This is a genomic window from Paenibacillus sp. sgz302164 (assembly GCF_056120505.1).
Genome location: NZ_JBVYOL010000011.1, coordinates 1 through 84342 on the forward strand (window position 1 = coordinate 1; position 84342 = coordinate 84342).

Here is an 84342-nt window from a genome sequence, read left to right on the forward strand (position 1 = left end):
GGATCCTTCAACGTTGAGCTTGGCGGCGGGAGGAAGCGCGGCAACCGTCACGGCAACGGTGTATCCGAGTAACGCGACCAATAAGAAAGTCACATGGAGCAGCAGCAATGAAAACGTCGCAACTGTTGATGTGAAGGGTGTGGTGACGCCAAAGGTGGCAGGAACGTCGACGATAACCGTTACAACGGAAGACGGCGGCAAGACAGCAACGAGCCTGGTAACCGTAAAATCAGCCTCTCCTAGCGAGAGCGGAGGAGACCGCGGAGGCGGCGGGGGAAGCAGTACACCTGCTGCTGCTGCCAACGTGATTGAAGTTTATGTGAACGGGAAAGTTGAACATGCAGGTATCGCCACCACAACTATAGTCAATGACCGATCCGTTACAACGGTTGCGATTGATGCGAAGAAGCTGGACGACAGGCTGGCAGCGGAAGGTCAGCATGCGGTGATTACCATTCCGGTGAAGACGAGCTCTGCCGTTTTGATCGGAGAATTGACCGGACAGATGGTCAAGAACATGGAGCAAAAGCAGGCGTTGGTCGTCATCCAAACAGAGCAAGCATCGTATACGCTGCCTGCACAACAGATGAACATCGACGCCATATCGGGGCAATTAGGCAAGAACGTGAATCTGCAAGATATTAAAATAAGGATTGAGATTTCCAAGTCTACAGCAGAAACTGCGCAACTCGTGGAAAACTCGGCAGCACAAGGACAATTTACGATCATTGCTCCAACGTACAATTTCACAGTTACTGGCGTATACGGGGATAAGACGATTGAAATTTCCAAGTTCAACGCTTATGTGGAACGAACCATTGCCATTCCTGCTGGGGTAGATCCGAATCGAATCACAACAGGCGTTGTCGTAGAAAAGGACGGAACCGTTCGTCATGTACCGACGGCAGTTAGCAAGATTGACGGTACCTACTATGCCAAAATTAATAGTTTGACGAACAGCACGTATTCCGTGATCTGGCACCCTCTGGCATTTAATGATGTAGAGAACCACTGGGCGAAAAATGCTGTAAACGATATGGGCTCCCGCATGGTTATTAATGGTACGGGCAAAGGCCTGTTTGCTCCTGATCAAGCGATTACGCGTGCGGAGTTTGCGGCGATTATGGTACGAGGATTAGGCATTAAACAGGGGGATGGCGCCGCGCGATTTACAGACGTAAAGTCATCAGACTGGTACAGCAGTGTGGTGCAAACTGCCTACGCGTATAATCTGATCAGCGGATTCGAAGATGGCACATTCCGTCCGAATGACAGCATTACCCGGGAACAGGCCATGGCCATCATCGCAAGAGCGATGACGCTAACCGGACTTAAAGACAAATTTTCGTCAGCAGATACAGAGAAGCTGCTGATGTCATTCGCAGATGCGACGCAGGTATCAGAGTGGGCGAAAAGCGGGATTGCGGATTGCTTGCAGGCAGGAGTTGTGTCAGGCAGAAACGGCGGCCGGTTGGCGCCGAATGATAACATCTCTCGGGCTGAGGTTGCAACTATTATTCAAAGGCTTTTACAAAAATCCAAGTTAATTTAGTGATTGGAAAAGCACGGATTGACGCTTAAAGATATCAAGCTAGTACCACTGAACTGCATTATGGGCTTGATCATGAGCTAAATCCACAAAATCAAAAAGGAGCTTTGTCACACTATTAGTGATGAAGTGACCCCAAAAAGTTAGACAGTATATTGTTAGGCAGCTTCTAGGGCATGAGTCCGGTACCGTACCGGGCTCATGCCTTTTAGTTTTGCTTTTTGAGAACTGGAAGGATTTGGTCGGGGGGATGGAAAAAGGCGGAGCGTGTGTTTGAAGAGCACCTATCCGTGTATTCCTGCATGAGGAAATGAATCAGATTTTGCTGGATCATTGTTCAAACAGCATAACAAGGAGCAATTTTCCAACTTACGTGAGAGTGCCTATCGTCACGAAATGAAGCCTACAACCGCCAAAGGAGATGAGTAGCCCGGCCGTTTCGACATAATTCGGCGAAGTTTGTGAGAATTTTGAGAGAACGTTTTGATAGAATGTGGTGTGATCCTCAAATTAGGTTCAGATTCGATGTGAAGAATGTCGAATTAGGGAGCTTAGTAGTCGTTGTCATAATGTTATGATACTAACGAAGGGAGAATTTTTGAGGCAGCGTAGCGATTGATTGAATGAAAAAATGATTCCTTGGCGTTGGTTTGCTCGTAAATATCAAACAGATTCAGGATTAACAGTTTTATCCAAGAAACGGTTCGACCACTCCTCTCCCTATTTTCTGCACTAAAAGACTAACGGAAGATGGGTCAAAATTTAAATGAGGTGATTATTATTTATACGAAACCAAACAGGATCATTAGCTTCTGTCTAGTTATTGCACTGGTTTTTAGCCTGTTCGGAGGTTTTAATTTCAGCAAAGCTTATGCAGCAGATGATGCACCGCAATACTACGCCAGAATAGTTGCTGGGGGACACGGAGGTGCTATTCCGCCTAGAAATGGTGATGGAGGCCCCGCTACATCCGCTGTCCTTGGAAACCCTACCGGAGTTGCCTTTGACCGATCTGGAAATATGTATATTGCAGACTCTACCAATTTTATGGTACGTAAGGTGGATTCATCCGGTACTATTTCAAAAGTAAGTTCTGGTTTTAACCTTCCTCAAGGCATCGCTACGGACTCAAAAGGAAATCTATATGTTTCAGATACTTTCAATAATGTCGTAAGTAATATGGGGAATGATGGAATTTTTTCGGCGGTAACATCTACAAAGGGTGTTCTTGATACTCCTCGCGGAATCACCTTTGACTCGAATGATAATATGTATATTGCAGATGCGCAACACAATGTCATACGCAAAGTGGATAATTCAGGGAATATCTCTGTAGTTGCTGGAAGTGGTACAAAAGGATATAGCGGGGATGGAGCAACTGCTACATCTGCCATGCTGAATGAGCCTTATGGAGTTGCCGCTGACTCAGCCGGAAATCTGTATATCGCCGACTATGGCAATCATGCCATACGCAAGGTAGATACAAACGGCAAGATTACAACAATTGTCGGGGATGGCACTGCAGGCTTTAAGGGTGATGGAGGAGCGGCGACATCTGCTGAGATTAATAAACCTCAGGGGATTGCCAGCGACGCTGTCGGAAATCTATATATTTCAGATACTGGTAATCAAAGAGTACGCAAAGTGGATACATCCGGCAATATTTCGACAATGATAGCCGGACTGAATTCCCCTTACGGAATTACAGTTGGACCTAACGGCAATGTATTTGTTTGCGATTGGAGAAATAATGTCGTGTATGAGCTTTATATACCTACTTTTCTTACAGGTACAACACTCGGCTCCGACAGCCCGCAAACAGGAACAGCATTAAACGCTTCAATTGAACCATCTAATGCGACGGTTAGTTATCAGTGGTACACGAACACAGTTTCAAGTGCTACTTACGGTACGGCTATTCCGGGCGCCACATCGGCTAGCTACGACCCAACTGCGAGTGATGTCGGCAAATATTTATATGTAGTTGCAACGGCAACAGGTCTTTATGCTGGAAGTGCAAGTGCAGTTACTGCAAACGCAGTAACCGTTGGCAGTAACACTGCGCCGAACTACTACATCAGAAACTTTGCCGGGCAAGGGTCTCAGGGCTATAGTGGAGATGGCGGACCGGCGGCATCCGCCCTTCTTAATCAACCGAAGGGAGTTGCCGTCGACTCGTCAGGAAACCTGTATATTGCGGATTCAATAAATTTTGTCATACGCAAGGTAGATACATCTGACACAATTTCAACACTGCCAGTTAATTTTACTTACAAAAATTATCCTCATGCAATTGCCGTTGACCCGCAAGATAATTTGTATTTTATACCGACCAATTCCAATGAGATATATATGGGAAATTGGTTACCTGTGAATACCGGCAATCTTCTTAATAAGCCTAAAGGGTTCGCCTTTGACTTGGAAGGAAATATGTATATTGCGGATACCGGTAACAATGTCATACGCAAGGTGGATAAATCCGGGAAAATTACGACAATTGCCGGGGATGGTACACCAGGCTATGAGGGAGACGGAGGAGCGGCGATACAGGCTAAGCTTAATCAGCCTAGCGCAATTGCCTGTGACTCAAATGGAAATATATTTATTGCAGATACTAATAATTATGTCATTCGTAAGGTAGATGCATCTGAGAAAATTACGACAATTGCCGGAAACGGTACACAAGGCTATAGCGGCGACGGAACACCAGCGACACAGGCTAAGCTTTATGGCCCTACTGCTCTTATCTTTGACGCCACAGGAAATTTATATATTGCCGACAAGAGATTGCGCATGGTGGATCCAACGGGCAAGATTCACACAATTGCCGGGAATGGTTCAGGATATGGGCCGGAAGCGACCAAGTCTTCGGCAAATTTCTACAGCCTTGCCATTGATAAGAAAGGTAATATATATGCAGCCAGCTCAATCTATAGCACGGTATATACACTTTATATACCTACTTTCTTCACCGATGCAAAACTCGACTCCGACAGCCCGCAATCCGGAACACCGATAACTGCGACTGCGTTGCCGACTGACGTTACAGCGACATATCAATGGTACACGAATACAGTTTCAGGCACGACTTACGGTACGGCTATTCCGGGGGCCACATTGGCTTCCTACATTCCGAGTTCAGCCGATGTTGGCAAATATTTGTATGCCGTCGCGACAGGCACTGGAAGATACAGCGGGACTGCGAGTATCGCTGCTCCCAATGCAGTAACTGCTGGCCCTAATGCAAAACCGCCGACTTACTACATCCAAACAGTAGTCGGAGATCATACCTCGAAGTACGGCGGTGACGGAGGACCAGCTACATCTGCCCAAATATCTCTACCCGGCAACGTTACATTTGACTCTAAAGGAAATATGTATATCGCGGATTCCGGAAACAACGCAATACGCAAAGTGGACAAAACCGGAAATATTGCAACAGTGACAGGAGGACCGCTTGGTATATCCCGTTACTATGGGGACGAAATGGATGCGAGTGCGGGCAGATTTAATTTTCCTACGGAAGTTGCCTTCGACCCTTCTGGAAATCTGTATATTGCAGATTGGCAAAATCATGTCATACGTAAGGTGGATAAAACAACAAATATTCTCAATACAGTCGCAGGACTTGGTAAATACGATCAAGGTGGAAAAAATGGTTATCCAGGTTATAGCGGCGACTATGGTCAGGCTACATTCGCTAACCTTAATTATCCTTATGGAATGGTATTCGACGCTAAAGGAAACATGTACATTGCAGATGGCAGTAACCATGCCATACGTAAGGTGGATACATCGGGCGTTATTACAACAGTTGCAGGAGGTAGACAAGGATCCGGATATAGCGGCGACGACGGCGCTGCTACAGATGCTCGACTTTATAACCCTGAAGGGGTTGCGCTTGACTCGGCAGGGAATTTGTATATTGCAGACTATAGCAACAACAGAATACGCATGGTGAATGAAAAGACAGGTATTATTACAACCGTTGCAGGAAATGGTTTGAAAGGCTATAGTGGCGACGGGGGTAGCGCCGTATTTGCCCAGCTTACTAATCCTTCGTCCGTTGCCTTTGACTCGGCAGACAATATGTATATTGTAGATCAAGGAAACCATGCCATCCGCATGGTGAACAAAACAACAGGTGTTATTACAACAGTTGCAGGAAACGGTAAAGCAGGTTATAGCGGCGATGGAGATGTTGCTACATCTGCCAAGCTTAACCAACCTACCCGAATTTCTGTTGGACCTGATGGCGGTATTTATATAGGTGATACGGGAAATAACGTAATACGTGCACTTTATTTGACTACTACCACTCCTGGTGGAGGTAATACTGGTGGAGGCAATACTGGTGGAGGTAATACTGGCGGAGGCAACACTGGTGGAGGCAATACTGGCGGAGGCAACACTGGTGGAGGCAACACTGGTGGAGGCAACACTGGTGGAGGCAATACTGGTGGAGGCAATACTGGTGGAGGCAACACTGGTGGAGGCAACACTGGTGGAGGCAATACTGGTGGAGGCAACACTGGTGGAGGCGACACTGGCGGAGGCAACACTGGCGGAGAAAACACTGGTGGCACTACTCCAACAACAATCAACGGTACCCTATCAGGTAAAGTTACTCAAAACAAAACAAGCGATGGTAGAACAAATACTTCTTTCGCAGTTGACTCAGCAAGTTTGACAGCTCAATTAAATAGTAGTGCAAACGGTTCAACATTCACGATCCCGTTCACACAAACATCAGACATTATGAGTGTACAACTTGGTGGACAGGATTTTAAAAATATGGAGGGCAAATCAGCAACGCTTGTTATCCAAACACCAGTTGCGTCATATTCCCTACCTGCTTCACAAATCAACATCAGTGCAGTTTCAAATGCTCTTGGCAAAAATGTAACTCTTTCAGACATCCATATAAATGTTTCAATTTCTAATGCTTCAAGCGAACAAGCTCAGCTTGTTTCAAATGCAGCTGCAAAAAACTATATGACTGTCTTGACAGCACCGGTAAACTTTGATATCTCTAGCACATACAATAGTCAAACAGTAGATATTAGCAAGTTTAGTTCCTTTGTTGAGCGTACGATTGCGCTTCCTGATGGTGTTGATCCTAGCAAGGTTAGTACAGGTGTTGTCATCGATCCAAACGGTGCAGTACGCCATGTTCCAACGACTGTAGCAACAATAGATGGCAAACACTTTGCAAAAATTAAAAGCTTAACAAACAGCACATATGCTGTTGTATCACACCCTGTTGCATTTAGCGACGTTGCAAACAACTGGGCAAAATCTTCAATCAATAATATGGGTTCTAAAATGGTTGTAGGCGGAGTTGGAAATAACTTGTACGACCCTAGCAAGGATATGACTCGTGCAGAATTTGCTGCTATTATCGTCAATGCACTTGGACTAAAACCATCTGCCAACACTTCTTCATTTGCTGATCATACAACAAATGATTGGTTTACAGGTTATGTACAAACAGCTTATGAGTATGGCGTTGTACAAGGCGTTGGACAAAACAAATACAACCCTAACGGAAACATTACACGGCAAGACGCAATGGTGATGATTGCAAGAGTGATGAACATTACAAAACTAAACGGAGATAGTAATGTTTCTTCCCTTGCGAAATTTGCTGACGCAAATGATATAGCAAACTATGCACAATCTGCTGTAGCCACTTGCGTAAATGCTGGTATTGTTAACGGAAAAACAAATTCAACAGTAGCACCAAATCAAAATATCACAAGAGCAGAGATTGCTGTTATTGTTGAAAGATTATTGAAAAAATCTAATTTGATAGATTAATTCCAATATAGAGTTTGAGTTTTAGAACACCGCCGATTGAGAGGTAGAACTCTCAATCGGCGGTGTTGCTATATTTTAAATTTGATATATATTTAGCTTTATGAGTTATGCAGTTAGTGGTAAATACTGGATATTATTAACGTCATCCGAAAGCCTGACGGGGAAGAACACTGAAATCGAAAAAGATTTGGAAGAAAATAAAATCTCCCTAGTGGATCTTATACATAGATTCAAAAAGGTCAGGGATACTAAAGTATTGGATTAGCATTTAGAAAGAAACATCCATGTAAGTACCACCTTAAAAGATAGTCATTGACATGGATGCTATAACTAGCCCGGATTCCAACATTATCTTGTTAAATGCACGCGATGAACACCCTTGCTGCCTCCTGGTGCCGTTCCTATATATAAATATCCGTTATGGCTTGCAGCCGTAGTTATGCCATTTAGCGAACCATCCGGATCATGCCAGCTTCCGATAAGCTCACCCTGCGGGCCGAGCTCCGCGACAAGCCCATGCTTCGCCGGTGCGCTTGCGCCGCTAAGCAGCGACTCCGGCAATTTGGCCATGAAACCGGCCAACCACGGGCTGCGATGCATCTGATCAGCAAAAGAAAGGCGAGTCGTGAAGATCCCGACCCAGAAATGACCTTGCTCATCACGAGTAATGTTGTCTGGAAAGCCTGCGAGATTGTCCGCAAAAATATCCGATGTCCCCTTCTTTGGACCCTTAAGCCAGTATCTGGTCAACTGATAATGATACGATTCCGCCACAAGCACGAAATCTTCATCCGCAGATAAGGCAACCCCGTTTGCAAAATAGAGGCCTTCTAGCAAGACGGTCGTCTGTTTGGTCATTGGATCGTACTTCAGCAAGCGTCCATGCGGCTTGTTCTCGGCAATTTCTCTGAATGTCACACGTCCATAGTTCGAGGTATCCGAAAAATAAATGGAGCCGTCCCGGGCAATATCAAGCTCGTTAGCTAAATAGATCGGCTTGCCGTCCACTTGATCAGCCAATACCTCTATGCTCCCGGTTGAGTTTATAGACAGCAGTCCCCTCTTGATATCCGTAACGATCAAATCGCCTTTGGCATCGAATTTAAGGCCATTAGGCGTTCCTTTGGTATCTGCAAACACCTGGGCCTTTTGTGGATTGCCTTCTGCATCGAAAGGAACCTTGTAAATTTTTCCGTCCGAATCTCCTGTATATAGCTGGCCATCTTTATCAAATGTTATGAATTCCGGGAATTGTGGAGCATCTGTGACTAGCTGAGCAGCGCTAAGTTTGTTGTTCTGTTTCCATGGGCCTGCTTCTTGAAAAGAGGGAGCCGTCGGCGCCAGCCATTTTACCGGTTCGATAGGTGAAGGAACTAGTAAGAAAACGATGACTCCAAGAAGGAGCACCGCAAGCAGCGATAGCCCTGCTCTGCGCACTTTACGTGTTGAGCGTTTAGGGCGATTCACGCCTTCAGTAGATTTAACGGAACGAACTTGTGCATTTGGCATTAGAGTGCCTCCTATGTCTTTTAAGTGAGATTTAAATTTGGACTACGATTTTCCCAAAATATTGCTTCCCTTCAGCCAAGAGCGCGAAGGCTTCTCCAATTCGCTCCAGAGGGAATACACGGTCGATGACGGGATGTAAGCGATGATGGACAATCGCTCGATTCATCTTTTCAAAGTGATTCCGGTTGCCGACTTGACTGCCGCGAATAGTTGCTGCTTTCTGCAAGATGCCCGTGACATCATATTCCGGAATGGTCAAGCCCGATAAGAACCCGACCATGCTCAAGGTCCCTCCAATGCGAAGTGCATTTATGGATTTGACCATCGTTGCCGCTCCTCCAACATCCAGAACATGATCGACGCCGCCAGTCATCTCTAACACGGCTTGATCCCAATCGGGAACTTCCGAATAGTTGATCGTTTGCCAGGCACCGAGAGCTTTTGCTCGTACCAGCTTGTCGTTGCTGCTCGATGTAATGATCGCTCGTGCACCGGCCATAAGAGAGAATTGAAGCCCGAAGATGGAAACACCGCCTGTTCCTTGCAACAGCACGGTATCACCCGCGTGCAATCCACCGTATTCGATTAGCATGCTCCATGCGGTTAATGCCGCGATCGGTAAGGTGGCAGCCTCCTCCCAAGTGAGGTGATCGGGAATATGAACGATTCCGTCTTCATGTAGAACGACATACTCGGCCGCCACTCCGTTCAACGGACCTCCTAGACTGTCTCTTAATACTTCTGCTCTTGGACTGCCAGCCATGAATCGCTGTTGCAAATTACCCGCTACTCGATTTCCCACCTGAAACCTTGTTACTCCTTGGCCAACGGCTACAATTTCTCCCGCTCCGTCTGATAATGGAATGAAAGGAAATTTAATTTCAATCGGCATTAATCCGCTAAGGATCACTAGATCCCGGTAATTGAGAGAAGCTGCCCTCATGCGGATCAGCACCTCATGGGGGCCTGGCGTTGGTATGTCGAGTTCCGTTAAGTTTAATTCCTCAAAGCCGAAGCCGTTTGTCAGTTGTATAGCTTTCATTGAATTGTCCTCCCAGCAAGATCAGATTGATTACCTGCATTCTTATAATTATTATTATTGCCGGATCCTCCGCGCGGACGAAGCATGCCTCCAACAAGTCGAAGACCTTGCTTGCGTGTTATGAATCGCGATAACTGCGCCCCGATATAATTCTGCACACCCGGAACGACGTATATTTTCCCTTCCTTCAACGCGCGAAGTGCAACCTCTACGACTCTTTCCGGCGTATCTTTCTTTCCGACAGAGGCTTCTTCCGTTCCTACAACATTAAAGAAGCTGGTGTCCGTCGAACCAGGGCAAAGTACGAAGAATTTCACGCCGCGGTCGCGATTTTCCCACCATAATGCTTGAGTAAACGACAAGACAAAAGCTTTCGTCGCCCCATATACGGCCATAAAGGGAAGCGGTTGAAATCCGGCGGTTGAAGCCACATTAATAACTGCTCCTGAGTTTTTGCGCAACATGTTTGGCAAGAACAAGTGCGTCATATCTACAACAGCAGCGACATTGAGCATAACTTCTTCATGTTGACGCTCACCTGACACTTGCTCGAACAAACCATGTGTAGCAAAGCCTGCATTATTGATTAGCAGTTCGATATCCACTTTCAAAAGTTCACATTGCCGATATAACTCGCTGGGTGCGCCCTCTTTCGCAAGATCCATAGAGATAACCTCGGCTTTGATGCCATACTTCTTTCTAAGCTCATCTGCCAGGCTCTCAAGTTTACTCGTTGATCGAGCCACGAGTACCAAGTGACTGCCTTGTTTGGCTAGTTGTCTTGCGAATTGCTCTCCAATACCGGAAGAAGCTCCAGTGACGAGCGCCCATTTTCCTTGAATTTTCATAGTGCTACTCTCCTTTTAGATACTATGTTATAATAATGAAACGATGTTACCATGTAGTTAAAGGAATCCTCAGTTCCCCAAAAAAATAAGAGTCACCACATGATTGGTAACAGTGTTTCTAATTAATATCATTGTAACTACGCTTTTTAAGAAAGTCAATACGATCTTAGAAACATCCCATGTCTCATTGACAACTACCCATCAACTGTATAAAATTTTTGATAAGAAATTAAGAAACTTTGTTTCCTAACGAAAACATGATAACTGAAGGAAGATGATTATGAGCGACCAGGATAACTCTGTTCATACAAACACACGAGTGCTGAAAACCTACCAAGAGGCTCGCTTACAAAATATTGAAAATCTCCGCAAACTTGTTGTTGATGCCGCGGCAACGCTCTTGCAAGAAGAGGGTCCAGAAGCCGTTACGGTGCGTAAAGTAGCGCAGAAAATGGATTGCTCGACAAAAATCATTTATAGCTTATTTGTCAATAAAGAGGGCTTGGCTCAGCAGTTGTATCTGGAAGGTTGTAAGCTTCTCGCTAACGAATTCGAGGGGACGCCGCAAGCAGCTGATCCGGCGCAGCATTTGCTGAATCTAGGTGAAACCTTCTGGCAATTCGGGCAGCGTTACTCCAGCTATTATAAGCTGATGTTCGGAGGAGCCTTCGCAGATTTCAAACCGGACGAGGAAAGTATGCATGGCACCGTAACAGCCATGCGGCAATTATTGACCGTGGTCAGCAATGCGCAAGAGCAAGGGTTGATTCCCGGCCAGTATGACACGGAATCCGTTGTACGTATCGTCTGGGCCTCACTCCATGGCGTTATTCATCTTTACATGGGTGGACACTTAGGAAATGTACAATCGGCCCATGCGGTATACAAACAAACGTTGTCTTTACTTTCCAGATCATTGTTGCCAGATCATAGCGCCTAATGCGGGATCCTGCTCCGGTTGACAAGTCACACACTGCACAAAATTTTCTGTAAATATCTGCTCCAGTAAACCAGACTCTACATGATTATGTTTGCGACTTAATTGTGCAGCCTGAACGATAATTTAAAAGACTTTTGCGAACTGAGGGTATATGCTTTGTAAAAAGTACTTCAAAACTTATTTGTCTCCCAACAGAATTCGATTCAAGGCTAAGCATCGAAAAGTTGAAAAACGGGACGAAGCAGGTATGACGACTGCTCCGTCCCGTTTCTGTATATATGATTACCTGGATAACTTCGCATTCGCCCAATCGGCATGATCGTTGTTTATTCCGTCTCCTGCGTCGGTTACAGTTAGCACCAATTGATTTACACCTGCTACACTAACATCAACGGATTTCGTTGCACTCGTTGGAGTCATCGTCTGGCGTTGCCGTCCGCCCATACTTGGAAGACTACGGTCGCATTTGAACTTACCTCATCATCAACGCCTATAAACGATTGGAACCATGTGTATTGTCCGTTCAGTTTTAATGTCTTTCCGTCCACGCTCTTATCCTTTTGCACGGTACCAAAGCCCGCTGTCGCAGATACCCAGGTAAGATCGCTCAAATAAACCTGCGGTGTGACCGGTGTCGTTACAGTTACCGCATTGCTTGCAGGCGACATGTTTCTGGTCGAAGTTGTACTGCTTACTCCATTTTGAACTTGCCCGACAAAACGTGTAAGGATATCGTAGGTACCGGACACACCGTTAAATGTGATGCTGGCCGTACTTGTTTGACCTAATACGCCTAATACCGCTATTGACACAATAGTGAGAACCCGCTCAGATTTCTTTAGCTTTCATCCATCTCCATTATTGAGTATTACGGCACTACACCGCCTTCACGCAACCATTTATTGGATTTATAACCATCAATGGATTATATTACCATTTCAACTCGACTATTCGCACTTTCAATAACCGGAACAAATAATGTTGACGTAGTCCACTAAATAAACTATATTAATTGTTGACTAAGTCCACTAAAAAGGAGGACCGCCATGAACCTTAATGAAAATATTATTGCAGATATACGAAAATTCAACCGGTTTTACACGAATATACTCGGTGTTTTGGATATGCATGTGTTGGATACCGGATATTCTTTAACAGAGGCTCGGGTAATTTTAGAGATTGGTTTCGTGGAGCCGTGTATAGCAAACAATTTGGTTGAAAAACTGGAAATTGATCGCAGCTACATGAGCAGAATTATTGCCAAGCTTAGTAAAGACGGACTCCTTATTAAGGAAAATTCACCCTTAGACAGCAGGACGAGTCTGATTCGATTGACCCCCAAAGGAACCGATCTATTTAAGCAGCTGAATGAAAGATCAGATGAGCAAATAGTGAGATTAATGCAAGGTTTATCACAAAGAGAAATTAAAGATATACATGCTTCCATGTTGTTTATTCAGAAAAAATTGGATAGGTTGGAGAGGATAGAGGATGATTCGATTTGATAATGATTATGCAGAGGGTGCTCATAAGCGAATTTTGCAACGTTTATGGGAAACCAATGAAGAGCAGACACCTGGATATGGTACGGATGAATACTGTGAAAAAGCCAGGACTTATATTAGAAAAGCGTGTGGTGCAGAGAATGCAGATATACACTTTTTAGTTGGAGGAACACAAACGAATACGACTATTATCGCTTCCATATTGCGCCCACACCAAGGTGCGGTTGCAGCAATTACGGGTCATATAGCTGTACATGAAACGGGAGCAATTGAGTCTACCGGACATAAAGTGATTACTTTACCGAGTGAGGATGGAAAAATTCAAGCTGGACAGGTAAAAGAAATTTATGACGCTCATTGGAATGATGTCACTCATGAGCATACGGTACAGCCAGGCTTGGTTTACATTTCAAACCCTACCGAGAATGGAACGACTTATAGTAAATCCGAATTGGAGCAATTAAGCAAAATTTGTCGGGAATGCGGTTTGCCATTGGTTATGGATGGCGCAAGATTAGGTTATGGTCTAGTTTCAAAAGACAGCGATTTATCCTTGGCAGATATAGCCAGACTTTGTGATGTGTTCTATATCGGGGGAACAAAAATTGGATTATTGTTTGGGGAAGCAGTAGTCATTATAAACGATGATCTTAAAAGAGATTTTCGGTATTTGATCAAGCAAAAGGGAGGATTACTGGCTAAGGGAAGATTATTGGGGATTCAGTTTGAAACCTTGTTTGAAGATGGCTTATATTATGAAATTTCTAACCATGCCGTAGAAATGGCGATGATGATTCGAGAGGCATTTGTTGAAAAGGGTTTTTCATTCCGATATGATTCCAAAACAAATCAACAGTTTCCCATTTTGCCGAATGATATGTTAAAGGAATTGGCCAAAAAGTATTCTTTTTCCATTTGGGAAAAATTCAACGATAACCACAGTGTCGTGAGATTCTGTACCAGTTGGGCTACAAAAAAGGAAAATGTCGAAAAGCTGGTAGGGGATATTAAGGCATTATAATAGGTGATTGGTGACGTACGCCATCTCTTGACCAAAGTAAGGAGGAACCATTAGATGACAACGAAAAATCCCGAATGGCAAATCACGAAACCAAAGAAATCAGTAATAGAGTGGCTGCTTGATGCGGACCCTTCGATCCGTTGGCAGGTGATGCGTGACCTAACCGAAGAGCCCGATGGCATTGTTGCCGCAGAGCGGTCGCGGATTGCTTCGGAAGGTTGGGGCGCCCGGGTTCTCGACCTGCAATCTTCCGAGGGCAACTGGGGTTGACGCCGACGCTCGGAACTGGCTTTGCACGAGCTACACTTTGCTGCTTTTAAAGGACATGGGTTTGGATCCGTCGGGTGAGGACGCCCGCAGATTGATCGGCCTCGTGCGTGACCACATCACCTGGCCGCGGCAAATGGGTGGCCGACCCTACTTCGATGGCGAGACCGAACCCTGTGTCAATGGTTGGATTCTTGGAGTGGGGGCCTACTTCGGAGAGGCAAGCGATCGGCTAGTTGATCGACTCCTCGGTGAGCAGCTTGAGGACGGAGGCTGGAATTGCGACGCACCTCAAAGTCGACGTTCCTCGTTCCACAGCACCATCTGTGTCCTGGAAGGACTATTAGAATACGAGAAGGCTAAGGGTGAAACTGCTGTGGTGACCGAAGCCCGTGTCCGGGCACAAGAGTACCTTCTGGAGCGTCGCATGTTGAGGTCCCTATCATCAGGCGAGGTGATCGATCCAAATTGGACACGTTTCTCGTTCCCGACCACGTGGCATTACGACGTGCTGCGAGGTCTGGATTACTTACGCAGTGCCGGTGTCGAACCCGATGAACGGGTCACCGAGGCCGTCGGTCTGGTGGCGAAGAAACAAGACCAAGACGGGAAATGGCCGCTCGAGAACTCTCATCCTGATCGAGTTCACTTCGACATGGAAGATGTGGAAGGCGAGCCTAGCCGCTGGAACACTCTCCGCGCCTTACGAGTACTAGACTGGTATTCAACACGGCACTAGAGAATACGAGACTAGGGTATCCTTGATGAAGTTAGAGGATTATGCTAACGGATACAATAGTGAAATAACTACAACTGGAGCAGGCGCCGCGGCGACCTGCTCCAGATCGTTGAAGTGATGGGAGGTTTGTTGAATAACTTCACGAATTCCCAAGATATAGGATAAGAAATTAAGGAACCATTAAAAAAGTAGGTGGTCATAATTTTAGAGAAGTTGTATGGAAAAAACTTAATGGATTCATTATATTAAATTGTTATTGTTTCTCTTAGGTGAACCGCTGTCCCCGTCTGCCAATTCGACAAGCCTCTGGATGCCTTCTCTCAATAGCTGCTCATTCAGATAGGAATAGCTGAGGCGTATCCATGATTTGTACTCCTTGAGCGGATCGCAAATCGCTCCGGGCACAAAGGTGATTGATTGCTTGATGCATGTACTGAGTAAACGTTCAATCTCCACCGTTTCCGGAAGCTTCACCCATAAGTTGAATCCGCCTGCAGGGGAGTTCCACTGCCAGTCGGTAGTGGATAATTCCTGTTCTACGATATCCTTGCGGACCGCAAGCGCAATGCGAAGCTTCTCCATATGCTGCTGCAGCCGCTCGGAGAAAAAATAATGCAGAAAAATTTTCTGATTCACCAAAGGCGTCCCGCTGTCCGACAACAATTTGGCTTTTATCAGGTAGTTCATGATGGAAGGGCGGCACGCAGCGATGGCGATGCCGAGGCCGGGAGCGATATATTTGCTGAAGCTGCGAAGATAAATGACCCATCCTGCCGTATCGTAAGCAAAAAGAGGCAGTGGGGGCTCTTCGCCAAAATAAATGTCGCGGTAAGGATCGTCCTCTAATAGCAGACATTGATACCGCTCGGCAAGCTCAACGAGCCTTTTCCTTTGTTCGGCGGGTACGATATAGCCTGTTGGACTTTGAAAGGTGGGATTTAGATAAAACAGCCGCGGCTTGTAGGCTTGCATCAGCTTCTCTACCTGCTCCAGATCGTAGCCGTACGGGTGGATCTCGACCGGAACGATAGCTGCGCCTTGTCTTCTGAAAATATCAATCGCCGTGCTGTAGGTAGGACGCTCCAACATAACGGCATCTCTCGGCTTGACCAGTGCTCTGGCAACCAAATCCATGGCCTCCTGCGATCCGCAAGTGATCAACAATTCGTCTGCAGACAAGTGAAACCTATGGCAATCGGTAAAGTAACGGCACAACGCATCCCGCAGCTCCTGGTCTCCTTGCGCGGTAAAGTAGGTGCCGAGCATTTTGGGATACAAATCGAACACTTGCTTCACATATTCCGAAAAATAAAGATTGGGGAGCAGGTTCGGGTCAAGCAGCGATCTCGACAGTACATATTCAGCCTGCACCTGATGGATTTCAGAAAGATGGCTTTCATGTACGTAAGCGGAAATGATCGGATTATTCAGCGAATCTACAGGAAGACTGCTGTCCGGTCTCACATAATAGCCGGATTTGTCCTTTGCTTCGACGATCCGATTCTCCTTCAGCAGCTGATAAGCTTTAAAGACCGTCAGTCGATGCACATTGAATTCCATCGCCAGCGAGCGGATGGAGGGAAGCTTTTCATGCGGCTTCCATTCTCCGCGACGGATCCGATCCAGAATATAGTCATAGATTTGTTCAAACAGTTTGCCTGCATATCCGCTTGAAAGAACTGTTTTTTTCATATGTTTTGCCCCCAAGCCCATTAACCCGAAATACGCACTTGCGCGTGTGTCTCAATTATACAGGAAATTCCCGCCTTCTGTTCTGGTCCACTCGATCTGTTCTATTCACCTTCGTTTATGATGGAAAATAAGGAGGCTGATCAATTCTGCCGGAAAATCCACATAGCTCATGAAAGAAGGTTTTAGGAATGAACAGAAACACTTTACTAACGGGTATCGCCTATTGTTTGATTCCTGTGTTGGCGTGGGGAGGCATGTTTCCCGTCATGCAAGTTGCTTTGAAGGTTCTCGATCCGTTCTATTTCACAACGATTCGCTACATATGTGCTGGCCTCATTCTTCTGGGAATGCTGATCGTTTTCGAAGGGAAGAACGTGCTCCGATTGGAGGGGAAATCGTGGAAGTTATTGTTTTTTGGCGCTGCAGGGTTTTCGGGCTTCGGTTTTCTTACCTTTGTCGGACAACAGCTCAGCGGACCGTCAGGCGCAATCATTGCCTCCGTTATCATGGCGTTAATGCCACTAGTGACGACGTGCGTAAATTGGGCTATGAATAAAAGTAAACCCAAGCTGTCTACTTTTATTTCAATTTTCATTGCGCTTTCAGGCGCACTGCTAGTCATAACAAATGGAGATCCCTCCCTAATCGTTCAAACCAAAGAGCATATTGGCGCCAGTCTGTTGATTATGCTCGGTGCTCTATGCTGGGTCATTTATACGATGGGTGGCAGTCAATTTGCAGGCTGGTCGCCGCTTCGCTACACCGCTTTGACAACGTGCTTCGGATCCTTGATGAATATTGTAATCGTGCTGTCGGCAACGGTTTTCGGAGCCTTGACGATGCCAAGCGTGGAGAGGATCGGAAGCACAGGGTCGGAACTGCTGTATATGATCTTGATCGCAGGCGTACTTGCCGTGTTCACGTGGAACGTCGGCAATAAAATTTTGAAGCCGGAGAACGGCATGCTATTTATGAACATCGTCCCTGTTACGACAGTCACGATCAGTGCCCTCCAGGGCGTTGAAGTCGGAAGGTTGCAGTTTGCAGGGACCTTCATCGTGATCATCGCGCTGGTGATGAATAATTTGATTCAGAGACAAAGGAAAAAAGCAGGTGAATATGCAAAATGACCATTCTTGAGCATTATCGGAAAGTACTGAACGGAGAATTGGAGCAGTCTCCCGTTGAGCGCCTTATGGGACTGAAGCTAATTAGCGTAGAAGATGGCGAGGCTGCGTATGAAATGCAGGCTTCGGAACAACACGCGAATCCGCAAGGCACATGCAACGGCGGCATCATCGGCATTCTCGCTGACATGGCCATGGGCATTGCCTACGGCTCTACCTTGCAAAAAGACGAAACCTTCACCACGATCGAGATGAAAGTAAACTTTTTTAGACCTGTGTGGAACGCCAAAATAAAAGCCCATGCTGCGCTGTATAAGCGGGGACAAACCATCGGGTTCATCCAATGCAATATTACTGACGAGAACGGTAAACTCATCGCTCATGCCTCAAGCACTTGTATGACATTAAGGGGCGATAAGGCGCAAGGCAGGTAGGCCCGCAGGACATGCCCATGAAACGAGCGGCGATGGCTGCTTATGAAATTAGAATATTTTTGAATATATAAAAAGGTCCAGCATGAAGGGAGAGATATTTTGGAGAAATGTAAAGGAATTGCAATTGTTGAAATGATATTTGATAATAAAGATGACTACGAACGCAAAGATTATCCTTTCTTGGTCATAGGGAAACTTATACCGAAATTTTCTTATACTATTCCGGAGGAAAATGCTTGGGGCATATAAGATTAAGAACAAGCGAAGAATCTTATTTTGCTTCTATCGACAGACTTATTGTATTAGAAAATAGCAGAGGAAAAGGAATAGGAACCGCCTTGCTAAACAAGGCAAAGGAATGGGCACAATTACGACGCGGCTACCAGCATAATTAGGCAGCCGCGTTGTGCTAACGAGCAGTTTAGCTTGAAAGAAGATACGAGGATTATGCTAATATTACATTAATATGGTATTGGTTGTGAGAAGAGGAGACGAAATTGATGGAGACCATTAGTGATAGGCTAAAAGAAATACAGCAACACATTGACGAAATGAATATCGGTGATTTTTATGTAATTAGTACCGACCATGCAGGGAATGTTGTTCTGGCAGGCAGCTTTGATTTTAGCTATTATCACAATATCGAGATTAACTTCCACGAAGTTTCGTTTATCTCTTGTCCGCTTAATCTGTTTATGATTGATACAATTCGTTTAGCAACCGTGGAAGAATCCAAACAACTTGGCGATTGGTCATACGGGTATCACGAAGGGATTGTCATATGTCTTGAGGATAAGGTCTATAAGCACAAGTTTTTTCTTGTTTCCTCAGATGTTACCTATGTAAAAAGAACGGTCTATTATTATAAGAGGAACGACCTAAAGCAAGATGAGACAATAGCTAATTGGGTTCGATGAATGGTTAAGGGACGGGCAGTTATCTTCAATAAATCGTGTTAAAATATGGATGTAGATGCGTTCACCAAAGCAAGAATTTATTTGAGGGTGAAGAAGTGAAGATACCCACTTTTTTATATTTTATGGATCAATATCGTGATGTGCTACAGTTGTCAGATACAGATCTAATTAAGTTATTTGGTGAGTTGGAATCAGACGAAAATAAAAAGAAGCTTCTTAACGAAGTTTTAGTGATTGAGAAAAATCTGAGGATGGAAGATTGGGAAATGGAGAAGTCTGCTTCCCATTTATGTAGTAAATACAGCAAAAGACGCATTAAAAGGATAATTCAATTAATACAGAACGAACTTTGATTTGACAAGACAAATTAATCAAAGATTAATTACTTTTTAAAACCAATGGGAGACACGGTAGTTCATTAAAACAATATAACAGGGCTACCGGCATGAATCGGAAGCCTAGTTATGGGCAGGATCGCTTAATCACTTCGGCGAATCAATTGAATTATTACTAAAGAAGGTATGAGGATAATTACACTTTCAAGAATGGAATAGAATTAAGAAAAGACCAGTTGGAATCTACACTTTTAGAGCTAGAAATTTTGAGAATATGGGCACAATCTAATCTTAGGAATAATGATTTGGAATATATGGTCACTAGAATTGATTTGCTTACTAAAGAATTACCATTTGCCTTTAAAACAGAAGGTACCATTTTATGGATCGGATAGCTTCATGCCTTTCAAGGTTTCTATTATAAAATTTTGGATGAGTTTAGTTACCCATTCTAACGGGAGACGATAGTGAAATAACTACAACTGGAGCAGGCGCCGCGGCGACTGCTCCTGAGCGTTGAAGTGATGGGAGGTTTGTTGAATTACTTCACGAATTCCTAAGTGGTCTTGAAAGGGATTTCGGATTAGATCATTACAGAACATTATTTGAGAAAGTGAACAGAGGGTGCGATAAAGAAAAATGCCAGTGAGGTGTGTATGAAGAAAACCCTTTTAGTTAATGTCAGTTACTATGTCGAAATAGATGAAGATGTATATGAACTTTCCAAAGGAATCGAAAATCAATTGTGCGAGAATCGAACATTAGAGTCTGCTGGCGAGAAAGTGTTCCTAAAATGGAACCAATCTTCATTCAAGGTTTTGAATCCAGATATTATGAATTGCGGTAGATGCGCGAATTGTGGTTGTTGGACAACAGACATGGAAAAAAACAATTCAATTTTTGGATTAGACAGCGGAGCGGTTCACAATAATAAATTACTATGTGATGAATGCTTGCCTCCCGACCATAGGTGGGCTTTTTGATTAACCTCATATCCTGAAAACTGTAACGGATACGATAGTGATGGAGCTCCTTTTTTAATTGAAGTAATGGGAGTTTAATGCAATTCACATGTAGTATGGAAATACAGTAACTTCAACTCAGGGGATGATAGCTTGTTACCTGCTCTTTTAGATAAAGAAATACCCTTTAAGAATGAAAACTGTCGTTTAAGAATTACATATTTTCATGGAGACTATTTAATTACAGTTAGTCAATACAACGATGATAATCAGTTGTTGAAAACGAAGCTATTTCTTCACTTTGGGCACCGCAATACAAGTTTTAGGGAAGTATTTTACGCATATCGACATGACGGATTCAATGAGGTGGCAGAAATATTCCGAGATCTTGCATTCCGACTTTATGGTGAAGGGAACTGGTCAAATAACGATAGGAAACGTAGAGGATTGACCCCAATTTCCATTAAGCATCTCCATTGTGACTAACGGATACTATAGTACAATCACTGCAGGTTGCCAGCAAGATAGGCAGCCTATTAAGGAGCTTAGAATTTATGAAAAGTCGATTAGAACAAGACATAATATCAACGGCAGAAAGCTTTACAAATAATTTTTCTGATAAAGGACATTTTGATTTTAGTGTGCAAAGTCTACGAAAAATAGACGATATTCTAGAAGAGTTACGTGAGTATAAATTAGATAATGATGAACTGGATTCAGTTTCTTCTATGGCTGGAAGTTACATTTTCGAAGTGGCAAGAAGGAATTATGGCGGCCAGTACTTTTGGGCACAAGATAGAGACCAACCTGTTTTAGTTACTGGCGAGCCGGAATATTCAATCTCAATATTTGCATTCGATAAAGTAAGATGCAGAATTAAGAATGGTAAAGAAGATGAGATATCATATTATTTTGATGGCTATATCGAGGCAATTGAAAAAGGTAAGAAAACAGGATACTGTGCTACAATTGTTTAGAGCTTAGTAGATGAATACTAACGGGTAGCATAGCGTAACAAACGACATTGTTGTGGGCATAAGATATTGTGGGGTTCTTTGGAAGTCAGATCCAGGTTATCATAAGGTGGTAATTATGAAGTCAACAAAGATTAAATTAGCACTCCTTAGTTTTTTCATGATTATTTCCATTGCTTATTCTGTGAACATTATAAAATTATTCAAAGATACAAGTCATATTGATTCTAGTCCGGAAGCTTCAATTGAACAATATTTGAGATCCAATACCAATGAATATAAGATTATAAGTGTTAATTTAAAAGAAAGAAATTTTAGAAATCGTATCTATTTGGTTGAATGCGATTGTAATTTTAAAAACGAAGAGGACAGAGGTATCCAAAGATATAATTTCTATTTAATAGATGATTTAGGTTGGATTGTAGATAAACTCGAGATGACAAAAAATTAAAGCAGTTAAGCGGACCTTTTTAAGCGCTTACAACTGATCGATTGCTAAGCTTGTCGGCGAAACAGAATAATTTTTAGAGACATGTTGCGTGCCCAGCGAATCGAACTGCTCAAAAGTGTGCAGCCGATCATGAAGCGGCTTGGCTAAACAAAAAACCTGCGAAAGTGCAGGCTTTTTCGGAAAAAGCGGTTCGTTTTTGAGAAAAGCCTGCAAATGTGCAGGAATTTTCGACTCAAACGGGCCTAGGCTCATCTGGACACCAAAAAGCCCGCGCAATTGCAGGAATTTTACTTTGCAAGTGCCTTACAGAGCAAAAAGATGTATTTTTGCAGGCTTTCTCCGCGCAGCCAGGCAATCGTGCTCCTATAACGGGTGATTCTCTCTACGCTGTTAAGCAGGTGTTTGGATGACTCATGCGCCATATTGTCCGAAGTGCGAAAGTTACTATAAGTATTATAAAACTTTTCCCATTTATTGGGGTATATATTGTGTAGCCAGCAATCATTAGGGGTATGCCACAGATTTTAAGCAGATGATCTGATAGCAAGTAACGGAGGTGCAGCAAACGATGCGAAAAAAATTGGCGTTAGCTTTAACAATCAGCTGTTTTCTGTGTACGAGTGGCGAATGGAGGGCGAACGTTGCCTATGCGGAATCCACCGTCTTAGATCTTCCTCATCCAGGTGAGGATACGATTACTATACTGGAAGATAGCCCCTTATATGATGATCAACGGAAAGAGATAGGACTGCTAGGGCCACAGACGGTGAAAATTCTTAAGACGAGGGAGGTTCGATGGGGGCATGGCGAAGGCTACAGAAGACCCATTTACTTAATCCCCACATGGCTTGGCGATCGGTGGATTGCTCCCAACCGGGCTTTGCTGGGGAATCCGCAGCCGTTGGCGACGAAACTAGATCTCAGCCGGGTCGAACGGCTCTATAACGATCCTTTGCTGTCAGAGCCAACCGGCGGGCAATTGGCGCCTCAAATTGTAACAACGAAAGCGAAATGGGATGAACATTATTTGATCGAAACAAGGTCCGGGGACAAATGGGTTCGTCCTACGTATCCTTTTTTAGAAGGGGTAAGAGAGGTTCAGGAGGAAGTGGAACTGTTGAATCTCACGCCGCTGATGCGATATCCTTATGGTTTGGAAACAGGCTCCAGTCTATCAGCGCAAACTGTAGAGGTCAAAGAAGTATGGCGCGAGTGGCATCGAATCGATTCCTGGCTAGGGCCTGTCTGGTTTAAGCTGTACGAGGCGGATGCGGTGGATGCGCACCACAATCTTGAAGTCAACTTTGGTTACAGGTACATAGATGAAAAAGATCCTAAGCTGACACATATGACTGTAGACATAAAGCTTGGACCGAAGTGGCGTGCGGTGAAGGAAGCTATGAGCGTCGATTTCAAGATCAATTTTTATAATGGAAAGGGAGAGCGAGTTGCTACCTCCAGAACAGGTGGCGCTGAGCTAAACGGCGCTGATTCGAAATCAGTGGATATATTGGTGGATGGCAGTTTGAATCAAGGGTATGTTTACGCAACGATACAGATCACTAGAATGTCCGATAAAAAAGACCCTGAACTTGATGCTTCTACAGCGATGGACATCGCCGATCCTGCGCAGCCGAAATTACGGATTGGAAATGTAAGCGTGAGACAGGACGGAGAATTCAGCATCGTCAATGGGCAGTATGAGCTTGATGCGAAGGGAGCGAATCAAGTGAAAGGACGAATCACCTTCACAGATCAGAAGGGTCAATTGATGGGGACGGTGCCGCTTGAACTGATTACCGATGCTGCTAATCCCGGTAAAGGGACGCCTTTTACATTCGAATGTGTCATCTCCGGAAGTTTGAAACACTACGCAAACGTTAAGCTCGAAGTCGATTCGATTGCTTCGCTGAAATAATAATTTGGATACCGATGTCATTGTGCATGCAATTAGGAGGGGAATAATTTGGATAAAAGAAAGCTAACGTTGTTTATCCTTATTATTTGTATTGTTTTGCTAAATGTGTTTGCAAGCTTCCGATGGAATTACAACAACTATGAAGGTGACATGAAATACAAAACAGATCGTTGGACTAATAAAGTTTGGGTTGAATTTTATCCGCCTCTTGCTATAACAAATGGGATAGAAGTTCCACTAATTAATACTACAAAGTTTGATTCATACACTCAATTAGAAGCACATGTAAAGAAAAATGCCGTTTCCGGTTATTTGGTGAGTGAATGGCTCGAGAGAATGAAATTAACTTACTTGTATTATGGGATCAACTCATTTCTAATATTTAATATACTGCTATTAATAGCAATGATCATAAGAACAAGAAAGAGTCTCGCGAATGCCAAGAGGCGATGGAATTGAATCTCTAACACTTCTGTCCTGTCCAAATATTTAGGAAGTTAACCCAACCAAAATATTTCCTTTTGTCGTATAAGTCTTGAGATACGATCATGAGCATGAAATTGGGAACGGTATAATCGGAATGCCTGCAGATTCTTTCTTTGCTCCAATGCCGATAAGGAAAGGGCGCGTACATTTCGAGTATTTAATCTTACTGGCGGCACAAAGGCTCCCTTAAATGACGGCCATTTCGGAAAGTGGATCAAGTAGCTAAGGATAAGAGGTTTCATTCTCGTACGCCGGAGTGCGTCCATTAGGAAAATTCTGGCTGCCCGATGGTCTGGATGTGTATCATCTGCTCGATTTACAATGATCGTTTTAGGTTTTACTTTTTTAAGAATTCCCGTAAATAAAGAAATAGCTGTTTTTCTTGTATAAGGTGCATTTCTATGAAAGGAAAATGAATATCTGGCACGGTCCCATAACGTAACAGGAGAGCGAAACACTTGGTTTTCATTTGTACTTTTAGCTATAGGGAGTGAATGAGCATCTGGAAACCCGAAAAAGTATAACCTATTTGATGGAACGCCTAAAAATGCTTCCGCTCTAAGAGCTTCCAAATGCCGAATGCGCCCAAGTCTGCGAAAAGAGGCCGGAATAGGTGGTGCATGAAGGAAATTTCGGATGGAATCTGTGTTTGCATCGCCATTGGTTAAATAAACAATGTGGACTGGTTTGCCGGATCGGATGGCTTTTTGAATGACTCCTCCGGAGGATAGAACATCATCATCGGGATGTGGTGCAACAATCAAAATGGGACCCCGCAAATCCTTAAACGTAATAGGCGTCATAGGCTACGAATCGTCTCCTTCATCAAAGTAGTGGTAAGCTATTCATGATAATCGTATTCGTCAATCGTCTTTGTGTGTAACATTTTAACCAAAATAAATATGAATCATCATTTGTCCGGTCATATCGGTTTCCGAAAGCATAAGCTATGCAAGCAGAACTGAAAATCGCGGAAGGGGGCGTTTGAAGAAGTGAAGGTCTTGATGTTAATTGATCGCCTTAAAACCGGTGGGACCGAGACACATGTATTGTCCTTATCTAAATTTTTGCTTATTAAAGGTAATCGGGTCGGGATTGCAACAAAAGGAGGCCCGCTAACCTCTGCTGCACGAAAAATGGGGATATCCGTGCATATACTACCCATGCAAAAAGAAAAGTTGATGAACCAGATACAAGGCTTATACAAGATTGTTAACCGAAACAAGTACGGCATTATTCATGCTAATACTAGGCTTAGATTGGCCAATCGTTTTCAACGCGCGCATCCTGGCATTCCCCTTATAGTTACAGTGCATAGTACCTATGAACCGAAGAACGATCTAAGAGCTTCAGTCGTTTCCTCCAAAAAAATTGTTTCGGTTTCTCCGGGGCTGTCACAATGGTTACGGAAGAGTGGAATCCCTGCGTATAAAATTCAACTTATTCCGAACGGAATCAATACTAAGCAGTTTCAGGCCAATCAGCCTAAAAAAAGATGGAGAAAAGCCCTCGGCTTGCCACAAGATGCTCAGCTTTTAGTCTATGCCGCAAGGTTCGAAAGGGATAAATATCCGATAGCCCAAAAAGTCATCTTGGCTGCTGAAAAGGTTGCGCGAAGCAACAAAAAATTTGCGGTAGTGTTATATGGTCCAGGTCCTTTTCGACGACAGCTTTCACAGTTGGCCCAGAAAGTGAACCAACGTCTTGGACGAAGAGTTATTCTTGTTAAGGGACCACTGACTTCGATTCAAAATGCTTATTATGCAGCAGATATCGTCGTAGGAACTGGTCGTGTCGCGCTTGAAGCAATGGCATGCGCCAGACCGGTTATCGCAGCTGGAGTGTCTGGATATTGCGGGATCGTTGGACCCAATTCCATTGCTAGGATGAAAAGTTATAATTTTGGTGACCATGGTTCCATGATATCTCTCCATGCAAACAGACTTGTGAAAGATATAAATTTCCTCCTGAAACACCCACAACGGTTACGGATATTAGGTGAATTCAGTTCGAAAATGGTAAGGAGGGATTTCTCGATAAGTAAAGTAGGGGGACAGTATATTGTACTTTACCGAAAATTTATAAAAACGGCATAAGGATGATCGCAGCAGACCGGAGGCATGTTACACAAGAATGGAGCAGCAGGCCGCGGCAGCTGCTCATGTCGAAATCCTGAAGAGGGGATTAGTTTCACTATCTGAAAGCAGCCATGCAGTACGTAAAGAAGATCGCCCTTCGCTTGGTTATGAGGCAAGACGAGACGATCAAGCTTGGTTCAATATGTGGTTGTCGAACAAGGCATCAATGCAGCCATTTTGACGCCCAACCGTAGATATCCGAAATAATCGGCCCCACATCTTTTCCCTTTTCCGTTAATTGGTATTCTACTCTTGGCGGAACTTCGGGATAAATCGTTCGGGTGACCATGCCAGCGGCTTCGAGTTCTTTTAACCGCTCCGAGAGAAGACGGCCGCTGACATCTGTATCTTCTTCAAGTTGGCAGAAACGTTTCGGTCCGGAAAGCAACTGAAGCAAAATGGTAATCGCCCATTTTTTACCTAATATATCCATTGCTTGGGTGACGATGCATGTTCTCGGTTTTTGCATAACGGATCATCCCTCTAATCTGATTAAGTTTATTATTAGTATAACACAAAAGTTACTTGAAATAACTAAATTACTGTTATATAGTTATGTTACATAAAGTAAGTATTGGGAATGGGAAGATTAATCAAGTTTATTTTTTTAAGCCAATACTTACTTTTAGTAATATATTTATTAGTAATAACTAATGGAGGAGAGGACAGATTTTCGGCAGACCCTCACCTATTGGGGGGATATGTCTGAGTATAACGAAAAATATTTGAAGACGAAGATTAGCCGTGCCGGTCACTTAAATGAAGGCGAAAGTGCATAGCGACATGGATTTGGCAGCTTTAGCTATGTTAGTTTATTATCGATACAAAGGGGAATGAACAAATATGAGACCTGATTATCAACCGTTATTCGAGGATTTGACTTTGAGAAGTGGTGTCAAGCTAAAAAATCGTCTGGCGATGGCGCCGATGACGACGATGTCCGCCAATCCGGACGACAGCGTCTCGGATGCGGAAATCCGTTATTATGCCCGAAGGTCTGGGGGAGTCGGCATGGTCATCACCGCATGCGCTTATGTCTCTTCGAGCGGCAAGGGGTTCCCCGGTGAGATTTCCGTGCATGACGATACATTCATTCCAGGCTTGAAACGCCTTGCGGCGGCAATTAAGGAAAAAGGTGCAAAAGCTGTATTGCAAATTTTTCACGGCGGCCGGATGTGTCCGGCGGAATTCGTGCCGGACGGCGATGTCGTGGGCGCAAGCGAGGTTCCTCCTGCAGAAGGCTTGGGTCTCGGGACGATGAAAACGCCGCGGCCGCTTTCGAATGAAGAGATCGAAGGGATTATCCGCGATTTCGGCGAGGCGACGAGAAGAGCCGTCGAGGCCGGCTTCGACGGGATCGAAATTCACGGAGCCAACGGCTATTTGCTCCAACAATTTTTCTCGCCGTATACGAACCGCCGCGAAGACCGCTGGGGAGGGAGCGTGGAGAATCGGTTGCGTTTCCCGATGGCGATTGTGGACGAGGTCCTGCAAGCGGTACGGGCGCATGCCAAAGAGCCGTTCCTTGTCGGATACCGCTTTTCTCCGGAAGAACCGGAAACGCCGGGCATTACGATGGCGGAAACGTTCGTATTAATCGATGCGCTGGCGGATAAAGGCCTGGATTACCTTCACGTTTCCCTGAACGATTTCTGGTCGGCTCCGAGACGCGGGACGGAGGATACCCGTTCGCGAATGGAAATTATACAGGAACGAGTTGGTGATAAAGTCCCTGTCATGGGTGTCGGCGCCATCCGAACCCCCGAAGAAGCCGCGAAGGCGTTGCAAACAGGTGTATCGCTTGTTGCGATTGGCCGCGAGCTTGTCGTAGATCCGGACTGGGCGGAAAAAACGATGGAAGGACGGGAAGCCGAAATCGCCACGACGATGACGAAAGACGCTCAACAAAAGCTGGTCGTTCCCGCACCGTTGTGGCAAATGATCCTGCATGTTCCCGGCTGGTTTCCCCTCGCTGAATAAACCCGTTTCACGAGCATCACAAAAAGCAGGCCAAAACTGGAACAATACAGTCTTGGCCTGCTTTTTTTAGTCATTCAATTATCGTACCCGCTAGCTCTTCAAGATTTCTTCGTAAGCGTAGTTACTCAATTGTGTTTTTCGTGGCTTTGTACATCTTTTCTGTGTATTCGTCGACTTCATCCCGTGACATGCGTAAGCGATCCGCAGAAGTACCATATCCGATTTCCTTTTTACTACCCTCTTCCAGTTCTTTAAAAATTCCATCTGCGAAGGCATCTAACGGTTCTCCTTGCGTATGCAGCCCCGCTCCACCTAAATCTGTATTCACCGCCGGAGGAGCAACTTCAATTACTTCTACAGACGTATCGGAAAGTTGGTGTCTTAGACTCATTGTAAATGAATGAAGCGCCGCTTTTGTTGCTGAATAAATCGGAGCGATCGCAAACGGTGTAAAAGCTAACCCGGATGTTACGTTAATGATAGCCGCCTCTTCTTTTGTTGCAAAAAATGGAGCGAATAGCATAGCGAGATGGAAAGGTGCTTCCATGTTGGTTGTGATTTCTTTGCTGAAATAACTCCAATTGTTCTTCGCATCCGCTTTTAACACATTAAAGCGTTGTTGGATCCCTGCATTGTTAACTAGCACGTTCACTTCCGGATAGTTCGCTGTTACCCAATCAAATAATGCTGTACGCTCGGATTCCATATCCAAATCACTTACACGAGTAATAAGGCTAGGGAATTTTTCTTTCGCATTTTGAAGTACATTTTCGCGTCGTCCGCAAATAATTACTTTATTTCCAGCTTTTATAAAACGCTCAGCAAAAGCTAATCCTATTCCGGCACTTCCGCCTGTAATAAGTATTGTATTTCCTGAAAGTTTCATTACAATTCCTCTTTTCCGTTATTTTACCATTCCATTATTCTTCTTTTCTTTCCTGAATGCGTTTTGTATAACGTGTAATTTTTACGTCAATTCCTTTTAAGGATTCTGTCATCGTCGAAATTTCAGCTAGCACAGCTTGTTTGTGATTTTTCATCATTTCAAGTCGGAGTTCAATGGTGCTATCTCCTTTTACTACCCAATCAACGTATTGTTTGATACCACTTATTGGCATATGCGTGTTTTTTAAATAAATAACGATTTTAAGGAGCGTAAGTTGATCTTCTGAAAATAACCGCCTGCCGGCTTCATCACGCTCGATGAGCGGTAACAGTCCTTTTTTTTCATAATAGCGTAACGTTGATTCTGGAATATTGAATTTGGCCGCAGCTTCGCTAATTGAACAATACTTCATTTGGAGGCCTCCAAAATTTATGTTTCATTGCCGACAGGAATATGATACGACTTAAACCATGGTTTAAGTCAACAAAAAAATTTGAATTTCCGGAAGAGTCCCGTCAAGTACTGCGTTTAGCGGGCTGCATTGGCAATTCTTTTGATATCCGGCTGTTGTCGATGTTAAACGGCACTGCAGCGTGCCAAAGAATTAAGGCACCTGTGTGAGCGAAGTCCCACATTTTTTTTGCCTTTCTCCCCCGAATGGGGGATTTTTTTATTGTTGAAATAGTTTTAAAGTTAGACATGAACGACAAAAGTTGACAAAAAGGAGTGGAAATTTAGATATTTATTGTCAGCTGTAAGAAGGCCTATATGACTAAGAGGAGTGAAAGAAGCACTATGCGTATAACAAGTATTATGAAGCATTTAAACAGAGCGGCCAGGGTCAATACGGTGCTGCTGAAAAAGGTTTCCATTCATTTATTGCTGGGATTGATGGTATTAGCTTCGTTTTCTTCACCTGCATCTGCCCAGCCGAATCCTGATCTTACCCCGCCTGCTTATATCGGTTCTACTTCTAATAACGGAAATAATGTATATTTGAACTTTAATGAAGCTATTTCAATTAATAATACAGATGCTTTGACTGATAGCACTGTGACTGATGCTGTTTATTTGAAAAAGAACATGAGTATAGCGATTGACGGAGTAAACTTTGTACCGCTATCGGAACTGATTGTTGTATCACCTCCGGGTACGGGCCCTGCCGGTCAAACTCAAATTTACTTGGTTGCCCAAAATGAAGTGAAAGTCATACTAGGTACGAAAACGCTGATTAAAATCGCCGGCGGCACGCTGAAGGATGCGGCAGGAAACCTTAATGATGTGTTGACTCTGCATGTCACCCCTCCGGTCATCCAAACCGCAGTAATTAGCAGCGACTATCACGAAGTGACGATTGGCTTTCATGAAGATGTTATTGATAATACCAATTCCGGGGGAATCTCTAACTTAAAGAATTACATTCGCTTGTTGAAAGATGGCGCCAATACGAATACTGAGACAGAATTGACCACAGACGATAAGGTGTCCATTGTTTCCGGAAAGCTGGTCATCGATTTTGCAACGGCCCTCTCAGGAGCGACTAACCAAATTAAAATAATTGGCGGCGCTCTTAAGGACACTGACGGAAATGTTCTTAATGACAATGCGGTAACCCCTATGCTTCAAGGAGGCGCAATAACCGAAGATACGATGGCGCTTAAATTGTTAAGCAGCTATTTAACCAATAGTTATCAAGATTTAACTCTGGTTTTTAATAAAGATGTGCAGAATGCCCGAAGCGATGCTGCGAGTTTTATAGCAGGAATACAGTATTTTGGCAATGTTACCTACTGGCAGTGGAGAAGCATTCCTTCAGATGCAACTGTGACATTCTCGGGTAAAACGGCAACCATTCATTTTGCAGCGCCATTGATAACTGGTTATCAATATATGTTTCAATTTAATGCGAATTCTTTTAAAGATGCATCCGGGAACATTCTCAAGAATAATGTTAACGCGGGTTACTTTTACCCTGGTCAAGCGTTAATATTCGAAAATGGGAGCATTTCGTATGATGGCCGTTGGTTGAGGATGGGCATGAACTGGCAGGTTGGCGGTTTAGTGGATCGAACCATTGTTAATGGGGTATCGCACTTAAAAGATCAAATTACGATTGACGGCTCTCCTTTGGACGCGCAGGATGTTGTGACTATCCAAGGGACTGGCATCGGCATTTTCTTTCATGACGCGAAAAAGAGCGGCACCGTTCGGGTAAAAGTTGCCGCGAACGCATTAAGCGATTTGGGCGATAATGCACGGAACGCAGCGATTAACCAAGTGATTGCTTATAACACGCCTGGTATTACAGGATATTTCTTAAGCGATATAGCAAGTGAATTTTTGTTCAATGATAACGCTGAATGGAGAAGCAATGTTAGAGACATAATTATTTCCAACAGCGGAGCTGCCAGACCACTTCAAAGTTCAGAATATATTCTGGCTGCAGGCAGGCTTACGATTAACAAAGGTGTTTTTCAAGAAGGAGGTAATTACCAAATACTGATCAATGCGGATGGCTATAGCACTAAATATTTTAGTGGCCGAGCCAGTAAATCGTCTGAACTATTTTATATGACTGCGCCGGCGGTAACTACGGACAACGGAATTACGGCCAAGGTAAATATATTGAATAATGTGGGTACTAATTCTACTACAGGAACGCAATCGGTTGTTTTCGAATTAATGAACGGAACGACGCCGGTTAGTATTGTAGCTTCTAATTTGCAGGTTAATACAGGAATGTATTCAGCCAATTTCAATGTAACAGACGCTGCAACGAATCCTAATTATACCGTTCGAGCATTCGTGGTGAATAAATTTAATAATGACCCGACGAATGTTGGCTTGAATTTGGCTACAGAAGTGACGCGAACCGAATATGATCTAAAACTGATTGACTATATCAATGACAATGACTAGGGGCGAGAAAATGAAGCTTCGAACATTTAGTTTGCTTTTAATACTCAGTCTTTGCTTGGGGTTAGTGCCAATCGCTGCTTCAGCCAGCGCTTCGATTTCCGTGAATCCCATTTCATCGATGCAACCGGGCGGTTCAGTGACGATATCAGGCACAACCACTTTAAGCGAAGTCATTATTCAGGTGCTTCGTCCCGGCAACAGCACGGTGTTTTATGATATCGCCAAGGTAACGAGCGGACAATTTTCAGACTCTTTTACATTGGGAAGCAATGAGCCGGCAGGTACCTATACCGTTATTGCCGGACAAGCGGGTCAGGTGGATACTAAACAGTTTGATGTAATAGCACAGACACCGACGACACCGACGACACCACTAAGCAGCAATGCGGATTTGAGCGCTCTGACGCTGTCGAGCGGTACGCTGACTCCTGCGTTCGCACCCGACAAAACTTCCTACAGTGCTAGTGTGGATAACGCTGTATCCAGCATAACCGTAGCGGCCAGCGTGTCCGATAGCAACGCTGCCATGACAATAAACGGTGCAGCGGTTGCAAGCGGCGCGATCAATCTGAACGTAGGAATCAACCTCATCAACATCGTAGTGACAGCGCAGGACGGGACATCGAAGAAGCCATATACGGTTGCGGTGAACCGCGTCGCACCGGCAGGAGGCGGCATTGGTGGCGGCGGCGGCGTCAGTGGCGGTTCAACGACCCAAAGCAGCGACAAAGTTACCTCAAAGGACGGTAAATTAACGCTTCCCGCAGGTAAAATAGGCGAGGTTAGTTTGGACGATGCGGTTACGATCTATATTCCTGCCGATGCTGCAGGCAAAGAACTGAAATTAACGATTGAAAAATTGTCGGACACTCAAAAGCTTCTAACGAATAAAGATGTTCTAACCAGCCCGGTTTTCGAAATTTTGAAAAATTTCGCAGAGAACTTCAGCAAGCCGGTCACGTTGACCTTTACCTTCGATCCGAAAAGCTTGAAGGGTCATCAGAAGCCCTCCGTCTTCTATTATGACGAAGCGAAGCAGTCCTGGGTGGAGGTTGGCGGCGAGGTGAACGGCAATACTATCACCGTAAAGGTCGATCACTTTACGAAGTATGCGGTATTCGCTGTAGGACAAGCGGCAGCAGATACGCCGCCAACGATTACCTTCAGCGATATATCCGGACATTGGGCGGAAGCGGGCATCAAGCAAGCGGTAAGCACCGGAGTCGTCAGCGGTTATCCGGACGGCACGTTTAAGCCGGATCATACCGTGACACGCACGGAATTTGCGGTCATGCTGATGAATGCGTTGAAGCCGCAAGGAGAAGGAACGGCGCTGACGTTCTCCGATACCGCGAAGATCGGGGGTTGGGCGCAGAAAGCGGTCGCGCAAGCGGTAAAAGCAGGCATTATTAAAGGCTATGAGGACGGCTCTTTCCGTCCGAACGCCGAAATTACACGCCCTGAGATGGCAGCGATGATCGCAAACGCTTTGGGCCAGTCTATCGAAGAGAGTACGGCAACAGGCTTCGCGGACGACAAGGACATTCCGGCGTGGGCGAAAGGCGCAGTGGCAGCAATGAAAAAACTTGGCATTATAAAAGGCAAAGGTACGAACGAATTTGTTCCTGCGGATAAAACGACAAGAGCAGAGGCTGTAACGGTTCTGCTAAACATGTTGGCCTACAAGAGCAAGTAAAGTAAATGAACTTGAAATGATTCTGCACGCAAAAGCAAAGCCCGGTCGATCTGCGCGAAAATATTTCGCGGGATCCCGGGCTTTTTCATGTAAATCCTGTCCCTGACTCTCCCGCAGCAGTCAGATTGGAAATAGAAAAATGTTAATAAATAGTCGGTACCATTCCCCCGTCCATACGGATTGGAGAACCTTTAAATGCGGATGCATAAGGACTACATACAAATGCAGCTAGTCTACCTATTTCAATAGGCTTGATAAATCGCTGTATTTCAGATTGAGGCAGGTTTGTAGTCATAAATTTCTTCTCTTTTTCTGAAAAAGTCATATCTTCATTAGGGTACATACCCTCAATGATTTGATGCACATTTTCGGAGAGTGTCGGTCCTGGCATGATCGTATTGACTGTAACTTCTGTTCCTATTGTTAATTTAGATAAGCTTTTTGACAATGATAACAGCATTGATTTTGTCATACAATATTGAGGCATTTGTCCTGAAGGCATAATTGCTTCTTCACTCGCAATAAAGATCATGCGGCCATAATCATTTTTCAACATTTTAGGTAAATAAAATTTAGATAATCCGTTTGCGGCGAGAACATTAGTACGGAAGTATTTTTCCCATATTTCGTCGTCAACGTCCTCGTATTGCATAATTTCATAAATACCCATATTGTTAACCAAGATATCAATGTTGGGGTATTTTTCAAATAAAGCTTCTCTTTGCCCAATATCCACAATATCGGCTGTGGCATTTTGAGGAGAGGTAGCCGGGAAATCCGACTTCATTTCATTTACAGTTCGTTCTACCTCTTCGTAATCTCGTCCATTAATTAGTACATGAACACCTTCTTTGGCAAGTTCAATGGCAATTGCTTTACCAATCCCCTTCGTTGATCCTGTAACTAAAGCTGTTTTATTGCTTAATCCCATATCCATAAAACATTTCTCCTTTTAAATTACTCCGGATAGAGATTATATTACCTTGTCTGGATGATTCAGTAACTAGCGTACTGCGCCAAAGTTCTTGTATAACCCGCCAAATGATGAAACTCAGTAAATATTAGCTCTCTGTAGAATTGGTTAGGCATTCATAGCCGTCCTTCCGAAATGTTCAGAACGCCAATTTGAAGGAGTATCACCTTCCCAAAAGCGGAAGGCGCGGTAAAACGAGTTCTGGTCCGCATATCCAATCAAGAAAGCCACTTCTTTAATATCGAGCGAGGGGTCTGCCAAGTACTCCCGTGCCTGCTCATGCCGAGCTTGTGTCAACAGATGCTTGAAGCTCGTGCCTTCGTCGGTAAGCCGGCGCTGCAAGGTACGATCGCTCATTCCCAACTCGCTCGCGATAGCCTGAACGTCGGGTCGCCCTCCTGTTAGGCTGCGTTTCATGATCCACTTGACCGTCTCGGTGATTGAACGGCTGCGTTGCTGTTCATCCAACGAGCGGTCCAGTGCGGGAGTCAGGATCTCCAGCAGCTCTTCGTTGTACGAGACAAAGGGGCGGTCCAGATCTCTTCGATGAAGCGTCAACCGGTTACATGTTGCGCCAATCCGGATACAGCACCCGAAGTAAGCTTCAAGTGCCTGTACATCGCCCATTGCATGCGAAAATTCGACGGATCGCGCCGTCAAAGGTTGACCTGTGCCCCGGCGCCCAAGCTCTAAGAGAGATGCCAGTGTGATACCAACCAGCATTGGCGGACCGGGCTGCTCGGTATGCAGCCATTCCAATTCGATTGTACAGTGCTCGCCCTCCTCGGTGATTCGTAAGCTTTCCGGGGGGCACAGTTGTTTGTACCGGGCCATTCGGTTAAGAGCGTCGCGATAGTCACGAGCATGGTAAGTCGCTAAGACGGTCGGTGGGTATTTCGCTGTTTCAAAGGCGGTGGAAAGCTGGATGATTCCTTTGGCAGGGTCGCCAATGAGATCGGAATAAGCCTGCCAGATTGCGAAATATTGGACGGTGGTAACAACTGGTTCTGTAATAATGGTGAGCGGCAGTCGTGCTTTGCGAGCTACGTCGTGGGCGGCAATCCCTAGTTGACGTAATCCTGCCCAAAATCCAGGCGGGATTTTAATGCGGTCAGAGGTATGAGATTTCATACATATGGGCCTCCTTTAACCAATTACGGCGAATTTTAAGTACACTTAAGAATACTCTTGCTTGTTGAAGATGACCCTATAAGATCAACTCCGCAAGACGATGAATCCCCTGCTCAATAGATGCTTCATCTACTTTTGCAAACCCCAACACCCATCCCTTTCGTTTGCTTTCCAAACAATAGGGTCCAAGAGGGTATACGCGTATTCTCTGTTGTAGAGCAAGCTTAGTCACGGTTTCTTCGTCATATGATTCTTCAGCTTCAAGTAACACATGCAATCCCGTTTCTACTCCGCTTAGTGTGAATCGCTCCCCTAAACCGCTAGCCATAATAGCCTTTGTCATGGCTTCGTGTCTTCGTCGGTACACATTCCTGACTCTTCTCATATGGCGCATAAAATGCCCTTTCTTGATGAAGTGGGTTAGTGTTAGCTGATCCATAATCGGAAGATGACGGTAAGTCAACTCCTGTACCTTGGCTAGTTGAGCAATTGCCTCGACAGATCCAACGATAGCCGAAATACGAATGCCCGGAGCAATCATTTTAGAAAAACTCATGAGGTACAAGGTATTATTAGGTTCCTGACTAAACAGCGTGGGAAGCGGCTCCCCACGATATCGAAATTCACTATCATAATCGTCTTCAATGATCCAGAATTGTTCTTGAGCAGCCTTATGCAGCAATTGTTGCCTACGCGGCTCCGACATAACGACCCCGACCGCGCACTGGTGCGAAGGGGTCGCAAAGATTAGTTTGGATTGTGGGTGAATTTGCTCAACCACTAGGCCATACTCATCAACGGGAACGGGTACCACATTCATACGCCGATATTTCATCGCCATCCAGGCAGCTGGAAAACCGGGATCTTCTACAGAGACAGTGTCCCCATCAGATAAAAGCGATTGTGCGATTAAGTCAATGCTATGCTGAGCTCCGGAGGTCAACAGAATCTGATTTGTTTGGATATGGATGCCTCGTTCAAGTGATAAATAACGCTGGATTTGCTCACGCAATGGTGTGAAACCATAGGGATTACCGTAAGCCCAACTTGATAAATCCATTTCAGCGGATGCGTGGAAAAGCGATTGTCGCCAGTTCTTTTGAAATTTTCCATCCAAATAGGGTTCATGGGGACTAAAATCAATATCCACTTCTCGCTGTTCTTTGCCTATGAACCAGTCATGTAAATGATCGACAGCCGAGTTCAACAAGGGAAGTGAAGGGGGGAGGGGGCCATCTGTTATTATTTTCTTCGTTGACTCTGTGATTTGCGTCCATTTACTAACCCGCGTTCCTCCTCGGCGAGATGTAACCGTATAGCCTCGACTTAGCAATTCCTCATAGACGATTTGTACCGTTGAGCGAGAGACACCTATCATGTGAGCAAGTTCGCGGGAAGGAATCAGCAATTCTCCTGGCGCCCAGATTCCGCTAGTAATATTATGAATCGCTTGATCAAGCAATTGCTGCCAGATCGGTCTCTTATCATTGCGAATTACTTTCATCATCGTACACACCTCCAAATAGGCTCCAATCATTATGGATTGTTCATTATTGAGATATTTGGATGTTTTAACACAATCCATTCATTGATATACTACCGTAATAACGCTGGTATTTGCAATCTGGTCGTTGACACACTCTAGAACACTATCGGAGTTAAGACAATTGGAGTGGGATGAATATCTTATGAGTGAAAGGAGAGATTTCGAAATGGATTCGGTTCGTTACAAGAACAGGGAATGCCGGGATCAAGAGAAAATTGAAAGTTTCCTTCACCAAGCGAGAATTGGGTATCTTGGGTTGGTTGATGGAAACCTCCCCTATGTTGTACCGCTTAATTATGTATGGACTGAGGGTAAGCTCTATTTTCATGGGGCTGGAGATGGAAGACGTAATCATGTCATGAGTGAAAATCCAGAGGTATGTTTTACAGTATGTGAGGAATACGGAACCATCACGGATCCGATTCCTGCCAAAACGGATACGGCTTATATGAGCGTAATAATATTTGGACAAGCAGAGCCAATCACAGATTTGGATGAAGCCACCCATGTACTTCAGGAAATGATCAATAAATACGTACCCGGCTATTATAACCGCCCCTTGTCGAAGCAGCATGTGGACAAGTATAGGTCGGCTGTGTTCGGCGGACCGGTTCAAGTTTGCCGTGTTATTCCGCACCATATGACGGCAAAAGAAAGTCCAATTGAAGCAGAAAAAATGTATAGAACGGTCATGAATGTCGGAAGAGAGATTTAACGACAAGATACTAGCTAACGGAACGATAGTTGAATGGCATATAACCAAGCCGCCGATTACTTCGGCGGCCTTCAGTGCATGTTTATGGTGCCGAGCCGCATTATTCTAACTCGGCAAGTACGCTTGCCTCTTCCAGCGAAGGGATAAGAAACTTAGTTTCGATTGGCGATGACATTACGATGAGGATTGTGTAGGTCCCGTATTTATCGCATTGATTTCCAAAATCTTCGAGTGATCGTGTGGACTCAGTCATTACTTTCAATAAATAGTTGTGCGGGTTGCGATAACCCGACACACTTGCCTAATTCCGTCATTGAAATTCTTGCCTGGCTTTGAAGATAATATAGGATTTGTTTATCAATAGGGTCCATCGAAATCGCTCCTTTAAATTTAAGGATTTTCTCATCAACTAACTCGTTTTTCTTTGTTTTAGGGTAGATATAACTTGAATGCTTTATGTAAATCACTGAACTTAATAATTATAATAAACTTACAATAGTAAAGTAATCAAGGCTTTAACTATTGAGAAAGGATGATGCAAGTTGAGTAAGAATTTGGAGACAAGCATAGATGAAGTTATCGAGCGTACTCTTGCCGATAATCGGCTGGTTGGCGCTGTTGTTAAGGTGGCGGTAGACGGAGTGCCGGTTTATAACGGTGCTGCCGGTTTTGCCGACCGTGAGAGGAACAATCCGATGCAAGAAAATGCCTTGTTCAGGCTTGCCTCCGTATCGAAACCGATCGTTTCAACGGCTGCCTTGGTACTCGTATCGCAAGGCCGGCTCCAGCTAGACGACCGCGTAGACCGATGGCTTCCATACTTTCAGCCGCGTTTGCAAAACGGCGAAATCGCGGAGCTCACGATTCGGCATTTAATGACTCACACGGCGGGGCTGACTTACCGTTTCTTTCAGGAAGAGAATGGTCCCTATCACCGTGCAGGGGTGTCGGATGGGATGGACCAGGCCGGCATCACATTGGAAGAGAACCTGCGCCGTATTGCCTCCGTTCCGCTCCTTTATACGCCAGGCACTCAGTGGAAATATTCGATCGCGACCGATGTGCTGGGTGCCGTTATCGCCAAGGTTGCTGAAATGCCGCTTCAAGAAGCCGTTCATTCCTTGGTGCTGAAACCGCTTGGCATGAATGACACCGGGTTTACTGCCGTTGACCCGGAGCGGCTGACCACTGCTTATGCGAATGATGTTCCTGTGCCGCGGCCTATGTATGATCCCGACAGCGTGGCATTCGTGGAAGGCACGGCGGGCTTCAGGCTTGCCCCTAGCCGGGCGTTCGACGAATCGGCTTTTCCTTCCGGCGGAGCCGGCATGGTCGGAAGCGCCCGAGACTTTTTACGGCTGCTGGAGACATTGCGCAAGGGAGGAACGCCGCTGCTGCCTGAGCGGTTGGTTCGTGAAATGACGACAAACCAGATCGGCGATCTGCCGATGGCTTATTGGCCTGGCAGAGGCTTCGGTCTTGGATTTACGCTGCTTAAGGATCCTGCCGCCGCAGGCACGCCGGAATCGCCGGGCACCTGGCGGATGGGCGGGACCTACGGCCATTCGTGGTTCGTTGATCCTGAGCGGAAGCTCAGCGTTGTGGCATTTACCAATACCGCGCTGGAAGGCATGTCAGGCCAGTTTACCGTCGATCTCTGCAAAGCCGTTTACGACGGAATCAAGCAATAAAGAATGCGTTCAAGAGCCTAGTACGGTATGATCCGGACCAGGCTCTTTTATACAAGGGAGTGGAGAGGTTGGTTCAATTCAGTTCTGTTCAAAAGACCATTAACCCTATATTTTTCATTGCACTGGGTTTATTTGGCGTATACACCATTGAATTTGGCGTTGTCGGGATACTGCCGGCAATCATTGAACGCTACGGCATCAGTACATCTCAGGCCGGGATGCTCGTTGGCGCGTTTGCGATTGTCATCGCGTTGTTTGGTCCCTTTATGGTATTGCTGCTTTCCAAACTTAACCGCAAAAATGTGTTGATGACATGTTTGTTCATTTTTGCCGGGAGCAGTTTATTGTCAGCTTACGCTCCGAATTTTTATGTTTTGCTGGCGCTTCGCATGATTCCGGCTTTGTTCCATCCCGTCTATTTTTCTTTGGCTTTTGTCACGGCTATTTCACTGTATGCTAAGGAAAAAGCGACGCAAGCTTCCGCCAAAGCATTTGTCGGGACCAGTATGGGCATGGTACTTGGAATTCCGGTAACAACCTATATCCAGCATCAATTCTCATTCGAGGCCGCTTTTCTATTCTGTACCCTTGTCAACATCGCTGCTGGTATCGGGATCGCCATTATGCTTCCGAAAACGCCGAAAGCGGAGAAAGTAACTTATGGGAAGCAGCTCGGTATATTGCGTAAAATCCCCCTTTGGATCAATATCGGCGCTGCAACTTTTATATTCGCGGCCATGTTTTCAGTCTATAGTTATTCTGCCGAATATTTGGAGCAAGTGATGGGTATGAACGGAGAGACCGTCAGTGTGATGCTTGTCGTATTCGGCGTTGGAGGGGTGGCCGGCAACTTGCTCGCGGGGAGACTGATTGGAATCAATATGGCAAGAACGACTGTGTTCCAACCGATTGTATTAGCGCTCTCTTACTTTTTGCTTTACTTAGGAGAAACGTCGTCTATAGTACCTATTATTTTGATCATGGTTTTGTGGGGAGCGGTTCATACCAGCGGGCTCATTATAACGCAGATATGGTTAACATCCGAGGCTCCCGAAGCGCCTGAATTTGCTACCGGACTGTATATTTCTTTCATCAATCTTGGCGTGTTCATCGGTTCGGCAGCAGGCGGGATGTTTATTGATTTTGCAGGCGTGACAGGGACCATATGGAGCGGCTTGCTTTTTATTGTGTTGGCTCTTGCTTGTATTGTCATAAAAATTGTTTTCTTTAACTCCAAAGGTATAAAGGAAAAAGGGGCATCCAAACGAGAACGGCGGGAGGAGGCTCTATTGTAAAGCATTAGAGAAGGTTCTTTTGGGTACCATTGCATCCCTTATTGTTCCTCTGGAGAACTAATCTGATTGTTGAGAACGGCAGAACCCTTAAGTAAAGAGGGTTCCGCCTTTTTTGCTCAATCAGAAGGTAAAAGCGCTCACATCCAGTGATGGTTCCCTTTAGTTGCTTAGTTGTCGATACTTTCCGTTTCTTTAGCTTCGAGTAATTCCTCGATTAGGAATGCGTTATCGTAAGTTTTCAGAACTTTATATTTGGAAGTAAAGCTCTTTGTTTTACGGCTTCCATCATCATAGGTGATGTTATACTTCTCCGATGTAGTGACTTTGAAGCTGGAATCGTCCAATTTTTCGGCAGATTTAGCCTCTGCGAGAGTCATTGTTTCTTTAATCCCTTTGTTGTTCAGGTAGTTCATGTATTCACTTTGTTCTTTATATTTCGAATCGCTTAAAAACGAACTGACGGCGGAGAAATTGTTTGTTTTGAGTGCCCACATGCTTTTTGCTAAATAAATCTCGACGATCATTTTTGCTTTTAACTCATCGCCGGATGATCGAGGCGGGCTATCTGGAAGTGGGTTGGGATTTGCTGCTCCTTTGGACAGATCTGCTGATTGGGTACCCATTAGTTCTATATATTTAGCCAGCATGTTAGCCGCTTCGGTTGCATGACTTTTTTGCGCTTTTTCCCTTTTTATTAAAAAGTTTCTGTTGGATTCTGCGTTGTCGGCTGCCTTGTAGGCTTCATTGATATATGAATAAGAATACGTATTCACTTGTGCCAGTTGTTTGTTTTTGTTCATTTCTGAGATATTGCGCTCGTAAGCCTTTACCAAATATTTTAAAGAGTCCTCAGCCTCATTGGCGGCTAGTAATTCCGTCAGGTATTTGCCGCGATAGGTTAAGGCATCGACGAACTTGGATTGGACATCCTTTAATTTTGCCGCTAAAACCACGCTCAGCACTTCATCCTTCAGGGTATTGTTTTTATTGATGAGATCATTGATTTTATTATCAAAGAGATAGAAATCGTCATCGGGTTTCGCTAATTGTTTAATTTCCGAATCCATGTTATCACTCCGCTGTATGACACTCTGGAGTTTGTTGATATCCTTCGACCGATCATTGTACTCTGTGATTGCCTTCTCCACGTCAAGACTGGAGTAGTCCTTCTTTTCCGTTGTCAACAAAGCGTACTTGGGGTTGCTGTTCAATTCTTTCACTTGGGCTTCAAAATTGGTCGTTAATTTAGCGTCTTTGTAAAAAGCAATAATTTCCTGAAGCGTTTTTTTGTCGGCAGGAGGCGTCTCCACTTGCTTTTTGAACGCAGAGCTAGCCGTCTCGATCGATTCAAAATTTTTATTGTATTCATCGACCAACGATTTGTGCTTCGAGTTTTTCACGAGGTTATAGGCGATTCCGCAGCCCACTGCCAGAATAACAAGAAGCGAGCCAAGGATAATGATAAGCTTCATTTTCGATTTTTTTGCCTCCGGTTTTGACCCTGCTTCCATTATCGTTTTGTTTGTTTCGTTTTCCACGCTTGTTTCAGACATTATACACACTCCATATTTCTTATTTAGTTGTTATCAAGTTCATAAGTAAGCGGCATCATTGATGTGTCCGAACTCTATTTCAACATAATTCTACATAAATACAAATTTTACCTTTAATTATCGATAGAAGACGTGATACATGAATCTCAGAAGGGCCTTAAGCATCATCGTATTTGGAAATTTCATGGTAAATAGTCACCTTTTTTTAATTAATTCGGCTATATCGGAATGAGCAGTTTGAAGTTTTCACCGGTGCAGCGCTGTTCTACCTAGGGGGATAAGGGAAAGAGAGAAAGTATGAGAAAGTGGATGCGCAGCCAATTTCAGCTTGGGACATATGGAAACGACTCTACACGGAGTGGGTACCCGCTTATTCATATGATCTTGCTTATTTGCCAACAATTGATGAATGATGGGTACCGGTAGTCAAAAATCAGTAGTGGTTATTTAAAGAAAAACTTGCCGTTTCAGACAGTTCGGAGAACCGTACCGTAAGTAACGGCAACATATTGTATTGTTATCGACAAAATTAAGCTAAACTCTGCTTGATAAGAGTCAATCACTTGACCGGTTAAAACATCATCAGGTGCTTGATTACCTATTTGACCACGAGGAGCCACGACGACGCCGACAGATCCGTTCACGAGCACCGGCCGTGCGCCCTGGGCACGACCAGCGAATTGTTTGGCCACGGCGAGCCGACAATTATGACAAAGTCATCCGGCTTATGGATAAAGCAACATCTCCCTAGCAATAATAGTGGTAAAAGGTGGATTTTTGCGAATCATCGACTCTCAACTCGAAGAACGAAGGGGCCCTGGTCACAACTTGAACGAATCCCTAGAGATTATAATAAGAACGATCCTTGCTTATTTATGGCTATGGTTGTACACGAAGTTGATCGGCATGCGCCTGATTGCGCAGAGCTCGTACCACTTGTTCGTGCTTACGATGTTGATCGGGACGATCGGCGGTAATATGGCATTCAATATCAAGATCAGTTTGTTGAATTTCATCTTGTGCTTGTTCGTCATCAGTGTAATTGGGTATGCGCTGATGAGAATATCGCTGCACAATAAGAAGGCAGACGCCGCTATTTCCGGAGAGCCGATCGTGATTATTAAGGACGGCGTACTGTTGCAGGAGGAGATGAAGAAGTACAAATACTCGATGGAAGCATTAAGGCAAGGATTGAGAGGGAAGGGAATTTTCGAACTCGAGCAGGTCGAGTTCGCGGTACTGGAGCTGAACGGAACGCTGTCGGTACTCAAGAAAAGGAAATACCGAAGCGTAACTTGGCAGGATCTTGAAAGTATCACGAGGCAGTAAAGTGGATGGAAAGTTTCGTGATGAGATCACGATGTCTTTTCTCGAAGATGAGTTCCGATTTATTTGCAGTCGGGGCGACGCCAACACATTGAATTACGCTCCAAGATCTCCCCATGGGTCGTAAATGAACTTATCATCGATCGGGGTGAACCGGATGCCCTGAAGATTTCTACGCAACGCCTCATCCCGAAACGGTTCGCTTGCGACGAGCTGATGCAGTTCAATGCACCTGAACAGATGGGCCTCTGTCGGCCTAACCGAGAATTGCTTGATCCAGGCGTACATGGGATGCTCGGGAAAGTAACGGTTGATCATCGTGCCGCCTGTTTCCAGATCGGTTTCTTCACAAAATTCAGATTGTTCTCGACATAGCAAGCTTTCATGCTGATACGGCAAGAATAAACTGTACTTCTTTTTTGCCGATTCCGAACCCCGGAGCCGTATTGTGAGCGGGATATTACGGAATTTCACCCGGAAGCTTTCGCACAGCTCGATAAACGCTTCCGAAACATGAGGAGTGTTGCCAGGGTCATATAGGTCGAAACATACCTCGGCCAGCAAACCGTCGGTAACGTCAAAAATATATTGCTGCTTGATCTCGCCATCATATGAACCGGGATCGTGAATATCCCACTCGTATTCTTCGATATTGAAGCGCCCACTTAAGTAGTAAGGGCATCCTTTGGCGCCGGCCGCGTATTCAACCAAATAGAATCGGTTCATGATTGTTACTCCTCTTTTTCCCATGTGTAAGAACATGGACTTCATCCGTTTTATTACCAGATTAGCGAACTTTACTGCCGTTTGCAAGGAGACTCCATCGACCCTTGGAGATATCGGCATGTCCTCGGCCGCCGGCTTGTATCAATCGATAGTTGGATTTATACTGGTCATGAATCTCCAACCGTTTTTCCGGAAGTATTTTGTAAGAGGTCTCGCTATAGGGGCTTACAAAGGTTCACCACATTTAAGCGAAAGGTGGCAAATGCAAATGGCATTATTGCAATGTAATTTTTTCTCGGAAGTTCTTGGTTTAAGCACTTCGATGACTGTCATTCTGCCTCAGCAAACCCGGGGGCAAATCGGCATGAACGGCGTCGTGAACAGGGATAAACACCCTACACTATGGCTGCTTCACGGCGCCTCCGACGACGATACCATCTGGCTGCGCCGCACTTCGATCGAGCGGTACGTTTCCGAGCTCGGACTCGCCGTCGTGATGCCTCAGGTTCATTTAAGCTTCTACTCCAATATGGCTTATGGAGGGCAGTATAGCACCTTCCTTATGGAGGAGCTGCCTGTGATTGCCCGCTCTTTCTTCCCTTTGTCCGAAGCGAGAGAAGATAATTTTGTAGCCGGCCTATCCATGGGAGGATACGGGGCGTTCAAATGGGCGCTTAGCAAGCCCGATCAATTCGCCGCCGTCGCCGGGCTGTCCACCGCTAATTTCTCGACTGCGAAATTTCGGGAAACGATGCACCGGGAGCAGCTCTTCAAGCTCATTTTCGGGGAAGGTTCACAGGAAGGAACGGAAAATGACCTGTATCATTTAATCGGGCAGTGCGAGAAAATGGAAGGCGCACGGCCTAAGTTTTATCAGGCTTGCGGGACGGAAGATTTTCTTTATGATCATAATGTCGAATTGAAACAAGCGTTCGGCCAATCCGCTCTGGATTTTACATATGCGGAAGAACCGGGCAAGCATGATTGGGCATTCTGGGATAAAACGATCCAGGATGTGCTGGCCTGGCTGCCATTAACAAATAAGCGCGATGAAACAAACGGATAATTATGCAAGGCAGCTTTCCCAAGACCGTACCCTAATCCAAGGGTGCGGTTTTGTTTTCGAATGCCGGCTGCGCGGAAATCGAAGCATTCTCTCGACATAGGCTGCGGTAGCAGCGGCCGTGGATCAATGTACATTTTGCAAGAGCATGGTCATAGGCCGTTTCTTTCCGGCACTTCCATTCATCCTTTATTAATAATGAAGGAATTTAGTCTGTTTGGCTCCATTCAGGCGAAGGGGAGGGAAATATTGAAGGATCAAGGTGTAAGGGTACTTGCCTATGGATGAAAAGCATATCACCAAGGCGATTCTTAACGGTCTGCACTCCAAAGGTCAAAGAGTGTCTTGGCGCAAGGACTTGAGAAACATTATCGCACGAAATATGGGGATTTCTATAGTAGCTAATAAAATTAGCGGAATATATAAGCAAAAGCTGCGGGAGATGAGCGGAAAGTGAGCTACGATAAATTAATGATCGTTGCGCATCCCGATGATGAAACGATCTTTGGCGGCGCGCAGCTGATCCGGGAGAAAGGCTGGCTTGTTATTTGTGTGACGAACGGCGATAACAAAATAAGACGCAAGGAATTCAAAAAAGTCATGAAGCGGGTTCATGCAAAGTATGAAATTTGGAAGTACAAAGACCAATGGGACGGCGATTTTAAAGGAACACGTTTAAAGAGGGATTTAGCCGGGGTGCTGGCACGGAAAGCCGTTAAAAAAGTAGTTACCCATAACTTGAAAGGCGAATACGGACATACTCAGCATAGCGCGCTATCGCGGCTTGTTCATAAATTGGTCGATAAAAACTTGTATGTGTTCGACAGATCCAAAAAAAAGCTGGATGAAAACATATTAAAAAAGAAAAAAGAGCTTTTAAAATACTATAAAAGTCAAAATATCCGGTGGCTGAAAAAATACATTCGGTTTGAGAGCATGAGGCAGGTGCGATGATTTCTGAAGGGAGAGTTTTTTATGTCCAACGACAAGCAGGAGCGGGAGCGGAGATTTGGCGAATTACTGGTTCGTTTAATGAACTCGCCTTTGTATAAGCAAAAATTGGCGGAATGGAGCACGATGGACGTCGGATTGGACCGGATCGGCGAATTGCCGATTACTGTAAAAGCCGAGCTCCGGAAGGCGGGCGCTTTCGGCTGTCTTGCCGTTGACCGGAAAGAAGCGGCGCAATATCACGAATCGTTCGGCGCGATCGGTGAGCCGTCAGCCGCTTGGTTTACGAAGGCGGATCTGGAAACCGGCGGAAGACGGATGAGAGAGTGCGGCGTCGGCTTGAACGCGGAAGACGTTGTGCTGATCCGGTTTCCGTATGGATTGTCGGCCCCCGCATTCCTGATGCATCAAGCCTGCTATCAAGCGGGTTCGACAATCGTTCCCGCGGGCGAGCGCAGCACGAATGCGCCTTATTCCAGGGTGCTTGAACTCATAAAGCACCTGGGCGTTACTGTCCTGGCCGGAATCCCGCGGGAAATGGAATTGTTGGCCGAGACGGCGCGCTTGCTTGGCTTTGAACCAAGCGGGGATTTCCCGTCTCTTCGGGCAATCTGCGTAACCGGAGAATTATTGGGCGAACGGCGGAAGGAGCATTTAGAGCGGCAATGGGGGGTACCCGTATTCCATATATACGGTTCTGCCGAGATTGCGAATATGGCCGCTATGTGCGAGCATGGCGTGATGCACGTCGCAGAGCAAGATTTTGCGGTTGAAGTGCTGAGGGAGGATGGCTCAGGTCCCGCTGCACCGGGTGTGAGAGGGATCGCTGCGGTCACGACATTGTCTCATCAAGCTTCGCCGTTATTGCGTTATCTCAATGAAGACGTTATTTCCGTCGAGCGCAGCTTGTGCACTTGCGGCCGAACCGGAAGCAAGCTCGTCCATTACGGCCGGCTGGAGAATAGAACTAAATTCGGAGAGGCCGTGTTGGACGAAAAGGACGTCCAGGACGCCATATACTCGTTGACCCCCGTGCCTGAAGCTTGGAAAGCGATTCAGCGGGAGAACGGATTTCATATGGTTTTTGATTCGCGGCATTATGCCGAAAGGTCGGCGGAAGGGATTCAGGCTTCACTGTCCGAAATGCTCAAGGTACCGGTAACCGTTGAGATCGCTGTCGGTGCGCTCCTAAACCGGGATGAACTCACTCGCCACGCATCGGAAAACAATCCGGTCTATATATGCAAGCGCAAAACCGAAACCGCCGGTCCCGAAGCAATCAGCGCCATTCTGCTGCGCGACTTGATTAATCGCGGGTACTCCAAGTTTAAGCTGTGCATGTACGAGGAATCGCGAAAATTGTTCGAAGAGGCGGTGGCGCTGGGTCCCCGCAGCGCGGAAGCGCACGCTTGGCTGGCTGCGGCATATGGACGTCTGATCGAAGCCGTTTGGAGCATGACGGACAAAATCAAGCTGCTCTCGGCATTGGAAAACGAGATTACGGCGGCCCTCGAAATCGATCCGGCACTGCCGCTCGCCAGAAGAATGAACGGCGCCAGATTGTTAAATACGCCGGATATGCTTGGAGGAAGCGCTCTTGATGCGATCGATGAATTCCGTTACTGCATCGGTCAAGGGATGGACGAGGCTGAAGTATGGGTATCCCTCGCCGAATGTTATATGAAGACGGATGATCCGGCCATGGCTGTGGATGCGTTGAACGAGGCGCTCTCCCGCGAGCCGCTTAATGAAAAAGCGGCGGAATTGCTGCAGCGTATAAAAGGTGAAAGCAGCGGGGAATAGAATAAGGATGACGCGAAAAGGCCCTAAGCCTTCAACAGGCTTAAGGCCTTTCAGTATGCCCATGTTAGGCGAATTGATCTCTTCAACGCGATCGAAATCCTTCCTTCACAAGCTCTAGGCCGGCCGCAAAGGCGCCGGTTTTCAGGGCAGTGAAGAGTTTTTCGTAAACAATATCGGACGGTTGATTTACATCGTTCACCGCTTCCAGAAGTTCTTTGCCGATATTGTTAGCACCGCTTGTCAGAGCAGTTTTGAATAGATGTTTGGTCTGCTGCCTAAGTTGACTGTGGCGATGTTTTCGAGAACTGGACATGGATCTCACCTCCTTTCATCGGACAGATTCCTAGTGCCGACTTTTTTTCTTCTTTTCCTGCTCCTTTCTCCTCCTGTGTCGTTCCCGGCGAGCTTCTTTTTCCTGCTCCTTTTCCGCCCAGCCTTGGAGTGCGGTTCCGACAACTTGGGTGGCGAATATCATTATCGATGTGGAGTTGTCGGTGGCTTTGATGTTTTCAACCGCCGGTTTGCCTTCCAGAGACTGCAGCTTTTGCTTAACAAGCCGCTGCATTTCCGGATCTTGCGTTTGATTCTCCAATCTTCTCCAGCACTTCGCCGCGTCCTGGTTTCGGCCGATCCTGCAGTACGCTTCGCCGAGCTCATAGAGTAGTTGTGATACCCCTTCGTCCTCAAGCACGCCCTCTTGGCCTATCTCCTGATCGATAACGAAAGTATAATCTTCAATCGCCGTCTTCGTCCGGTGGAAAAACTTCTCCGGAAGATTGTACGAGGCCTTGCCGCGAAGCAGCCGGATCAGGCTGTCCCGCGGAGCGTCGGCTACCGCTTTGTCGAGAAGCTTCAAGCCTTTATTCGACCATTTCAGCTTCTCCAGCGGCTTCGTTTTATCCCGGGCGATTAAAATCATTGTGCTGCCGTGGTAAGCGTCGGCAAGAGGCTGGGCCGGATGATCCAGCCGCAGCTGCTCCAGCAGCCGATTGGCTTCCTGAACGGCGGCTGCACTGCCATCCACGCCTTCCTTGTAAGTCAGGATGATCTGGTCGAGCCTATCGGCGAATGTGGCGGAATCAACGGGCCTTTGACCGGGCAATGCAGTACTCACACTAACGGTTGGTACTTCCATGTTCTTTGGGTCCAGGTTTGTCAATGGATTCCTTCCTTTCTGCGCGTTGTGATTTTTATCCGTCATTTTTCTCTAAATTTCATTTGGGCGAGCTGCTGCGAGACCGCATTCGCTTCGTCCGGTTTTCCGGCATTTTTGTAGGCAGTACTCAGATTTTGCAGTATTTCCCGAGCGAGCTTTGGGGCAAGATAGTCGGAATCTTCTTTGTAGCGGTCAAGAAGGAAGGAGAAGTCCTCGATCGCCGTTTCCGAGCAATGAAAAAAAGATTCGGGCAGCCGCAGACAGACGTTCGCGCGTAACAGCCGAATTTCTTTGTGGTCCGGATCCAAGTCAACGGCCCGATTCAGTGCATCCAGTCCTTCTTGCGCTTTGTCCGCTTTGTCCAAAGGTTTAGAGGCATCCCGTGCCAATAGAGCCATAGAGCTGCCGTAATAGGCTTCAATTAACGCATTGTCGGGATCTGCCTTGCGGAGCTTGGTAAGCCCCTCGTTTGCATGTTTCACCGCTTTTTTGTCTCCGTCTACACCTTTATTATGGAGTTTTTTGGCTTCCTTGAATTCCTTCTTAAGTTTGCTGTCATTTGACATTTCTCTTAGCCTCCCAATGGAAAGTCCTGATGAATTACGAGAATCTGGTATACCTGTTGCGCAGGCAGCGATACAAAACGGGAGATTCTAAATTCGGGACTGTATACATAGATTCCGCCGTCCAGGCAGCAATTGGAGAACTCATGCGGTATTCGCAGAACATGCCTCATTCTGCTCTGTCCGATGAAGACCGTATCGTCCGTTATTGCAAGCCCGCGCGTAAAGCCCGACACTTGAATCTTCGTCTTGTTTCCGGCAACGGCGCAAAACGACATGGAGTCGCAATAAGCAAGTTGGCCTTTGTGCACCATAACCGTATGCGGCATATACAGACCGCTGACGGCGACATGATTCGCCGGGTCTACGTCGGTACGTTCTTGGAGGTGAAAGCCGGTCAAGTCGATAGCGACGATCCCGCCGGTTTTTTTTACCGGGTCCAGGTACCATCTGTCATAGGGAGAAAACATCGAAACGTATAAAGTATTTCCTTCCAACCAAATGTCGTTGATATGATGAATATCTTTGTCTGCCGGATTGAATCGAATTTCTCCTATTCGCATGAATGTATCGACCTCATAGCAGCCGATTGCATTGATCGCCGTTTCCACGACAAGTACGACCTTATCATTCAGCTTCGCGACGCCATGAAAGTCGAGTTTCCGGTGTTTCGTTTTGGCTATGATTTGAAACTGTCGGTCAAAAGCAATGATCCGGTTGTCGCCGGTCGTAACGACGAGCCGGTCATTTACCCATGCCATTCCTATACAGTTGGCGGTGTACAGCTTTTTCAAACAATTCTGTTTAAAATCAAGTAAAAATAATCCTCCTTCATCCGGACCGCTGGCCGGGCAGCTTACCAGGAGCTTCGTATCGAGATATTGAAAATCTTGATCTTTCTCCAATCCGTATAGCAGCACAAGTATGGTCCCTCCCTCATGATTCCGATAGTTTCATATTTGTTACGATATGTAGGATCTTCGGACGGCGATTGGATGAAATGCTTATTTTATAAAGAATATACACTTGTCTGAGTCAAATCTGTATTTCTTGCATTTCATAAATAGAGTGATCGGGAAAAAGGAGTGTGGGGGAGGGCGAGAACTTGTCGGAAAGAAACATTTCGTGGCACCCATCCCATATCGCAAAAGATGACCGCTGCCGGCTGAATGGGCACAAAAGCTGTGTGTTGTGGTTGACCGGACTATCCGGGTCGGGAAAATCAACTTTAGCCTATGCAATTGAAAAGGCGCTTTATCGTCTGAATTGTCCTGCTTATGTTCTGGACGGCGACAACATTCGTCACGGTTTGAACAAAGACCTCGGTTTCAGCCCGGAAGACCGCAAAGAGAATATTCGCCGAATCGCGGAAGTGGCACGTCTTTTTGCAGATGCGGGAATTGTGGCCGTTACAGCGCTCATTTCGCCTTATCGAGCGGATCGCGACATGGCGCGGTCAATTTTTCGCGAAGGAGATTTTATAGAGATTTATGTCAAGTGCTCGCTTGACGAATGCGAAAGGCGCGATCCGAAGGGACTGTACAAAAAAGCGAGAGCAGGTGAAATTCTGCAGTTTACCGGCATTTCCGCACCATATGAACCTCCGGTCCGGCAGGAGATCGTCATAGAATCGGATAGGCAAACGGTAAGCGAATCCGTTGCTCAGATTCTGGATTTTTTAAAATGCCATAACTATCTGTACAAAGAGAGCCCGGAATGATCAATCGACTGGCGCATACCGCCATCTGTAACGATTTTCTCATTATGTAAGGTTATTAGGCTTCTGGTGATTGTTGTAAATTTGTTAGTAGTCTACCATTAAGTACAAGTCGTGCATGCGGTACTGATTTCCAGCCGGCAAGGCCGAATGGCGATGCCGGAAGTCTCCAGTGAAAATGGACAGGAGGAATTTTATGAAATTGCAATCCCATAAGATGTCGGTTTCCATTGACGAGCATTCATCCCATTTGGAGCAATTCAAAAATTTTTACAAGCAATTGGATGATGAAGGAAAAACCATTGAAAAGCTGCCTCGGCAGCGGATAGAAGATTATCAACTGAAAGCCATTAACGCTACGCTTGCCCATATCTGGAACCGGAATGAGTATTACCGCTCGAAGCTGGAGGAAGCGGGCTTCATGGAACCGAAAATCGACAATCTGGAGCAATTAACTTCTGTGCCGCTGTTGAAGAAAGACGTTATACGGGGAGATAAGCGGAAGATCCTGTGCGTTGATCCGAAAGAAATCGGTCAGGTTCACCTCACAAGCGGAACTTCGGGGAAACCGATTTATACCTCCTACACGTTAGCCGACCAGTATGTATACGACTTGCTGCCGAAATATTTGGAACTGTATAAAGAGTCTGACGTGGATGTGGCGGCAATCGCGCTGCCGTATGAGTTTGCCCTGCCCGGTCTTGGATTTCAGCGGTTGTTTCAATTTGCGTTTGGAACGGCGGTACTGTCGCTCGGCAAAGGCGGATACATGGCTCCCGTCGATAAGTCGCTGGAATTGATGAAGGAATACCAAGCTACGGTTCTCGCTACGACCCCTTCCTATGCGGCGCTTTTGGCGGAAGAAAGCGAGCGGTTCGGTATAAAAATAGGCGAAGACATCCGATTGAAGAAAATTTTGCTTACCGGCGAAGGCTGCTCCTACACCTTCCGCGAACGGCTGGAAAAATGGTGGGGATGCGAAGTATCGTTCTTCTACGGCTCGACCGAATGCGGGGGCGTCGCTGTTGAATGCAGTGAGCACAAAGGATATCACGTGATGGAAGGACATGTAAAAGTGGAGATCATCGATCCGGTTACGGAAGAACGGCTTCCTTATGGCAAAACCGGAGAAATCATCGTGACGACGCTGCTGCGCGAAGGAATGCCGATGGTGCGCTACCGCTCCGGGGATATCGGCTTTTTGCAAAAATCCAAGTGCGCTTGCGGCATCACCATGGACGTCCTGTACCTGAGAGGCAGAATGGAAAGCATGCTGCATCTGGGCGATGATGACTATTCGCCGTTCCTGCTCGAACAATTCCTGCTGGAAATCCCCGATGTGGGCATGTGGTATCACTTCAAGCTGAATCAAGGAGTGTTTAAGATTGAAGCCGAGCCGTTTCGGACCCAATTAAGCGACGAGCAGTTGGCGGCGAAAATCCGAAAGCATATGGCCGATCGGATCGGGATCGATTGCGAAGTGGAAATCAGGCACGACATCCCTCGTACATTCGGCAAAGCGACCCGAATATTCAACTAGACCGGACAAACGGCCGGGAACAAGCGGTTCCGGATTCGCTCCGGCAGTCCGGATGCGCCGTGTCAAGCCGAGAGGAGGTGCCGTTATGACCTGCAACCATAGGGAGTTGGAGGGAAAATTCAAGGATTTATTAGTGCGCCTTGATAAGTCCCCTCTGTACAAGGAAAAATTATCGGGATATAACCTCAATAACATTGGATTGAGCCGCATTCATACACTGCCGTTGACGACAAAAGAAGATCTCCGGAAAGCCGGCACTTTCGGTCATCTTGCCGTCGACATGAAAGAGATTGCGCAATACCACGAATCAACCGGTACGACCGGAGAGCCCTCCGCTTCCTGGTTCACTCGGGAGGATCTGAGAATCGGCGGAAGACAGTTGAAAAAATGCGGTGTCCACCTGACAGCGGAGGATCTCGTGCTGATTCGTTTTCCGTACGCGTTGGCACTGCCCGCGTTCTTAATGCAGCAGGCGGCATGGCAGTGCGGAGCGGGCGTCGTTCCCGCGAGCGGACGTACCGTCGTTACGCCGTACCCCAGAGTGCTGAATCTGATGAAGCGTCTTCGCGTCACTGTGTTGGCGGGGCTCCCGCGCGAGATGGAACTGCTGGCCGAGACAGCGCGTCTGACCGGTTCGGCTTCGAACCAAGATTTCCCGGCGCTGCGGGCCATTTGCGTCGCAGGCGAATTGATGAGCGGCAAGCGCAGGGAACATATAGAAAAGCTGTGGGGCGTGCCTGTATATAATATGTATGGCTCGACCGAAACCGGCAATATTGCCGTCATGTGCGAACACGGCACAATGCATATCGCGGAACAGGATTTTTTCGTGGAAGTGCTGCGTGAAGACGGCTCAGGGCCTGCCGCTCAAGGAGAGAGAGGGTTTGCGGCGATTACAACGCTTTCCCATCAGGGTTCTCCTCTGCTGCGATACTTTAATGAAGACATTATCTCTGTCGAGCCTTCCTTGTGTGCATGCGGCCGAACGGCGGGCAAGCTGGTGCATTACGGCAGAAGCAAGGATCGAATCCGTTTCGGCGGTACCATTCTGGACGCCCTGGATATCCAAGAAGCCGTGTACTCGCTGTCTCCTGCTCCTGATGCTTGGAAGGTGTTGGAGCAAGAAAAAGGGCTGCATGTTCTTCTAGATTCGCATGATTCCGGACAATGGCCGGAAGAAGAGATCCGTTCCCGATTATCTTGCAAGCTGCAGGTGCCTGTCACCGCAGAAATTATTGCCGACTCAACGCTGCTCGATCGTGTCGGGCTTGTAAATAACGCTCCGTCGACAAAGCCGGTATACATCCAAAAGCTCGTTGGCGGTACATCCGCACAAGGCTAGGAGTCCGGCGGGCGGAAAAGGTTACAGTCATTGGAGGAAAAGGAGGGAGTGTTCGTCATGAGCGAAAAATTGCAACAATTAATATCTCAATACGACGGGATTAACCGACAATTGCTCCATTTGCTGAGCGAACGGGCTCGCATGTCCAGTGAAATCGTTCAAGAAAAGAAAAGCCAGGGCATGTCGGACGCGGAACCGATTGGCGACCAACAATTGCTGAACGAGCTCGCGGGCCATAACCTGGCAATTCCGAAAGGGAACAAGGATGCTGAGACCGGCCGCAAGCTGCTCGTTAGTCGCCGTCATAAGAGCGAGGATACGATCATCCGTGTCAAGGGCGCCGAAATCGGAGGCTCCTCGCACGTTGTCGTCGCCGGTCCCTGCTCCATCGAATCCAAAGACCAGCTATTGACGGTTGCGGCCGCATTGAAGAAAGCCGGCGTTACGTTGTTGCGCGGAGGTGCGTTCAAACCGAGAACATCTCCGTACGACTTTCAAGGGCTGGGCGAAGAAGGCTTGAAAATCATGAAGGAAGTGGCTGATGAAACCGGAATGGTGACGATCAGCGAAATTATGAGTCCTTCACAAATCGATACGGCGGCCCGCTATATCGACATTATTCAGATTGGCGCCCGCAACATGCAGAACTTCGAACTGCTGAAAGCCGTCGGCCAAACCAAACAGCCCGTGCTGCTGAAGCGCGGCCTCTCCGCTACATTGGAGGAGTTTATTTTTGCGGCGGAATATATCCTGTTTAACGGTAATGACCGGGTCATGCTGATTGAGCGCGGTATACGTACCTTTGAAAAATGGACCCGGAATACGCTCGATATTTCCGCGGTTCCGATATTGAAACAGGAGACACATCTTCCGGTGCTTGTGGATGTCAGCCATTCCAGCGGCCGCAAAGATATTCTGCTTTCTTGCGCGAAGGCTTCTCTTGCTGCGGGTGCCGACGGGATTATGGTCGAGGTGCATCCGAATCCGCAAGTCGCGCTCTCAGATGCGAAGCAGCAAATTAACATTGACGAGTTCAACACATTCTGGAAAGGGCTTCGCGATTCGGGCTTGTATCATTGATGGGAAATCAACGGGGGAGAGTGTATGACAGACATTAATTATATCGACAAGGACTCGCAGTATGCATTGGATTTTTTGCAAGGATTGATATTCGATATTTTACTGGAAACGGACGGACGGACGACGGATATGCTGGAAACTTTGTTGAATGAAAAAATGCTCGTCTCTGTGATTCGGCAAGAGCAGATGAATGAAGAGCATGCCGATCCTCAGGGCGAGTCCTCCGGCGCTCCGTATTATATAAGGGAATCTATTCTGATAAGCGATAAGAGCCATTTTATTGTATCTCACAATATTGCTCTTGTAGATTCGAAGCATGTGCCGCCTACTTTGTTTGAGAAGATAGCGCACCGGCAGGAGGGGATTGGAAAATCAATCAGCTCTATTGGTCTGCAAACGTTCAGAAAGATAGTTGACTCCGGGTTTAAAAGCGAGGGAGAAGCGGTCGATTTGTTCCAAAATTCGCTTCAGCTTCGGTTTCCCGACCTGCGCAATAAAGTCCCGTACAAGAAATACGCGATTTATTTCGGACTTGCACCGGGAATTCAGATGCTTGAATATTTTAATCCTGACATCGTCAGACATCGTTTGAAACAAGTTTTCAATAATAAAATCGGAGGGATAAATCATGAGTGACGAAACAACGAAAAAAGAGCGGAAGCAAGCGGAAAAGCAAGTAAGGAAAGAGGAAAAAGAAAAAGAACAAGAGCAGCAGCGCCTGGAGAAACAAGCGCAAAAGGAAGAAAAACAAGCTAAGAAGAAAGAAAAACAAGCCAAGAAGGAAGAAAAAAAGGCGAAAAAGGAGAAAGGGAAGGAAGAAAAAGAGGAAGAAAAGAAAGCAAGAAAGGAAGAAAAAAAGGCAAAGAAGGAGGGAAACAAAGCCAAAAAGGAGAAAAATAATGATGTAGCTGCACAATAACCCTGGTCGCACTCCTATCAAACAGTCAACGGTAAAGTAAAAGACCTTCATGCAGCGGCTGCTTCCTTGCATTCAACCAGGGAGCGGCCGTTCGGTTTTTATCCAAAATCCCCTTCGGTCAACAACGCAAGCTCATTTTAATAAATGACTTTTTGCGTTATCGACCGTTAGGGGATCCATATTACCCTGAGAGTCAGCCATACATTTATTTTTTCTTTTTCATTTGTTTAACGAACTCCACTCCCGAGTTTATCATATGTTCACCGGCATGCTGGATGCCGCTTTTAACAGCCGATACCAGCTTGCCTGCAGGAATATCGGTTGCTTGACCCGCTTGTTCTTCGGCTTCTATTATTTGTTTCCCGGCCACACTCGCACCGCCTTTTACAGCCTTGGCGTAGCTGTTGGCGAAATTTAGAAATTCCCGCCTGATTCTGCCGGCAATCCTTGAGAAATCCTGATGTTCCGATGACAATTGCTTCACCTCCTCTCGACAGCCGGTCACTGCGTGACAGTTTGCGCGCTTGCATTACGTCCTATTGCGCCTCTAGGGAGCCTGATCGCCGGCAGCTGCGGCCAGCTTTTGCTCAGACGGGGCATCGTTCAAAGGGGCTTCAGTCAACGCCGCATCCGGCTCATCGTCCGGCATCGGAACGGAATGAATCCGAGCGGAATGCTTTTTGCTGTCCATATAAAATTTCAGCACTGCGATAATTACGCCCGCTATAAGAACAAATGTAATCACACCGGCTAACGTGATTCCAAGAATGAATATCGCCCTGTCCGCGATTCCCATTTTTTTCGTGCTCACTTCGATTCTCCTCCTTCTGGAAAGTTCCGGTTGTTAGAGGTTTGCCGTCAATCGCTGCCTTTCGCAATAATTCAGTATATGTATGGGTTGCCCCGATATTATGGGTACATGCACATTGTTCGGAGCAATTCCGCTGCTGTCCATTCCGCAGGCACGAATCGGCACATAAGTATATGGAGGAAAGAACCCGGCCCCTCTGCCGCATGGCACTAACCGAAACGTAACCAAGTGAAGCAGGTGATACATGATGAATTACACATTGCTCCGGAATATGGCGTCCCTGTTCTTGTTCGCGTCACTTGTGGCCTTACTGGAAACGAACCATTACCTGCTGACGATTTTTTGGGCAGTATGCGCCGGGGGGCTTTCCATTTACAAACCTATGAGAAATTTTGTTTTGACAACGATATGTTTTGGAATCGGATTTTTTCTGTATTTAAATGTGAACTCGCGATGGCTGATTGATTTGAATCCCAGGGAATGGCATATTATTGCCAACCGGTTGTCGTTGATTTTAATTGTGATTCCGTTGATTGCTTTATCTCTTATTGATAAAACTCCTTTCATGCATGTTTGGAAGAAACCGCAGTGGAACGAGCTGATCGGCATCCCGTTTGCATGGTCGGATTTCCGCCGAACTAAAGTAAAATATTTTCTGCTTATCGCGTTAACAATCAATTTTTCGGCTTTTTTGCCGTTTATGATCCGTAACGGATGGGTTTACATCCATGAAGAGTGGTTGTTCGCCATTATTTTTTCAATTACAAACGCTGTGCTTGAGGAGATCATTTGGAGAGGCACTCTGCTAAGCCGGTTTTCGGAGCAATTAGGCGACAAATGGGCGATTCTGATAACCAGCGCAGGATTTGGACTGCAGCATTATTCGCTTGGATTTCCCTGGGGCGCTTGCCTCGCATTTGCTTTTGGCGGGTTATTTTTCGGAGGAATTACGATCAAGTCGAAAAGCATCGTTCCCACAGTGATATGGCATATGATGATTAATGCCCTTATGGTTTTCAGCGGTTTCTTATAGGCGCAAGCGCACGCAGTCGAAGGCGGCCTGCGCTTTGTCCCGTGCCGGCGGGCTGGGGCCGCCATCCGCGTGTTTAGGCGCATCGTGGTAGGGAAAAAGCCTGCGAAAGTGCAGGTTTTTCCGCTGAAATTGGCCCATTTTGGCAAAAAGCCTGCAAAAGTGCAGGAATTTTCGCTGAAAGTGACCCTGGGCCCATGTCCCTGCTAAAAAACCTGCACAATTGCAGGAATTGTTCGCGACCAGCGATCAAGGACGCAAATTCATGTATTTTTGCAGGTTTTCTTCGTGTGGCCGGCAGTTCCGCCCCGATATGATTGGAAGTTCCTGCACAATTGCAGCAATCCCTCCAAACGGGCCGTTTCAGGCGCACTTGTGTGGGGTGATGTCCACGGCGTCATGGGGGTTTTCGCAGGCTTTTGCGCTGCCAAGTCCCCCTAAGCAACATACGGCTGCACCGTCTTTTCGGCTGAGGAAGGGGCAATCCGTCGAGAAAGCGGAGCGGAGGAATCGTCATTTCCGGAGACAACGCGGCAGTGTGCGCCTGCGGAAGTTCGGAACGAGACGGCCCTCGGGAGCGGGCCCTTGTCCGAGATGCTACGATACCCGCGAGCATCAATTTCCTTGACGGAGAGCCCTCGAATCTCGTTAGGTCATATACCATAGACCTGAACGGATAAGTTCATCGCCCATAGCCTCAGCAAACTCCTTCAAGTTCAGCCCTCGTAATTCTTGTATGGTTCCATCGCTGACTCTTTGAACATTTTTTTGATTTTCGGTGAGCTGGGTCATGCTCATTCTCCCTCCTCCGAATTTTTCTCAGAGAATGCGAAAAAAGACCCCACAGGCAGACTCCATGCGCAAAAAAACTTGCACATAAAATCCAACCCATAGGGTCTTTTACTCGCACAAATGCGAACAAGGGCGTAAATTCTATGAACTCATTTTATCATGAAGCCAATCTGCATACAACCAAAAATTACCAAGCGGGCTTTAGTTGCTCATTTCCCTCGTTGGTCAGTTCCAGGAAGGCGCGATCGTAGCTCACAATGGCTGACTCCGCACGGAAGATAGGCGCCCCAGTCGCCGGTCTACTACCAGCCATATAAGACGCCGACCTTTATCCTCGAGCAGATTGGTTGTTGCATGGAAAATTACATCAAATAAGCCAAACGCGGGTTCTCGATCGACCGGATCGCTACCGGCGACTTTACCGCGAACGAAATCGATCTGCTCATCAAACTACTGGCCGTGGGGAAGGGGGAAGACCACCCTTATTTTAGAATTAGCGCTTTTTAAGATGGGAATTTATCCATTTTATTGCAGGTAATTCCACTCATCTTTTCTATTGATTCACCACTGTTACGCGCTTTCGAAATTTAGGTTCAACAAAGATGCGGGCATGTACGTATGTAAAGCGGGCTATATGGCGATTCGTAGAGCACGTAACGACAAGAAAGGTGTTGGAGCCAATCAGGTTAACACGTATTATTTTAATGTTGAGCATTGTAAGAATCAATGAGCGAGTTTGTTCAGTAATATGGTTCCATCATTAAAAACACTACTACTCCAGTAAAACTGACATATAGCCAAATAGGCATTGTCCATCGAGCAATGCGCCGATGCTTTTGAATTTGATTCGTCCATCCCCAAACAAGTGTGAATAGGGCTAGCGGTACGATTATTGCGGCAAGGATGCTGTGTGAAATTAAAATAAAAAAATAAATGGGTCTGACAATACCTTGACCGCCAAATGTCGCTGTTTCTGATGACATGTAGTGAAATGTTAAATAAGAAACCAGAAATAATAATGTCGAGGTAAAGGAAGCAAGAATGAAACCTTTGTGCACCTCAATGTTTTTTCTCAAAATTGCAATTAAGCTCGATATCAAAAATATAAACGTAAAGCTATTTAAAACTCCATTTATTCTCGGGAAGATGACTAAATCAAATTTGATACTTCCTTTGTATCCTATCGGTGAAAAAAACAAAAGAAGTATAACAAAATTTACAATCAAGGACGTTACAATTATAGGAATCGTATAATTTTTATTATTGGCTGGTTGATCATTTGAGTTCATTTGATCCAAACGCTCCTTCTGCAGGCAGTACCTATTTTCCGGTATTACTAACCGATCGGCGATTTCTTCGATGTTGAATCCTCTACACAGATTTCTTAATACTGCCGTCTCCATTACTAAGAAGGGGCTGTACGCAATGTGGGATATTCTCGGTAACAAATTGCTTTAAAATTTGATATCCAAGCACTCTCGGCAGAGTCGCATCCTCGATCACGAGCGATCTCAGATACTCGTGAAAGGAAGCTGGATGCAGCGACTTGAGCAAGTAACCTTGCGCCCCGCTTTTCAGAGCTTCAAAAAAATACTCAACGTCAGCGCTTTCCGCTTGCAATACGACTAACATTTGGGGATTCATCTTTTTCATTTCTTGAATGGTCTGTGTAGCCTTCATATCGTGTAATTCAACCGCTACAAGCGCAACCTCCGGCTTTAATGAATCGGCGAGTGATATCGCATCCCTTCCGCAGTCAGTTTCCGCTACGACCTCAAATAGCGGATCCAGCTCCAGCAGGTACTTGATCCGCTCTCTATGCTCTTGCGATGGTTCTGCAAGCAACACTCTGTTGATTTGGCTCACCGCTCCTCAACCCCTTTATGGAACCTTAAACCCTATTCCTGTTGCTATTATCGCGTTTTATGTGTTTAGTCGAATGGCCCGAAGTAGTTATTTTCCTCGAAAAATATGACCATTCAGTGTCAATGACATATTATAGATCTTTTTAAGACATATTTAATTGGCTCGCCGTAATAAATTATTGACATTATTGGCGAATATAGCGGATCGAGCGTTATTACGTTTTCCGTATTCAATAAAAAATCAGAAATTAAATGCTTAGTCCCCCGTTTCGTCGATTAATTGTAACTCAATTTGTTTCATCTTATAAAAATAGCCGTTTTGCTCCATCAACTCGGAATACGAACCCGTTTCGATCACCCTTCCTTGCTCCATAACGACGATTCTGTCCATTCCTTCCAAACCGTTAAGCCGGTGACAAATCAGTAGAAGCGTATTTTCGGATGCTTGTTCGTATAAGTGTGCCAAAACACGTTGCTCTGTCACATAGTCCAGCGAAGAGGTCGGCTCATCCAGCAGCCATAGCTTTCCATTGCGAAGCATGGCCCGCGCCAAGGCCAATCGCTGTTTTTCGCCATCTGATAGATTTTCTCCTTTTTCGTACACGGGGTCGGTTAATGAAGTGGTCGGCAATTGCACATTAGCTAGGATATCCAACAGGTCGCTGTCAGAATGGTCCTCAGCATCCATGAGCAAGTTATCTCGGATCGTTCCTCGGAAAAAATGGCTTTGCTGCAGCACGACATTAGCCGTTTTCCAAATGCTCGACTCCTCCAGCTCTTGTACCGATATGCCGTTCAGTCGCAAATCCCCGGCCGTCGGCGTACGCAGCTTGAGCAACAACTCAATCAGCGTGGACTTTCCTGAACCGCTAGGTCCAACAATCGCCGTTTTGGATCCTGGTGGAATTTGCAACGAAAAGTTCTTCAACGCCGGCCTCCACTCCCCTTCATATTGAAAGGAAACGCCGGATAACTCAATAGAAACGGCATGGTTGGTATTCAACGCGCGACTTGGCTGCACCGGCTGCATGGTAGGAGTTAATACTGCTTCCGTCAGCCGCTTGGCTGCATGTTCGCTATCTTGCTTATATGCTGGCAACGTGGCCATAGCCGCTGCTTCTTCAAATACAGTTAATGAGGCCATGACAAGCATAGCCAGATATACGCCAGCTAGCGTTCCATCCGATATCAGATAAGCACCAAGTGCCAACACCCCCCAGGAAATCAGATATGTGACAAAGGCATGCATCGATTGTCCACGTAGCAGTTGTCCGGCCGCTCGCTGCTGCTCGGCTGCCAATGCAGCAGATGCTTGGCGGAGTTGCTGTTCCCGCTGCGCAAGCTGCCCATAAACTTTAAGATCCCGGAAACCATACAACACCTCTGTTACTTCCGAGGACAACAGCGCCCGCTGCTTGCGAACATGCCCATTGATTTTCCGATATCCTAGCAATACGATTCCCGGCACGACCAATACGGTTCCCAGCATACCGAGTAGCATCAAGCAAGCCATCCAGAAAGAAAAGGAGGCGGTAGCCAGCATTGTCGTCAAGAACACCATGACAACAATGATCGGCGGATACGCGACGCGTAAAAAATAGTGCTGCAAACTCTCTACATCCCCAACGATTCGCGCAAGCAGATCCCCGCTTCGGTTTTTATTTAAAATGCCTGGCGTTAAAGGAATGAGCTTGGCAAAAAAGGATGATCGCAAACGGCTAAGCATAGAGAATGTCGCTCGGTGGGAATATAAGCGCTCGCCATAACGACTCACCGCTCGAAGTAAGCCAAGCAGCTTGACCAACGAAGTAAGTACGATCAGCGTATAAAGCGGAGGTGCAAACACCGTTTGCGAAATCAGATATCCGCTCGCAGAAAAGAGGACCACACCAGCGATGCCGGCGACAAATCCGCCTAAAATTGAAAGAATAATATCCTTGCGCTCCCGAATCATAGCTTGAGACAAAATAGCCAACTCGTTCATCCCGGCACCCCTTTGCGTTGGACATCGACCATCTCTGCATACGCAGGCAGGCGTTTCATAAGCTCGTCGTGATGTCCCGAGCCCACTAGGACGCCATGGTCCATAAACAAAATGTTGTCCGCATGTCGAATGGTATACAATCGGTGAGCCACCGTAATCATCGTCGCCGATTTTGCCAAGGTTGCAATCGAACGTTGCAGGATGCCCTCGGTATGAAGATCGAGTCCGACGGTCGGCTCATCGAACAAAATAATGGAGGGTCGCTTCAAAAAAGCCCGCGCTACGGCAAGTCGTTGCTTTTCCCCACCGGAAAGTCCTCTACCGCCTTCACCGACGAGGGTATCAAATCCCTGCTCCAGTTGGGATACAACCTTCGAAAGACCCGCGTCCGCAGCCGCCACCTCAATTTCAGCCCTGGAGACCTTCCGCCCGGCACCGATCGCGATATTATCGGCGAAGGTACCTGCAAAAATGTAAGGATGCTGTGTAATGTAGCTAATATGTTCGAACCATATCGTCTCATTCTGTTGAGTAAGCGGGTTTCCATTCACTAAAATGGTCCCCGACGCCGGTTTTAGTAATCCAGCAATAAGATGGAGCAAGGTTGTTTTGCCGGATCCGCTATGACCAACAAGGGCAATATGATCTCCTGGTCCAATTATGATCGAACCTGTATTCAGCTCAAATGAGTCAGGTGCATACTGAAACCGGACATTGTCCAGTTCAATGGAGGGCGGCATTGGAAACAGCTTCTTCGGGAATGTCAGGAGCCCTACCGGCTGATCTTTCAGATCGTTTCTATCGTTCGTTTCTGTGAGCATGGTTTCAACCTTGCTAATCGCCCCCATACTGGTTCGCCCATTGTGAAAAGCTGTGCCCGAACTCTTTAGTAAGCTGTAAAACTCGGGCACGAGCAACAAAACAAAAAAGGCCGTGCGAAACGACATCGACTTGAAGACAAGCATCTGAATAGCCAGTTCGAGAGCAACAATCCCGATGCTCAGCATCACAATCGATTCCAGCATGAGGGTATTCGTAAACGCAATCTTCAAAATATCCATTGTGGCATCACGGTATCTTAAGCTGCTGCGTTCGATTTCTTGCTGCTGACGGCGGGCCCGTCCGAATATTTTTAACGTAACGAGCCCTTGAAGGGAATCTAGAAATGTACCGGCAAACTCGGCCAACTGCGCATACTTTTCTTCTGATTTATTTTTCGTTTTCAGCCCCACCAAAATCATAAAAATCGGGATAAACGGAGCCGTAACCAGCATGATGATCCCTGAATTGGCATGTTGGGTAAACGCAACGACTAAAATCAGAACGGGGATAATGACCGTTTCCACCATACGCGGCATGTATTGACTGAAATAACTATCCGCCTCATCCACAGCATCCAGCGCCATACTGACCTTCCCCCCCGTTTGCCCTCGAAGAGAGGAAGGCATGGAAGCATGCGTAAAATTCTGAAGCACGGCTGCTCGCATATTTTTTTTGGCGGTTGCTGCCATTTGCAAACCAACTGTCCCGTTCCCATATGACAACAGTGTACGTATCGCCATCACGACCAGTAGGATGCCGAGCAGTAGGGCAACCGATGAAAAAGATGCTTTCTCCACAAAGATCCGCTGGACGGCTTCAGCCAGCAACGCAGCCTGACTTACAATAGCGGCGCCTAGTGCGAGTGAGATGAATGTCAGGTAAATGAGACGTTTGCGTTGGGCGGTCATCTGTACAGCGATCATGCTTCTTTTCCCTTTCACCAAACTCAACTCCTTTATGGTAATAGCCTGCGAGTAATCAGCCTACTTTTTCCCTTTCACGTAATCTGCATCGAACAGGAACAGCTTGAAAACCAAAATAAGGGAAGGAATCAACAGACACATGCCCCCGATAAATACGACAACCAGCGCGAAGCCCATTGAGGATGAGGTGACGCTGCTCTGAATCGTAATGTAGGGATCAAGAATATAGGGATACTGCCCGATCCCGTAAGCGAAAAAGGCACAGAAAAATTGCAGCATGATGCAAACAAATGCTAACCCATAGCGGCGGCCGCGGTATAACAGCCACATCGCAACCATGAAAAAGGCAACAGAAAGTGCAAGCAGCCACCATAAATCCATCATATTTTGATAATGTCGCTCATTGTGTTGCCCCAAATAGATAAAGGCCGTCAGGGCGATAATAATCGTCGGTGTGCTCCAGAACAGCGCGTAGGTCCGCATAAGCTTTAGCGCAGCTTGATCCTCTGCCCGTGAAGCGTAAAACGCCAGAAAACAGGCGCTAATAAACAAGACAGACACAATCGCCAATCCAACGATGCTCCACGACAATGGATTGGTAAATAAAGCCCAGTAATCCAGAGAAACCGTCTGATCCTGCTTCAAGATAAAGCCGCCTTCAGACAGGGCCAGCGCCACGGACAACGAAGCCGGGATCAGCAAACCCGATGCGCCGTACAAAAACAGATAGACGATATTATTTTTGGAACCATAGTTTTCAAATGCATAGAACGAACCGCGAATAGCAAGCAGCACGATTGCAATACTCCCCGGAACAAGCAGCGCCGAGCCATAGTAATAGGCTGTATCCGGAAAAAATCCGATCATGCCGATGTAGAAAAAGACAAAAAATACATTTGTGATCTCCCATACGGGTGACAAATAACGAGAAATCAGACGATTAATGAGGTGGTCCTGCTTGGTCAGGCGGGCATAAAAGGCAAAGAAACCGGCTCCAAAGTCGATGGAGGCTATAATAAGATACCCGTACAAAAACAGCCAAAGTACCGAAATCCCAATCAAATCGTAACTCATCAGGCATGCGCTCCCTTCCCTGCCCTCTTGTCGCCCGCATGCTGCGCCCACTCCTCCATCTCAGTTTCTGCCGGATTATTGTTGAATAAGCGCCGAAGAACAAGAACACTAACTACGCCTAATACGATGTAAAGAAGAAGGAAGAGGAAAAAAAGAATTCTCACGCTTGGCGATGTCGTCGCCGCTTCTTCTACACGCATATATCCTCGTAAAATCCACGGCTGCCGCCCCAACTCAGCGTAAAACCAGCCCAGCTCGACTCCCAAAAATGCGAGCGGCGCGCCTAAAGCAATAATGCGGAGCATCCATTTATTGTGCTCATTGCGTTTTTTCCAGAATGTAAATAGGAAATACAGAACGGATATGCCCAACAATGCAAACCCGATGCCAGCCATCAAGTCAAAAAAGTAATGTACAAGGAGCGGAGGTTGTTCATCCGGAGGAAATTCATTCAGACCTGTTACTTTCGCGTTGAAGTTTCCAAAAGCCAGGAAGCTGAGAATCTTCGGCAGGTGAAGTGCGCCTATAATTTTATGTTCGGCATTAAGCCATCCTAATAAAATCAAATCCGCACCGCTCTCGGTCTCAAAATGCCATTCCCCGGCAGCCAGTTTTTCTGGTTGGTGTTCGGCCAAAAATTTGGCGGACACATCTCCAGCAAACGTGTTTAGCGCGCCGAACAACAGGACAACAGTCATCATAAGCTTCAGTGCTTTTTTGTGATATCCCGTAACGCCCTTTCTAAGCATCGTAAAGGCTGCTATTCCTGCTAGCAGAGCTGCTCCTGTGAGATAGGCCGAGCTTAATCCATGGAACACTTTGGAGAACGTCGCCGGATTCAGCATCGCTTGCACCGGGTTAACGGCTGTAAATTGTCCACCTTGTATGGTAAATCCCCCAGGTTGGTTCATAAAACCATTCACAGTCGTGATAAAAACAGCAGACATGCCTGCCCCTGCGACAATGGGGATTGTGAGCAGCCAATGAATATATGGGTTGTTGAACCGATCCCACGTATACAGATAAATGCCTAGAAAGATAGCTTCAAAAAAGAATGCAAATACCTCCATGAATAACGGAAGCGCAATAACGTTCCCCGCCAACTTCATAAAATTCGGCCACACCAATGCCAGTTGCAGTGAGATTGCCGTGCCTGTTACGACACCGACTGCGACGGATATAACAAACCCCCGCGCCCACCTCTTAGCCATCAGTGTGTAGTGAGAATCTTGCTTGCGGATGCCGGTGAGCTCAGCAATCGCGATCATGAGAGGGATACCGACACCAATCGTCGCGAATATCATATGGAACCCTAGTGTCATTCCTGTCACCAGCTTGCTCCATAGTACCGTATCAATTCCCATTCCTTACTGCCTCCCTTCCAAAGCGATTTGTTATTTGAGTTGATTATATCTCTGTCCTCCAGCAGTTCAATCGCGGTCACATCTTCTCCCATATTCGTTCAAGAAAGGATCAATTCTTTCTGACAACTTGATGAAACCGATAACGTTTCAGCTCACCTTGCATGAGATGAAGAAAGCTACACGGCACTTTGGGCTAGTCGTCTCACGTACAGAAAAGCACATAAATTGGCCAAAACCGCTACCACGGCTAGTCCCCAGAATAGGTTTGCATACGCATGGCTAGGCGGAAGGTGCTCTTGCCATTCCATTGCGCTAGACAAAATGGCAATGCTAAATGCGCCGCTGATAAACTGCATCAGTTGAAACAATCCCGTGCCTGAGCCAATTTGAGAAGAGGGCAACATGCACGAAATTTCGTTTGAAACGCTACTGCTGATGATAGCAAAGCCTAAGCTCATCAGCATGTACACGAACACATTCGCTACCCCAAATTGGGTACCCACTCCTGCAAACAATACGGCCGTCAATAGTACGAGTATAGGAGTCGTGCGCAACATACTGCTGTTTCCCCGCTTGTCGATCATTGCCCCGATCATTCTTGATAGCAGTGTGGACAAAATAGCCCCCGGAAAAATAACAAAACCGGCCTGACTTGCGCTCAAATCAAAATGTTTCAATAGCATTTGCGGCAACAAAAACAGCGTGGCAAAGTTGCATAAATAGGACAAGACCCCGATTAAGGCAAGCACAAGATAGCTTCTGTTAGCCAATAACGACGGAAGCACAAACGGGTGCTTCGCTCGGCGGATATGCAGAGAAAAGAAGAGCAGTCCCGAGATTCCGATCAACAAGGCAATGGGATGATAGTTGGTCAAAAATAGCAACAAACCCGCCGTACCGGCGCTCAAAGTCAATGCCCCCAGTAAATCAAAAGGGCGTTTGGGAAGCGACTCTTTTGGAATATACCGCACAAGCAGTGGGGCAATGCACAACAGCAAGGATGTAATTGCAAAAAGATATTTCCAACCCAGATATTGCACCACCAAGCCACCAATCACAGGACCAAGTCCAAACCCCAGTGATACTGAGGACATGATGAACGTCATCGATTTTCCCCGACGCGCCAACGGTACATAACGGGTCAGAAGCACGATGGACAAGGAGAGCGCCGCACCGGCACCGGCAGCTTGCACAACGCGGGCCGCAAGCAGCACCCAGAAATGGTTGCTCAGCATCGCCCCAACCGACGCGCCTCCTGTCAAAACCAGACTAATGGCGAACAACCTCTTCAACGGAACAAAATCAGACAACCGGCTGTAGGTGATCGAGGAGATGGCGAACATGATAGAATAGCCGGTGACCGTCAACGAAACGATGGATGATGGTAAGTTAAAAGAATGGTTTAAATCGTTTAACGCCAAATTAAACATGGACGTATTCATAGTGACCAACACAACGGTAATGCAAAGCAACGTAATTAGGACGCCTTCATGGGAAAGAAGGAGCACTTCGTTTTTCTCGACCTTCGTGTTGTGGAGTGCGTCCTTCATGGAATTTTCCTTCTTTCATCTTTTGATTTTGGAAAGCTATTTACTTAGCGATCTTAGCGAAGTGCTCCAGAGTGCGAACCAATTGAGCCGTGTAAGACATTTCATTATCGTACCAGGCTACGGTTTTCACCAGTTGCTGGTCCCCTACCGTCAGAACTTTTGTTTGAGTGGCATCAAAAAGTGATCCGAATGTCATCCCCTTAACATCGGAAGATACAATCTCGTCTTCCGTGTATCCGTAAGTTTCCGGATCGGACGCTTCTTTCATAGCGGTGTTAATTTCCTCGACCGTTACCGTGGTATTTAAAACGGCAACGAGCTCAGTCACGGAGCCTGTTGGTACAGGTACACGTTGGGATGCTCCATCCAGTTTACCCTTCAGTTCCGGAAGAACCAGACCAATGGCTTTTGCGGCACCGGTGGAGTAGGGAACGATGTTCTCCGCAGAGGCGCGCGCAGCACGGAAGTCGCCTTTTGGATTCGGAGCGTCAAGCGTGTTTTGGTTGCTCGTATAAGCGTGAACTGTCGTCATTAGCCCAGATTGGATACCGAACTTATCGTGCAAAGCTTTAGCCATAGGGGCTAGGCAGTTCGTTGTGCAGGAAGCACCGGAAATAACCGTTTCCGTTCCGTCCAGCGTGTCGTGGTTAACGTTGTATACGATCGTTTTCATATCGCCTGTAGCAGGGGCGGAAATGACGACTTTCTTCGCTCCCCCTTTCAGGTGAAGCTCGGCTTTTTCTTTCGTGGTGAAGAAGCCTGTACATTCGAGAACGATGTCAACCCCAAGCTCTCCCCATGGAAGTTCTTCAGGATTCCGCGTAGCCAGAACCTTAACCTCTTTCCCGTTTACTTTGAAGGTTCCGTCATGGACTTCAATGTCACCGTGAAAAGTGCCTTGCGTTGTATCATATTTGAGCAGATGAGCCAACATTTTAGCGTTCGTAAGGTCGTTAATTGCTACAACCTCGACGCCTTCCACATCTTGAATTCGGCGAAAAGCGAGTCGTCCGATCCGTCCAAAACCGTTAATGCCTACTTTTACTGTCATTGAAAAATCCCCCTATAAGTTTTATTTATTCCAAACAGGCGAATGCCTGTCATGAAATCAAAATGGGCTCGACGCTATTTCATTCTGGACCGTCTTGTTTTAAAATAAAAGGTACCGATCGGTATCTTTTATATTAGCATAATTCTAGTGAATGGCAAGGTCGGAATTGTGTATAATTTGTTTATAATAAATGGTTAGAATAAGGTTCATACGGAGGAGCTCATGAAAAAAGGGGACAGAACACGGGAACATATCATTATGAAATCGGCTGAAATTTTTAACCAGAGAGGATATGCCGGTACATCGCTAAATGATATTATTGCCGATACCGGAATCAAGAAGGGGGGCATATATCGACATTTTGCCAGTAAAGACGAGATTGCGCTTGAAGCATACAATTACGCTGCCAGTTTGGTCACCAGAAAATTTTCTGAGGCGGTCGATCAAGAGCAGTCCGCGTCAGGTCGGTTGATTGCTTTTTTTCGTGTTTATGAAGATGTTGTCAACAATCCACCATTTATTGGCGGATGCCCCATGCAAAATACGGCTGTAGAAAGTGACGATACTCATTCGGAGCTTTGTGATCAAGCAAGGCAAGGGCTGAATAACGTTTTGGATATGATGAAAATTATTATTCGTGACGGGATTAAAGCAGGGGAGTTTAAGGAAGATCTGGATTCGGATGCGCTTGCTTCATTTGCATTTTCTTTGTTGGAGGGAGGCATTTTGTTAAGCAAGTTGGATGGGGATAACAAGCACATGCTAATGAATATAACAATCTTCTCGTCCTATTTGCAGCAATGCTGCTTAAAGACCAGTTAAACTGTGGTGAACTGGCACATCGGAATAGAACTGGGTATAATCGAATGCTGTAACACCAAGGATTTGAACGTAGTTCCGAATTTGATTTTGGAAATGGAACTTTACCGATCCGGTACGTCTAAGTCCTCACAATCAACCGAAAACCATAGGGTGTGACGCTAGTTGGCTGCTGGGCACATGCCCGGCGCAAGTATGACGAAGCGCTCAAAGCCGCTCCCGAAGCCAACGGCAATCCGGAAACCGTTGCGGCCCAAGGGCTGGCGTATTGCAACCAGCTCTTTGCAATTGAACGAGAGTTGAAGGAATCGACGCCAGAGGAACGATACAAGGCCCGGGAAGAAAGCAGCCGTCCGGTGCTAGAAGCGTACCAGACATGGCTGCGTCAACAGAAGTCCCGGATTATGCCCAAAAGTCTGATCGGTCAGGCGATAGCGTACAGCCTGAACCAGTGGGACAAGCTGACGGCATTCCTGAAGGACGGACGTTTGGAGATCGATCTGTTCGAACAATTGCCGCAACTTCCCGATCTCCAAGCACCGCAGGCCTTGGAACCGTTTATGCCGTGGTCTTTATCACTTCCGGTCACTTGCCGCACGCCATAATCTTCATCCATCATACACGGGCTCCCATCTGGCTGCTAGGTGGGGCCTATTTGACGTTCCTATCGCTGAAACTCTTATCTGAATTCCCGACAGCACAAGCTGTTCTTGACGTGTATGAAGCTGACTTGGCAAACAGATTTGAATTACTGTGTCCGAGTCGTTCGAGGAACTAGGCTGTAGACAGAGCGAAGAAACTCATTGCGGCTGCTATACGGAATCCTTTTCGACAGGCACGTCAATAAAGCCCTATATTCAGATGCTTCTTCAATACAAAGAGCATCTATCCGCCATCGAAAGTGAGATAGCTGCACTCGCTGTTGAGATTGAAGAGTATCAGATTATCGAATCCATTCCCGGTATAGGTGGGAAAATCGTGGCAACGATTATTTCACCGCTGCAGGAAGATGTCGGCCACCAGCATGCCGCATAGAGAACGCCGCTTCTACGGGCCAACCACCTTCGGCATGCCATACTGTGCCAGTCTTTGATGGCGGGAGCGCTCGATAAAAATGAGCACTCTGTGTTTGCCATAACCATCTGAATCTAGAGGAATTTTCAGCGTCCGTGCGGGAAACGGATGCAGTCGCGTCGGGAACTGGGGTTTTATCGGATGTCAGGAGGGTATCGGCACCAATATAGCATCGCTATAGACGAACCAATATAGCTGTGCTATATTGGTCACATGAATACACACGACACTCTGCTCAATGCGGCTTTACAAGTTCTCGAGGAAGAGGGCAAGGCACAGTTCTCGACACGCTCCGTCTGCGCAATTGCGAAGGTGACCGCACCGACGCTGTACCATCACTTCGGCAGCGCCGACGGCCTTCTGAGCGCCGCCATTACGGAAGCATTTGCACAGTTTCTCGAAAGCAAAAGGACTACCACCCAATCCTCCGATCCGGTGATGGCGCTACGCGAGGGCTGGGACGATTACGTGCGCTTCGCGGCGGCTCGTCCACGGCTCTACGCGGTGATGATGAGCCGCGTTCTCGACGACGCTGAAATTCCCGCCGCCGAGCAGGCCTTTGCGTTCCTGATCCAACGCATCGCGGCCATCGCCGCTGAGGGCCGGCTCAGGCCGACGGTGGAGGTGGCTGCCGATCTCATGTGGGCGTCTGCGAATGCTGCATCCCTACTTCACGTCACAGCTCGGCTACGCAAGGTGGTGCCACCCACTTCTGAGGTCCTGGAGCAAATCCGCGAGGGCGCCATACGGTCCATCCTAAATCCCGAACAGAAAGGACGAACACAATGAAAATTCTCGTCACGGGAGGCACCGGTCTGCTCGGCGGCCGCCTGATCACGAAGCTCGTGGAGGACGGTCACGAGATTTTCGCTCTCACACGCTCCACATCATCTCACGCCAAACTCAAGTCCATGGGTGCGACGCCAGTCGATGCCGATCTCGAAAGCAACACGCCACTCATATTGCCGGTGATTGATACGGTTGTGCACGCGGCCGCCCTGTTCCGCTTCTCAGGGCCTCGCGAACCCTTCTTCCGTACCAACGTCGATGGCACCGTAGCCTTGTTGAAGGCAGCTGAGTCCGCCGGTGCGAAGACATTCGTCTACATCAGCGCGGCGGGGATCCTCATGGATAATGGCGGTACGCCCATCCGCGACGCCGATGAAAGCGCGCCAACTTTCTCGAACCACTTCTCCGCCTACTTGGCGAGCAAGGCATGGGCCGAGCCATTGGTTCTGGCAGCCAACAAACCCGGCTTTCGCACCATCGCGCTCCGCCCACCGGCTATCTGGGGGCCTGGTGATCCGTTTAGTCGAGCGCTTCCCGAAGCAGTCAGATCTGGACAGTTCGCCTTCATCGACCGCGGCGACTACGCTTTTGCAACCTGCCACGTGGACAATGTAGTCGAAGCCATACAATGCGCTCTTGAACGCGGAGAAGGCGGCCATGCCTTCTTCATCAAAGACCAGGAAGGGCAGACTTTCCGTGAGTTCGTCTCCTCGCTCGCGAACTTGCAGGGCCTGTCCATCGATAAGCTGCGTTCGATGCCCTACTGGCTTGCCTCTGCCATTGGCCGGCTGCTCGACACTATCTGGGCCGTCACGCGGAAAGACGGCGATCCGCCGATCTCACGCTCGATGATACGCATGATCGGGCGTGAGTTCACAGTCAACGATGCCGCTGCACGTCGAGAGTTGGGCTATGTCGGAAGAACTTTGCGCGACGCCGGCTTGCAAAGCTATGAGGAACCATCTGCTCGACGATAGTGCTTTGGAGGGCGAACGACGGCAATCGCCGGCTAGTCGTTCTCTGGACTTGCTCTTTTTGTCGATGTGGCAGACAGCATCGAAGCCGTGGCGGCAAGCCGAGTCTGTAACTCATCGCTATGTATAACTAAGGGGACGGATGGCCGCGTTCCTTGCTTATTATAGCCTTTCAGTCAAGAAAAAGAGAGCCGTATAGATAGGAGGAGAGTTTCGGCATGCTGATGAGCAAGAGTCAAAAGCTTTGGCTTCAAGCGTTGACCTATACGGTACTGGTCATCCTTGCGGCATACTGTTTGTTTCCGTTTTTGTGGATGGCGGATACGGCATTGAAACCGCTGAATGAAGTGCGGACCGGCCAACCGACGTTTGCGATCAATCACCCGACCTTCGGCAATTTTTCCCGCGTCCTGCTGGAATCCAAATTTGTAACTTTTTTTAGCAACAGTTTGTATATGGCCGCAACAACAACGGTTTTGTCGCTTATGATTTCGATTTTTGCCGGGTATGCCCTAAGCCGCTTCAGCTCTTATCGCGGGGTCAAGGCGGTCAGCGTGACCATACTGTTGTCGCAGATGGTTCCGGGCGTGCTGCTGCTCATTCCTCTGTATCTGCTTATGATGAACATCATATTTCGCATCATCCTTCCGGTATCGATCCCGAGCCTGATTGCAACCGCACTGTTCGCCTTCGTGAACGCCTGGAACGAGTTTTTGTTCGGCTTTGTGTTCATTAACGATGAAGCGCACAGGACGCTCACGCCGGGAATTACCCTTTTTAAAGGGCTCTATACGACAGACTGGGGCAGCATTATGGCGGCGTCCGTGTTGTCAGTGATCCCGATAGTCATTCTTTTTATATTTATGCAGCGTTTTCTCATCGACGGGATGACCGCAGGCGCAGTGAAAGGATAGGAGGAAATCATCATCAAATTCATCATCAAATAACCCGAAAAAAAGCAAATCCATCACATGTCAAGCAGCGGATGCACTGTGCTATAATGAATGTTGCAAGATTAAATATGGGAAATTGACGAAAAGGTGGAAAATGTGAAGATGACGGTTCGGGTTCCGCTGCTTGACGTTTTGCTGGTTGATGATGAGCCGCTTGTACTTGAAGGTCTGAAATTGATGGTGGATTGGGAAAAGCGCGGATTTCGCGTTTGCGGGGAAGCGACGGACGGCGAAGAAGCGCTGGCTTTCATCCGCAAGCGCTGTCCGCATGTCGTCGTGACGGATATTCAAATGCCTGGCCTGGGCGGGCTGCAGCTCATCGAACAATCCAAACAACTCCGGAATGCCCCTCGCAAGTTTATAATCCTTAGCGGCCACGAAGATTTTAATTTCGCTCAAATAGCCATGCGCCACAGCGTGAGCAACTATATTTTGAAACCGATCGACGAAGAAGAGATCGATAAGGTCCTTTTGAAGCTTCATATAGAAATTGCCGATGAGATGAAACGGACGGAGGGGATTTCGCGGGGGCGGGAGCTCTGGTTGAACCGCGCTATTCAGCGCATGCTGGGAGGGAAGTCCGATGTGAGGACCCTCAGCTGCGTCAAACGTTTGCTCGGCGTCGGAGACCGGGAGGAAATTGCTTGTATTGTGGTGAAGCAGACGGGGAGCAAAGCCGGGGACAGTGAGCTGCGCGCCTGGAAACATAACGTTCAAGCTTGGCTTGCGGCCCATTTTCCGGGGCAATTGCTCTGCCTATTTGCGGACGGTATCGGGCAGCTTGCGCTGATCGTCCGCGGCAAAGCGGGATCGCAGCAGGTGGCCGCCGGTCTTCTGTCCAACCAATCGTCTCTTTTTTCGGGAAGCCCGATTGCCGTTTATGCGAGCGAGAGCCGGCACGGCATCGAGTTTATCCAAGATGTGTATGAACAGGCTTCAGGAGCGCAAAGCAAGGAGCGCGATGTCGACATCAGCGATTCGGACTTGAAGCCGCTGCTTCAGGACATCGATAATGGCCGGACAGAAGAAATCCGCTGCCGGGTTCGCGAGCTTTTTGTGAAGTTCGGCGAAAGGCGGACGTCCATGGAAACGGTGAAGCTGTTCGTAGAGAACCTGAAGCTGGAGCTGATGAACATGGTGTCGGATATGACTGCCGACATTCATGTGTTTGGTCCGGAGCTGCTGTCCCTGGGCAGCCGCGAGCGTTTGGAAAGCATGCCGCAGCTTGAGCGCCAAGTGCTTGAGCTATGCGGCTATTCCGCGCTGCATGTGCAGGAGTGGCGCCGGACGAACGCGAGCAATAAAATGCCGCAGCTTATTCACTATGTCAATAAGCATTACAATGAAAAGCTGCAATTGCAAACGGTTGCAGAGCAATTTCAGCTAAATCCGGTTTACTTGGGCCAGCTGTTCAAGAAAACGACCGGCATGCCGTTTAACGAATATATCCACGTCAAGCGGATTGAGGAAGCCAAGAGGCTGCTAAGACGCCCTTCGATGACCATATCGGAGGTGTCCGACAGGATCGGCTACCAAGATACCGATTATTTTACAAGAAAGTTTAAAGCGCTTACAAATGAACTGCCCTCTTCCTACATGACAGCGAATCGTGCGGAATCCGCCAAACAGCCCCAATCGCGGAGGGAAACTTCTGAATGAGAAATCCGTATCTTTTCAACAAAGTCAACGACATCCCGCTCAGCTACAAATTTATGTCCATTTATTTGCTTTGCGTCCTGCTTCCCATCATTGTCATCAATATTTTGTTCTTCGAACGAATCTCTCAGAACATTAAAGCCAGGGAGCAGCAAAACCTGGAGATTTCCCTGGACAGAGCGATGAAGGATTTGAATGGGCTGATCGAAGGGGCCGTAGCCATTAATCACGCGGTGGCGACGGACCGCATGCTGTACGAAGCTCTGGATAAGACGTACGGAAGCCCGGTGGAATTTTACGATGCGTACAACAGCCTGCTCAAAGACAAGGTCACCCACTTCATGCCGGTGAATACGCAAATCGACCAAATCAGCGTGTACACATCAAACCAAAGCATTCAAACCGGCGGGAGCTACTTCAAGCTGGACGAAAGCGTCGTGCGGAGCGAATGGTACAAAAGGTTTGCCGCTTCCCCGGGCAAGGTGCTGTTATACGCCTACAGGGATGCCGATCCCAATAAATACGGCTATTATGTTCCGCATCTAAGCATTATTTCCCGGTTGGAATCGTTCGGCGATGCCAATCTGTTTGCCAAAGTACTGAAAATCGATCTGAATCTGAACAAATTTTACGATGTCCTGTCACGCGAGAAGGACTACATGCAGCTGTACCTGGTCAATGAAAATAACCGGATCGTCATTTCCTCCAAAGAAGGGTATCAGACCGATAAAAATGAGGCGTACGCCGTCTTTGAGCGCGACCGGCCGGATGCCGCGAGCGACAGCATGCTGTTTGAACGGCCGCTTGGCGGCGCTTCCTATATGAGCGGCTGGAGGGTCGTCGGTCTCGCGAGCACGGCCAGAATGGCGAATGCGCTGCAGGAATCGCGCAGCTTTATCGTGCTGCTTGCCGCCGCCAGCATGTTAATTACGTCCGTGCTGACGGCTGTCATGCTGCGTTCGTACCACTACAGGGTCAAGCGTTTGTCCAGACACATGGAGAAGATCAATAACGGCAAATTCGACCTGATCGAATTGAACGAAGGCCGGGATGAAATCGGCGAATTGATCCGCAATTTCAATCGAATGACCTCCAAAATCAACTCCCTCATTAACGATGTCTACAAGCTGGAAATCCAAAAGAAGGACTTGGAGCTGGAACGCATCCGCGCGGAGCTCAATTATTTGCAGAGCCAGATGAATCCGCATTTTTTATTCAACACCTTGAATGCGATGCTTGTGGTATGCACGAAAAACAATTACTCCGACATTACGGAAATTATCAAAAGCCTGTCCAAAATATTAAGGAGGCTGCTGAGCTGGAAGGACGACCTCGTGCCGCTGGAGGAGGAGGTTCTGTTTACCGAGATGTATTTGAAAATCGAAAAATTCCGCTTCGGCGATAAATTCAGCTACGAGTTTGCGGTGGATGAGGAGGCTTACGCCTGCAAGATTCCGAAAATGAGCATCCAGCCGCTCGTCGAAAATGCGTGCAAGCACGGTCTCCAGGCGGTCAAGAGCCCAGGCTTGATCCGCATCTCCATCCGGCTGAAAGCCGACAAGCTCCAAGTCAGCATTCGCGACAACGGCATCGGCATGGACAGCGATACGATCAGGAACATGATGATCAATATGACCAGCGAGTCGGAGGTGAGCGGGAATATCGGCCTCCGCAACGTCTACCGGCGGCTGAAGCTTTATTATGCGGAGCGGGTGCGGTTTCACATCAACAGTGCGCCGAATGAGGGAACCGAAATATTTTTCGAGCTTCCCCTGCTGCATCTCACGCATTGAAAACGAAAGAGGAAAGGGGCATGTGCGCATTGTTTAGTGTGCTGTTGGTGGATGATGAGCCGCGGGCACTTGAAGGGCTTGGGCTGATGCTCGACTGGCAGGCTCTCGGGTTTCAAATTTGCGGGTCGTGCTGCAGCGGAGCGGAGGCGGTGGAGCTGCTCGAAAGGCTCCGCGTCGATCTGATCGTAACCGATATCCGAATGCCGGAGATGGACGGCCTGAGCCTCATCGCCGAGGTGCAAAAGAGGCAGGAAACCCCTGTGAAATTCGTCGTTGTAAGCGGATACGGCGAATTTGAATATGCTCGGCGGGCGATGCAGCTCGGCGTTCGCCATTATATGCTCAAGCCGCTTATCGCCGAGGAGGCTGAGGAGCTGCTGCAGGGCATCGCGCTGGAGCTGGAGGCGGAGGCGGAGCTGCGGCAAATGCGGGCCATCGCCGACGAAGAGGAGACGGCCGCGCAGCTTGCGGAGATCCTGTACGGAGGAGGGGATGAATCTTGCCCTCCCGAGCCGCTCCGCGAGCTGTCCGGCAGGAGCGCAGAGTGGGCCTGCCTGCTCATAGAGGCCGAGGACACGCGCCGCTGGGCCGTCCAAGAGGCGGTCCGGCAGCATATCGCGGCTTCGCGGCAGCCGGCGTTTCTGATCGAGCTCGGCATGCCGGAGCTCTGCGTCGTTATCGGGAGCGGCCGGGAAAGCGGCGGCTGGCTGCAAAAGAGCGCGCACACGCTGTTCCAGGCGCTGCTGCCGCAGGCCGCCGCGGGCTCGTTTGTGGCCGCGGGCTCGCCGTCGCAGAGCTTGGCGGCTCTGCACAGTTCTTTTTTGACTGCGCGGGCGGCTATGGACGGCAAGTTTTTTTGCGAGCGGCCCTGCGTGCTTGTCTATGGCGAGAGCGGGAATGCGGAGTCCAGCTTCCACTTTGAGGAAACTCGGCACGCTCACCGCATCTTGGACGCTCTGGAGGGCCTGGACGAAAGCAGGATGAACGCCGAAATCGATGCGGCCGAGCGAGCTTTTCAAGAAAAGCGGCTGGTGCCGGAGATGGTGAAGATGATCGTCATCCATTTGGTGTACAGGAGCGCAAGTCTGATCAGGGAAATGGACGGCAACCTTGGAAGCTTGCTGCACAAGCACGATATAAGGGCGCTCCAAAGCAGGGCGCTTTCGCTATCTGAAATGCTCCGTTTGCTCAGAGGCTTTTGCGCGGACGCTTTGGAGGAGCTGAAGGCGCTGCAGCGCGACCGGTCGATCGGCATCGTTCATGTGATCAACAGCTTCATCAGAAGCCATTATTGCGAGAGTTTGACGATTAAGGGGCTCGCGGAGAAATTTTACATGCATCCGGTCTACTTGGGCCAATTATTTGCCAAAAAAAACGGGGTCAGCTTCAACGAATATTTGCACGACCTGAGAATCGGGGAGGCGAAGCGGCTGCTCAGGGAAACGGACCTGAAGTCGTATCAAATCGCGGAGCGGCTGGGCTATGCCAATTACGACAAGTTCCTCAAGCAATTTGAGAAGCGGCTTGGGATGAAGCCGAATCTTTACAGGAAAAGCTCGCAGTAGAGAGGCAGCCGGAAATCTCCAAGCCGATCTATATTTTTTCAGGATATTTCTTTAATTGGGAAATTGTATGCGAAGGGGTTCGTTTTTTATAATGAAAGGGGTTACATGAAAGGGTTTACAACCTTGATTTGTAATACGATATCACTGAAGGGGTGCAAGTATGGGGGGAAAAGTAAAATCTGCTTTCATCTCCGGGAACATTGCGGTACTGGCGCTTGGCGCTCTGCTCGCCGGATGCAGTAATTCGTCAAGCAATGGGGCCGGAACGGGATCGTCGTCCGCTGCGGCTGGGCAGAACGGCGGCGTAGAACCGTTCGTAGTGACGGCTTACATCGGAGAATCGCAGCAGCAGCCTACGCCGGACAACAAGATTTATAAATTGATGAAGGAAAAGCTGGGCGTCACGTTTAAGTTCGATTTCCTGGCGGGCGACTCCAAGCAAAAAATGGGCGTCATGGTGGCGGGCGGGGATTACCCGGATCTGCTGACCGGCAATACGACGTTTATCGATGCGGGCGCTTATATCCCGCTTGAGGATTTGATCGAGAAACATGCTCCGAATTTGAAGAAGCTCTATGCGCCTTACTGGAACAAGATGAAGGACCCGAAAGACGGGCACATTTATGTACTGCCGAATTACGGCGTTATCAGCGGCAAAATGCAAACTACATGGTACGGAGGACCTGCCTTCTGGATTCAAAAGGCGGTTCTCAAGGAGTTCGGCTTTCCGAAGGTGAAAACGCTGGACGAATATTTTGCTTTGATCAAAAAATATAAGGAAAAATATCCGCAAATCGAAGGCAAGCCGACTGTCGGGTTCGAGATTTTGAACAGCGACTGGCGCAAGTGGGGACTGTTGAACGCGCCTCAGCATCTGATCGGCCATCCGAACGACGGCGGGGTTGTCGTGAAAGACAATGTGGCGGCCATTTTCGCCGACAAGGATTATGCGAAGAAATATTACAAGAAGCTGAACGAAGTGAATCAGGAGGGGCTGCTCGACAAGGAAGCCTTCGTGCAGAACTATGACCAGTATATGGCCAAAATTTCGGCCGGCAACGTGCTGGGCATGTTCGATCAGCACTGGAACTTCCAGAAGGCGGAGGAGGCCCTGCATACCCAGCAAAAGTACGAGCGGGAATACGTCGGCCTGCCGCTTGTATACGACACAAGCACCAAGGACTACTACCTGGATCGTCCGGCGCTCAATTTGAACAACGGCTTCGGCATCAGCGTCAAGGCCAAGGACCCGGTCAAAATTATCAAGCTGTTCGATACTATAGTTACGGATGAATGGCAGAAAATTTTGATCTGGGGCATCCCGGGAGAGGATTATCAGGTTGACGCCAAAGGGAGATTTTCCAGAACTCAGGAGCAGCGGGATAAGTCCACCGACGCTACCTGGAAGCTCGCCAACAAAGCGGACGCCTTCTTCGGATATGCGCCGAAAATCGATACCGTTGGCAGCTTCCCGGACGGCAACGCGGCTTCCCCCGGCAATCAGCCTGAAGAATATTTGGCGGGCTTGAAGGATTATGACAAAGAGGTGCTGAATGCGTACGGCTTCAAGACTTATGTTGACTTTTTCAGCGAACCGCCGGAAAATCCCGTGCCTTACCCGGCCTGGACGATCAATCTGGTCGATGGCTCGCCGGCCAAAATCGCCAACACCAAGATAGACGACCTGTCAACCAAGTATTTGCCGAAGGCCGTATTGTCGAAGCCGGATCAGTTCGACGCCGTCTGGGACGAATACGTCGCACAGATCGCCAAGGCGAATCCGAAGGCTTACGAGGACCGGATCAACGAGCAAATCCAGTGGAGGCTTAAAAACTGGAGCAAGTAAAAGGAAGGTCGACCGATCGCCGTCATGCAGCGAAGCACCGGGCGCCGGGAGAAACGCGCGGTGCAAGAAATGCTTAACCTGCAGGCGGCAATTGGAGAGAAGGATGGAGTGAGGAGAACCATATGGCTGAGACACTAACGAGCCGGGCCGCAGAGAGAGAATCTGCTGCCCGGAAAGCCGGAAAAAGCATGTTCGACTGGACAACGATCAAAAGTCAAAAGCAGCTTATTTTTATGTCGGTGCCGCTCCTGATCTATGTCATCATCTTTGCGTATGTGCCGGTCTGGGGCTGGCTGATGGCTTTTCAAAATTACAAGCCGGCCAAAAGCATCTTCAATCAGGAATGGGTCGGATTGAAACATTTCAAATTCCTGTTTACGGACGATACGTTCCTGCGGGTCATGCGCAATACGATCGGGATGAGCCTGATCAATCTGGTTCTCGGTTTCTTCAGCGCGATTGTTCTGGCGCTGCTGCTCAATGAAATCAAGAACATGTTGATGAAGCGGGTGGTGCAGACGATTTCGTATTTGCCGCACTTTTTGTCGTGGGTCATTGCCGCAGGCATCGTAGCGACTTCGTTGTCGATTAACGACGGCATCGTCAATACCGTGCTGCTCAAGCTGCATATCGTCGATGAGCCGGTATTGTGGCTGAGCGAGGGCAAATATTTCTGGGGCATAGTCGGCGCTTCCAACGTGTGGAAGGAAGTAGGATGGAACACGATCATCTACCTGGCGGCCATCGCTTCAATTGACCCGTCGCTCTACGAGGCGGCCGATATGGACGGCGCCAACCGCTACCAGAAGATGCTGTACATCACGCTGCCCGGCATTAAAGCGACATTCGTCATTTTGCTGATCATGTCTATCGGCCATATTTTGGACGCAGGCTTCGAAATCCAATACTTGCTTGGCAACGGCCTGGTTGCGGACTGGTCGGAAACGATCGACATTTTTGTGCTGAAATACGGCATCTCCCAGTTTAACTATTCGATGGCGACCGCCGGGGGCATGTTCAAAACGGTTGTCAGCGTCACCCTGCTGCTGATGGCCAACTGGATCGCCAAGCGTTTGGGAGAAGAGCGGCTTTTATAAAGCTTAAGGAGGGGCCGTCATGGCGAGACCAGGAAGGCCGGGCAGCATTGAGCCCGTTTTGTTTAATACGGCCAACGCCATATTCATGATTCTGCTCGTCACCATTACGGTGTATCCGTTTTTAAACACGATCGCCGTATCGCTCAATGACGGGATGGATTCGATCAGAGGCGGCATTTATTTATGGCCCCGCGTATGGACGCTGCAAAATTACAAGGCCATTTTCATCAGCGGCACCGTTTATCACGCATTTCTCATCTCGGTGTCCAGAACGATTCTGTCTACCGCACTCAACATTTTTCTGACGACCATGCTGGCCTATGCGCTCAGCCGCAAGGAGTACATTTGGCGCAAGCCGATCACGCTGGTTTTCGTGCTGACGATGTATTTCAACGCAGGGCTGATTCCGGGCTACTTTCTGATCAAAGGTCTTGGCTTGCTGAACAGCTTCTGGGTGTACATTTTGCCGTCCATGATCAGCGCGTTTAACCTGATTGTCATTCGCACCTACATGGGCACTTTGCCGGACAGTCTAGTGGAATCGGCGAAAATGGACGGAGCGGGCGACTTCCGGATTTTCATGCAAATCATTTTCCCGCTCTGCAAGCCGGTGCTCGCCACCGTCGCCCTGTTCGTGGCCGTAGGTTCGTGGAACACATGGTTCGATACGTTTTTGTACGCGTCCTCGCAGCAGAATCTGAGCACGCTTCAATACGAGCTGATGAAGCTGCTCGCATCGACGCTGAATTCGAACAGCGATCCGAACCTGGTCAACGGAGCCGGAATGACCAAAGATACGGCAAGCGGCATGGTGACGCCGGTATCGATCCGGGCCGCAATCACGATTGTAGCCGCCGCTCCGATCTTGTTCGTGTACCCGTTCCTGCAAAAATACTTCGTAGTCGGCTTGCATGTAGGCAGCGTGAAGGAGTGAACGTGTGAAAGTGTGACTTCGTGAAGGGGGGGAATATGTGGGAGCGTGGCTTCGTGAAGGGGTGAGCCCGTCAAAGTGTGAGCCCGCGGAGGCGTGAATTCGCGAAAGCGTGAACCTGTGAAGGCGTGGCTCCGTGAAAGTGCAGCTACCGGAAGCAGACCCGGCCTTTGCGGCCGGGGCTTTTCTACCGGCGCCGCACGTGGGAGAGGTGCGCGTCGGGGGAGCATTCCGGGATAACCGGGAGGGTATCCCGTGTGTTTGGCGTGCACCGAAGCCGCCCAAAGGCGCGAAGCTGGCGCGGCCGTCGGCGACGCGGCCGCGCCAGGGCGGA

77 protein-coding genes and 2 pseudogenes are annotated in these 84342 nt (G+C 47.3%); 48 read left to right on the forward strand and 31 right to left on the reverse strand.

Going from position 1 to position 84342, the window contains the following annotated elements:
• Together AC0LWT_RS18895 and AC0LWT_RS18900 are read left to right on the forward strand one after the other, a co-directional pair.
• On the forward strand, positions 1 to 1552 hold a 1552-nt coding region (locus AC0LWT_RS18895), incomplete at its 5' end, for an S-layer homology domain-containing protein (protein WP_474682814.1).
• A 747-nt stretch (positions 1553 to 2299) separates the two neighbouring features.
• Positions 2300 to 7369, forward strand: coding sequence for an NHL domain-containing protein (locus AC0LWT_RS18900; RefSeq protein ID WP_474682815.1), 5070 nt, complete (start codon positions 2300 to 2302; stop codon positions 7367 to 7369).
• Between the two features lie 348 nt (positions 7370 to 7717).
• On the opposite strand, the gene AC0LWT_RS18905 is transcribed toward AC0LWT_RS18900, so the two are convergent.
• Genes AC0LWT_RS18905 through AC0LWT_RS18915 form a run of 3 tightly spaced genes read right to left on the reverse strand, consistent with a single transcriptional unit; the run spans position 7718 to position 10768 of the window.
• Positions 7718 to 8878, reverse strand: coding sequence for an SMP-30/gluconolactonase/LRE family protein (locus AC0LWT_RS18905; protein ID WP_474682816.1), 1161 nt, complete (start codon positions 8876 to 8878; stop codon positions 7718 to 7720).
• 31 nt (positions 8879 to 8909) lie between these two features.
• Positions 8910 to 9920, reverse strand: a complete 1011-nt coding sequence (locus AC0LWT_RS18910) for a zinc-dependent alcohol dehydrogenase family protein (RefSeq protein ID WP_474682817.1) — start codon at positions 9918 to 9920, stop codon at positions 8910 to 8912.
• Positions 9917 to 10768 carry an SDR family NAD(P)-dependent oxidoreductase gene (locus tag AC0LWT_RS18915; RefSeq protein WP_474682818.1) on the reverse strand — a complete coding sequence of 284 codons (852 nt, stop codon included), beginning with the start codon at positions 10766 to 10768 and terminating at the stop codon, positions 9917 to 9919. The genes AC0LWT_RS18910 and AC0LWT_RS18915 overlap by 4 nt, the downstream gene beginning before the upstream one ends.
• 280 nt (positions 10769 to 11048) lie before the next feature.
• On the opposite strand from AC0LWT_RS18915, the gene AC0LWT_RS18920 reads away from it, so the two are divergent.
• Positions 11049 to 11708: a TetR/AcrR family transcriptional regulator gene (locus tag AC0LWT_RS18920; protein WP_474682819.1), complete on the forward strand. Its 660-nt coding sequence runs from the start codon at positions 11049 to 11051 to the stop codon at positions 11706 to 11708.
• A 282-nt stretch (positions 11709 to 11990) separates the two neighbouring features.
• Here AC0LWT_RS18920 and AC0LWT_RS18925 read toward each other — a convergent pair whose 3' ends face one another.
• Positions 11991 to 12152 carry an NPCBM/NEW2 domain-containing protein gene (locus tag AC0LWT_RS18925; protein WP_474682820.1) on the reverse strand — a complete coding sequence of 54 codons (162 nt, stop codon included), beginning with the start codon at positions 12150 to 12152 and terminating at the stop codon, positions 11991 to 11993.
• Positions 12125 to 12520 carry an NPCBM/NEW2 domain-containing protein gene (locus AC0LWT_RS18930; protein WP_474682821.1) on the reverse strand — a complete coding sequence of 132 codons (396 nt, stop codon included), beginning with the start codon at positions 12518 to 12520 and terminating at the stop codon, positions 12125 to 12127. Before AC0LWT_RS18930 ends, AC0LWT_RS18925 begins: the two co-directional genes overlap by 28 nt.
• 234 nt (positions 12521 to 12754) lie before the next feature.
• Between AC0LWT_RS18930 and AC0LWT_RS18935 the strand changes: the two genes are divergently transcribed.
• From AC0LWT_RS18935 to AC0LWT_RS18950, 4 genes are read left to right on the forward strand one after another with little or no spacing between them, the layout of a single operon-like run.
• Positions 12755 to 13213, forward strand: a complete 459-nt coding sequence (locus tag AC0LWT_RS18935; protein WP_474682822.1) for a MarR family winged helix-turn-helix transcriptional regulator — start codon at positions 12755 to 12757, stop codon at positions 13211 to 13213.
• Positions 13200 to 14234 carry a threonine aldolase family protein gene (locus AC0LWT_RS18940; RefSeq protein ID WP_474682823.1) on the forward strand — a complete coding sequence of 345 codons (1035 nt, stop codon included), beginning with the start codon at positions 13200 to 13202 and terminating at the stop codon, positions 14232 to 14234. The genes AC0LWT_RS18935 and AC0LWT_RS18940 overlap by 14 nt, the downstream gene beginning before the upstream one ends.
• Positions 14235 to 14288: 54 nt before the next feature.
• On the forward strand, positions 14289 to 14504 hold the full coding sequence (locus AC0LWT_RS18945) for a hypothetical protein (RefSeq protein ID WP_474682824.1): 216 nt from the start codon (positions 14289 to 14291) through the stop codon (positions 14502 to 14504).
• Between the two features lie 37 nt (positions 14505 to 14541).
• On the forward strand, positions 14542 to 15240 hold the full coding sequence (locus AC0LWT_RS18950; protein WP_474682825.1) for a prenyltransferase/squalene oxidase repeat-containing protein: 699 nt from the start codon (positions 14542 to 14544) through the stop codon (positions 15238 to 15240).
• Positions 15241 to 15480: 240 nt separating this feature from the next.
• On the opposite strand, the gene AC0LWT_RS18955 is transcribed toward AC0LWT_RS18950, so the two are convergent.
• The gene (locus AC0LWT_RS18955; RefSeq protein WP_474682826.1) at positions 15481 to 16932 is read right to left on the reverse strand and encodes an aminotransferase-like domain-containing protein; all 1452 of its coding nucleotides are present in this window, start codon (positions 16930 to 16932) and stop codon (positions 15481 to 15483) included.
• A 188-nt stretch (positions 16933 to 17120) separates the two neighbouring features.
• Between AC0LWT_RS18955 and AC0LWT_RS18960 the strand changes: the two genes are divergently transcribed.
• The 10 genes from AC0LWT_RS18960 (at position 17121) to AC0LWT_RS19005 (ending at position 24509) form a co-directional block, all read left to right on the forward strand.
• Entirely contained in the window at positions 17121 to 18062 is a 942-nt protein-coding gene (locus tag AC0LWT_RS18960; protein ID WP_474682827.1) for a DMT family transporter, read from the forward strand.
• Positions 18059 to 18493, forward strand: a complete 435-nt coding sequence (locus AC0LWT_RS18965; RefSeq protein WP_474682828.1) for a PaaI family thioesterase — start codon at positions 18059 to 18061, stop codon at positions 18491 to 18493. The genes AC0LWT_RS18960 and AC0LWT_RS18965 overlap by 4 nt, the downstream gene beginning before the upstream one ends.
• A gap of 99 nt (positions 18494 to 18592) precedes the next feature.
• Positions 18593 to 18742, forward strand: a complete 150-nt coding sequence (locus AC0LWT_RS18970; RefSeq protein ID WP_474682829.1) for a hypothetical protein — start codon at positions 18593 to 18595, stop codon at positions 18740 to 18742.
• Entirely contained in the window at positions 18730 to 18888 is a 159-nt protein-coding gene (locus AC0LWT_RS18975) for a GNAT family N-acetyltransferase (RefSeq protein ID WP_474682830.1), read from the forward strand. Before AC0LWT_RS18970 ends, AC0LWT_RS18975 begins: the two co-directional genes overlap by 13 nt.
• Before the next feature lie 105 nt (positions 18889 to 18993).
• A complete protein-coding gene (locus AC0LWT_RS18980) occupies positions 18994 to 19410 on the forward strand; it encodes a hypothetical protein (protein WP_474682831.1) in 417 nt (138 codons plus the stop codon).
• Positions 19411 to 20401: 991 nt separating this feature from the next.
• Complete coding sequence (locus AC0LWT_RS18985) at positions 20402 to 20728, forward strand: hypothetical protein (RefSeq protein WP_474682832.1); 327 nt, start codon at positions 20402 to 20404, stop codon at positions 20726 to 20728.
• Positions 20729 to 21261: 533 nt separating this feature from the next.
• Positions 21262 to 21684 carry a hypothetical protein gene (locus tag AC0LWT_RS18990; protein ID WP_474682833.1) on the forward strand — a complete coding sequence of 141 codons (423 nt, stop codon included), beginning with the start codon at positions 21262 to 21264 and terminating at the stop codon, positions 21682 to 21684.
• Positions 21685 to 21799: 115 nt separating this feature from the next.
• On the forward strand, positions 21800 to 22132 hold the full coding sequence (locus AC0LWT_RS18995; protein WP_474682834.1) for a hypothetical protein: 333 nt from the start codon (positions 21800 to 21802) through the stop codon (positions 22130 to 22132).
• Between the two features lie 568 nt (positions 22133 to 22700).
• Positions 22701 to 24050, forward strand: coding sequence for a hypothetical protein (locus tag AC0LWT_RS19000; RefSeq protein ID WP_474682835.1), 1350 nt, complete (start codon positions 22701 to 22703; stop codon positions 24048 to 24050).
• A gap of 48 nt (positions 24051 to 24098) precedes the next feature.
• Positions 24099 to 24509, forward strand: coding sequence for a hypothetical protein (locus AC0LWT_RS19005; RefSeq protein WP_474682836.1), 411 nt, complete (start codon positions 24099 to 24101; stop codon positions 24507 to 24509).
• A gap of 38 nt (positions 24510 to 24547) precedes the next feature.
• Here AC0LWT_RS19005 and AC0LWT_RS19010 read toward each other — a convergent pair whose 3' ends face one another.
• Positions 24548 to 25339, reverse strand: a complete 792-nt coding sequence (locus tag AC0LWT_RS19010; protein ID WP_474682837.1) for a PIG-L deacetylase family protein — start codon at positions 25337 to 25339, stop codon at positions 24548 to 24550.
• Between the two features lie 189 nt (positions 25340 to 25528).
• Between AC0LWT_RS19010 and AC0LWT_RS19015 the strand changes: the two genes are divergently transcribed.
• A complete protein-coding gene (locus AC0LWT_RS19015) occupies positions 25529 to 26632 on the forward strand; it encodes a glycosyltransferase (protein WP_474682838.1) in 1104 nt (367 codons plus the stop codon).
• Positions 26633 to 26837: 205 nt separating this feature from the next.
• On the opposite strand, the gene AC0LWT_RS19020 is transcribed toward AC0LWT_RS19015, so the two are convergent.
• Positions 26838 to 27143 (reverse strand): winged helix-turn-helix transcriptional regulator, encoded by a 306-nt coding sequence (locus tag AC0LWT_RS19020; protein WP_474682839.1) that lies wholly within the window; start codon positions 27141 to 27143, stop codon positions 26838 to 26840.
• A 374-nt stretch (positions 27144 to 27517) separates the two neighbouring features.
• On the opposite strand from AC0LWT_RS19020, the gene AC0LWT_RS19025 reads away from it, so the two are divergent.
• Complete coding sequence (locus AC0LWT_RS19025; protein ID WP_474682840.1) at positions 27518 to 28654, forward strand: NADH-dependent flavin oxidoreductase; 1137 nt, start codon at positions 27518 to 27520, stop codon at positions 28652 to 28654.
• 121 nt (positions 28655 to 28775) lie between these two features.
• On the opposite strand, the gene AC0LWT_RS19030 is transcribed toward AC0LWT_RS19025, so the two are convergent.
• Both AC0LWT_RS19030 and AC0LWT_RS19035 read right to left on the reverse strand, forming a co-directional pair.
• Entirely contained in the window at positions 28776 to 29540 is a 765-nt protein-coding gene (locus tag AC0LWT_RS19030; protein ID WP_474682841.1) for an SDR family oxidoreductase, read from the reverse strand.
• Between the two features lie 34 nt (positions 29541 to 29574).
• Positions 29575 to 29952, reverse strand: coding sequence for a MerR family transcriptional regulator (locus AC0LWT_RS19035; RefSeq protein WP_474682842.1), 378 nt, complete (start codon positions 29950 to 29952; stop codon positions 29575 to 29577).
• A 383-nt stretch (positions 29953 to 30335) separates the two neighbouring features.
• Here AC0LWT_RS19035 and AC0LWT_RS19040 point away from each other — a divergent pair, with 383 nt between their 5' ends.
• Both AC0LWT_RS19040 and AC0LWT_RS19045 read left to right on the forward strand, forming a co-directional pair.
• Positions 30336 to 32459 carry a hemoblobin-interacting domain-containing protein gene (locus AC0LWT_RS19040; protein WP_474682843.1) on the forward strand — a complete coding sequence of 708 codons (2124 nt, stop codon included), beginning with the start codon at positions 30336 to 30338 and terminating at the stop codon, positions 32457 to 32459.
• Positions 32460 to 32595: 136 nt separating this feature from the next.
• Complete coding sequence (locus tag AC0LWT_RS19045) at positions 32596 to 34155, forward strand: S-layer homology domain-containing protein (RefSeq protein ID WP_474682844.1); 1560 nt, start codon at positions 32596 to 32598, stop codon at positions 34153 to 34155.
• Between the two features lie 142 nt (positions 34156 to 34297).
• On the opposite strand, the gene AC0LWT_RS19050 is transcribed toward AC0LWT_RS19045, so the two are convergent.
• From AC0LWT_RS19050 to pdxR, 3 genes are all read right to left on the reverse strand, one after another.
• Positions 34298 to 35092 (reverse strand): SDR family NAD(P)-dependent oxidoreductase, encoded by a 795-nt coding sequence (locus tag AC0LWT_RS19050; protein WP_474682845.1) that lies wholly within the window; start codon positions 35090 to 35092, stop codon positions 34298 to 34300.
• A gap of 144 nt (positions 35093 to 35236) precedes the next feature.
• Positions 35237 to 36259, reverse strand: coding sequence for a helix-turn-helix transcriptional regulator (locus AC0LWT_RS19055; protein WP_474682846.1), 1023 nt, complete (start codon positions 36257 to 36259; stop codon positions 35237 to 35239).
• 76 nt (positions 36260 to 36335) lie between these two features.
• A complete protein-coding gene (gene pdxR / locus AC0LWT_RS19060) occupies positions 36336 to 37766 on the reverse strand; it encodes a MocR-like pyridoxine biosynthesis transcription factor PdxR (RefSeq protein ID WP_474682847.1) in 1431 nt (476 codons plus the stop codon).
• Positions 37767 to 37971: 205 nt separating this feature from the next.
• Here pdxR and AC0LWT_RS19065 point away from each other — a divergent pair, with 205 nt between their 5' ends.
• Positions 37972 to 38520, forward strand: a complete 549-nt coding sequence (locus tag AC0LWT_RS19065) for a pyridoxamine 5'-phosphate oxidase family protein (RefSeq protein ID WP_474683028.1) — start codon at positions 37972 to 37974, stop codon at positions 38518 to 38520.
• A 100-nt stretch (positions 38521 to 38620) separates the two neighbouring features.
• On the opposite strand, the pseudogene AC0LWT_RS19070 reads toward AC0LWT_RS19065, so the two are convergent.
• A pseudogene (locus AC0LWT_RS19070) lies at positions 38621 to 38891 on the reverse strand (Lrp/AsnC family transcriptional regulator).
• A 171-nt stretch (positions 38892 to 39062) separates the two neighbouring features.
• Here AC0LWT_RS19070 and AC0LWT_RS19075 point away from each other — a divergent pair.
• Positions 39063 to 40211, forward strand: coding sequence for a serine hydrolase domain-containing protein (locus AC0LWT_RS19075; protein ID WP_474682848.1), 1149 nt, complete (start codon positions 39063 to 39065; stop codon positions 40209 to 40211).
• Between the two features lie 68 nt (positions 40212 to 40279).
• Positions 40280 to 41506, forward strand: coding sequence for an MFS transporter (locus tag AC0LWT_RS19080; RefSeq protein WP_474682849.1), 1227 nt, complete (start codon positions 40280 to 40282; stop codon positions 41504 to 41506).
• Between the two features lie 167 nt (positions 41507 to 41673).
• Here AC0LWT_RS19080 and AC0LWT_RS19085 read toward each other — a convergent pair whose 3' ends face one another.
• A complete protein-coding gene (locus tag AC0LWT_RS19085) occupies positions 41674 to 43059 on the reverse strand; it encodes a TcaA NTF2-like domain-containing protein (protein WP_474682850.1) in 1386 nt (461 codons plus the stop codon).
• An 828-nt stretch (positions 43060 to 43887) separates the two neighbouring features.
• Between AC0LWT_RS19085 and AC0LWT_RS19090 the strand changes: the two genes are divergently transcribed.
• A complete protein-coding gene (locus tag AC0LWT_RS19090) occupies positions 43888 to 44388 on the forward strand; it encodes a DUF421 domain-containing protein (RefSeq protein ID WP_474682851.1) in 501 nt (166 codons plus the stop codon).
• 93 nt (positions 44389 to 44481) lie between these two features.
• Here AC0LWT_RS19090 and AC0LWT_RS19095 read toward each other — a convergent pair whose 3' ends face one another.
• Positions 44482 to 45111: a hypothetical protein gene (locus tag AC0LWT_RS19095; RefSeq protein ID WP_474682852.1), complete on the reverse strand. Its 630-nt coding sequence runs from the start codon at positions 45109 to 45111 to the stop codon at positions 44482 to 44484.
• A gap of 268 nt (positions 45112 to 45379) precedes the next feature.
• On the opposite strand from AC0LWT_RS19095, the gene AC0LWT_RS19100 reads away from it, so the two are divergent.
• The 4 genes from AC0LWT_RS19100 to AC0LWT_RS19115 all read left to right on the forward strand — a co-directional run bounded on the left by AC0LWT_RS19100 (position 45380) and on the right by AC0LWT_RS19115 (position 48928).
• Positions 45380 to 46177 (forward strand): alpha/beta hydrolase, encoded by a 798-nt coding sequence (locus AC0LWT_RS19100; protein WP_474682853.1) that lies wholly within the window; start codon positions 45380 to 45382, stop codon positions 46175 to 46177.
• Between the two features lie 277 nt (positions 46178 to 46454).
• Complete coding sequence (locus tag AC0LWT_RS19105; protein ID WP_474682854.1) at positions 46455 to 46631, forward strand: hypothetical protein; 177 nt, start codon at positions 46455 to 46457, stop codon at positions 46629 to 46631.
• Positions 46628 to 47128, forward strand: coding sequence for a PIG-L family deacetylase (locus AC0LWT_RS19110; protein WP_474682855.1), 501 nt, complete (start codon positions 46628 to 46630; stop codon positions 47126 to 47128). The genes AC0LWT_RS19105 and AC0LWT_RS19110 overlap by 4 nt, the downstream gene beginning before the upstream one ends.
• Before the next feature lie 21 nt (positions 47129 to 47149).
• Positions 47150 to 48928 carry an AMP-binding protein gene (locus AC0LWT_RS19115; RefSeq protein WP_474682856.1) on the forward strand — a complete coding sequence of 593 codons (1779 nt, stop codon included), beginning with the start codon at positions 47150 to 47152 and terminating at the stop codon, positions 48926 to 48928.
• Between the two features lie 82 nt (positions 48929 to 49010).
• On the opposite strand, the gene AC0LWT_RS19120 is transcribed toward AC0LWT_RS19115, so the two are convergent.
• The 4 genes from AC0LWT_RS19120 to AC0LWT_RS19135 are packed head-to-tail and all read right to left on the reverse strand — an operon-like array spanning position 49011 to position 51567.
• Positions 49011 to 49241: a hypothetical protein gene (locus AC0LWT_RS19120; RefSeq protein ID WP_474682857.1), complete on the reverse strand. Its 231-nt coding sequence runs from the start codon at positions 49239 to 49241 to the stop codon at positions 49011 to 49013.
• A gap of 30 nt (positions 49242 to 49271) precedes the next feature.
• Entirely contained in the window at positions 49272 to 50087 is an 816-nt protein-coding gene (locus tag AC0LWT_RS19125; protein WP_474682858.1) for a tetratricopeptide repeat protein, read from the reverse strand.
• 38 nt (positions 50088 to 50125) lie between these two features.
• Positions 50126 to 50650, reverse strand: a complete 525-nt coding sequence (locus tag AC0LWT_RS19130) for a hypothetical protein (protein ID WP_474682859.1) — start codon at positions 50648 to 50650, stop codon at positions 50126 to 50128.
• Between the two features lie 5 nt (positions 50651 to 50655).
• Positions 50656 to 51567 (reverse strand): DUF4915 domain-containing protein, encoded by a 912-nt coding sequence (locus tag AC0LWT_RS19135; RefSeq protein ID WP_474682860.1) that lies wholly within the window; start codon positions 51565 to 51567, stop codon positions 50656 to 50658.
• A 185-nt stretch (positions 51568 to 51752) separates the two neighbouring features.
• Between AC0LWT_RS19135 and cysC the strand changes: the two genes are divergently transcribed.
• The 6 genes from cysC (at position 51753) to AC0LWT_RS19165 (ending at position 57245) form a co-directional block, all read left to right on the forward strand.
• On the forward strand, positions 51753 to 52367 hold the full coding sequence (gene cysC / locus AC0LWT_RS19140) for an adenylyl-sulfate kinase (RefSeq protein WP_474682861.1): 615 nt from the start codon (positions 51753 to 51755) through the stop codon (positions 52365 to 52367).
• Positions 52368 to 52560: 193 nt separating this feature from the next.
• Positions 52561 to 53904, forward strand: coding sequence for a phenylacetate--CoA ligase family protein (locus tag AC0LWT_RS19145; RefSeq protein WP_474682862.1), 1344 nt, complete (start codon positions 52561 to 52563; stop codon positions 53902 to 53904).
• An 85-nt stretch (positions 53905 to 53989) separates the two neighbouring features.
• The gene (locus AC0LWT_RS19150) at positions 53990 to 55246 is read left to right on the forward strand and encodes a phenylacetate--CoA ligase family protein (protein WP_474682863.1); all 1257 of its coding nucleotides are present in this window, start codon (positions 53990 to 53992) and stop codon (positions 55244 to 55246) included.
• A gap of 57 nt (positions 55247 to 55303) precedes the next feature.
• Positions 55304 to 56326 (forward strand): bifunctional 3-deoxy-7-phosphoheptulonate synthase/chorismate mutase, encoded by a 1023-nt coding sequence (locus AC0LWT_RS19155; RefSeq protein WP_474682864.1) that lies wholly within the window; start codon positions 55304 to 55306, stop codon positions 56324 to 56326.
• A gap of 24 nt (positions 56327 to 56350) precedes the next feature.
• Positions 56351 to 56962, forward strand: a complete 612-nt coding sequence (locus AC0LWT_RS19160) for a 4-hydroxybenzoate synthetase (RefSeq protein WP_474682865.1) — start codon at positions 56351 to 56353, stop codon at positions 56960 to 56962.
• Positions 56955 to 57245 carry a hypothetical protein gene (locus AC0LWT_RS19165; protein WP_474682866.1) on the forward strand — a complete coding sequence of 97 codons (291 nt, stop codon included), beginning with the start codon at positions 56955 to 56957 and terminating at the stop codon, positions 57243 to 57245. The genes AC0LWT_RS19160 and AC0LWT_RS19165 overlap by 8 nt, the downstream gene beginning before the upstream one ends.
• A 205-nt stretch (positions 57246 to 57450) precedes the next feature.
• Here the strand turns inward: AC0LWT_RS19165 and AC0LWT_RS19170 are convergent, their stop codons facing one another.
• Together AC0LWT_RS19170 and AC0LWT_RS19175 are read right to left on the reverse strand one after the other, a co-directional pair.
• A complete protein-coding gene (locus tag AC0LWT_RS19170; RefSeq protein WP_474682867.1) occupies positions 57451 to 57720 on the reverse strand; it encodes a hypothetical protein in 270 nt (89 codons plus the stop codon).
• 72 nt (positions 57721 to 57792) lie between these two features.
• Entirely contained in the window at positions 57793 to 58056 is a 264-nt protein-coding gene (locus AC0LWT_RS19175) for a hypothetical protein (protein WP_474682868.1), read from the reverse strand.
• Positions 58057 to 58300: 244 nt separating this feature from the next.
• On the opposite strand from AC0LWT_RS19175, the gene AC0LWT_RS19180 reads away from it, so the two are divergent.
• Positions 58301 to 59089 carry a CPBP family intramembrane glutamic endopeptidase gene (locus tag AC0LWT_RS19180; protein WP_474682869.1) on the forward strand — a complete coding sequence of 263 codons (789 nt, stop codon included), beginning with the start codon at positions 58301 to 58303 and terminating at the stop codon, positions 59087 to 59089.
• Positions 59090 to 59734: 645 nt separating this feature from the next.
• Here the strand turns inward: AC0LWT_RS19180 and AC0LWT_RS19185 are convergent.
• The 9 genes from AC0LWT_RS19185 to gap all read right to left on the reverse strand — a co-directional run bounded on the left by AC0LWT_RS19185 (position 59735) and on the right by gap (position 70511).
• Positions 59735 to 59884: a hypothetical protein gene (locus tag AC0LWT_RS19185; RefSeq protein ID WP_474682870.1), complete on the reverse strand. Its 150-nt coding sequence runs from the start codon at positions 59882 to 59884 to the stop codon at positions 59735 to 59737.
• Positions 59885 to 60618: 734 nt separating this feature from the next.
• Positions 60619 to 61167, reverse strand: coding sequence for a DUF420 domain-containing protein (locus tag AC0LWT_RS19190; RefSeq protein WP_474682871.1), 549 nt, complete (start codon positions 61165 to 61167; stop codon positions 60619 to 60621).
• Between the two features lie 82 nt (positions 61168 to 61249).
• Complete coding sequence (locus AC0LWT_RS19195) at positions 61250 to 61744, reverse strand: response regulator (RefSeq protein ID WP_474682872.1); 495 nt, start codon at positions 61742 to 61744, stop codon at positions 61250 to 61252.
• Positions 61745 to 61999: 255 nt separating this feature from the next.
• Positions 62000 to 63727: a thiol reductant ABC exporter subunit CydC gene (gene cydC / locus AC0LWT_RS19200; RefSeq protein WP_474682873.1), complete on the reverse strand. Its 1728-nt coding sequence runs from the start codon at positions 63725 to 63727 to the stop codon at positions 62000 to 62002.
• On the reverse strand, positions 63724 to 65472 hold the full coding sequence (gene cydD, locus AC0LWT_RS19205) for a thiol reductant ABC exporter subunit CydD (protein WP_474683029.1): 1749 nt from the start codon (positions 65470 to 65472) through the stop codon (positions 63724 to 63726). The genes cydC and cydD overlap by 4 nt, the downstream gene beginning before the upstream one ends.
• A 60-nt stretch (positions 65473 to 65532) precedes the next feature.
• A complete protein-coding gene (locus AC0LWT_RS19210; RefSeq protein WP_474682874.1) occupies positions 65533 to 66546 on the reverse strand; it encodes a cytochrome d ubiquinol oxidase subunit II in 1014 nt (337 codons plus the stop codon).
• Complete coding sequence (locus AC0LWT_RS19215) at positions 66546 to 67910, reverse strand: cytochrome ubiquinol oxidase subunit I (protein ID WP_474682875.1); 1365 nt, start codon at positions 67908 to 67910, stop codon at positions 66546 to 66548. Before AC0LWT_RS19215 ends, AC0LWT_RS19210 begins: the two co-directional genes overlap by 1 nt.
• Positions 67911 to 68086: 176 nt before the next feature.
• A complete protein-coding gene (locus tag AC0LWT_RS19220) occupies positions 68087 to 69460 on the reverse strand; it encodes an MFS transporter (RefSeq protein WP_474682876.1) in 1374 nt (457 codons plus the stop codon).
• 40 nt (positions 69461 to 69500) lie between these two features.
• Positions 69501 to 70511 carry a type I glyceraldehyde-3-phosphate dehydrogenase gene (gene gap / locus AC0LWT_RS19225; protein WP_474682877.1) on the reverse strand — a complete coding sequence of 337 codons (1011 nt, stop codon included), beginning with the start codon at positions 70509 to 70511 and terminating at the stop codon, positions 69501 to 69503.
• Between the two features lie 222 nt (positions 70512 to 70733).
• Here gap and AC0LWT_RS19230 point away from each other — a divergent pair, with 222 nt between their 5' ends.
• From AC0LWT_RS19230 to AC0LWT_RS19285, 12 genes and pseudogenes are all read left to right on the forward strand, one after another.
• Positions 70734 to 71333 carry a TetR/AcrR family transcriptional regulator gene (locus AC0LWT_RS19230; protein ID WP_474682878.1) on the forward strand — a complete coding sequence of 200 codons (600 nt, stop codon included), beginning with the start codon at positions 70734 to 70736 and terminating at the stop codon, positions 71331 to 71333.
• A 152-nt stretch (positions 71334 to 71485) separates the two neighbouring features.
• Positions 71486 to 71935, forward strand: a pseudogene (locus AC0LWT_RS19235) (IS66 family transposase); the annotation flags it as partial.
• A gap of 148 nt (positions 71936 to 72083) precedes the next feature.
• Positions 72084 to 72365, forward strand: coding sequence for a hypothetical protein (locus tag AC0LWT_RS19240; protein WP_474682879.1), 282 nt, complete (start codon positions 72084 to 72086; stop codon positions 72363 to 72365).
• Between the two features lie 252 nt (positions 72366 to 72617).
• Positions 72618 to 73193: a TetR/AcrR family transcriptional regulator gene (locus AC0LWT_RS19245; RefSeq protein ID WP_474682880.1), complete on the forward strand. Its 576-nt coding sequence runs from the start codon at positions 72618 to 72620 to the stop codon at positions 73191 to 73193.
• Entirely contained in the window at positions 73190 to 74170 is a 981-nt protein-coding gene (locus AC0LWT_RS19250; RefSeq protein WP_474682881.1) for an NAD-dependent epimerase/dehydratase family protein, read from the forward strand. The genes AC0LWT_RS19245 and AC0LWT_RS19250 overlap by 4 nt, the downstream gene beginning before the upstream one ends.
• Before the next feature lie 215 nt (positions 74171 to 74385).
• Complete coding sequence (locus tag AC0LWT_RS19255; RefSeq protein ID WP_474682882.1) at positions 74386 to 75081, forward strand: carbohydrate ABC transporter permease; 696 nt, start codon at positions 74386 to 74388, stop codon at positions 75079 to 75081.
• 141 nt (positions 75082 to 75222) lie between these two features.
• Positions 75223 to 76779, forward strand: coding sequence for a response regulator transcription factor (locus AC0LWT_RS19260; RefSeq protein ID WP_474683030.1), 1557 nt, complete (start codon positions 75223 to 75225; stop codon positions 76777 to 76779).
• Positions 76776 to 78569, forward strand: coding sequence for a sensor histidine kinase (locus AC0LWT_RS19265; protein ID WP_474682883.1), 1794 nt, complete (start codon positions 76776 to 76778; stop codon positions 78567 to 78569). Before AC0LWT_RS19260 ends, AC0LWT_RS19265 begins: the two co-directional genes overlap by 4 nt.
• Positions 78570 to 78589: 20 nt before the next feature.
• On the forward strand, positions 78590 to 80134 hold the full coding sequence (locus AC0LWT_RS19270) for a response regulator (RefSeq protein WP_474682884.1): 1545 nt from the start codon (positions 78590 to 78592) through the stop codon (positions 80132 to 80134).
• 160 nt (positions 80135 to 80294) lie between these two features.
• On the forward strand, positions 80295 to 81980 hold the full coding sequence (locus tag AC0LWT_RS19275) for a type 2 periplasmic-binding domain-containing protein (protein ID WP_474682885.1): 1686 nt from the start codon (positions 80295 to 80297) through the stop codon (positions 81978 to 81980).
• A gap of 122 nt (positions 81981 to 82102) precedes the next feature.
• The gene (locus tag AC0LWT_RS19280) at positions 82103 to 83077 is read left to right on the forward strand and encodes an ABC transporter permease (protein WP_474682886.1); all 975 of its coding nucleotides are present in this window, start codon (positions 82103 to 82105) and stop codon (positions 83075 to 83077) included.
• Between the two features lie 19 nt (positions 83078 to 83096).
• Entirely contained in the window at positions 83097 to 84011 is a 915-nt protein-coding gene (locus tag AC0LWT_RS19285; RefSeq protein ID WP_474682887.1) for a carbohydrate ABC transporter permease, read from the forward strand.
• Positions 84012 to 84342 lie beyond the last annotated feature (331 nt).

Bases quoted from the DNA above. Each gene is read 5' to 3' on its own strand.
- AC0LWT_RS19055 (WP_474682846.1), bottom strand. From the start codon at position 36,259: ATGAAATCTCATACCTCTGACCGCATTAAAATCCCGCCTGGATTTTGG.
- AC0LWT_RS18940 (WP_474682823.1), top strand. From the start codon at position 13,200: ATGATTCGATTTGATAATGATTATGCAGAGGGTGCTCATAAGCGAATT.
- pdxR (WP_474682847.1), bottom strand. From the start codon at position 37,766: ATGATGAAAGTAATTCGCAATGATAAGAGACCGATCTGGCAGCAATTG.
- AC0LWT_RS19230 (WP_474682878.1), top strand. From the start codon at position 70,734: ATGAAAAAAGGGGACAGAACACGGGAACATATCATTATGAAATCGGCT.
- AC0LWT_RS19120 (WP_474682857.1), bottom strand. From the start codon at position 49,241: ATGTCCAGTTCTCGAAAACATCGCCACAGTCAACTTAGGCAGCAGACC.
- AC0LWT_RS18925 (WP_474682820.1), bottom strand. From the start codon at position 12,152: ATGGGCGGACGGCAACGCCAGACGATGACTCCAACGAGTGCAACGAAA.
- AC0LWT_RS19065 (WP_474683028.1), top strand. From the start codon at position 37,972: ATGGATTCGGTTCGTTACAAGAACAGGGAATGCCGGGATCAAGAGAAA.
- AC0LWT_RS19115 (WP_474682856.1), top strand. From the start codon at position 47,150: ATGTCCAACGACAAGCAGGAGCGGGAGCGGAGATTTGGCGAATTACTG.
- AC0LWT_RS19185 (WP_474682870.1), bottom strand. From the start codon at position 59,884: ATGAGCATGACCCAGCTCACCGAAAATCAAAAAAATGTTCAAAGAGTC.
- AC0LWT_RS19285 (WP_474682887.1), top strand. From the start codon at position 83,097: ATGGCGAGACCAGGAAGGCCGGGCAGCATTGAGCCCGTTTTGTTTAAT.
- AC0LWT_RS19190 (WP_474682871.1), bottom strand. From the start codon at position 61,167: ATGAACTCAAATGATCAACCAGCCAATAATAAAAATTATACGATTCCT.
- AC0LWT_RS19210 (WP_474682874.1), bottom strand. From the start codon at position 66,546: ATGAGTTACGATTTGATTGGGATTTCGGTACTTTGGCTGTTTTTGTAC.
- AC0LWT_RS19020 (WP_474682839.1), bottom strand. From the start codon at position 27,143: ATGCAAAAACCGAGAACATGCATCGTCACCCAAGCAATGGATATATTA.
- AC0LWT_RS19105 (WP_474682854.1), top strand. From the start codon at position 46,455: ATGGATGAAAAGCATATCACCAAGGCGATTCTTAACGGTCTGCACTCC.
- AC0LWT_RS18990 (WP_474682833.1), top strand. From the start codon at position 21,262: ATGAAAAGTCGATTAGAACAAGACATAATATCAACGGCAGAAAGCTTT.
- AC0LWT_RS19220 (WP_474682876.1), bottom strand. From the start codon at position 69,460: ATGAAGGACGCACTCCACAACACGAAGGTCGAGAAAAACGAAGTGCTC.
- AC0LWT_RS19025 (WP_474682840.1), top strand. From the start codon at position 27,518: ATGAGACCTGATTATCAACCGTTATTCGAGGATTTGACTTTGAGAAGT.
- AC0LWT_RS18955 (WP_474682826.1), bottom strand. From the start codon at position 16,932: ATGAAAAAAACAGTTCTTTCAAGCGGATATGCAGGCAAACTGTTTGAA.
- AC0LWT_RS19000 (WP_474682835.1), top strand. From the start codon at position 22,701: ATGCGAAAAAAATTGGCGTTAGCTTTAACAATCAGCTGTTTTCTGTGT.
- cydD (WP_474683029.1), bottom strand. From the start codon at position 65,472: ATGATCGCTGTACAGATGACCGCCCAACGCAAACGTCTCATTTACCTG.
- AC0LWT_RS18980 (WP_474682831.1), top strand. From the start codon at position 18,994: ATGGAGACCATTAGTGATAGGCTAAAAGAAATACAGCAACACATTGAC.
- AC0LWT_RS19165 (WP_474682866.1), top strand. From the start codon at position 56,955: ATGAGTGACGAAACAACGAAAAAAGAGCGGAAGCAAGCGGAAAAGCAA.
- AC0LWT_RS19275 (WP_474682885.1), top strand. From the start codon at position 80,295: ATGGGGGGAAAAGTAAAATCTGCTTTCATCTCCGGGAACATTGCGGTA.
- AC0LWT_RS19100 (WP_474682853.1), top strand. From the start codon at position 45,380: ATGGCATTATTGCAATGTAATTTTTTCTCGGAAGTTCTTGGTTTAAGC.
- AC0LWT_RS18960 (WP_474682827.1), top strand. From the start codon at position 17,121: ATGAACAGAAACACTTTACTAACGGGTATCGCCTATTGTTTGATTCCT.
- AC0LWT_RS19095 (WP_474682852.1), bottom strand. From the start codon at position 45,111: ATGAACCGATTCTATTTGGTTGAATACGCGGCCGGCGCCAAAGGATGC.
- AC0LWT_RS18935 (WP_474682822.1), top strand. From the start codon at position 12,755: ATGAACCTTAATGAAAATATTATTGCAGATATACGAAAATTCAACCGG.
- AC0LWT_RS19280 (WP_474682886.1), top strand. From the start codon at position 82,103: ATGGCTGAGACACTAACGAGCCGGGCCGCAGAGAGAGAATCTGCTGCC.
- AC0LWT_RS19270 (WP_474682884.1), top strand. From the start codon at position 78,590: ATGTGCGCATTGTTTAGTGTGCTGTTGGTGGATGATGAGCCGCGGGCA.
- AC0LWT_RS19255 (WP_474682882.1), top strand. From the start codon at position 74,386: ATGCTGATGAGCAAGAGTCAAAAGCTTTGGCTTCAAGCGTTGACCTAT.
- AC0LWT_RS19145 (WP_474682862.1), top strand. From the start codon at position 52,561: ATGAAATTGCAATCCCATAAGATGTCGGTTTCCATTGACGAGCATTCA.
- AC0LWT_RS19085 (WP_474682850.1), bottom strand. From the start codon at position 43,059: ATGTCTGAAACAAGCGTGGAAAACGAAACAAACAAAACGATAATGGAA.
- AC0LWT_RS19010 (WP_474682837.1), bottom strand. From the start codon at position 25,339: ATGACGCCTATTACGTTTAAGGATTTGCGGGGTCCCATTTTGATTGTT.
- AC0LWT_RS18900 (WP_474682815.1), top strand. From the start codon at position 2,300: ATGGGTCAAAATTTAAATGAGGTGATTATTATTTATACGAAACCAAAC.
- AC0LWT_RS19150 (WP_474682863.1), top strand. From the start codon at position 53,990: ATGACCTGCAACCATAGGGAGTTGGAGGGAAAATTCAAGGATTTATTA.
- AC0LWT_RS19245 (WP_474682880.1), top strand. From the start codon at position 72,618: ATGAATACACACGACACTCTGCTCAATGCGGCTTTACAAGTTCTCGAG.
- AC0LWT_RS19265 (WP_474682883.1), top strand. From the start codon at position 76,776: ATGAGAAATCCGTATCTTTTCAACAAAGTCAACGACATCCCGCTCAGC.
- AC0LWT_RS19250 (WP_474682881.1), top strand. From the start codon at position 73,190: ATGAAAATTCTCGTCACGGGAGGCACCGGTCTGCTCGGCGGCCGCCTG.
- AC0LWT_RS18915 (WP_474682818.1), bottom strand. From the start codon at position 10,768: ATGAAAATTCAAGGAAAATGGGCGCTCGTCACTGGAGCTTCTTCCGGT.
- AC0LWT_RS19160 (WP_474682865.1), top strand. From the start codon at position 56,351: ATGACAGACATTAATTATATCGACAAGGACTCGCAGTATGCATTGGAT.
- gap (WP_474682877.1), bottom strand. From the start codon at position 70,511: ATGACAGTAAAAGTAGGCATTAACGGTTTTGGACGGATCGGACGACTC.
- AC0LWT_RS18920 (WP_474682819.1), top strand. From the start codon at position 11,049: ATGAGCGACCAGGATAACTCTGTTCATACAAACACACGAGTGCTGAAA.
- AC0LWT_RS18945 (WP_474682824.1), top strand. From the start codon at position 14,289: ATGACAACGAAAAATCCCGAATGGCAAATCACGAAACCAAAGAAATCA.
- AC0LWT_RS19035 (WP_474682842.1), bottom strand. From the start codon at position 29,952: ATGAAGTATTGTTCAATTAGCGAAGCTGCGGCCAAATTCAATATTCCA.
- AC0LWT_RS19050 (WP_474682845.1), bottom strand. From the start codon at position 35,092: ATGGATATGGGATTAAGCAATAAAACAGCTTTAGTTACAGGATCAACG.
- AC0LWT_RS19260 (WP_474683030.1), top strand. From the start codon at position 75,223: ATGACGGTTCGGGTTCCGCTGCTTGACGTTTTGCTGGTTGATGATGAG.
- AC0LWT_RS19030 (WP_474682841.1), bottom strand. From the start codon at position 29,540: ATGAAACTTTCAGGAAATACAATACTTATTACAGGCGGAAGTGCCGGA.
- AC0LWT_RS19155 (WP_474682864.1), top strand. From the start codon at position 55,304: ATGAGCGAAAAATTGCAACAATTAATATCTCAATACGACGGGATTAAC.
- AC0LWT_RS18985 (WP_474682832.1), top strand. From the start codon at position 20,402: ATGAAGAAAACCCTTTTAGTTAATGTCAGTTACTATGTCGAAATAGAT.
- AC0LWT_RS19040 (WP_474682843.1), top strand. From the start codon at position 30,336: ATGCGTATAACAAGTATTATGAAGCATTTAAACAGAGCGGCCAGGGTC.
- AC0LWT_RS19130 (WP_474682859.1), bottom strand. From the start codon at position 50,650: ATGTCAAATGACAGCAAACTTAAGAAGGAATTCAAGGAAGCCAAAAAA.
- AC0LWT_RS19180 (WP_474682869.1), top strand. From the start codon at position 58,301: ATGATGAATTACACATTGCTCCGGAATATGGCGTCCCTGTTCTTGTTC.
- AC0LWT_RS18965 (WP_474682828.1), top strand. From the start codon at position 18,059: ATGACCATTCTTGAGCATTATCGGAAAGTACTGAACGGAGAATTGGAG.
- AC0LWT_RS19215 (WP_474682875.1), bottom strand. From the start codon at position 67,910: ATGGGAATTGATACGGTACTATGGAGCAAGCTGGTGACAGGAATGACA.
- cydC (WP_474682873.1), bottom strand. From the start codon at position 63,727: ATGAACGAGTTGGCTATTTTGTCTCAAGCTATGATTCGGGAGCGCAAG.
- AC0LWT_RS18995 (WP_474682834.1), top strand. From the start codon at position 21,800: ATGAAGTCAACAAAGATTAAATTAGCACTCCTTAGTTTTTTCATGATT.
- AC0LWT_RS18905 (WP_474682816.1), bottom strand. From the start codon at position 8,878: ATGCCAAATGCACAAGTTCGTTCCGTTAAATCTACTGAAGGCGTGAAT.
- AC0LWT_RS18910 (WP_474682817.1), bottom strand. From the start codon at position 9,920: ATGAAAGCTATACAACTGACAAACGGCTTCGGCTTTGAGGAATTAAAC.